85 protein-coding genes (1 of these 85 only partly in view) are annotated in these 114,364 nt (G+C 51.9%); 50 read left to right on the top strand and 35 right to left on the bottom strand.

The features are described 5' to 3' along the window. Both CRP01_RS16265 and CRP01_RS16270 read left to right on the top strand, forming a co-directional pair. Positions 1–1,513: the 3' portion of a carboxylesterase/lipase family protein gene (locus CRP01_RS16265; RefSeq protein WP_099151126.1), read on the top strand. The gene continues 122 nt to the left of window position 1, outside the view; only the last 1,513 of its 1,635 coding nucleotides appear in the window; its start codon lies beyond the left edge, outside the window; the stop codon is at positions 1,511–1,513. 177 nt (positions 1,514–1,690) lie between these two features. Next, positions 1,691–3,301, top strand: a complete 1,611-nt coding sequence (locus tag CRP01_RS16270) for a carboxylesterase/lipase family protein (RefSeq protein WP_099151127.1) — start codon at positions 1,691–1,693, stop codon at positions 3,299–3,301. 97 nt (positions 3,302–3,398) lie between these two features. On the opposite strand, the gene CRP01_RS43185 is transcribed toward CRP01_RS16270, so the two are convergent. From CRP01_RS43185 to CRP01_RS16285, 4 genes are all read right to left on the bottom strand, one after another. Then, positions 3,399–3,527: a hypothetical protein gene (locus CRP01_RS43185; RefSeq protein WP_262510328.1), complete on the bottom strand. Its 129-nt coding sequence runs from the start codon at positions 3,525–3,527 to the stop codon at positions 3,399–3,401. Then, positions 3,502–9,069: an Ig-like domain-containing protein gene (locus CRP01_RS43320; protein WP_099151128.1), complete on the bottom strand. Its 5,568-nt coding sequence runs from the start codon at positions 9,067–9,069 to the stop codon at positions 3,502–3,504. The genes CRP01_RS43185 and CRP01_RS43320 overlap by 26 nt, the downstream gene beginning before the upstream one ends. A gap of 33 nt (positions 9,070–9,102) precedes the next feature. Further along, entirely contained in the window at positions 9,103–11,874 is a 2,772-nt protein-coding gene (locus tag CRP01_RS16280; RefSeq protein WP_170110400.1) for a PD40 domain-containing protein, read from the bottom strand. 69 nt (positions 11,875–11,943) lie between these two features. Continuing rightward, entirely contained in the window at positions 11,944–13,014 is a 1,071-nt protein-coding gene (locus CRP01_RS16285) for a PorP/SprF family type IX secretion system membrane protein (protein ID WP_170110401.1), read from the bottom strand. Positions 13,015–13,992: 978 nt separating this feature from the next. Between CRP01_RS16285 and CRP01_RS42755 the strand changes: the two genes are divergently transcribed. Both CRP01_RS42755 and CRP01_RS16295 read left to right on the top strand, forming a co-directional pair. Further along, positions 13,993–14,952 carry a hypothetical protein gene (locus CRP01_RS42755; RefSeq protein ID WP_185154567.1) on the top strand — a complete coding sequence of 320 codons (960 nt, stop codon included), beginning with the start codon at positions 13,993–13,995 and terminating at the stop codon, positions 14,950–14,952. 163 nt (positions 14,953–15,115) lie between these two features. After that, a complete protein-coding gene (locus CRP01_RS16295) occupies positions 15,116–16,348 on the top strand; it encodes a C40 family peptidase (protein ID WP_099151131.1) in 1,233 nt (410 codons plus the stop codon). Here CRP01_RS16295 and CRP01_RS43325 read toward each other — a convergent pair. Continuing rightward, positions 16,338–16,775: a response regulator transcription factor gene (locus CRP01_RS43325; protein ID WP_099151132.1), complete on the bottom strand. Its 438-nt coding sequence runs from the start codon at positions 16,773–16,775 to the stop codon at positions 16,338–16,340. The genes CRP01_RS16295 and CRP01_RS43325 overlap by 11 nt on opposite strands. A 153-nt stretch (positions 16,776–16,928) precedes the next feature. Here CRP01_RS43325 and CRP01_RS16305 point away from each other — a divergent pair, with 153 nt between their 5' ends. Then, complete coding sequence (locus CRP01_RS16305) at positions 16,929–17,510, top strand: hypothetical protein (protein ID WP_143473408.1); 582 nt, start codon at positions 16,929–16,931, stop codon at positions 17,508–17,510. Positions 17,511–18,031: 521 nt separating this feature from the next. Next, positions 18,032–18,748 carry a head GIN domain-containing protein gene (locus CRP01_RS16310; RefSeq protein WP_099151134.1) on the top strand — a complete coding sequence of 239 codons (717 nt, stop codon included), beginning with the start codon at positions 18,032–18,034 and terminating at the stop codon, positions 18,746–18,748. 179 nt (positions 18,749–18,927) lie between these two features. Here CRP01_RS16310 and CRP01_RS16315 read toward each other — a convergent pair whose 3' ends face one another. The 5 genes from CRP01_RS16315 to CRP01_RS16335 all read right to left on the bottom strand — a co-directional run bounded on the left by CRP01_RS16315 (position 18,928) and on the right by CRP01_RS16335 (position 24,288). After that, positions 18,928–20,214, bottom strand: coding sequence for a TRAP transporter large permease (locus tag CRP01_RS16315; RefSeq protein WP_099151135.1), 1,287 nt, complete (start codon positions 20,212–20,214; stop codon positions 18,928–18,930). Between the two features lie 3 nt (positions 20,215–20,217). Beyond that, positions 20,218–20,676 carry a TRAP transporter small permease gene (locus CRP01_RS16320; RefSeq protein ID WP_099151136.1) on the bottom strand — a complete coding sequence of 153 codons (459 nt, stop codon included), beginning with the start codon at positions 20,674–20,676 and terminating at the stop codon, positions 20,218–20,220. Positions 20,677–20,738: 62 nt separating this feature from the next. Continuing rightward, positions 20,739–21,719, bottom strand: coding sequence for a TRAP transporter substrate-binding protein (locus CRP01_RS16325; RefSeq protein WP_099151137.1), 981 nt, complete (start codon positions 21,717–21,719; stop codon positions 20,739–20,741). A gap of 51 nt (positions 21,720–21,770) precedes the next feature. After that, the gene (gene uxuA, locus CRP01_RS16330; protein WP_099151138.1) at positions 21,771–22,949 is read right to left on the bottom strand and encodes a mannonate dehydratase; all 1,179 of its coding nucleotides are present in this window, start codon (positions 22,947–22,949) and stop codon (positions 21,771–21,773) included. Between the two features lie 100 nt (positions 22,950–23,049). Then, the gene (locus tag CRP01_RS16335; protein WP_099151139.1) at positions 23,050–24,288 is read right to left on the bottom strand and encodes a DUF6807 domain-containing protein; all 1,239 of its coding nucleotides are present in this window, start codon (positions 24,286–24,288) and stop codon (positions 23,050–23,052) included. 207 nt (positions 24,289–24,495) lie between these two features. Between CRP01_RS16335 and CRP01_RS16340 the strand changes: the two genes are divergently transcribed. Further along, positions 24,496–25,092, top strand: a complete 597-nt coding sequence (locus tag CRP01_RS16340; protein ID WP_099151140.1) for a hypothetical protein — start codon at positions 24,496–24,498, stop codon at positions 25,090–25,092. 659 nt (positions 25,093–25,751) lie between these two features. Here the strand turns inward: CRP01_RS16340 and CRP01_RS16345 are convergent. The 5 genes from CRP01_RS16345 to CRP01_RS16365 form a co-directional block, all read right to left on the bottom strand. Then, positions 25,752–26,837: a fatty acid desaturase family protein gene (locus CRP01_RS16345; protein WP_233752691.1), complete on the bottom strand. Its 1,086-nt coding sequence runs from the start codon at positions 26,835–26,837 to the stop codon at positions 25,752–25,754. A 179-nt stretch (positions 26,838–27,016) separates the two neighbouring features. Beyond that, positions 27,017–28,798, bottom strand: a complete 1,782-nt coding sequence (locus CRP01_RS16350) for a hypothetical protein (RefSeq protein WP_143473409.1) — start codon at positions 28,796–28,798, stop codon at positions 27,017–27,019. Positions 28,799–28,830: 32 nt separating this feature from the next. Then, the gene (locus CRP01_RS16355) at positions 28,831–29,691 is read right to left on the bottom strand and encodes an ABC transporter ATP-binding protein (RefSeq protein ID WP_099151142.1); all 861 of its coding nucleotides are present in this window, start codon (positions 29,689–29,691) and stop codon (positions 28,831–28,833) included. Beyond that, entirely contained in the window at positions 29,688–30,368 is a 681-nt protein-coding gene (gene modB / locus CRP01_RS16360) for a molybdate ABC transporter permease subunit (protein ID WP_099151143.1), read from the bottom strand. Before modB ends, CRP01_RS16355 begins: the two co-directional genes overlap by 4 nt. Positions 30,369–30,377: 9 nt before the next feature. Beyond that, positions 30,378–30,872, bottom strand: coding sequence for a dihydrofolate reductase (locus tag CRP01_RS16365; protein WP_099151144.1), 495 nt, complete (start codon positions 30,870–30,872; stop codon positions 30,378–30,380). A 222-nt stretch (positions 30,873–31,094) separates the two neighbouring features. On the opposite strand from CRP01_RS16365, the gene obgE reads away from it, so the two are divergent. The 9 genes from obgE to CRP01_RS16410 all read left to right on the top strand — a co-directional run bounded on the left by obgE (position 31,095) and on the right by CRP01_RS16410 (position 42,314). Beyond that, the gene (obgE, locus tag CRP01_RS16370) at positions 31,095–32,129 is read left to right on the top strand and encodes a GTPase ObgE (protein ID WP_099151145.1); all 1,035 of its coding nucleotides are present in this window, start codon (positions 31,095–31,097) and stop codon (positions 32,127–32,129) included. A gap of 45 nt (positions 32,130–32,174) precedes the next feature. Further along, a complete protein-coding gene (locus CRP01_RS16375; RefSeq protein WP_099151146.1) occupies positions 32,175–33,035 on the top strand; it encodes a fumarylacetoacetate hydrolase family protein in 861 nt (286 codons plus the stop codon). Positions 33,036–33,076: 41 nt separating this feature from the next. Then, the gene (locus tag CRP01_RS16380; RefSeq protein ID WP_099151147.1) at positions 33,077–33,865 is read left to right on the top strand and encodes an SDR family NAD(P)-dependent oxidoreductase; all 789 of its coding nucleotides are present in this window, start codon (positions 33,077–33,079) and stop codon (positions 33,863–33,865) included. A 15-nt stretch (positions 33,866–33,880) separates the two neighbouring features. Further along, positions 33,881–35,107, top strand: coding sequence for a Pycsar system effector family protein (locus CRP01_RS16385; protein ID WP_099151148.1), 1,227 nt, complete (start codon positions 33,881–33,883; stop codon positions 35,105–35,107). A gap of 125 nt (positions 35,108–35,232) precedes the next feature. Continuing rightward, complete coding sequence (locus tag CRP01_RS16390) at positions 35,233–36,927, top strand: M3 family oligoendopeptidase (RefSeq protein ID WP_099151149.1); 1,695 nt, start codon at positions 35,233–35,235, stop codon at positions 36,925–36,927. 80 nt (positions 36,928–37,007) lie between these two features. Next, positions 37,008–38,093, top strand: a complete 1,086-nt coding sequence (locus tag CRP01_RS16395) for a glycosyltransferase family 4 protein (RefSeq protein ID WP_233752692.1) — start codon at positions 37,008–37,010, stop codon at positions 38,091–38,093. Positions 38,094–38,129: 36 nt separating this feature from the next. Further along, complete coding sequence (gene crcB, locus CRP01_RS16400) at positions 38,130–38,495, top strand: fluoride efflux transporter CrcB (RefSeq protein ID WP_099151150.1); 366 nt, start codon at positions 38,130–38,132, stop codon at positions 38,493–38,495. A 245-nt stretch (positions 38,496–38,740) separates the two neighbouring features. Continuing rightward, complete coding sequence (locus tag CRP01_RS16405; protein ID WP_099151151.1) at positions 38,741–39,565, top strand: hypothetical protein; 825 nt, start codon at positions 38,741–38,743, stop codon at positions 39,563–39,565. Between the two features lie 472 nt (positions 39,566–40,037). Then, the gene (locus CRP01_RS16410) at positions 40,038–42,314 is read left to right on the top strand and encodes a hypothetical protein (RefSeq protein WP_099151152.1); all 2,277 of its coding nucleotides are present in this window, start codon (positions 40,038–40,040) and stop codon (positions 42,312–42,314) included. Positions 42,315–42,333: 19 nt separating this feature from the next. On the opposite strand, the gene CRP01_RS16415 is transcribed toward CRP01_RS16410, so the two are convergent. Both CRP01_RS16415 and rnpA read right to left on the bottom strand, forming a co-directional pair. Continuing rightward, the gene (locus CRP01_RS16415) at positions 42,334–42,843 is read right to left on the bottom strand and encodes a hypothetical protein (protein WP_143473410.1); all 510 of its coding nucleotides are present in this window, start codon (positions 42,841–42,843) and stop codon (positions 42,334–42,336) included. Positions 42,844–42,873: 30 nt separating this feature from the next. Continuing rightward, complete coding sequence (gene rnpA / locus CRP01_RS16420; RefSeq protein ID WP_143473411.1) at positions 42,874–43,272, bottom strand: ribonuclease P protein component; 399 nt, start codon at positions 43,270–43,272, stop codon at positions 42,874–42,876. A gap of 97 nt (positions 43,273–43,369) precedes the next feature. Here rnpA and radC point away from each other — a divergent pair, with 97 nt between their 5' ends. Then, complete coding sequence (gene radC, locus CRP01_RS16425) at positions 43,370–44,098, top strand: RadC family protein (RefSeq protein WP_222845750.1); 729 nt, start codon at positions 43,370–43,372, stop codon at positions 44,096–44,098. Between the two features lie 21 nt (positions 44,099–44,119). Here the strand turns inward: radC and CRP01_RS16430 are convergent, their stop codons facing one another. Continuing rightward, entirely contained in the window at positions 44,120–45,055 is a 936-nt protein-coding gene (locus tag CRP01_RS16430; RefSeq protein ID WP_099151155.1) for a DUF5694 domain-containing protein, read from the bottom strand. A gap of 233 nt (positions 45,056–45,288) precedes the next feature. On the opposite strand from CRP01_RS16430, the gene CRP01_RS16435 reads away from it, so the two are divergent. Both CRP01_RS16435 and CRP01_RS16440 read left to right on the top strand, forming a co-directional pair. Further along, the gene (locus tag CRP01_RS16435) at positions 45,289–46,329 is read left to right on the top strand and encodes a sensor histidine kinase (protein ID WP_099151156.1); all 1,041 of its coding nucleotides are present in this window, start codon (positions 45,289–45,291) and stop codon (positions 46,327–46,329) included. Beyond that, entirely contained in the window at positions 46,323–47,036 is a 714-nt protein-coding gene (locus CRP01_RS16440; protein ID WP_099151157.1) for a LytR/AlgR family response regulator transcription factor, read from the top strand. The genes CRP01_RS16435 and CRP01_RS16440 overlap by 7 nt, the downstream gene beginning before the upstream one ends. Positions 47,037–47,163: 127 nt before the next feature. Here the strand turns inward: CRP01_RS16440 and CRP01_RS16445 are convergent, their stop codons facing one another. After that, positions 47,164–47,637, bottom strand: a complete 474-nt coding sequence (locus CRP01_RS16445) for a YcjF family protein (RefSeq protein ID WP_099151158.1) — start codon at positions 47,635–47,637, stop codon at positions 47,164–47,166. Positions 47,638–47,714: 77 nt separating this feature from the next. Beyond that, positions 47,715–48,101, bottom strand: coding sequence for a hypothetical protein (locus CRP01_RS16450; protein ID WP_143473412.1), 387 nt, complete (start codon positions 48,099–48,101; stop codon positions 47,715–47,717). 339 nt (positions 48,102–48,440) lie between these two features. Between CRP01_RS16450 and CRP01_RS16455 the strand changes: the two genes are divergently transcribed. The 4 genes from CRP01_RS16455 to CRP01_RS16470 all read left to right on the top strand — a co-directional run bounded on the left by CRP01_RS16455 (position 48,441) and on the right by CRP01_RS16470 (position 55,368). After that, entirely contained in the window at positions 48,441–51,605 is a 3,165-nt protein-coding gene (locus CRP01_RS16455; RefSeq protein WP_222845751.1) for a WD40/YVTN/BNR-like repeat-containing protein, read from the top strand. 119 nt (positions 51,606–51,724) lie between these two features. After that, on the top strand, positions 51,725–52,282 hold the full coding sequence (lptC, locus tag CRP01_RS16460) for an LPS export ABC transporter periplasmic protein LptC (RefSeq protein ID WP_143473413.1): 558 nt from the start codon (positions 51,725–51,727) through the stop codon (positions 52,280–52,282). Next, positions 52,282–53,532, top strand: coding sequence for a hemolysin family protein (locus CRP01_RS16465; protein WP_099151162.1), 1,251 nt, complete (start codon positions 52,282–52,284; stop codon positions 53,530–53,532). The genes lptC and CRP01_RS16465 overlap by 1 nt, the downstream gene beginning before the upstream one ends. Positions 53,533–53,637: 105 nt before the next feature. Further along, entirely contained in the window at positions 53,638–55,368 is a 1,731-nt protein-coding gene (locus CRP01_RS16470) for a T9SS type A sorting domain-containing protein (RefSeq protein WP_099151163.1), read from the top strand. A gap of 82 nt (positions 55,369–55,450) precedes the next feature. On the opposite strand, the gene CRP01_RS16475 is transcribed toward CRP01_RS16470, so the two are convergent. Continuing rightward, positions 55,451–55,957, bottom strand: a complete 507-nt coding sequence (locus tag CRP01_RS16475) for an FKBP-type peptidyl-prolyl cis-trans isomerase (RefSeq protein ID WP_143473414.1) — start codon at positions 55,955–55,957, stop codon at positions 55,451–55,453. A gap of 134 nt (positions 55,958–56,091) precedes the next feature. Between CRP01_RS16475 and CRP01_RS16480 the strand changes: the two genes are divergently transcribed. Further along, the gene (locus CRP01_RS16480) at positions 56,092–59,022 is read left to right on the top strand and encodes an FAD-binding and (Fe-S)-binding domain-containing protein (RefSeq protein ID WP_099151165.1); all 2,931 of its coding nucleotides are present in this window, start codon (positions 56,092–56,094) and stop codon (positions 59,020–59,022) included. A gap of 459 nt (positions 59,023–59,481) precedes the next feature. Further along, positions 59,482–59,976 carry a DinB family protein gene (locus tag CRP01_RS16485; protein ID WP_170110402.1) on the top strand — a complete coding sequence of 165 codons (495 nt, stop codon included), beginning with the start codon at positions 59,482–59,484 and terminating at the stop codon, positions 59,974–59,976. Positions 59,977–60,065: 89 nt separating this feature from the next. On the opposite strand, the gene CRP01_RS16490 is transcribed toward CRP01_RS16485, so the two are convergent. Together CRP01_RS16490 and CRP01_RS16495 are read right to left on the bottom strand one after the other, a co-directional pair. Continuing rightward, positions 60,066–60,773, bottom strand: a complete 708-nt coding sequence (locus CRP01_RS16490) for a DUF6503 family protein (RefSeq protein ID WP_099151167.1) — start codon at positions 60,771–60,773, stop codon at positions 60,066–60,068. A gap of 142 nt (positions 60,774–60,915) precedes the next feature. Continuing rightward, a complete protein-coding gene (locus tag CRP01_RS16495; RefSeq protein ID WP_099151168.1) occupies positions 60,916–62,193 on the bottom strand; it encodes an MFS transporter in 1,278 nt (425 codons plus the stop codon). A gap of 217 nt (positions 62,194–62,410) precedes the next feature. Between CRP01_RS16495 and CRP01_RS16500 the strand changes: the two genes are divergently transcribed. Genes CRP01_RS16500 through CRP01_RS16515 form a run of 4 tightly spaced genes read left to right on the top strand, consistent with a single transcriptional unit; the run spans position 62,411 to position 67,188 of the window. Next, positions 62,411–62,989 (top strand): RNA polymerase sigma factor, encoded by a 579-nt coding sequence (locus CRP01_RS16500; RefSeq protein WP_099151169.1) that lies wholly within the window; start codon positions 62,411–62,413, stop codon positions 62,987–62,989. A 50-nt stretch (positions 62,990–63,039) separates the two neighbouring features. Beyond that, a complete protein-coding gene (locus CRP01_RS16505; RefSeq protein WP_143473415.1) occupies positions 63,040–63,513 on the top strand; it encodes a hypothetical protein in 474 nt (157 codons plus the stop codon). 21 nt (positions 63,514–63,534) lie between these two features. Then, on the top strand, positions 63,535–64,515 hold the full coding sequence (locus CRP01_RS16510) for a FecR family protein (protein ID WP_099151171.1): 981 nt from the start codon (positions 63,535–63,537) through the stop codon (positions 64,513–64,515). Positions 64,516–64,518: 3 nt separating this feature from the next. Continuing rightward, positions 64,519–67,188, top strand: a complete 2,670-nt coding sequence (locus CRP01_RS16515) for a TonB-dependent receptor (RefSeq protein ID WP_099151172.1) — start codon at positions 64,519–64,521, stop codon at positions 67,186–67,188. Positions 67,189–67,436: 248 nt separating this feature from the next. Here CRP01_RS16515 and CRP01_RS16520 read toward each other — a convergent pair whose 3' ends face one another. Continuing rightward, the gene (locus CRP01_RS16520; RefSeq protein ID WP_099151173.1) at positions 67,437–67,790 is read right to left on the bottom strand and encodes a nuclear transport factor 2 family protein; all 354 of its coding nucleotides are present in this window, start codon (positions 67,788–67,790) and stop codon (positions 67,437–67,439) included. A gap of 184 nt (positions 67,791–67,974) precedes the next feature. Between CRP01_RS16520 and CRP01_RS16525 the strand changes: the two genes are divergently transcribed. Then, entirely contained in the window at positions 67,975–68,325 is a 351-nt protein-coding gene (locus tag CRP01_RS16525) for a four helix bundle protein (protein ID WP_233752693.1), read from the top strand. 65 nt (positions 68,326–68,390) lie between these two features. Here CRP01_RS16525 and CRP01_RS16530 read toward each other — a convergent pair whose 3' ends face one another. After that, a complete protein-coding gene (locus CRP01_RS16530) occupies positions 68,391–71,639 on the bottom strand; it encodes a S41 family peptidase (protein ID WP_099151174.1) in 3,249 nt (1,082 codons plus the stop codon). A 420-nt stretch (positions 71,640–72,059) separates the two neighbouring features. Here CRP01_RS16530 and iolG point away from each other — a divergent pair, with 420 nt between their 5' ends. From iolG to CRP01_RS16550, 4 genes are all read left to right on the top strand, one after another. After that, positions 72,060–73,067: an inositol 2-dehydrogenase gene (gene iolG, locus CRP01_RS16535; RefSeq protein ID WP_099151175.1), complete on the top strand. Its 1,008-nt coding sequence runs from the start codon at positions 72,060–72,062 to the stop codon at positions 73,065–73,067. Positions 73,068–73,179: 112 nt separating this feature from the next. Continuing rightward, positions 73,180–74,145 carry a sugar phosphate isomerase/epimerase family protein gene (locus CRP01_RS16540; RefSeq protein WP_099151176.1) on the top strand — a complete coding sequence of 322 codons (966 nt, stop codon included), beginning with the start codon at positions 73,180–73,182 and terminating at the stop codon, positions 74,143–74,145. A gap of 385 nt (positions 74,146–74,530) precedes the next feature. Beyond that, positions 74,531–74,773: a hypothetical protein gene (locus tag CRP01_RS16545; RefSeq protein ID WP_099151177.1), complete on the top strand. Its 243-nt coding sequence runs from the start codon at positions 74,531–74,533 to the stop codon at positions 74,771–74,773. A gap of 146 nt (positions 74,774–74,919) precedes the next feature. After that, a complete protein-coding gene (locus CRP01_RS16550; protein ID WP_099151178.1) occupies positions 74,920–80,229 on the top strand; it encodes a gliding motility-associated C-terminal domain-containing protein in 5,310 nt (1,769 codons plus the stop codon). Positions 80,230–80,297: 68 nt separating this feature from the next. Here the strand turns inward: CRP01_RS16550 and CRP01_RS16555 are convergent, their stop codons facing one another. Next, positions 80,298–80,630, bottom strand: coding sequence for a hypothetical protein (locus CRP01_RS16555; protein ID WP_143473416.1), 333 nt, complete (start codon positions 80,628–80,630; stop codon positions 80,298–80,300). 282 nt (positions 80,631–80,912) lie between these two features. Between CRP01_RS16555 and CRP01_RS16560 the strand changes: the two genes are divergently transcribed. The 5 genes from CRP01_RS16560 (at position 80,913) to CRP01_RS16580 (ending at position 85,132) form a co-directional block, all read left to right on the top strand. Continuing rightward, positions 80,913–81,803, top strand: a complete 891-nt coding sequence (locus tag CRP01_RS16560; RefSeq protein ID WP_099151180.1) for a DUF4846 domain-containing protein — start codon at positions 80,913–80,915, stop codon at positions 81,801–81,803. Positions 81,804–81,947: 144 nt separating this feature from the next. Continuing rightward, positions 81,948–82,550, top strand: a complete 603-nt coding sequence (locus CRP01_RS16565) for a DNA-3-methyladenine glycosylase family protein (protein ID WP_099151217.1) — start codon at positions 81,948–81,950, stop codon at positions 82,548–82,550. Between the two features lie 400 nt (positions 82,551–82,950). Continuing rightward, on the top strand, positions 82,951–83,886 hold the full coding sequence (locus CRP01_RS16570; RefSeq protein ID WP_099151181.1) for a succinylglutamate desuccinylase/aspartoacylase family protein: 936 nt from the start codon (positions 82,951–82,953) through the stop codon (positions 83,884–83,886). An 84-nt stretch (positions 83,887–83,970) separates the two neighbouring features. After that, positions 83,971–84,513 carry a TetR/AcrR family transcriptional regulator gene (locus CRP01_RS16575; protein WP_170110403.1) on the top strand — a complete coding sequence of 181 codons (543 nt, stop codon included), beginning with the start codon at positions 83,971–83,973 and terminating at the stop codon, positions 84,511–84,513. A gap of 73 nt (positions 84,514–84,586) precedes the next feature. Next, positions 84,587–85,132, top strand: coding sequence for a DUF2867 domain-containing protein (locus CRP01_RS16580; protein WP_099151183.1), 546 nt, complete (start codon positions 84,587–84,589; stop codon positions 85,130–85,132). Between the two features lie 53 nt (positions 85,133–85,185). Here CRP01_RS16580 and CRP01_RS16585 read toward each other — a convergent pair whose 3' ends face one another. Further along, entirely contained in the window at positions 85,186–86,604 is a 1,419-nt protein-coding gene (locus CRP01_RS16585; RefSeq protein ID WP_099151184.1) for an MBL fold metallo-hydrolase RNA specificity domain-containing protein, read from the bottom strand. A gap of 197 nt (positions 86,605–86,801) precedes the next feature. Between CRP01_RS16585 and CRP01_RS16590 the strand changes: the two genes are divergently transcribed. From CRP01_RS16590 to CRP01_RS16615, 6 genes are all read left to right on the top strand, one after another. Continuing rightward, positions 86,802–87,386 (top strand): RNA polymerase sigma factor, encoded by a 585-nt coding sequence (locus tag CRP01_RS16590; RefSeq protein ID WP_099151185.1) that lies wholly within the window; start codon positions 86,802–86,804, stop codon positions 87,384–87,386. 33 nt (positions 87,387–87,419) lie between these two features. After that, a complete protein-coding gene (locus CRP01_RS16595; RefSeq protein WP_099151186.1) occupies positions 87,420–88,442 on the top strand; it encodes a hypothetical protein in 1,023 nt (340 codons plus the stop codon). A 313-nt stretch (positions 88,443–88,755) separates the two neighbouring features. Further along, the gene (locus CRP01_RS16600) at positions 88,756–89,214 is read left to right on the top strand and encodes a hypothetical protein (protein ID WP_099151187.1); all 459 of its coding nucleotides are present in this window, start codon (positions 88,756–88,758) and stop codon (positions 89,212–89,214) included. Positions 89,215–89,298: 84 nt separating this feature from the next. Beyond that, the gene (locus CRP01_RS16605) at positions 89,299–92,160 is read left to right on the top strand and encodes a TonB-dependent receptor (protein WP_099151188.1); all 2,862 of its coding nucleotides are present in this window, start codon (positions 89,299–89,301) and stop codon (positions 92,158–92,160) included. A gap of 31 nt (positions 92,161–92,191) precedes the next feature. After that, a complete protein-coding gene (locus CRP01_RS16610; protein WP_233752694.1) occupies positions 92,192–92,746 on the top strand; it encodes a GNAT family N-acetyltransferase in 555 nt (184 codons plus the stop codon). Positions 92,747–92,903: 157 nt separating this feature from the next. Continuing rightward, the gene (locus tag CRP01_RS16615) at positions 92,904–93,773 is read left to right on the top strand and encodes a porin family protein (RefSeq protein WP_099151190.1); all 870 of its coding nucleotides are present in this window, start codon (positions 92,904–92,906) and stop codon (positions 93,771–93,773) included. Between the two features lie 259 nt (positions 93,774–94,032). Here the strand turns inward: CRP01_RS16615 and CRP01_RS16620 are convergent, their stop codons facing one another. Next, positions 94,033–95,526 (bottom strand): M20 family peptidase, encoded by a 1,494-nt coding sequence (locus CRP01_RS16620; RefSeq protein WP_099151191.1) that lies wholly within the window; start codon positions 95,524–95,526, stop codon positions 94,033–94,035. A 364-nt stretch (positions 95,527–95,890) separates the two neighbouring features. Between CRP01_RS16620 and deoC the strand changes: the two genes are divergently transcribed. The 4 genes from deoC (at position 95,891) to tgt (ending at position 99,638) form a co-directional block, all read left to right on the top strand. Then, a complete protein-coding gene (gene deoC / locus CRP01_RS16630) occupies positions 95,891–96,544 on the top strand; it encodes a deoxyribose-phosphate aldolase (RefSeq protein WP_099151193.1) in 654 nt (217 codons plus the stop codon). 76 nt (positions 96,545–96,620) lie between these two features. Next, positions 96,621–97,034, top strand: coding sequence for an SPOR domain-containing protein (locus CRP01_RS16635; protein WP_099151194.1), 414 nt, complete (start codon positions 96,621–96,623; stop codon positions 97,032–97,034). A gap of 14 nt (positions 97,035–97,048) precedes the next feature. After that, complete coding sequence (rodA, locus tag CRP01_RS16640; RefSeq protein ID WP_099151195.1) at positions 97,049–98,500, top strand: rod shape-determining protein RodA; 1,452 nt, start codon at positions 97,049–97,051, stop codon at positions 98,498–98,500. A gap of 4 nt (positions 98,501–98,504) precedes the next feature. Further along, the gene (tgt, locus tag CRP01_RS16645) at positions 98,505–99,638 is read left to right on the top strand and encodes a tRNA guanosine(34) transglycosylase Tgt (protein ID WP_099151196.1); all 1,134 of its coding nucleotides are present in this window, start codon (positions 98,505–98,507) and stop codon (positions 99,636–99,638) included. 124 nt (positions 99,639–99,762) lie between these two features. On the opposite strand, the gene CRP01_RS16650 is transcribed toward tgt, so the two are convergent. From CRP01_RS16650 to CRP01_RS16675, 5 genes are all read right to left on the bottom strand, one after another. Beyond that, positions 99,763–100,155 carry an HIT family protein gene (locus CRP01_RS16650; protein ID WP_099151197.1) on the bottom strand — a complete coding sequence of 131 codons (393 nt, stop codon included), beginning with the start codon at positions 100,153–100,155 and terminating at the stop codon, positions 99,763–99,765. Between the two features lies 1 nt (position 100,156). After that, the gene (gene greA, locus CRP01_RS16655; protein WP_099151198.1) at positions 100,157–100,633 is read right to left on the bottom strand and encodes a transcription elongation factor GreA; all 477 of its coding nucleotides are present in this window, start codon (positions 100,631–100,633) and stop codon (positions 100,157–100,159) included. Positions 100,634–100,984: 351 nt separating this feature from the next. After that, positions 100,985–102,037: a PorV/PorQ family protein gene (locus CRP01_RS16665; RefSeq protein ID WP_099151200.1), complete on the bottom strand. Its 1,053-nt coding sequence runs from the start codon at positions 102,035–102,037 to the stop codon at positions 100,985–100,987. A 110-nt stretch (positions 102,038–102,147) separates the two neighbouring features. After that, positions 102,148–106,200, bottom strand: coding sequence for a hypothetical protein (locus CRP01_RS16670; protein WP_099151201.1), 4,053 nt, complete (start codon positions 106,198–106,200; stop codon positions 102,148–102,150). A gap of 103 nt (positions 106,201–106,303) precedes the next feature. Continuing rightward, positions 106,304–109,993, bottom strand: a complete 3,690-nt coding sequence (locus CRP01_RS16675) for a TonB-dependent receptor (protein WP_099151202.1) — start codon at positions 109,991–109,993, stop codon at positions 106,304–106,306. A 522-nt stretch (positions 109,994–110,515) separates the two neighbouring features. Here CRP01_RS16675 and CRP01_RS16680 point away from each other — a divergent pair. Next, positions 110,516–111,232, top strand: a complete 717-nt coding sequence (locus CRP01_RS16680) for a hypothetical protein (protein WP_099151203.1) — start codon at positions 110,516–110,518, stop codon at positions 111,230–111,232. A gap of 158 nt (positions 111,233–111,390) precedes the next feature. Here CRP01_RS16680 and CRP01_RS16685 read toward each other — a convergent pair whose 3' ends face one another. After that, positions 111,391–112,320, bottom strand: coding sequence for a glycosyltransferase family 2 protein (locus CRP01_RS16685; RefSeq protein WP_099151218.1), 930 nt, complete (start codon positions 112,318–112,320; stop codon positions 111,391–111,393). Positions 112,321–112,605: 285 nt separating this feature from the next. After that, positions 112,606–114,192: an ArnT family glycosyltransferase gene (locus tag CRP01_RS16690; protein WP_143473417.1), complete on the bottom strand. Its 1,587-nt coding sequence runs from the start codon at positions 114,190–114,192 to the stop codon at positions 112,606–112,608. Between the last annotated feature and the right edge of the window lie 172 nt (positions 114,193–114,364).

Raw genomic sequence — 114,364 nt, forward strand, 5'->3', positions numbered from 1 at the left:
CGATACGAAGACCGGAGTTCAGAAGTACTTTGGGATCCCATACGCTCAACCCCCGGTAGGCGAACTCCGCTGGAAGGCCCCGCAGGCGCTGGGAAATTGGGAAGGAGTGAAGGAAACCAAGCGTTTTGGACCCCGCGCCGTGCAGGCTCCTGTATTTGGTGATATGAATTTTCGCTCGGACGGGATCAGCGAGGATTGTTTGTATCTCAACGTCTGGACGCCCGCCGACCGGAATACGACCGGCCTGCCGGTACTGGTCTATTTTTACGGTGGGGGCTACGTCGCCGGTGACGGCTCTGAACCCCGCTACGACGGTGAAAGTATGGCCCAGAAGGGTATCGTGGCCGTGACGGTCAACTATCGCCTCGGGATGTTTGGGTTTTACGCTCACCCTGAGCTCAGTGCGGAAGCGCCTTACAAAGCTTCCGGTAACTACGGTTTGCTGGACCAGCAGGCTGCCCTACAGTGGGTACATGATAATATTGCCGCTTTCGGTGGCGATCCCGATAAAGTGACCATTGCGGGCGAATCCGCCGGTTCTATTTCGGTGAGTGTCCAGATGGCTTCGCCTTTGTCCCGGGATCTGATCGCCGGAGCGATCGGTGAAAGTGGTGCGGCCATCAAACCAACCCTGCCGCCGGTAAGCCTGGCCGAGGCCGAACAGATCGGCCTGGATTTTGCCAAAAATGCCGGATACCCCAGTCTGAAAGAACTACGGGCCCTGAGTACCAGGGAAGTTTACGAGATCTACCAGGAGTCTAGACGTTTTGGTTTCCCGATGGTAATCGACAATTATCTGCTGCCAAAAACGCTGCCGGAGATCTTCGCTGCCGGAGAGCAGGCGCAGGTCCCTTTACTGCTGGGCTGGAACTCCGCTGAGATCCCGGGTATGGCCTTCATGCAGGGGCAACCCTACGAAGAGGAAGCTTTTGTAGCCAAAGTGAAAGAGGCTTATCCCGAAGAGCACGCAAAAGTACTGAAACTATATCCACACGGCTCCAAGAAGGAGATCGAATATTCGGCTACAGCACTGGCCTCGGACCGTTTTATCGCCTACAGCACCTGGAAGTGGTTCGATCTGCACCGCAAGAACAGTGAAGCGCCCGTTTACCGTTATCTGTACAGCAAATTACGGCCACCGCTGGTGGATCAGACCCGGACCTCAGCTTTGGCGGGAGGCACCGTAGAAAGAGACCCCAATGCGCCGGAAATGCCCAAACCCATCGGCGCTCCCCACGCCTGTGAGATCGAATACTGCATGGGTAACCTGCATCTGGTAGATGATTACGCCTGGACGAAAGAAGACTATAAGGTATCCCAGATGATGCAGAATTACTTCGCCAATTTTATCAAAACGGGTAACCCCAACGGAGCCGGACTGGTAGAATGGGCGGATGCCAAAGCCCAGGACAGCACGCCTCCGGTGATGATCATCGATACCGAATGCAAAGTTGAAAAGGCCACGAACGACGGCCGCTACGAATTTTTGGATAAAGATTACGGCAATCAGTAACCGCCGTATCAGCAATAAATGTAAGCGGGGCTCTGAATCTTGCGGTAGTGCTACCATAAGATTCAGAGACCCTCAGTAATTGGATGGGGAACCGTCCAGCCCGGGCCGGCCGTTCGATCGGCTGAATAGCTCCATCCAGTTCCGGATCACTTTGTCAAATCAAAACGACTTCCAATCATGAAAAGAACTTCCATCGCTTTAGTGGCGCTGCTTTGCAGTAGCCTAATGGCCTTCGGCCAACTGAAAACCGGAAAAGATATCGCCGTCACGGATACCGAGACAGGCAAAGTTCGCGGTTATATCAGTAATGATATTTTCACCTACAAAGGTATTCCCTACGGTCAGGCAAAACGTTTTGAGACCGCTGCAAAACCGGCAAACTGGGAAGGTGTACGCAGCTCAATGACCTACGGTCCGGTAGCTCCGCTGATCACGCCGACTACAAGTGTTAATGACGAGATCGAATTTGTATTTGATCACGACTGGGGCTACACCAGCGAGGACTGTCTGGTGCTTAATGTCTGGACGCCGGGCATCAACGACGGGAAAAAACGCCCGGTCATGTTCTGGATCCACGGAGGGGGATTCGCTGCCGGCTCTTCGCAGGAGCTGCCGTCCTACCACGGAGAAAACCTGGCCAAGAAAGGGGATGTAGTGGTCGTCTCCATCAATCACCGCCTGAACGTTCTCGGTTTTCTGGATCTTTCGGCCTACGGAGATAAATACCGGAATTCCGCAAACAACAGCATCCTGGATATGAAACTGGCCCTGGAATGGGTGAAAAGCAATATCGCCAACTTTGGCGGCGATCCGGAAAATGTAACCATTTTCGGTCAATCCGGTGGCGGAGCCAAGGTCAATACCTTGATGGCGATGCCGTCGGCCAAAGGCCTGTTCCACAAGGCAGTCAATCAGAGTGGTGCTTTCCGTTCGGAAATGCTGGAAAAAGAAGCCACCCAGGCCATTGCGGCGGAAGTATTGACGCAACTGGATATCAACGCCCGCAATGTGGATGAGATCCAGACCGTACCCTTTGAAAAACTGGCCGCTGCGGGGCAGAAAGCGCTTCAGGTCGTTAGCGACCGGATGAAAGCAGAAGGAAAAGAAATGCCGGCCTTTGGGCTCAGTTGGGGGCCGAGCCGGGATGGAGAAGTATTACCGCATCAGTTGCTGTCCGAAGCGGCACTGGCTATTTCCCGGGATGTTCCCCTTCTGATCGGAACGGTTAAGAATGAATTTATGCCTTCGCTGGGCGGCGGGTTGACCCACGCCAGTGAAAAGGAGATCCTGCAGGTGATCGAAAAACAACAGGGAGACCAGGCTAAGGCTTTCGTAGCGGCTGCCAAAAAGGCCTATCCGGATTATCGCCTGCCGTCGGACCTGATCGATATCGATACGCGTTTCCGTCCCGGATGCGTTTACCAGGCAAATGTTAAATCTGCCCTTCCGGGCGGTGCACCGGTCTATATGTATATGTTTACCTGGCAGTCTCCGGTGATGGACGGCAAATACAAAGCGCTGCATTGTATGGAATTGCCCTTTGTGTTTGACAATGTTGAGCGCAGTCGCCAAATGACCGGAGCCACTGCGGAAGCTCAGGCGCTGGCGGATAAGATGAGTCGCTCCTGGATCAATTTCGCCCGCTTTGGGAATCCCAACATTCAGGGACTTCCGAAATGGGAAGCCTACACGGGGGAAAACGGAACGACCATGTTTTTCGATGATACCTGTAAGATCCGCCACCACCACGACCAGGAACTACTGACCTTGCTGGGACTACTGCCTTAGATCAAGAAATACCCAAAAAAAAAGCCGGTGCGCATGCGCACCGGCCGGGGTTTCCTAATTCTTTTAAATGTGTAATCCCAGATAGTTATAAAAATGCTTACTTCAGTAAGCTAATGTTTCCTTGGGTCTGGACGTCGTCGCCGGTGGGGCAATCCACCCGCATGAAGAATCCGTAAACGTCCGGCGGCAGGTCTCTGCCTTTATAAGTACCGTCCCATCCATCCATCCATCGGGTTTTCCGTTTTGAATACCAGATCTCCCCAACGGTTGTAGATCTGCAACTCAAATCCGGTGATCTTTTCCAGGAAGTTGCTGCGTACCCGCAGGATGTCGTTGATATTATCGCCGTTCGGCGTAAAGGCATTCGGCAGGAAGAAATACTCGGCGGTACAGATCAGTTCCGTTACCATTATCGGAATGGAAAGGGTTTCCATACAACCGTCCTTTTCTACCGTTACGGTATAGGTCACCAGGCCGTCCTCATCCGGAGTGACGGTAACAACGGGGCCGTCGTCCGGGGTGATTTCGCCGGGACCGGTCCAGGTGTAGGTACAATCTTCACAGCCGCTTACCGTGATGGTGGTGGATTCGCCCAGGCAGATATCCTGCGGTTCGGCGCTGATCTCCAGCTGGCTGAGGTCTTCTACCTGAACTGTGGTGCTGAGTACCAGTTCACAACCCTCGGCATTAGTTACCGTTACCGTATACTCTTCGGCCAGTTCCGGATTAACCGAAACGATGGGGCCTTCATCCGGGTCCGTAGCATCAGTCGGCGACCACTGGTAGGTTAACTCCACGGTCGGATCCAGATTGGTAACCATGATGGTAATGCCTTCGGTCGGTTCACAGAAGACCTGGGGCGGTGTGATCTCGGCCAGAATCGGACTAACGATCACCGTCACGGTGTCCTGTTCGGTACAACCCACGGCGTCGCTGGCAACCACCGTATACATGGTGGTATCGCTCGGCGGTGTAACTGTGATCTCGGCGCCTTCGCCTACCGGGTCTCCACTGAGTTCGGGATTGTCGTACCAGGTGAAGGTGACTTCCGCATTTGCAGTAGCCATCAGGGTAACGGGAGTTACTTCACAAAGCGTGGTGTCTCCGCTGGCCATCAGATTGATGGGCGGGCTTACCGCAATGACCACGTCCTTGGTAATAACACATTCGCCCGTGGGGTCGCTCACCGTCACAGTATACGTCATCGTATCGGTACCGGTAAAGATCGGGTTGTGCGGACCGTTAGTGGTCAGGTCCAGATTATCTTCCGAACTCCACTCGTAAGTCAGATCCGGATCTCCGCCGGGATTGATCGGAGTCGGCGTATTGGCACAGACATCGATATTATCATCCGGCAAACTGTCGCTGATATCGTTCACAACTACAGTTACCGTGCTCGTGTCGGAGCAGGCGGTCGTTTCGTCCGTCGCTACGGCCGTATAGGTATAAGTACCGTCCTCGGCCGGCGGATTGATATCCACTGAGGTACCGTTGCCGATCATATTGGTCAGGTCCGCATCATCGTACCAGGTAATGGTAGCCGGGATATCCGTACTGGCACCCAGGGTGAGGGCTGTGCTTACACAAAGGGTCGTATCGCCGGTCGTTTCCAGATTGATCGCCGGAGAAACGATGACCACTACCGAATCAATAGCTTCGCAGGCTACCGTCTGACTGGCATCGGTGATCGTTACGTTAAACACGGTGGTCTGATCACCGGAAAATACCGGGTTAGGAGCATTCGGATCGTCCAATCCTGCTTCCGGGGACCAGGTGTAAGTATAGCCGTCCGTAAAATCCGGATTGATGGCGGTGGGGTCGCCGGCACACACGAAGATCGTGTCCGGCACCGTCGGATCAAACGGTACGGCTGTTACGTCTATGGATATAGTATCTGAGCATTCAAATTGGTTGCTGACAATGGCCTGGAAAGTTACCGTACCTTCCTCAACGACCACGGTTACACTCGGGCCGTCCGTGGCGGATATGATGTTTCCGGCCGGAGACCATTCGTAGGTCAACTCATCCAACTGATCCTGATTAATGATCGTGATTACGGTCTCCTGACCGCTACAGGTGGTTATCGGGCTGAGCGGGTCCGTCATGATATCAACTCCCTGATCGATCACGATCACAGTATCCATTTCGGTACACCCGCCGGCACCTGTTGCGGTAGCGATAATGGTATCTCTCCGCAGCGGGTTGACGGTTACCGAAGTGCCGGTACCCAGGTCGCCCTCACTGGTGCTCATCCACTGAATGGTCACCTCAACATCGGCGGTGAAGGTAATCTCGGCATCTTCGCCACAGGTGATGATATCGTCTCCGAGGTCCAGGTTGATTGCATCCGGCACCATTACCGTGATCTGCTGGGTAACAGCACAGGTATCCGAACCGGCAATGTTCAGCACCGTAAGGGTATACTGCGTAGTTTCGGTCGGTGAGGCAGTCGGACTGGCTGCCGTCGGATCATCCAGGCCGGTGGCCGGTGACCATTGGTAAATGTATTCCGGATTGCCGTCGGGGTTAAGTACTACACTTTCCCCGGGGCAGATAGCCACTTCCGCCGGAAGATCAATGTCCACCAACTGGATATCTATGGTTTGCGTTTCACTTTCTTCGCAGCCATTATCGGACGTGATGGTCAGCGTGACCGTTAGTTCGCCGGCAGCATTGAAAGTAATGGTCGGATTTTGTTCATTGGAAGTCTGACCGTCGCTGAACGTCCAGGACCAGGCCACGGTATTGTTCATGGAATTGAAGGAAGTATCCGTGAACATGATGGTGGCACTCGCGGAGCTACAATCGATCAGGTCATAACTGAAACCTGCGATCAGTTCCGGTTCTCTCACCGTCACCTGCTCGATCTTGGTGCTGACGCAGGAAGCATCGTAGATGGAAGTCAGTTGCACCGTATAGGTGCCGGCTTCGCTGTATACGTGCGTCGGGCTCACCTCGGTACTGGTGGTGCCGTCTCCGAAATCCCAGATGAAGCCAAAGGCTCCGGTGCTGGTATTGTTGAAGATAACGGTTGCGCCGTCACACTGCAATTCGCTTTCAAAATCATAGGTAGCGTCGGCATCCAGGATGGCTACTTCCACCGTGTCGCGGTAAGTACAGCCGAACTGGTTGGTAATGTCGACAAAGACCGTATTGGTTCCCAGTACTTCAATGTAATCGGGCGTAGCCGTATCCGTTCCACCGGCGAAAGCATCGGCCGGGGTCCAGGAGAACGTCAGTACATCGTTGGGATCCTGATTGACGGCAATAAGCTGTAGTTCTTCTCCGGTACAGGCCGCCAGGGTATCCGGTAAGGATACGTTGACGGGGCCTCCACTCAAAGTGAAGGGCGCTTCCTGAATACATCCGGCCGCATCCTGCGCCTGCAGGGTATAATTGATCTCACCCATCAGCGGCAGGGTGATGGTCGTTCCGTTGCCGATGACGTCGCCATTGCTGTCCAGCCAGGTAAAAGTAGCCGGTACATCGCTGGAGGCCGTCAAAGTGGTTTGCGGTTCACAGCCCGACAGGTTACCGCTAACCTGCGGATTGATATCGGTACTTACCACCACGGTTACTTCGTCCTGAATGAAACATTCCGGCGCGTCCAGATCGCTGATGGTAACGGTATAGGTGGTGGTAACGTTCGGGGAGAATACCGGAGTCGGTGAAGTCGGATCATCGATGCCGGTAGCGGGCTCCCAGCTAAAGGCCAGGCCGGTAGCGTCGCCCATGAACGTGATGCCGCCGGTACTGCCGAAACAGACTTCCACTACTTCCGGATAGCTCAGGTCGATGGCGGATTCTACTCCGATGGTCACCGGGAGGACATCCGTACAGCCCTGCATGTCCTGAACGCTCACTTCGTAATCACCAGCCGCCAGACCGGCAAAGATGCCGGAATCCTGGAAGTCTCCTCCGTTCAGAGCGTACTGATAGCCACCCTGGCCACCTGTTGCCGTAGCCATAATAATGCCGTCTTCGGCAGCGTCACAGCTTGCGTTGGTCGTCACTGCTTCGAGGGTCGGTGCTTCGGAAAGCACGATGTTCTGACAGCATACTCTTTCGCAGCCTACCGGGTTGGTAACCGTTACGCAGTATTCACCCTCTACCGTCAGTGGACCGGTGCTGGCTTCCGTACTGCTGAAACCGCCGGGACCGGACCAGGTATAGGTGAAAGTATCGAACGAACCGGATACTTCTACCGAGAGTTCGGTGCTGGCTCCGTCGCAAAGCGTAGTATCTCCAAGGATCTGACAGCTCAGCAGCGGAATATCCGCCCGGGTAACCAGGCTGCTGCTGGCGAACCACCAGGTATTGATCGTATTTTTATCGCCGTAGCCCGTAGTCAGGGCATCCATACGGTCGGCGCAATTATCTACGTTGATATTAAAATTGGTCCAGGTACGGCAGTTGTCCACACCGCATTCGCACCCGCCCCGTCCGTCTTTCGGCTGACCGGTGCCCGAATCTTCAAGGATCGCCCGGTCATCCCAGTACAGGCGGTTTGCGCCGGCATCGCCGCATATCGGGCGAACGGTTTCCACACAAAATCCGTTTTTCAGAAATTCCGCATCATAAACGGCGTAGTGTTGTACCCCGCGGGTATAGGTGAACAGGAGGTCCACCGTATCGCCGAAGGCGACCATGGTACTGTCACCCCGTAAGCCGTTCCAGGGAACACAGGCATTGAGCTCATCCTGAGTAAAGTTATACACGATACTTACATCGGTGCTTTCCGGATCGAACATGCCGTTCTGGTTGAAGTCGATCACGATCTCTACCTGCCCCGGGTCCGATACGGTAACATCCAGGCAAAAGCCGTCGCCATCGGCACAGCTAAAGGTAGTAGCGGAGGTGATACCACCGCAGTCACCATCGGGAAAAACCAAGGGATCGGGTTCGTTCAGGAAAATGCGGTGTTCGGCCGAAAAGGCCGTGGCGTTGAAGCCGGGAATGGACTGGCGATCCTGTTCCAGACTGCCGGTAGTGCCGGGCCCGGTACTGTTGAAGGCTACGTTGAAGGAGAGCCCCTGAAAGCCGGATTCGCTGAAATCGATGCGGGATACGAAACCATCCGTGGTGTAAGAATACAGAACGCCACTGAAGGGGCGGTCCCATTCGCAGTCCGGGAGGATATCCATGTTGGTGGGTGGGGTACGGAAAGCCCAGTTCTTGGACCAGATCCGGCCCGGGATAGGCTGGCCGCCCTGCGTCACCGTAAAGTCCCAGAATGCGATATTTACTTTATTGTCACCGTCGCTGAGTACGTCGGTAAATTCTATATAGTAGTCTCCGGCCTGACCGGGAGCGAATTCGTAGATCGGCAGTCCGTTCTGGGTCCGGCTTACATCGTAATTGCCGAACTGACTTTGGGTCCAGTTATTAACGTTGGCGGTGGAGTTGTCGATCAGGAACGGGCCGTGAACGATATTGCCGTTGCTGTCTACGATCCGAAAACGGTAGCGGCTGCGTCCGAGGTCCAGTTGCCTTCCGGCGTCATTGTACTCACCGGAAAGGCCGATATACAAGATCTCGGTGGGATTGGCGAGTGTAACTACCAGACGGCTGTCGGCCGGTCCTCCGTAGGAAGCGAAATTGCCGAAGTCCGGCCGGTTGGTTTCCAGCATAACGATGGAATCCAGGGGAGTTGGCGCTACCTGTCTGGTCCCTTCTGCCCAGGCAAACTGACTAATCGCGAAGAGTAGGGACAATACGAGCCACTTACTCCGGCGAGGGAGTGATTTTTGGGAAAATTTGCAGTTCATGTTCTTATAATTTTTAAAACCCAGGGACGAATGCTAATTTTTTGAAGCAGTTTTCTCATCAATTTTAATGTTGGTAATCTCTACCCGCCGTTCCAGTGATGCGATAATACTGTAGATCGAATTCTTCAGATCATTCAGGTTCTCACTGACTTTCTGCAGGTCGGCAGTAGATTCACCCAGAGCCTCCTCCTCGAAGGAGAATTGCCCTGATCTCATGTATGTTAAAAAGGCGCCATCATTGTAGCTGTTGAAGTGGTTCTTCACACTGGATATCCGGCGCATACTCAAAATACGGTTGTAGGCACTGGTGGCACGGGGGCTGGCGTAACCCTTGATGCTGATCTTGATGGAATTGCCGTCTCGCAAATAAGTCAGCAGTTCCTCGGAAAAGGCCACCAGTTCCAGCCGGCCGCCTAGTACCTCCCGGTCGAAGAAGTCGATAAAACGTTGACTGGTTAGGAATTTTTCATTGTCGTCCATGCCTTGGGTAAACTCCTTGATGAAGGTGTCCCGTTTCTCATAGTAGGCAATATTTGTCTCAATGTATTTTTTGGTCGTGGTGCGACGCACCGTACGCGGATCGGGATGATCGTTGTCAAAGTACAGCGCCAGCGGGAGGAAATCCCAGGGTGGCTTGCGGTTGAGGCGGATCTCCCGCAGTACGCGGCCGTTGGAGCCTTCGATCTCCTCCGGAGTGAATACGAAATCCTCCTCGATCGGAAGGTAGCCGGGACGGGTAGCTTTTACCCGGTATTTTTTGTTGAGATTCAGCGGGAAGAGGAAATCGTTGCTGTTATTGTTGGTAACGGAGTCGATCCGCACTTCAAAGCCGTCATCGGTCAGTTCGTACAATTCGAGCGTAACATTGGGCAGTGGACTGCCTTCTTCGCCATCGTAAGCCAGGATCTCCAGTTCCTGCGGGAAGTAGAGATTGCGGGTGACGCGATTGACATTCTCAAATTCAGGATCGGTCAGGTCCAGGGTAGTCTGGGTCGGGAAGAAGCCCGGACGATTCCCCTTGATGACGTATTTCTTATTTCTTTTGACGATGAATTCGAAATCATTGCCGGTCTCATTGTCCAGGGTAGAAACCAGTACTTCTTCACCGTTGGGTCCTACTTCGTAGAGAGATACGCTGGCACCGTTCAATTCCGTGGAATCGATGGACATAAACGTGAAAACATCCAGAACCACACCGGGCTCCAGATAGAGATCCTGCTGGATCTGGGTTTTGTCCTTATACTTGGGATCGTTGGTGTCGATGTAGGCGATATCACCGGTAAAGTTCTCTTTAGCGGCCGTGATCCGGTATTTTTTACCACGATCCAGCGGGAAGAGAAAATCGTTACCATCGTAATTGGTTCTCATACCCACCACGCGCTCGGAGCCGTCTTCATTGATCTCGATCAATTCGACCGTTGCTCCCAGTAGTTCGGTTTTGTCCAGGCGGTTGTAGGTCAGAGCCAGCAGTTCCAGCATATCTACTTCCGACCGGTAAATGTCGTGGCAGCAGGCTTCCTGCTCTTCGGTCCAGTAAATCGCGTTGGCCACCTGGCGCTTGGAAGCGAAATAGGCATTTTTACCGTCCGGTGTACGCGTGTAGTAGATATCGGCAAAGCTACTGTTGATCGGCGCTCCGAGGTGCTCGGGGGCATCCCAGCTTTCACCGTTCTTCCGGCTCTGGTAAACGTCAAAATCCCCCAGGGTCTGGTACCCGGTGGAACTGAAATAAAGCGTACGGGTCGGAGAATACCAGGTCGGTGTTACTTCATCGGCAGAGGTATTGATGGCTTCTCCCAGGTTGACGGGATCAGTCATGCTACCGTCCTCTTCGATCATGCTCGACCAGATATCGAGACCACCCTGACCGCCATCGCGATCGGAAACAAAGAAGAGGTACTCATTGCCGTTCACCGCATCGAAGCCGACAAACGGCTGGGTATTGGTGAAATCATCCAGGTTAATATCCAGCTTTTCCGGCTCTGACCAGGCGTTGCTGCTACTCACATTACTGCGGTAGATATCGCAACGGATATTGGTCATGTCGGTATATTCACAGACGGTGTAATAAACCGTTGTATTGCTCTTATTGAAGGCCGAGTGGCCGATGTGTTTTCCTTTCTTGTTGAACTGTTCGGAAAAAGGCAGAGTCACCGAGGTCTGAGCCGTTTCGCCGACCATTTGCGAAGTGAGCAACTGAACGTAGGTGCGTACCGGGTTGGCCGTATCCTTTTCGTAGGTATACCGCAGGGAGGAAAAATAGAGCATATCCCCTTTGAGCACCGGCGCAAAATCAGAATAGGCCGTATTGACATTGGCCCCCACGTTAGCGATCTCCAGGTCTTTTTGATTATCCATGACGCCCTGCGCCCAAACGGCATCGTCCATGCCGCGCTGGGCCAGACGAACGTACTGGGGAGATGCGTCGGGATTATCTTCCAGGTACTGTTCGTAAAGATCCCGTGCCTCCTGGTATTTTCCGAGCCGCTGTTTGACCGCTGCGAGATGGAAAGCCGCCATGGGGTAGCTGGAATTGGTTTCCCCCATCAGCACGTGTTGGTATGCATCCTCCGCCGAGCGGTAAGCGTCGAATTCCCGGGCGGACTCGGCGTATTGGTACCAGAGGTCCGTGCGGGAACTATCGTATTCGATCGCTATGCCATAGTATCGGTACGCCGCGTAATAATCGCCAGTGGTAAATGCCTTATCTCCGGCTTTTATCCATTGGTCCTGGGATTGCGCCTGCAGTTGGGAGGTAAAGCAGCACAACACAAAAAACAGAGCGGCAGACAGGTATTTATTCATAATAATTTGATTGCCTTTCCAGTGAAAAAAAATGCTTTGTTTGTGTTCCATTCCTGTAAGGGAATTCGCTTAAATAAGCGGACAGTGCTTAAAGTAGGGCAGAGGGCGTACCTTACGTAAGATATAGCGAACAGAAAATTCCGGTCCACCGCGACGTTGCGTCGTTACGTTGAAATCGGAAATGTTAATATCGTAACTAAATCCGGCCCGCCACTGACGGTAGTGTACTTCGACATTAGGCATCCAGGCATCACGCGTAGCGGTAAACTGGTCAATCTCATTGAATCGATAGGAAACGCCCAGTTGTACAGCCAACTGGCGGCCCAAACGCCGGCTCAGGTGAACCCGGGCGCCGATCATGCCTAAAAATTCTTTGTAGGGAGCTTGAAATTGTCCAACCAGGTTACCCACGGCATCCAGGTTGCGACCTAACTGTACTACTCCTAGAACGTAAGGAGCGAACCGTAAAGTGAGTGGCGTCTTATAATTATCGTAAAAACTTTGATCCGGCTGGGTAATATGGAAAATACCGACGCCGAAATCCAGCTTGGATCTTTTCTCCAGCCGGTCGATCACCTCGGCGGCATCCAGTCCCTGCAGGCGGAAGTTGATCCCCGCGGCGAAGTCCAGGAAGAACTTGCTGGTGGAACCGAAACTCTCGCCCGAACCGAGGGTGGGGTCGTAGGTTCCGCTGCCGGTGTCGAAGCCGTTGTCAAAGGTTAGGTCATCCACCTGGAAGCGCCGTTGATTGGCCGAGACCATACCGCCCAGGGAAGTAAAGAAGTTGTTGGACAGCTGGTGGGTGTAAGAACCGCTCAGACCGAGATTGGTGAGGTTGAGTTTGGAATATCCGGCCTGATCGTAATTAAAGGATAATCCACCGGAGAAAAAGCCTTTCTTGGCGGTGCGGTTGATGAATTTCATATCCGCAACGGCGGTGAAAGTCCGGTAGTCTACCGGTGTGGAAGCCCACTGGCCGCGGTAATTACCCATAAAACGTACATCGCCGCCAAAAACACCGGTCAGCGCCGGGTTGATGGTTAAAGGTGCGTTGTAGAATTGTGTATAGTGAATGTCCTGTCCATTCACCTGCCCGATACCTAACCAGCCAAGGATCAGGAGGGCGAAAAATTTGTTCAAGCCAGTTCGGTTTAGCGATGTTGGGAAAATAGACCTTCCAGGTTTAATCGGTACAATTTGACTGTTCATGGTAGTTACTCATAGCCGGATAGGCCAAACCATCCGGAAAGTTAGTTAAAATATTGGTGCTTCCGGGGCAAACCGGAGAACAATTTGCTTTTGTAATGTGGTATAGCAGATAGGTCTGTCTCTTATCTTTTCGGATGAGGCTTATGAAGACCTGCTAAATATTGTATTTCCAGCTACGCAGGCCTTATTTTATCATCCTAGGGTCGCAGAGGGGACTGTCTGAAGATCGATGAAATTATCAAATTTATTACAATCTGTAAAGTACTTCTGTTACAATGAAATATGGGTACTCAAGCAATAAATTCGCTTAATATAAAGGTGTTGAACGTGAATCCTTTTAATTGGTTGCATAAAAATAAAAAAAATGTTAGAGGGAAGAAAAAAGATTTTACTTTTTTATTTGACCACTTTTTGACTAATTGTGCCGTTTCCTGCTAAAATGCTACCGTTCCCTAAAAAAGTGCCAATTGAAATGTATTAGCGATTTGAATATATCAAATTGTTTTCCTATTATTGTGACAACGTTTGACACACGTGGTGAAATAAACAAGATTTCACCTTCGTTTTTCACATACTATTAGTCCAATTGCACATCTTACAGACTCATCCCCGTGAGTCATCTTAGTTTTACTTTACCCCGAATACCACAATGCAAATCCCCGGCCCGATGGGCCAAGCCTTAATTTTTTTTCTACAATCCCACAACCATTGCATCAATAGCCTGAGACAGGTCTGTTGATCAAATGCGAAATTTCATTTTGTACCTTTCGTTTTGACGCCATACCAGAGGCGGCAAGGCCCGGATACTTATTGCCCTGCTTTAACGACCGGTCGAGCTACTCTGGATATACCAATAGAGCTTTAAGATGAGTCTGCGATTTTGTCCAACTTCAAAAAAAAGGAAAAGACGTGAGAAAGGGTTTGCTTCTATGGATCATGGTGACGATTTCCCTCTTGCAGCTAGATGCCGCTAGGACTATTTATGTAAAGAATGGAAGTAATGGCAACGGTCAATCTTGGGAAAGTGCATTCGGCGACTTACAGAAAGCGCTGAAGGCCGCGAAAAAAGGCGATCAGATATGGGTCGCAGCGGGTATTTACGTACCCACTTACGATGGTGACCGCAATGTTGCCTTCAATTTGGTGAACGAAGTTTCTTTGTACGGCGGGTTTGCCGGTTTTGAGTCCAGTATTCACGAAAGGGATCTGACCTTAAACCAAACGGTCCTCAGTGGAGAGATCGGCTCGGCGACTAAAGACGACAATTCCTTCACCGTAGTATTTGCAGAAAAAATTTCACCACTTACTATAATCGACGGTTTCATTATCAGCGACGGAAGTGCAAATGGGACCGAAGCAAATGTGCACCGCACTACCTGCGGAGCTGCCTGGTTCAACTCCAACTCTTCACCAACTATCTCAAACTGCATTTTTAAACAGAACGTTGCCCGCCTCGGTGGTGCCATTTATAACTACGCGGGCAAAGGTGGAAATAGCAGTCCGAAGATCAAAGCCTGTACTTTCGTAGAAAATCAGGCTGACCTCGACGGGGGATGCATTTACAATAACGGTGATGAAGGAACCTGCAGCCCACGGATCGAAGAGTGCCATTTCAAGGATAATATTGCAACTTACGGTGCCGGTATCATGAACCGCGCCAAATTTGGAAAGACCCTGGTTACTGTTTTGGGATGTAAATTCATTAATAACAAATCATTAGTAAAGGGTAGCGCCATTTACAATCACCGCGACAACAGCGGTATTTGCCAGGCCAACACCCAGGACTGTATTTTCGAAGACAATTTAGCTTCCATCGGAAGTGATATAAACAACACCCTGAACAACGGGTTAAGTACCGGAGGTAATTAATTCAACAGTCCAGACTATCGTTTACCTCCAATTGCACCTTTAATATTTAGGCACCATTGATCACTAATGGCCGACTGAATCTCAAAGATTCAGTCGGCCAATTTTTTTATGGGTGCTATTCGTATCTTTGTAGCGGCCCTGTAAGCTTTTAAATAAGATCGCTATGAGAATGAGCACTTTTAAATATTCGGGGATCAATCTCCTGGTCCTGACCCTGCCGCTGGTGTTCACCGCCTGTATGGAACGGACGATACCCCAGCCCATCAAGGCCGCCCTGACCGAGATCCAGAAGACCTATGCGCCGGATCGCCGGGTTGCCATATTTGACGTCAAGTCGCATTCCCGGAACGATACGGTTTTCCTGGAAGGGGAGACCAGCCTGCCCGAAGCCTACGCCGCTGTCGTCCAGATGCTGGATCAGAAAGGCGTGGTCTACGTTAATAAGGTGCAACTGTTGCCCGATCCGGCCCTGCCTTCCCGGGGAGTAGTTAATGTATCGGTTGCCAATATCCGCTCCAATCCCAAGCACAGTGGCGAATTGTCTACCCAGGCGCTGCTGGGGATGGGCCTGAAAGTATACAAACAGGAAGGATCCTTCTCTTACGTGCAAACTCCCGACGGATATCTCGGATGGATGGATAGCGGCAGCTTTGTGCTGATGGACGATCAGGCGTACCAGGAGTGGATCACCGCCGAAAAGGTCATCTTTACCCAGGATTACGGATTTGTGCAGGATGCCGCCGCAGACCAGTCCGGACGGGTCGGAGATCTGGTGGCGGGTAATATTCTTTTAAATGAAGGAGAAAATGGCGCATACCGCGCGGTGGCCTTCCCGGACGGACGCAGAGGTTTCGTTCCGGAAGAACAGATATCCGGGCAAACTCCCTGGCTGGAAACCAAACACGATCTCCGTATCCCGCAAATCGTGGGTACCGCGCTTAGTATGATGGGACGGCCCTACCTCTGGGGCGGTACCTCGGGCAAAGGCATGGACTGCAGCGGATTTACCAAAACGGTTTATTTCCTGAACGGTTTCGTGCTGCCGCGGGATGCCTCCCAGCAGGTGCACGCCGGAGTGGATGTCCCTACGGATACTACTTTTAACGCTCTGCGGACCGGAGACTTCCTCTTTTTCGGCGAACGTACGGATGATGACCAGGAAAAAGTACGCCATGTCGGCATTTATCTCGGTGAAGGACAGTTCATCCATTCCGGTGCGGACAATCCTGGCGTGAAGATCGAGAGCCTGTTGCCGGACAGTCCGAATTTCGCGGCCCACCGGCGGGAGACCTTCCTGCGGGCGCGACGTATGGAAGTCGGCAGCCCGGGAGTATTGTCCATTGAGGACCTACCGGATTTTTTCGGTCCGATGCCGGCTCATCAGCTTATCCAATAATACCGATCTCTTTAGCCTTCTGCACCGCCTGAGTGCGCCGCCGGACGTCCAGCTTTCCGAATAGGTTGGAAGAATGGGTCTTTACAGTGTTCAGCGAAATGAACAACAGATCGGCTATCTCCTGATTGGAATGGCCGGCGGCAATGAGTTGCAAAACTTCATACTCACGATCACTGATGTTCAATTTATCCAGTTGGGCGCGGGGAGGCGGCGGCGGTTGTGCCGAAGGAAGGGTTGCTCCGGCCGGTTTCCGGCTACGGGTAAGTTTCAGTCCCATCCAGATACCCAGGGTGGTGAAAAGCATCGCTACCAGGCCGATGTAGAATTCTACACTGAGATCCCGCAGATAATACCGGTATTCCAGACTTTTCAGCAGGGCCACCAGCAGGGCCAGCGCCAGCCCGTATATCCAAATGATGCGTTTCATCTTACAAATTTAAATACGAAGCCGTCCTAAAAAAGGAAAAAGGCCTGTTCAATTGCTTTTGCGCTTGAAATTGTGGTCATATCCCCTTATTTTAGAGGAATGGAACGGTATTTTCGCCAATTAGTTGATGACATTCGGCATGCAAAAGCAAATGTGCCAGAACCCTGGTGGACATTTGTGGATCATGACGAGCAGACACTGAATTGGACGGAAGATCCCAAAACCGCTCCGCGTAAGTCTCTGGAAGAATGGACCGGATTGCAAAAGATCCAACTCCCACCCGCCAGCTATCTTTCCGATAGGCAGGTCCATATTCTTCTGGAAGAGCTGAAAGATATGCTGGGAGAATACAATTGTCACGTCGTCTTTCAGGTTTCCGTGCCGGAGCCCCTACAGTACGAAGTGATCCGTACCCGATTCGACCAGCAAAGCCCCCTCCTGGTGGCTAATATGCACTTTTTTGAATTCTGCGATCCTTCCCAAAAACTAGGTAAATGTCAACTCGGCGATTATTGCCATTGCCGATTCTTTGAAAACCTGTTGGCCGATTACGAAGAAGATGGAATTGACTTCGAAACCGGTCATAACTTTTTATTCGAAGAAGAAAAAACTTACCTGGATGCTTTTGAGACCGATGCTCCCTTCTTCGATGATTTTTACGACAACGACTATGACGACCTTGATGGATTAGATTGGGACGATGAGGAAGAAGATGATGACTGGAACCTTTTCTGAAACTTTTACCAGACAGGCTTCTCCTTGTTAAACGCTCACGGGACTGGATCAGATAATATGTTAAACGATTGAGTAATGACTCATTCATTTATTATATTTGCTGCTAATATGAAGAATCGTTTACCTTTCTTCTTCTAACCCAACGCTTTTACAGAAGCTAACTTATCTTCCCAAACACATTAGATCCTAGATAATCAACTACATGATGCTGACAGTAGCATGCTGCCTGCTGTGCATGTTCCGGTACTGTGCGGTTTGAAGCGCAGGTTCGGGATGGGCTTATGGTGGGCTTCATCCGGACTTCGGGGTCAAAGCAGATCCCACTGCTGCCGGAGACGGTCCGGTAGCCGCAATGACGTCCTTTTAGACGGTCATCCGGCTGTGCTTTTATGCTCTGTCTGGTAACAGTCTCTAAGGATCAACTAGCCCCACCGGAACGGATAGTGGGTATTTTGCCGCTACCGGTCCGGATGTCGTGATTTTTTACCTGTTTCATTCTATACTCGCTCAATTACATCGCCATGAAAAACATTACCTTCGCAATCCGAAAAAAAGCCTTTTTTCTGATGTTCTTTTGTTCAATGGGAGGCTTGCCCGCTCAGGTTGGACAAGGGGGCATCACCGAACAGGAGCGCATGATCACCGGCTTTACGGTGATTGATGTTGATGACGGCATTGATGTATACATCGCTCCCGGCGTCCACGCCAGTGTGCTGGTGAAAGCGGATCATCACCTGGTGGAAAAGTTAAAAACCGAACTCTCCGGCCGCGAACTGAAGATCAGCATGGAGGGCTCCTATCTCAAGCCGCAGAAACTGGAAGTATACATCGAAATTCCGGTACTGGAGGGCATTTCCGCTCGCGGGGGTTCCGATATCTACGCTACGGGAAACTTTCAGCTGGGCGATTTTTACATCCGGCTGCAGGAAGGCAGCGATCTTTGTCTGGCTATGAATGCCCAAAAAGTAAGCTGTGATCTTTCCGGTGGTTCGGATGCCAATCTGGAAGGGAAGGTCAAAATGCTCACCACCGAAGCCCGCGGAGGAAGTGTGCTCAAGGCCAGTGGTCTGGAAGTCCAGAGCTGTAAGTTGAAAACTATCGGCGGTTCGGATGCCTATATCTGGGTCATTGGAGAACTGGAAATGGAAGCGCTGCAATCCAGCGGGATCTTTTACCACGGCAAGCCGCATATCCTCCACCAGAAAGCATCCGATGATTCGGAGATCCGGTCACTCTGAGAGAGCAGACCCGGAGAAACATCAGTCATCCTGAATTTTTTCAGGACTTAAAAATGACCTCGTAGAGGTTAAACATTCGTAGAAAATAGTCGAAAGCGCTTATCCAAGCTAAATTCTACGAATGTTTAACCTCTCTGAGACATACAACGCCTTTTATTAATTCATGTTGATGAAAGCAATTAATAGCCGAATACGCCCGGCAACCAAAGGCTGAGTTCGGGAATATAGGTAACCAGGATCAGGGCGATCAGCATGGCCACAAAAAGGGGTAGCAGGGGTTTGACCACTTTCTGTATAGTCGTTTGCGCCACACTCACCCCGACGAAGAGGATCGAACCTACCGGCGGCGTACACAGACCGATACACAAATTGAGTACCATTACGATACCGAAATGGACCGGATGCATACCGAGTTGGGTAACGATCGGTAGAAAGATCGGTGTGAAAATGAGTACCGCCGGGGTCATATCCATAAAGATCCCCACAAACAGCAGGATCAGGTTGATAATGATCAAAATAACCACCTTACTGTCGCTGATGGAAAGCAGGAAGTCCGTGATAGCCTGTGGAATATTTTCGTAGGCCATGATCCAGGACATACTCATTGAGGTACCGATCAGCAACATGATGATAGCGGTGGTGCCTACGGAATCCAGCAGGATTGTTGGCATATCGCTCAATCGTACTTCCTTGTAGAAATACGTCAATAATAAACAGTAGAGAACCGCAACGGCAGAAGCCTCCGTAGCGGTGAAAATACCGACTACGATACCCCCGATCACCACGATGAGCAGCAGCAGACTGGGCAAGGCGTCAATAAAAGTACGGATCACATCACCGATGCTGTTGCGCTCTCCGACCGGAAATCCCTTGCGTTTGGCCCAGATCGCGGCGACGACCATCAGGAACAATCCCGTAAGAATACCCGGAATATAACCCGCCAGGAAGAGTGCCGCGATGGACGCCCCGCCGCTGGCCAGGGAATAAACGATCAGGATATTACTGGGTGGAATGATCAGACCGGTAGTGGAGGAGGTGATGTTGACCGCCGCCGAATATTCCTTGGAGTAACCTTCCTTCTCCATAGTCGGCCCCATGAAGGTACCAATAGCGGAAGCTGCCGCTGCTGCGGAACCGGCGATGGCCCCGAAAAGCATAGCGGCGATGATATTTACGTGGGCCAGGCCACCGGGTAAACTCCCCACCAGGGTTTTGGCAAAATTGATCAGCCGTCGGGCTATGCCCCCCCGGTTCATAATCTGGCCGGCCAGTATGAAAAACGGGATCGCCAGCAGCGCAAAGCTGTCCAGACCGGTAGCCATTCGTTGGGCTACCGTCGTGAAGGCGGGAATTACGGGAATGCTGACCAGCATGGTTAAGATACTACTGATGCCGATACTCCAGGCGATGGGCACGCCAATGCCGATCAGAATAACAAAAGTCAGTACGAGTACTAATATCTCCATGAGTTATACTTCTTTAGCGAGAATGTCTTGGGTTTTGTAAAAGATGACGAGTAGGCCGCTGAGCGGGACCACACTGTAGACCATGGCCATCGGCACACGCAGCGCCGCCGAGAGTTGCCCCAGGGCCTGGGTGATGTACAACAGGCGCATACCCCCGATAACAAGTACCGTCAGGGCGAAGATCAAAATGAGCAGGTCGATAAAGCGCTGTAATCTTCTTTGTTTGGCCGGTTCCAGTTTAGGCCCCAGCAGGTCGATGGCCAGGTGCATGCGCTGACCGGAAGCATAGGCCGCCCCCAATATACCGATCCAGATGAGTAGAAAGCGGGCCAGTTCTTCGGACCAACTGGCCTGATTTCCCAAAGCGTAACGGGTGAAAACACCCCAAAGTACATCGAGGGTAATGACGCTTAACAGCACCATTAGAATACCTCCGACGATTTTGTCTATTGTTGCTCGCATATTATTCGAGTTGTAAATTTTAAAAGGGTTTTCTGCGCAAAGCGCCGTCCGGAAACTACAGTTTACTCCACGGCCTGAATTTCCCGGATCAGTCCGGAAACAGACGGATCATCTTTGTATTCTTCCAGCACGACCGCCGTTTTTTCCATAAATCCGGTTTTATCCGGGCGGATCACTTCTACGCCGGCTTCCTGAACGGCGGCCAGCGCTTCGGCTTCGGCTTCGGCCCAGAGCACTCTTTGCTTTACCTTGGCCTCGTCTGCGGCCTGCTGCAGCCATTGCTGCTCCTGTTCATCCAGGCTATTCCAGGCAACGGTACCGATCACCAGGATGTCGGGTACGGCGGTATGCTCGTTGAGGGAATAGTATTTGCAAACTTCATAATGCCGGGAAGTATAGAAACTTGGCGGGTTGTTTTCCGCACCGTCCACCACGCCCTGCTGCAGAGCCGTGTAAAGCTCCCCGTAAGAAATGGGAGTGGGCGCTCCTCCGAGGGAGCGTACCAAGTTGATCGCGGTTTTACTTTCCTGCACCCGGATCTTCAGTCCTTCTACATCTTCCGGCTTATTGATCGGGCGATCCTTGGTATAGAACGACCGCATGCCGGCATCGAAGTAGGTCAGGCCGCGCAGCCAGAATTCTTCGCCCTGGATCAGCAAACGCCGTCCGATCTCTCCATCTAGTACATTGTAGGCATGTTCCCGGCTGCGGAAGATGTACGGCAGGCTCATTACGCGGATATTGGGAGCAAAGTTCTCCATAACCGCCGCGGATACTTTGGTCATCGAAAGGCTTCCGATCTGAAGCAGTTCGAGGCACTGGCGTTCGGATCCCAGTTGCTCGCTGGGGTAAATATCGATGGCCATCCGGTTGCCGGATATTTCCTGCAGCCGATCGGCCATAAATACCATGCCCTGGTGTACGGGGTGATCCGTCGGTAGGCCGTGGGCCAGCTTCAGCCTTTTGACCCGGGATTCCGTTCCGCAACTACTGGATAGGGCAATTACAAGTAGCAGGAGTAAAGAGTAAACTGATGTTCTCATAAAAATTCGATCTTATGCTTTGGCTGTAACAGCCGAACGTTCATTAAAAAATTATGCACCATTCGCCCGGGTGATGGCTTCTTCCAGGCCACGCAGTTCCGCCAGTCCACGCAGGCGGCCGATGGCAGAATAGCCGGGATTGCTGTGCTTTTTCAGGTCATCGAGCATACGGTGGCCGTGATCGGGCCGCATGGGGATGCCTTTTTCCCGGTTTTGTTGCTCCCGGCTCAGTGCTTTCATTACGCCGTACATATCGACGTCCCCGTCCAGGTGATCAGCTTCGTGGAAATTGCCTTCGGCGTCTCTTTTCGTACTGCGCAGGTGGATGAAGTGAATGCGGGAACCCAGTCGATCGACCATACCCGACAGATCGTTATCGGCCCGTACTCCGAAAGAGCCGGTACAGAAACACAGGCCGTTGGCCGGATCGTTCACCGCCGAAAAAAGCGTATTGACATCGGCTTCCGTGCTTACCACCCGCGGCAGGCCAAACAGGGAAAATGGCGGATCATCGGGATGAATAGCCAGGCGGATACCCTCCGCAGCCGCTATGGGTACTATTTCCTGCAGGAAATGGATCAGATGCGCCTGTAGTTTGTCGCGAGTGATGTCGCGGTAAGTATCCAGGATCGCCTGGAAATCAGCGGTACTGAATCGACCTTCCGTGGTCGCCCCCGGCAAACCGGCGATGATATTTCGAACGAGTTTTTCCCGCTCGGCTTCACTTTTTCCGCTCAGGTAGCTTTTGGCGGCTTCCCGCACATCCGGCTCGTAGTCTTTTTCCGCTCCGGGGCGATTTAAAATATAGAGATCGAAAGCCGCAAATGCGATCTTTTCGAAACGCAGGGCCGTGGAGCCATCCGGCATCGGATAATCGAGGTCGGTACGGGTCCAGTCCACCACCGGCATAAAATTATAGGTGACGATCCGGATATCGCAGGCGGCCAGATTGCGCATACTTTGTTTATAGTGCTCGATATAGGTCTCATACCGGCCGCTCTGCCGCTTGATATCTTCGTGTACGGGAATGCTTTCCACTACGGACCAGCTCAATCCGGCCGCTTCGACCTCCGCTTTTCTTTTTTGAATTTCTTCAATGGGCCAGATCTCTCCATTGGGAATATGGTGGAGTGCAGTGACAATGCCGGTTGCTCCGGCTTGGCGTGCGTCGGCAAGACTGACAGGATCATTGGGGCCATACCAACGCCAGGTTTGTTCCAGTTTTAGCATTAAGTAGCAATTTGGGTAAAGACGTTCTTATTTTGGGCCTACCCTGAATGATGGCCCTACCAGGCCGGATCCACAAAGTAGGCAAAAACATTGATCCATTTTATTCCTTCCAGCTCACGGCAGCTTCCGATGCGTAGGCCTCCCACATCGCATCCAGTTGGGCTGCGTCCGGCTCACCGTCAAAACTGAGTATCCGGTAAGTGTAGGAATAGGTCTCGCCCGGTACCTGTTCGAAGGCGGCCTCCAGCATGGGCGTCTGCACGAAATAAGGCATACTGGGATGCACCCGCACGGGCTGGGGATGGCGGAAATTGGAGGGATGATCAAACATAGCTACTCCGCTGACCGAGCCGTCGATCTGGCCGTATACTGCCGTCCAGTTCGGCCGGCTGTGATTGGCGCTGTCCCGATTAGTGACTCCTTTACTGGTGAGTACCTGCATGGGGCCGGTATAGCGTGTGCTGTCCACTTCGTTCCACTCAGCGGCCAGGCGGATCCCCATGCCTCCGTAGTGGTATTTATTGATAAACAGCGTATCCTTTCCAATGATCTGCTGCGTAGTGGTGAGGTCGATGACATGGTAGTCGGGGATCGCGTAGGTTTTGACGTCCCAGGTTTCGTCGAGTACCGGTCCGTGCTGCAGACTAATGGCTTCGTGCCGGGACTGAAAGTAAGCAAAAACGGGTCCGCTTTCGCTCGTTGTCAGCTCGCGGAAGGCCACCGTTCCAGTTTCTTTCTGTTGGTTCCAGAAGTCCGTAAAATCCCCCCGGTAGGTCGTATTGACCCAGGCGAAAAAGATGCCGTGCTGGTGGGTATGTCCGGCGGGGAAACCATCCGTAAGCACTTTACCGGAAGGACTGTAAAAAGGATGAATGAAACCGCTACGCTGGTAATAGTCCGGGAGGCCCTCGGGAGGGGAAAGGGTAGCGGTATTGTAGGTCAGCACCGGATGCCCCGCGCTGCTAATATCCAGGCCGGTTTCGGTCTGCTCGGTGTGCAGCCCGGTGGTTTCCGATCCGGATACGGGAACCAGCTCGTATTCCCGGGAAGTGCCGGCAGCCAGCGGAGCGTCCAACAGGAAATAGATCTCTCCGGTAGACGCCTGTTGCAGTTCCAGTTCGTTACCGCTATCCACGGCCTTTAGTTTCATATCTGTACAACATTCGGTGTCCGTCGGAAGAGAAACGGACAATAAGGTCCCGGCGGGAAGATCGGTGTCGTTCTGAACCGTAAAGCTGCCTGCTGCCGGATCGCCGCAACTGAAAAACAGGAGGAACAGGCTGCCCAGCGTACACAGACCGAAAGATTTGTAGAATGGGTTGAAGAGGTGCACTTGCATTAAAGTTGGTATTGGTGATCTGAAGTGCTAAGATATTAAAAGTATGGGGTTGTTGGGGGAGTGAGGTGTCAGGGGGGGAGGTGTCAGGGGCGAGGGAGGGTGTGTAATTGCGGAGCGATGCCAAATACTTGCGGGAGGGACAACTTAGTGCTTGCGGACTTGTTTCAAGTGGGACGAAGTTTTGGATTTAAAAAGAAAACGAGGTATATGGCCGGTATCTGGGATTACATTAAGAACATTTTTAAGGAAGCGGAGGAGAGTTCGCCGTCTAATCCGGCTATTCACGCCATGATCGAACGATCGGAGGAGGAGCGTGCCGCTTTTCAGCAGTGGCAGGATTCGTTGGTGAAACGAAGGCTGGTCGACTGGCTGGATAATCAGTACGCTATTTACCGGGTCACGCCCCACGATATTGACGAGGCCATGGATTTTTTGGATACGCCTTCGTCTAAGGGATTCGTCATTCATTTTTACAAAACGAATTACAACCGTCAGGAGGTAACCCACTTTTTTGATTTCCTGAAGGAGCAGATCAAGGGGTTGAACTACAAAGTGCAAATTTCGGATACCCGGACTTATAACCGGAAAGATTGGGTGGAAACCGTAGAACGGCATTACCTGAAGCCGCGGCCCCAATTTGAAAAAGGAGTGAAAATAGATCAGCGCTTTGGAAACATCACGATCGAGCTGGTCTTACGCAACGATCGGGTTTACCAACTGAAACTACAGGCGACATCCTATCGGGATCATCTTTACGAAGAGGCGGAGGAATTCCGTGATCTGATGCAGGCGATCCTGCGGTAGCACGGCTGGTGTCCTTATTCCTCTTCTTTCCATCTGCCCCAGTCCTGGCGCAAGGTTTCTTTGTTCAAAATAAGCGTGCCGGTAAAAAGAATAAATAGTAAAATAAAATCACTCATGGGTTAATCGGAGTTTACGAAGTACTCTTTACAGAGCCTCCAGTTTTCATTGATGGCTAAGAAGTAGTGAAAATGTGATCTTAAACTTTGGGTCGATTTACTACTAAAGGGGCTGGATGTGCATTCCACTCCACTCAAAGCGAATGCAACACAACACAAGTAAACTTTCGATTGTAAAGGGCTCTTGAGCAGGAACGCTCGATCTTTACTCGCTTTCCATGTTCAACTGCAACAACAAAAGTTGTCAGATGTTCGGTGTCCTGGGCTTAGGACCTGTTCAGCTAGTAATTTTTTTTTAAAGCGTGTCTTGAAAACAAGCAAAATGTAAGGGAATACATTTCTTTGTGCGCCCAAATATATTAGTTTTTTTTTATAAATACTAGTAGGCGGGGCTGCCGATCACCTTTTTGCTGCCGGTTTTCGAGAGGAGGTACAAAATAAGGGGAGACAACGCTCTGGTTGTCTCCCCTTATTCAGCTTTGATCGCCAATATGATCTTCACACTGGGATCCGAAATTCAGATCCTCCCGGATCCGAACTGGATCAGGCGGCCTGCAATTGTCTTTCCCGGCGGTAGAATTCGCGGAAAGAGATCATGCGTTGTTGTTCTTCGTCCCAAAGTTTATGGAACATGCACTTCAGGCTTTCGACGAAACCGACTGTGGTGACATATTTCTGCAGGACAGGATTTTCCTTGGCACAGCGTTTCAGGTTATAGTTGGGAATACCGGAACTCAGGTGATGGATGTGGTGGTAGCCGATGTTACCGGTCAGCCAGTTAAAAACCCGGGGCAATTTGTAGAAGGTACTGCCGCGAATAGCCGACAACAGATAGTCCCAGTTTTTCTGCCATTGCTTGTAGGTGTGTTCGTGCTGGTGCTGTACGTAAAAGAACCAAACCGCGATGGTACCGAACAGTACCGTAACGGGCAATTGCAGCAGCAGGAATTTTTTCCAACCGAGGAACCAGGCGAGGCCTACGTAAAGCACCGCCATAACCAGGTTATTGGGAATCAGATCAATGATCGTCTGTTTCCAGCCCTTAAGCCGGGCGAAGGGCAGGCGGTTTACGATCAGGATATAGTAGATCGGTCCGAGCAGGAACATAACGATCGGCATGCGATAGAGCCGGTAGCCGAAACGCTGCATCGGTGTGTAACTGCGGAACTCTTCCACGGTAGCTACCTTAATGTCACCGATCTCGATATTTTCCAGTTGACCGTTGTGTACGTGGTGGAAATTATGGTTAGTAGCCCAGTAGTGGTAAGGGATAGAGCTGAAAAAGCTGCAAAAGAATCCCACTACATTATTCCATCTTTTGGATTTCAGGAAAGATTGGTGGCCACAGTCGTGTTGAATGATGAAAATGCGAACGAGGAAAAACGCATTCAGCAGGGCCAGCGACAGCGTGATCCAGTAAGACCAGTCCAGTGAAAAATACATCAGTACCCACAATCCGATATAGGGAATAAAAGATGTGAACATCTGATAGACTGCCTTGCGGGTGCTTGGTTTCTGATATTTTCTAATCAGTTGCGGCCATCCTTTGAGCGCTTTTTTGATTTCCTGGTCTTCGGCTAGGATCTTTTCCTGGATAGAAGCGTTGGACGCCTTGCTGTTATAAACCACTTGTCAAAGTTTTAAATCGTTTGAAATAGACGTTGTTGTAGATAGTAGTAGAAGGAACAAACGATAGGTGAAGTTCAACAGCGTCTATTCCTTTCTGGGTTTTACCGTCCACAAAACTACACGACTTTAGCAGAAATAAAAAATGGATATGAATTCATTAACATACTGAATTCCGACGCCTAACCGCCTAAAGGGCTAATTTCCAGCGTTTCGAAAGCCCGGGCCATATTCAAAAGGCGGGTTTGTAACTCCATCGGCGAATCACCCGCTTCGTCGGCAATTAGCCGTAATTGTTCGGCAATTGGGGCCAGTTGGAGCAGGGCTTCTTCCCTGGACATGCGCTGCAGGCGATACCAGCGATGGTGCACGGCAGCGCCCTGAACGAACTGATACATACCCCGGGCCATCAGCAAAAGGTCCCGATATCCACCCACGAACATTTCCCGCTGGTCGGGGCGGAAATCGAGGGTCAGGTATTGTACCTCTTTCTGAATGCGATCCAGCCAGTTGATGGCATTTTCAATAGTCAGCAGGTATTCATCCACCGGACGGGCGGAAATTTCCATCTGCCAGCGCCAGTGCACGGTGGCGCTGAGGGTGTCGGGCTGCTCGGTCTCTTCGGGATAAAGCGGCGTGCCCGGCGGTTCAAAAAGATCATCGATGCCCTTCATAAGTAGTGGCTCCTCCAGGTAATCCCGGTCGAGGAACTGCGGGGGCGGAAAGTGACCGTTGTCCAGCAGGTTGACGGAATTGACGCTGCTCATCGCCTGAATGGCGTCTTCGGCGATCAGCATAATGGAGGTGAGTCGGCTCGGAAAGTCATCTCCGAACATCGCTTCGTTGGCCGCATGTAGGGTGGGTTTCAGGCTTTGCCGCGGATCTTCCAGGAAGCGCATCAGCAACTGGAGGTTGAGACGGTTAAAATTATTGACACTACCCCCCTGATCCCTCTGGAACGCTCGCCCGATGGCGAGTTCTACATCCTGCAGATAGGTTTGTTGGGCCAGGTATTGCCACCAGCGGGGCAGGACAATGGGCAACTGGCCCTGACCCAGAAATTCCGTATCGGTCAGTATATCAACGGCCACCGGGTTGTTATCCAGCCTAGCGGTATCTCCCGGCGCCACGAATCCCCAGAAGGGCATCAGCGTCGTTTCTTCCGGCCAGGTGGCCGGTTCCAGCATCATGATATCCGGATAGCGATTGAAAATTTCGTAGGCTTCCCGGCGGGTTTTATTGGTATGCCAGATACTTTCCGCCGACAGCATACCTTGTAGTCCCAAAACTTTGCAACTTTCGCTAAAGGTCTGCAACAGGGGCGGTAGCCATTCGGAGATGCGGTCCAGATCGGCGGTCGCCAACTCAAAAATATTCCCGTTGCCCCGGCCCATTTTGAGGCTGACTCCCTTCAGCTCGGGCATGGCTGCCTGCAGTGCTTCCAGTATCTTCGGCAGGCTTGCTACGATGGCCGGATCAGCGAGATCCAGTCGGCCGTTTGCATCGAGCCAGTCGGGATGCGCGGCCCGTAGACTGGCGGTATCCTGAACCGGAAATACCGGAAAGGGCAGGGCGTAATAAAAGTTTAGCTCCTGGGCCCGGCAGGCATTATAGGCTTCCAGAACCAATTGCTCCTGGTACTTGCGCTCATCGGCATTCAGGTAAGTCGCAAAAGCCGGATCCAGCTCGGAAAGAAAAGCCACCTGTTTGAGATCGGCACCATCGTAATCCGTCGATACGCCGGCCTGCTGCCGGTAGGCATTTCCCAGGTGGTGAGGACTGTGGTAAATATAGGTCTCCGCTCCCCAGTGCTTAACATCTCTAAACCAGGCATCGGGATTAACGGTGGGAGGGAGCGTACCGTAAATAGCCCGTTCCGGCGGAGTGCCGGGAAATGGTGGTTCGCTGTCCCCACAGCTCAGCATGATTACGGAAAGGATGAAAAAAAAAGCAATTCTTATCATAAAATCGATTCGTTCAAAGGGCATAAAGATGGCTAAAAATTTTTCAGATGCCAGTGATCGGCTTCCAGAATGATCTCCTGTCCGACCTCCAGTATTCCTACACGGAGCGGCACAGATAGTTCAATAAGCTGATCGTGGAGGCTGACCCGAAGCAGATAATGCGTGTTTTCTTTTTTGAGATCGACAATGCGCCCGCTCAGTTGCAAAGATGCTTCGCTAAGGGCTTTTGGCGGATAATATCCGGCGGCATCCTCCAGCAGATGTCCCTCCTGAATGTGCAGGATCCGATCGGCCATGCGGGTGATCTCACTCTGGTCGTGACTGACCAGGATAGTCGTGAGGGCGAACGTCCGGTGAACCCGGAGAATATAGGCCTGCAGGCGATGGCGCATTTCCGGATCGAGGGCAGAAAGGGGTTCATCCAGCAGTAGTAGCTTCGGCTTTCGCACCAGCGCCCGCGCCAGGGCCACCCGCTGTTGCTGACCACCGGAAAGCGTAGCGGGTTTATGGTCGAGCAGGTGTTGCAATTCCATCACTTCGATGAGGTCCTGCAGGTGATCAGCCCGCTGGTCGCGCTCCAGGGCATACGCCAGGTTTTGCCTGACGTTGAAGTGAGGGAAGAGCGCATAATCCTGAAAGACCAGGCCGATATTTCGTTTTTGTGTAGGCCAGTTTATCTTTTTGGAGGTATCGAGCCAGCATTCCTCATCGACCAGGATCTGACCGCTTTCGGGTTGCATAAGGCCGGCCAGCATGCGCAGCAGACTGGTTTTTCCACTTCCGGAGGGGCCACTCAGGGCCAGCAGTTCTCCTTTGGGGATCTCCAGCTGAATGGTCAGATCCATGGGGCCGTGGCCGGAAAGCAGTGATTTGCGCAGATCGATCCGGATCATATCACCACGGATTTAGCCGCACGCCGGTTGATCCCGTACACGAGCAGCAGAATGCCAAAGGTGAAACCGATCAGTACCAGGGCGTATTTATTGGCCATGCCGTAGTTCATGGCCTCCACTTCATCGTAAATAGCGATCGATGCGACCCGGGTCTCGCCCGGTATATTACCGCCGATCATCAAGATGACGCCAAACTCTCCGATCGTATGGGCAAAAGCCAGCACCGTGCCGCTGATCAGAGAAGGTTTGATGTTGGGCAGGATGATCCGGAAAAAAGTCTCGCGTCGGGATTTTCCCAGTACATAGGACGCTTCGGCCAACTGGCGGGGGAAGGCCTCAAAACCGGCCTGGATAGGTTGCACCATAAAGGGCAGACTGTAGATCATGGAACCCAGTACCAGGCCCTCAAAGGTGAAGACCAGCCGAAGTCCCAGCGTCTGATCCAGCCACGCGCCGAAACCGCTGCCGGGGCTGAAGGCCAGCAGCAGATAAAAGCCCAGTACAGTTGGCGGGAGGACAATAGGCATACTGATCACGGCTTCCACCCAGGGTTTGAGCCGGGACTTCATCCGGGAAAGCCGGTAAGCCAGAGGGACTCCGATTACCAACAGGAGTACGGTGGTGATCGCCGCCAGTTTGAAAGTTAACAATAAGGTCGTGCCAAAGCTACTGTCCATGACTTTAAATTAGGGCGCGGGTTCGTATTCGTTGAGGGAAAAAGGATAGGCGTGTCGCTCATCGACCTGGTGGTAGACCGATCGGGTCAACTGCCATTGGTCCCAGTCTATCTCCGGGAAGAACGCATCGCCCTCAAAAGTATGATGAACAATGGTCAGGTAAAGATAGTTGATCCGGGGCATCATCTGCTCAAAGATCGTTTCTCCGCCCAAAATAAAAATTTCGGGTTCGTCTTTTAGTAATTCAATGGCGGCTTCCGGACTGTTGGCGATCTGGGTGTTTTCCGGGAGCGAAAGCGCCTCCTGGGTAGTGATGACCACGTTGCGGTAATCCGAAACGAGCGCATCTTCAGCCTGGAAACTCTTTCGCCCCATTACGAAGGCCTTACCGCGGGTAACGCGGTGAAAATTAGCCCAGTCGTCGGGCAGTTTCCAAAGAAGTTTATTGTCTTTACCGATGGCGCGGTTTTCACTCATGGCGGCAATGGCGGCTATACGTTGCATGCTTTAATGTTGGTATCAGGATTTGTTTGTGATAATGTTTACCATACATCCCGCTGACCCTTGAGCAGGAATAAAAATGGTCCGGATCTCTTAAAAAATAGTTTCAGCTATAAATTTAACAGATTGCCGGGAAATTCGGGACCGAGGCCGGAAAGGCAGCCGTCATTACGGGTTTTACCGGGCTAAATCTACCGATAATAACATTTATCGTATTTTTGCCGCATGGCAGAACAGAACTTTGTTGATTACGTGAAAATATGTTGTCGATCCGGTGCCGGTGGTGCTGGATCGAGTCACTTTTACCGGGCTAAGGGGATCCCAAAAGGCGGTCCTGACGGTGGTGACGGCGGCCGGGGCGGACACATCATTCTGCGGGGCAACCGAAACGTATGGACTTTACTTTCTTTGAAATACCGCAAACACATCATTGCCGGCCGCGGCGTGAACGGTGGGGAGAATAACCGGACCGGAGCTGACGGAGACGATATTATTCTGGATGTACCCCTGGGCACGGTAGCCCGGGATGCGGAAACCGGAGATTTTGAATTTGAGATCACCGAACACGATGAGACCCGCATTTTGTTAGCGGGCGGCCGGGGAGGTTTGGGGAATACCAACTTCAAATCGGCTACCAACCAGGCACCGCGCTACTCCCAGCCCGGCGAACCGGGGCAGGAAGAATGGAAGATCCTGGAGTTGAAAGTACTGGCGGACGTCGGCCTGGTCGGTTTTCCCAATGCGGGAAAATCTACCTTCCTGTCGGTCATTACGGCCGCCAAACCGGAGATCGCTGCTTATCCTTTCACTACGATCACTCCCAACCTAGGGATGGTCCAGTACCGGGACGGCCGCTCCTTTGTGATCGCGGATATTCCCGGGATCATCGAGGATGCGCACAAGGGAAAAGGACTGGGGCATCGCTTCCTGCGCCACATCGAGCGCAATGCCACCCTGCTCTTTATGGTACCCAGTGATGCCGACAGCATCAAGAATAACTATCAGACCCTGCTGCACGAACTGGAGATGTACAATCCGGAGCTACTGGACAAACCCCGGATACTCGCAATCACCAAAAGTGACCTGATCGACGAGGAACTCCAGGAACTGCTGCAGCCGGAGATACCTAAGGATGTACCCCATATTTTTATTTCTTCGGTTACTCAGTACAATATCCAAAAGCTAAAAGATCTGCTCTGGGAGACAATCAACAAATTCCGGGAAGACAAACCCGCCGAACGCGAAGGCTTTTTGGAGTGATTTCCTATCTTGTGCGCTATTGATTAAATGGAAAACTAACTTTATATGAAACTCTTGCGTTTCGGGCCTGTCGGTGAAGAAAAACCCGGCGTATTACTCGGTGACGGCCGAAAAGATTGCTCTGCCCATTTCTCAGACTGGGATCAGGAATTCTTTCAGAGCGGCGGCCTGGAGAAATTACAACAACTCATCGAAACCGAAGGTCATAAACTGCCCAATGTGTCGGCCTCTTCCCGCTGGGCGGCACCGGTAGCCCGTCCTCATACCATTATCTGTGTGGGGCTCAACTATTCGGATCACGCCAAGGAGTCCGGAATGGAGCCGCCGAAAGAACCGGTGGTCTTCATGAAAGCGACCAATACCCTGGTGGGCCCCAACGATACGGTGGAGATCCCGAAAGACAGTACCAAAACGGACTGGGAGGTGGAACTGGGCATCATTCTGAAGAAAGATGCACTGTACCTGGAGGACGAAGCGGCGGCGGCAGACTGTATCGCCGGTTATTGCCTGGTGCACGATGTTTCCGAAAGAGAATTTCAGCTCGAACGCAGCGGCCAGTGGGTGAAAGGTAAATCCTGCCCGGGCTTTAGTCCGGTTGGTCCCTGGCTGGCTACTACCGATGAGGTAGAGGATGTAAGCCAGATGCGCATGCGCCTGTGGGTAAACGGAGACTTGCGCCAGGATGGATCTACGGCCACTATGATCTTCTCTCCGGCTCACATCATTCATCACCTTTCCCAGTTTATGAAACTGGAGGCAGGCGATATCATCTCAACGGGTACGCCTCCGGGTGTAGGCCTGGGGATGAAACCACCCACTTATCTCAAAGCGGGAGATGTGGTAGAACTGGAGATCCCGGGTCTGGGCCGTCAGCGCCAGGAATTTGTAGCCTATCAAGCCTCCTGAAAAGCAGGTCCGGTAGCGCCGGATGCTGAAAAAAGATCAGAATGAAGCAAGTTTTTGATTTAAGTGGTAAAACAGCGATAGTGACCGGTTGCGGGAAAGGCATCGGTGCGGCCATCAGCAGTGCGCTGGCCAGACAGGGCGCTATCGTTTACGGCCTGGATATGGATAATGCCAGCGGAAAAGCTCTCATTGATTCGATCAATGCTGAGGGAGGAAAGGCTCACTATTTCTATTGTGATGTGGCGGACTACGAAACCACGGGAAAAGTATTTGACTATATCGCTGAAACTACGGAGTACGGCCTGGATATTCTGGTCAATAATGCAGGGATCGCCCATATCGGAACGGTGGTGAGCACAACACCCGATGATCTGGACCGACTGTACCAAGTGAACATCAAAGGGGTGTACAACTGTTTGCACTTCGGAGTGAAGCATATGCTGGAGAGCGGCGGCGGCAGTATCGTGAACATGGGTTCCGTGGCCGCATCGGTGGGACTTTCCGACCGATTTGCCTATTCCATGAGCAAAGGTGCCGTTACGACCATGACTTACAGCGTGGCCAAAGACTTTATAAAGGAAAATATTCGTTGTAATGCCATTGCACCGGCGAGAGTGCATACGCCTTTTGTTGATGGATATCTCAAACAGACCTATCCGGGGCGCGAATCGGAGATGTATGACCAACTGGCGGCTACCCAACCCATCGGTCGGATGGGACAACCCGGGGAAATTGCCAATCTGGTGGTGTATCTCTGTTCGGACGAAGCCAGTTTCATCACCGGGACCATTTATCCCATCGATGGCGGCTTTTTGACCTTGAATACCTGAATTGCCGAAAATTAAATGTCTACTATCACTAATAACATTCTGGAAGCGGCCGAAGCCTACGTTGAAAAACATTTTGAAGAACGGATTCCCGAGGAATACGTTTACCACGATCTGCTGCACACCAAATACGTGGTGGAAGCAACCCTGGAGATCGCCGAAGGTTACGAACTGACGGAAAAGGAACAGGAGATCATTCAACTGGCGGGCTGGTTTCACGATAGTGGATACGATAAAGGCGGCAAGAATCACGAACAAAGAGGGAGTGACTATGCGGTCGACTTCCTTCGCCAACACCAGTATCCGGAAGCGGATATTGAAAAAGTTTCACAGTGCATATTGGCCACCAAGTGGCCACAGTATCCAGAAAACCTCCTGGAAGAGATCGTTTGTGATGCGGATCTGAGCCATCTGGGCAATGCCTGGTACTGGGACCGCTGCGGGAAAGTTCGCCAGGAACTTTACCTGATCCACGGGAAAGTACTGTCGGAGCAGGAATGGGTGGATTCCGAACTGCAGTTCATCACGAATCATCACTACCATACGGAAGTGGCCCGGGATCTGTTCGACAAGCGGAAAGAGAAACACATCCGGCAGCTGCTGAAGCAGAAACTGCGACTCAACCCAACGGCAAGCACCGGCACGGAAGCTACAAGAGGAAAGAAGAAAAAGAAAAAAAAGGATACCGCACTCTCTACGGATAGTGCATTGGAATTGAAGCAGCTCAATCTGGGCAGAGGGGTGGAAACGATGTTCCGGACGACTTACCGGACGCACGTCAACCTGAGTTCCATCGCCGATAATAAGGCCAACATCATGTTGAGTATCAATGCCATCATCATCTCGATCGTGGTAGCCAACCTGGTACCTAAATTTGATGGACTGCCCAAATTGATCGTTCCTACGATACTACTGCTGGTGGTTTGTCTGATAGCGCTGGTTTATGCTATTCTGGCAACCCGCCCCAAAGTGACCGAAGGGAAGTTCTCCCGGGAAGATATCGAGCACAAGCGGGCCAATTTGTTATTTTTCGGAAATTTCTACGATATGGATATCGAGGATTTTCACTGGGGAATGACCGAAATGATCAAGGATAGTGATTTTCTGTACAGTTCGATGACCCGTGATCTTTATTATCTCGGAATTGTGCTCGCAAAAAAATATCGCTATCTTGCCATCTGCTATTCTGTTTTCATGTACGGCCTCATCTTATCTGTAATTGTCTTCGCCCTTGCGTTTTTATGATACTCTGACACCCTGATACTGTGAGATTTTGATCCGCATCACGCGAGACAATCACGGTATTCAGACGTTATGGTATTCCAGAAATCACCTTTTCAATTTATCCCAGTACACCATTATCTTTTAGTATGAAATTCGAAGAATTTACCTACGCGCGCCCGGAGATGGAGGTTTTTACCAGTCGCTTCGAGAGCTTATTGGAGCGATTTGAAAAAGCATCCTCATTTGCTGAGCAAAACGAAGTATTTCGAGAGATCAATGAGATGCGTACGCATTTCTTTTCGATGTACAATGTCTGCTACATTCGTCACACGATCAATACCAAGGACGAATTCTACGAAGAGGAAAACAACTTCTTCGATCAGCAAATGCCCAATTTCGAGGCGCTGAACACTCGTTTTTACCGGTCTCTGCTGGAGTCGAAATTCCGGCCCGAACTTGAGCAAAAATGGGGAGGACAGCTTTTTATCATTGCCGAGTTGAGCCTGAAAACTTTTGAACCGGTCATTCTGCAGGATCTGCAGGAGGAAAACCGGCTCAGCAGTGAATATACCAAACTGAAAGCCGGTGCGGCCATCGTGTTTCGCGGCGAGGAATACAACCTGTCTTCGATCCAGATCCCCGAAACGGATACCGATCGGCAAACCCGAAAAGAGGCGGCCGAAGCGAAATGGGCCTTTTTCAGTGAGCGTTCCGAACGTTTCGATGAGCTTTTTGACAAACTAGTGGATGTGCGCCACCGGATCGCCAAAAAGCTCGGTTTTCGAAACTTTGTGGAACTGGGGTACGCCCGGATGATCCGCTCTGATTACAATGCCGAAATGGTGGCGGAGTTCCGCCGCCAGGTACAGGAATACATCGTACCCTTGGCTACGGAGCTGTACAAACGTCAGGCGAAACGTCTCGGGCTGAAAAATCTGAAATATTACGATGAGGATTTTCGATTCCCGAGCGGTAACCCCAAGCCCAAGGGAAAGCCGGAATGGATCGTAGCCAATGCCGGCGAAATGTACCAGGAACTTTCGGCGGAAACGGACGAGTTCTTCTCCTTTATGCAGGACAAGGGGCTGATGGACCTCATCAACCGGCCGGGCAAAGCTACCGGTGGGTATTGCACCTATATCGGTGAGTATAAATCGCCTTTCATTTTTTCCAACTTCAACGGAACCAGCGGGGATATTGATGTGCTGACCCACGAAGCCGGACATGCCTTTCAGGTATATTCCAGCCGGGATATCGGTATCAATGAGTACAACTGGCCAACCTACGAGGCCTGTGAGATCCATTCCATGAGTATGGAGTTCTTCACCTGGCCGTGGATGCAGTTATTCTTCAAGGAGGATACGGATAAGTACCGTTTTGCGCACCTGGGCAATGCCATCTGCTTTTTGCCGTACGGCGTTGCGGTGGATGAATTTCAGCACGAAGTGTACGAGAACCCGGATATGAGCCCGGCGGAAAGACACGCTACCTGGAAGCGGATCGAGCAAAAATACCTGCCCCACCGGGATTATGACGGACTGGAATTTCTGGAGAAGGGTGGATTCTGGCAAAAACAATCGCATATTTTTGCTTCTCCGTTTTATTATATAGATTACGCTTTGGCCCAGATATGTGCATTCCAATTCTGGGCCCGGGACCAGAAAAACCACGAAGAAGCCTGGAATGACTATGTAAAACTTTGTCAGGTAGGCGGCAGTGGTTCTTTTCTGGAATTGGTGAAATTAGCGGGACTGGAATCTCCCTTTCAGCCCGGATGTCTGCAAAAGGTTATGCAACCCATTCGGTCCTGGCTGGAGAACATCGATGATTCCCGGTTTTAAAACTATTCGGGCCGGGCGCGGTATTTGCCGGTTTGGGAACTGCCGCGCCCGGAGCAACTACAACCTAAATTGCGAGTGCCATGGGGCCGATGTTTTCGGTAATATTTGCTTTTGTCACAGCCTTCATCGTGACTTACTTTGCCATACCCTCTATTATCAATATTGCCGAAAAGAAAAACCTGTTTGACGTACCCAATCAGCGCAGTTCCCATACGCGTAAAACTCCTTCTCTGGGTGGTATCGGGATCTTTGCCGGCGCTATATTCTCTATCGTTTTCTGGACGCCTTTTCAGGCATTTGGAAGTTTGCAGTTCATTTTGTGCGGGTTTATCATTCTGTTCCTGGTAGGCGCCAAGGATGATGTACTGCCGATGGACCCGTACAAAAAAATGATCGCCCAGTTTCTGGCGGCGGCAATTATCGTCTTTAAGACCGAAGTGAGGATCAGTAGCCTCTATGGCCTGTTCGGAGTTACGGCGCCCATGCCGGAATGGCTGGTGATCCCCATCTCCATATTCACCGTGCTGGTGATCATCAACGCTTTCAATCTCATCGACGGTATTGACGGCCTGGCGGGCAGCCTCGGGGTGATCATTTGCGGTACCCTGGGGTGTTGGTTTTTTGTGGCCGGCAACTGGGATCTGGCCACCGTCGCCTTCGCTACCGTTGGAGCGATCGTCGCTTTCCTGCGGTACAATTTTTCTCCGGCGAAAATATTCATGGGCGATACCGGTTCGCTAATGATCGGTCTGGCCAGTGCGGTGCTGGTCCTGTCCTTTATTGAGCTCAATTCCAAACTGCCGGTGGGCACGCCCTACAAACTGAACGACGTACCCGTAGTGGGCATCGGGATCATGATCATCCCGCTTTTTGATACGCTGCGGGTTTTTATAACCCGGATCATCCGGGGGAATTCTCCGTTTAAAGCGGATCGCAGGCACATTCACCACCTGCTGATCGATTATGGGTTCAGCCATATGAAGGCAACGGGTATTCTGGTATCCGTCAATGTTTTTTTCATTACCATAGTGCTGGGCTTACAGGATGTTCTGGATATCCACCTGCTGTTGTTGCTGGTGATTCTGATCGCTACCGGCCTGACCTACTTTTTACACAAGGCCAATCTGGAAAAAAAGCAACAGCGGGACAACGATAAGCCTGCCTAGTCGGGAAGGGGATGCAATCAGATTAAATCGGATCTCATGCTGAATTTTTTGTTCGTATTTATCGGTGGCGGCCTCGGAAGTATGTGTCGTTACGGCATTGCCCGGGGAATGGCGCACTACAAGCTCAATTTTCCCCTGGCTACCTTCACGGCCAATGTACTGGCCTGTATTATTCTGGGCTATTTGATCAGCCTCAAAAGCGGTGATCAGGTCAGTGGCAATACGCAATTGCTGATCATGACCGGATTCTGCGGAGGATTTTCCACCTTCTCCACCTTTACCGCCGAGACGCATCTGTTGTTCCAGGAGGGCGCCTACGGGCAGGGGCTGTTTTACGTCGGAGCGAGCCTTGTGGTGTGTCTATTGAGCCTGTATCTGGGTACCCGGCTCGGCCTTCGCTGATGCTCTGGATCACCTATAGCGTATTCCCATTTTATACACTTCTTCGATCTCTTTTTACCTGAATTTCTGCTTTTGTCAGTGCTTATTCTCCGGCCTGACCGAATGGTTCTGCTGCGGGCCAGGGTTTCTTTTTTTAAAAAAAATGGAAAAAAGTATCTGACATTTTTCGGATTTCCCCTCTACCTAATACAGGATGCAATTTTACTTCCTGTATTCCGAATTTAAAATGATCAAAAACTCGAACCATGAGAAACCTCATTCTGCTATTCATGACATTATTCATCAGCTCCATCAATTTACAGGCCCAGTCGAAAGAAGCATCGCTCACCGCAATTCAACCCTACGAAAGTTTTGTTTTTCTGGAAAAGGATACCGTTGGTATGGAAAACCGGCGGTTACTGACAACCATCAACCTCAAGAGTACCAATTATGATGTGCTGCTAAAAAAGGCCGAAAAGGAGGCGCGCCGCCTGGGCGGGAACTGCCTGCTCATCACCAGCCACAAAGCGCCAAATCCGTGGGCGACCCGGCACCGGATCAAGGCGAAGGTCTTTCGGATCGATAACCCGGAATCTTTTGAAAAGGAAATACCCTGGCACCCTTCGAGACCGCTAAAGGTCTGCAATTTCAGAGGGGATCGTGCCGACAATCCGCTGCCTTCCGCAAGTACAACGGCGATCGACATCAATATTTTCTCGGATCCGGAAAGCGGAAAGACCAAAGCGATCATTGAAGCCCGCTTCAAAAATGAAAAATCCTTCTTCACGCCATCGGCCGGTAGCGATGATAGACTGGCCATTGAACAACTGGTTTTCGATCTGACCGAAGTCTACGCCCGAAAGCTGCGAAAAATAATCGTGGAAGAAGTAAGCTCTTCGGACGAGCTGATCGAGATCTGGCAATCCAAAGCCGGGGCACTTTTGCCGGAATGGTACGGCAAGCGGAACGAATTTCTGGAAGAAGTGGCCGAAAATAGCGACGCTCAGGAGCAATGGCGGGAATGGGTAAATGGCGAACTTGATAGTTTGCAGGCTTATAACCAGACCGAGTTTCTGCTGGCCCTGAGATAATCGCCCCGTTCATAAGTAATCAACCTACTCCAAATTGGGGTGCTGCAGAGATGCGGTATCCCATTTTTGCTTGTAACTTCCCATCCACCAGCACCAATAATTGACCGACCAGATATTCCAACATTCCAACATTCCCACGTTAAAACATTTCCACATTTCCACATTTCCACGTTCCAACGTTCCAACGTTCCAACGTTCCAACATTTCCCACCGCACTTTTGCTTTTCCTCGGGAGTTATCAGATATTGTCGAAAAAAATCAAATTCTGGCCGGGGGCCGGACCAAAGTCGAAATTAAAAACACTTTCAGTAGGGAATATTTGAGTAAATTGGACACTGCTTCCATTGATCCATTACCGGGGAAAGTAGCATGCCGGCAATGATCCGTACCGGCCGGGATATCCGGTAAGAGCCCTTCACTGCGATGGAAAATCGCAAAGCCATATTAAAATTCACAAAATCGATCAACAACTATGCGATCTTTGATCTTGGGTTTGTTTATGCTGTTAGGAATTGTGGTAGTGCCCATCCGGATTACGGGAGACTGCGGCCCACTGGATAGTTTTCAGGGGTACACCTTTATCAATCCCTATATCGTTTCGCTCGATCCGAAGATCGCCGGGTTTTTTCTCGATTTTGATATCCTGAGTACCCTGGTGCCCCAGCCGGCAATGGCCCAGATTGAGGGGAATATCGACGAATGGTGGGAGCGCTTTTGCAAAATTCCAGCCAAAGTGGATATCGGCTCGTTGATCTACCAGGCGGATGTCAGCGATCTGCAGGATCTGCGGTCGGCGATCGCCAGCGAAGATGTACCCATTACTTACCTCCGTCCGGCAATTGCCGAAAATTCCTTCGCCCGTTACCTGCACAAACACCAGTGTACGGAAACCCTGGACTACCTCATCTTCGCGAAGCGCTGCGAACCCCACGTAACGGCCCGGAAAAACTGGGATGACCGGGCCCAGGATCGCAATACCATGCGGGACCTGATCGAACTGGGTAAGGTCGATTTCATGGAAACCGAATCCCACTATTTCAAAATTCGGTACGCTTACCAGATCATCCGGTTGGCCCACTATTTGAAGGATTATGAACTCACCCTGGAGTTGTACGACTACCTGATGCCAAAAGTGGATAACGATCCCAGTATCCTGGATTACTGGATCGATGGGCACCGGGCCGGAGCAATGATGTCTCTGGGGCAACGGGTGGAAGCCTCCTACATCTTCTCCCGTATTTTTGAAAAATGCCCGAGCAAACGTACGTCCGCCTACCAGAGTTTTGATATCCGGACGGACGAAGAATGGAAAGCGCTGAACCTGATGTGCGTCAATGACCACGAGCGGGCGGTACTGCATATCCTGCGGGCCAATAGTGAAAACAGCCAGTTGATCGACGAAATGTGGAAGGTGTACCAGTACGAGCCCCAAAACCGGCAACTGGAGTACCTGGCACTGCGGGAGTTGAGGCGTTTGGAGAAAGACCTGCTGGGGCTGGATTTCAATGATAACCGCCAGTTGAATAAACGACTTTTCAATATTCCACGCAGTATCGCCGGGGAGCGCGTCATCGAACTACAGGCCTTTGTACGACGTCTGGTGGAAGCGGATAATACGGCCCGGCCCGCCTACTGGAAATTACTGGAAGGCTATCTGGAACTGCTGGCCGGAGATGAATACTTTGCCCAGAAGACTTTCGCCGATCTGGAAGACGAAACCCGGAACGATACCCTGCTCCACCAGTTAAAAGTATGGCAGACCGTCCTACAGATCCTCAATCTGCAACAACCGGTAGAAGAAGCCGAACTGGAAGCATCTAAAATACAGGATTCGGATCTGTACCGGCAGTATCCAGATATGGCCGACTTTATGCGCGACCGATTTACGGAACTGTACCAGAACGGCGGTAGCGCGGGCAAAGCCTTCATCAGCCAGTACACCCTGGAAGATCTGCAACTCAATCCTCAGATGTCCATTATCGATGATCTCCTGCGGATCGTGCGCAAGGAACGGCGTAACCGTTTCGAAAAACAAATGGTTGAAAAGCCGAACGGAGTGACGATCGAGCCGGAATTACTCGACTTGAAATCCAGTGTGCTGCTCAGTCAGAATTTACCGGAAGCCGCCCTGGAAACCCTGAAAGAAATGGATAGCGCCGAATGGGATAACCTGGATCCCCAACTCTATGCGCCCTTTGTCGACCGGCTAAATGATTGCATCCGCTGCCCGGTCCCGGATTCTCTGACGCGCTACAACAAGGGCGAATTGATCCAGATGCTTCTGGATCTGGATTATCAGGCCCGGGCCGAGCAGAGCCGCAACCAGGCCGCCTACCGATACTACCGGATGGGGCTGGCCTATTACAATATGACCTATTTCGGACCGGCCTGGCAGGTACTGGATGAATACCGAAGCAGCAACAGTATTAAACGCCACGTGCAGGGGCGTGATAATGAAGTGGTACCGGCGGTTGGCTGGGAACTGGGCAACCGCGAATTCTTCGACTGCTCCCGGGCGCGTTATCTGTTCCAGCGGGCCCGTACACTGGCGGACAACGCTGAGTTGGCGGCCCGGGCTACCTTCATGGAAGCTAAGTGCGAACAAAACGAGTTTTTTGTTTTTGGAACGCCGGGAATGGCCCAGCCGCATACTGCTTTTGATGTGCTCATCGATAATTTTTCCGATACGGGCTTCTTTCAGCGCGCTATCCAGGAGTGTCAGTATTTACGGGCTTATATTACGAATTAGAGCAGGCGGGACGTTTTGACTAAAAAGTGATATCCACCAGACGCAGTCTTTTTCTTTTGCCGAATTTGATCTTCTTGTATTTCAGCAACTGGGTGATGCCGAAACCGGTTGCCAGCGCGGAAGCGGTGACGATACCGTCGGATAGGCGGTAGCTGGTCTCGGGATCACCGTCCACGGCCGTTCCGATCAGTGCGAAACCGGACCAGGCAACGCCGAACGTCATTACCTGGATGCCGAGCTTTTGGGAATAAGAGCGGTAGTAGCGAAACGCGTCGATCTTATCCGGTTCCAGGTAGCGATCGGCCAGGATGATCAGGTTTTGTTCGATATTAATTCCCTCCACCACTGCGTATCTCCACGTTTTACTGCCTTTCAGCCGATATTCGATTCCCTCACCGATAAAGATCTTATCCGTTTTGGCTCGCCCGTAATGCTCGATCTGGATGACTTTTTGTGCGCTGCTATCTGTAAGGAAAAGCGTAAAGAAGAGAGAAAAGAGTAGAAAATATCGCATTAGTTGATTTTTCATAAGGACGGTAATTAGGGGGCACGGGTTGGTTTACTTCCTACCTTGTTTTACCTTTTTTATAAATCTGCGGATCATCTGTTGCATCGCTTTTTCGATCGTTTCGTAATCGTGCATTTCCCGGCCGGTGTACAGTACCATGAAGCCGTACTGCTGTTCTTCATCCGGCAGGTCCCGGTAGATCCGGTACTTGTTGAGCCGGTAAGCTTCGCGGATCTTTCGACGTAAAACATTGCGCTGCACGGCTTTTTTGAAGTGGCGCTTGGGCACGCTGAGCCCGAATTGTACGGGGAATTCGCTGCGCCGTTCCTCCATGGGCATCCAGACCAGCCGCAACGGATACTGTCCGAAAGACTCGCCCTGCCGGCTGAACATCGCCTGGATCACCTTCCGGCTTTTTAATCGCTCTGCTTTGCTGAATGTTGCTGCCACAAAAAAAAATTAAAAAATACTGAAGTCAATTTTATGGAAAATAGCCCAATTCCGACTCTTAAGTATAAATAGATTATTTCAAATTCAAACGCAAGATATGATCTCTGATGACAAAAACGCGAAAAAGCCTGCTTACGAACTGCCGCCCATGACTATAAAAGCCTGGGCGGAAGCCGACCGGCCGCGCGAAAAATTATTGATGAAAGGCAAACACAGCTTGTCCGATGCCGAGCTCATCGCCATTCTGTTGGGTTCCGGTTCCCGGCAGCAGACGGCCGTCAGTCTGGCCAAAAGTATCCTGCAGTCGGTAGATAACAACCTCTTTGAGCTGGGAAAATGTTCCATCAAGGAACTCACCAAATTCAATGGGGTGGGGGAGGCCAAGGCCATCACGATTGCCGCGGCGCTGGAGTTGGGCCGGCGCCGGCAGCTCTCGGATATCAAAACGCGGCCCCAGGTGCGCTGCAGTGCAGATTCCTACAAGGCTATCGCTCCCCTGCTGATGGACCTTCCCCACGAAGAATTCTGGATCTTACTCCTGAGCCGGCGGGGTGAGGTCATCGGACGGGAACAGATCAGTCAGGGCGGTATATCCGGTACGGTCGTGGATGCGAAACTTATTTTCAGCCGGGCGCTGGAATTCAAGGCCAGTTCGATCATTCTGTGTCACAACCATCCTTCGGGCAATCCGAATCCCAGTCAGGCAGATAAAAGTCTAACCGCTAAGCTCGTCAAAGCCGGTGAAAACCTGGACATCTTCGTGCTGGATCACCTCATCATTGCGGCGGGCTCGTATTTTAGTTTCGCAGATGAAGGTCTGATCTGAAGGAACGGGCCGCTGTCCGGCTTACCGCAGCAGCTTTACCTCGATGTCCGGATATTCCTGCGCCAAAGCTTCCTGCAAACCGAATACATGGCCGGCGCCGACAATGACGATACTGCGAGTTTCTGTATTCTCCCGGATCTGGTTACCGATATTGCGGGCCATTTCCAGGTTGCGGGCATCCCAGAGCTTCTGACCTTCGGTGCAGGGCGCACAGGCGGTTTCCCGGTAGCGAAAGGAATTGGTGATGTGGTATTTGGTAGTGGCATTTTTGGAGTTGACGTGCATCCCGAGCCGTCCGGTCAGTCCGGCGATAGTTTGCGGTAATTTCAGACTGGAAAGTATCTTTTTCAGATGGACGATCTCCCCGTCTTCGCGATCCATTTTGTTGCAGGCGGCCCAGGCGCGGTGGTAGTCTTGGCGATACCATTGATTATCCATACTGCGCAGGGTTTTCAGGCCGAGGTGGATGGCCAGTTTGGCCGTCAGGTCGCCGTCTTCTTCCTGAGTGGGTTTGGGGGATCCTTTGCGGCCGAACTTGTAGAGATACTTATAGTATGCGGCATTGGCGCGGTCCAGTTGCAGTAGATAATGTTGGCGTAGTATTTCGAAATCTTCCCGCTGCATGGCTTCCAGTGGTTTGCACTGTGCCCGGGCCAGCTTTTCCGGGGTCAACTCCCAGACTTGTTTCAGGCTATCCACCTGATCCAGGAAGCCTGGATAGGTATTGTTCAGGCTTAGGGTATCACTGGCCTGTGGGCTCTCAACGTAGATGGCTTCCGGCTGGTACGCTTTGGCTTTTCTCAGTAAGGGCTTATAGCTGTGTTTTACAATATCCGGTACACTGTGCATCGTACCTATGATAAGTACTTCCTTGCGGGCGGGAGCCTGGGCGTAACTACTGAAGTTCTGCAGTAAAAAGGAGATGATAATAATAACGATCAATGCTATGTCTCTCATGATATACGGTTTTGAAGATTTGTAAAAATTCCCGATCTCAATCGGATGCTACAAATCTAGGGGTGGTTTCGCCCGGTGGGAAATGCGATCGGTAAAGGCGCAGGTTTCCTCGGTAAACCCGCCGGAGGTGCGAGCATTCAGTTGACCGATAAAATGTCGCAGTTGACCGATACTTTACCCGGATAGCCGGTTTGGATTAGGCGTTTTGGCAGTGCTTGCCGTAATTTGGGCGTATGAAAATGAATATCAGATCACTGTTCGTCACCTTCATCAGCTTCTATCTGGTGTACGAACCGCTGCGGATACTTTTGGAGACCGGTGAGATCACGGAAGCTCTGTATGGACTGAAAAGCGGCCTGGAATTTGCGTTTTTCATCACCACCCTGATCTACTTCTGGGTCTACGTTCTGGGGGCCTACGTGGTGTTCTATCGCTATTATCCGGCCGGTAGAAAGGTGTTGGCCTTTTCCCTGCTGGTCCCCGTGGCGTTGCTGGCGATCCTGCTTCGGTATTTGATGCAGGAAACGATGGGCGAACTATTATTCAATGTGCGCAACTACGCGGCCGGCACCACTCTGCAATACTACATTTTTGATAATCTGTACTATGCCATTATCTACATCAGCGTGGGGACGATCTATTTTTTCGTGCAGTATGCTCAGTACAAGGAAGTGCAGCAACGGGAATTATTACTCCAAAACCAGAAAACGGAAATGGCCTTTCTCCGGTCGCAACTGAATCCGCATTTTTTATTCAATATTCTCAACAACATTTATTCGCTGATCTATTATAAATCGGACAATGCCCTGCGGTCGGTAGAAAAGCTGTCGAGTCTCCTGCGCTACGCGCTGTACGAAAAATCGGAAAGGGTGATTTTGAAAAAAGAAGTGGCCCACCTGAATGATTTTATCGATCTCCACCGAATGCGTCTGGATGCGGAACTACCCGTGCAAATGCAGGTGGCCCCGGATGTATTGCAGTTGAAGATTGCGCCCTTTCTACTCATTCCTTTTGTGGAAAATGCGTTTAAACACGGTAATTTGAAAAATCCGCAACGGCCGCTGTTCATCAGTCTGCAGCGCAGGGACGAATATCTGGAATTTACCGTCCAGAACGAAAAACGAATACAGGAGAAGGATGAAGTCGGAGGCATTGGTATTCAAAACGTGCAAAAGCGACTCGCCCTGATCTACGGAGATCAATCCGAACTGGACATCAGCGAGAATGAAAACGAATTTAAGATCAACCTGAAAATAGCTCTTTCCGCATGCTGAACTGCTTAATCATTGATGATGAACCCCTGGCCATCCGATTGCTGTCGGATTATATTGACAAGACGGAGGGTCTGAGTTTGCTGCAATCCTTTACGGATCCGATCGAAGCGCTGCAGTTTGCCGAACGACAGACACCGGACCTCATTTTTCTGGATATTCAGATGCCGGAACTGACGGGTATCCAGTTTATGAAGATCGCTAATGGTAAATACCCCATCATTCTGACTACGGCATACGATCACTACGCCTTGGATAGTTACGAATTTGATGTGATCGACTATCTGCTGAAACCCATCTCCCTGGATCGCTTCATGATCGCTGCCGGCAAGGCCAAAAAGCGATTACTGTCCGGGGGAACGGAACACTCTGCTGCCGTTCCCGCGACCGCAGCACCGACTCAGGATTATATTTTTGTAAAAAGTGACTATAAGACTTTAAAGATCGACCTGGCGGACATCTATTATCTGGAAGGACTGGGAGATTACGTCGCTATCCACCTCAAGGAGAAAAAGATACTGACGCTGGAAAATATGAAACACTTTGAGGCTACGCTCCCCGGGCAGAACTTCATTCGCGTGCACAAGTCGTATCTGGTGGCACTCGACAAGATCTCCTTTATTGAGCGCAACCGGATCGTGATCAAAGAGCAGCGTCTGCCGATCGGCGCTACTTACAAGGATGCCTTTTGGGCAAAGATCGGGAACTGAGTTTGCCCATATCTGAACTGTAGAAACGAGAAGTGGTGCATTTTTACCAAAATGCACCACTTCCTTTACGGTAATGGGAATTCAATGTCGGGCGGCGGATCCGTTTCCGGGCTCCACGCCACCGGGTTTAGTCTTTTTTCAACCATTTAGAGACCAGCCCTTTGCCTTTTTCCAGTTGTTGCGTGTAGAACTGGCGGAAGGCTTCCGGGTTGAGGTTGTGCAGGGTACCGCCGGCATCAAGGTGTTCTTTAAATACCTGACCGATGGCGTAAGTAGAGCTGACCGCAAACAGAGACATCGCGGCACCGCCCAGTACCCAGCCCACCATTGGAATGGTCTTGAGTACGGCCCGGGCGGAGTAGCCCGTGATCCGGGACATCGCCGAGCCGGTAAGGGCCATTACGATCGCCTTGCCTCTTTGTTCATCGTAATCCTCATGGTAGAATTTGCAGAGTTGCTTCACAAGGTCCAGTTGTACGGCGCTGATGGCCACGATGTCCAGCAGCGGTACGGGCATGAAACCCGGAACGGCCGAGAACCAAAGGTGATTATAGATGATATCATCGGCAGTTTCTAAGGTCTTTTTTTCTTCAGCGGGCATAATTTTGGCTTTTGAGCAAAGTAATGAAATTTAATTAACAACCGGCCTGATCCTTCGGTGGCCGCATCTGTAAGCGATCAGTTACAAACTTCGAGTACCGGAAAGTTATATTCCGGCAGACCCATTTTCCGGCCTTCGGAAATGATCGACTTTTTTTCCCGGTGGTGAACGATCGGGCAGTTGGGATTTTTTCCGCGTCTCACCTTCAGGTCACTACAGGGGCAGTCTTCCGGGGCAATACCATCCAGAATAACGATGAAATACTGTCCGTCCAGTTGCTTGAAACCTTTTACGTAAAAAGGGTTGAAGGGGCCCCGTCGTTGTTCCTGATCATTAGACTGAACGCTGTAAGACTGGCCGGATAAGCGAACCTGCAGCGGATCGAATTTAAACAGGAATAAGGCGACGGCCAGCATTCCAATGGGGATCATTAAAATTCTTTGCCAGTGTTTTCGATGTTCCACGGTAGGAAGGGATTTTAGTTCACTACAAAAGTGTGGGTATTCCAGCCAAATTGCAACTAATCCAGACACTTGTTAACAAGAACTCGACAGAAGAATAAAATACTGACCAAGGTCTATGAGTAAGGCTTTTATGAAATTTTATTTTGAAATAAGTTTATCGCTTCGACTCGGGAAAAATTAATACCCAGAAAAATTATCTTTGGAGAGTCGGCAAATGGATCCGGGGGGCGCCGGTCTTATAGCTGGGGACTCAACCTTTCCATAACTCCTTGGAAAAGGATTCAACTACCGTCTACCAAAAAGAAACTACCATCAACTAGTATGAAAAAAACATTTAGGATGAATCGCCTTTTAAGCATGTTAGGGCTTATTGCACTATTGGCAGTAACGCCGCTTTTTGGACAGAAAAAGCAAAAGAAAGCGGAGGCCGAACCGATGAAACCGGCCATCCAGACAGATCACTACCAGGCGCTGCACTGGCGCAATATCGGGCCGTTCCGCGGTGGGCGCTCCAATGCTGTAAGCGGGGTGGTCGGAAACGAAAATCTGTACTACACCGGATATACCGGCGGTGGTGTCTGGAAAACCGAAGATGCCGGCCTGAGCTGGGTCAATATCTCCGACGGCTTTTTTAAAACCGGATCGGTAGGAGATATTGCCGTTTCCGAATCCGACCCCAACGTCATCTACGTGGGAATGGGGGAGCACGCCGTGCGCGGGGTAATGACCTCCGCCGGTGACGGTGTCTATCGTTCTACGGATGCCGGTAAAACCTGGACCCACCTGGGCCTGGATAAAACCCGTCATATCTCGGATGTAGTGATCCACCCGGATGATCCGAATACGGTATGGGTAGCGGCACAGGGAGCGCTGCACGGACCCAATCCGGAACGGGGGATCTACAAATCTACGGACGGCGGCCAGACCTGGAAAAAGACGCTCTACGTGGATGAGAACACCGGAGCGTCCAGCCTGAGTCTGGACATGACCAACCCCCGTATTCTCTACGCGGCCACCTGGCAACACCGCCGGTATCCCTGGACGGTAGAAAGTGGCGGACCGGGATCATCACTCTACAAATCTGTTGATGGCGGGGAGACCTGGGAAAAGATCGTCAGCGGATTACCGAAAGATCTGGGTAAAATCGGCGTTTCCGTATCCCGCGCTAATCCCAATCGGGTATACGCCATCGTGGAAACGGAAAAAGCCAAATCCGGACTGTACCGCTCGGACAACGGTGGGAAAAGCTGGCGTATGCTCTCCACCGATCAGTACCTGTCGGCCCGTTCCTGGTACTACATGGAAGTCTTTGCCGATCCGATCAATGAGGATATCGTTTACGTGCTGAATGCACCGATGATGCGCAGTATTGACGGAGGCAACACCTTCAGTCGCGTGAGTGTAGGGCACGGAGATACGCACGATCTGTGGATCAATCCGGACAACAACCGCAATATGATCCTGGGGGATGACGGTGGCGGCGAGATCACCTTCAATACCGGTGCGAGCTGGTCCACCCTGAACAATCAGCCGACCGCCCAGTTTTACCGGGTGAATGTGGATAACCAGTTCCCCTATAAAGTATACGGTGGCCAGCAGGATAATTCATCGGTGGTGATCAGTAGCCGCAACAACGGACGGGGACTGACCGAATCCGACTGGTTCTCCGGTCCTGGTTGCGAAAGTGCCTATATCGCTTTTGATCCGGACAATCCGGTATTACTCTACGGCGGCTGTTACCAGGGGATTATTGAAGTGCTGGATATCCGTACCCAGGAGTCGAAAGACATTCAGGAGTATCCTTCCATGAATTTCGCGGAAGAACCCAAAGACCTGAAATACCGCTTCAACTGGAACGCTCCGATCATCGCTTCTCCGCACGACCCCAGCGTGATCTACCATACGGCCAATGTCGTTTTCCGCACCACGGACGGTGGCATCAACTGGGAGGTGATCAGTCCGGATCTCACCCGGAACGATACTACCAAGCAGGTAGCCGGCGGCGGACCGTTCACCAACGAAGGTGCCGGTGGCGAAAACTACAATACGATCTATTACCTGATCGAATCTCCGCTGGAACGCGGCGTACTGTATGCGGGAAGTGACTGCGGTCTGGTACACGTGACGCGCGATAACGGAGAGAACTGGCAGAATATCACTCCTCCCGATCTGCCGGAATCCACCGTTCATTCCATAGAGGTATCTCCGCACACGGCGGGTACCGCTTACGTGAGCGCCAACCGTTTTAAGTTCAATGATTTCAAATCCTACACCTATAAAACCACGGATTACGGACAAAACTGGACCCTGATCAACAAGGGGCTGGACGAAGACGATTACCTCCGGGTGATCCGTGAGGACCTGGAAAAACCGGGTTTGTTATACGGCGGTGCGGAACATGGATTTTATGTTTCCTACGACGGTGGTGCCGAATGGAGTCGCCTGCAACTGAATCTGCCGGTAGTGCCCATTACCGACCTGAAGATCCACGATAATGATCTGGTGGCGGCCACCCAGGGCCGGGCATTTTGGATCCTGGATGATCTGGCGGCGATCCAGGGCAAACCGGAAGGCTCCGAAATGGTGCTGTACGAGCCCAAACCGACCGTGCGCATGAGCGGATTTTCTCCGCGCGCCGGCGGATCGATGCCTCCGGGTATCGGACAGAATCCGATGGCGGGCGTGATCCTGACCTATTACCTGCCGGAAAAACCGGATACTACCCTTCACCTGGAGATCGTTGATGCTGCCGGGAAAGTGGTACGGGCCTACAGCAGTGAAAAAGACAGTACGTTTAAGTCTTATCCGGGTGGCCCGCCGGCACCGGAGGTGATCCCGGCCAAAGCGGGACTGAACCGGTTTGCCTGGGATTTCCGTTCGGAAGTGATGCCCGATGTGACCGATGTTTTCATCTTCGGGGATTATCGCGGTCGCCGGTTGGCCCCGGGGCAATACACCGCCCGCCTCAAAATGGGGGATAAAACGGTGGAACAGCCCGTTAGCCTGCTGGCCGATCCGCGCCAGACTACCGTGGGGGATGCCGCTGCCTGGAAAGAACAGCAGGATCTGATGCAGTATACGGCGGATAAGATCGGAGAGATCCACCAGGGCGTGAACATCGTGCGTAAGGTCAGAGACCAGATTAAAGCTTACAACAAAAATCTGGCGGAGCAGGAATCGGCCAAAGCCGTTGTGGAAAAAGGCAAGGACCTGATCAAAATGATCGATGAGTGGGAATCACGGATCGTGGAGACCCGCCAGAAAAATACGCAGGATGTGATCAACTGGCCCAGTAAGCTGAATGCGTCCTACTTCTACCTGCGGGGCTCGATCGATGCCTACGAACCCCAGGTCACCCAGGGCGTAAAAGATCGGCTGCAAGATCTGGATGAACGCTGGGAAAAGGAGAAAAAAGCGCTGAATAATATTCTGGAAACGGAGATCCCGGCCTACAACCGTCTGTTCCGCGAGCAGAATATTCCGGCTTTGGTATACGAGAAATAACCGGATCCAAACCAAACGGCAGGGTTTAGCGCGGAAATATTCTTCGGTAAACCTTGCCGCTGTTTTCGGAAATCCGATACCCGAAACCAAAAAAACGTATTTTTGCAAAAAATCAATATATGAAGCGAGTTTGGCTGTGGCTTATTTTGCTGGGGAGTCTGATCGCCGCCTGCGAGAATGATCCTTCGGAAGTAGCCGAATTACTGGCCAACCTGGAACCTGAGATCGAACGGGCCCAGGAAGTGGAGATCCTGTACAGCGATTCGGCACTGGTTAAAGTGCGGATCCAGGGAGAAACGATGCTGACCTATCTGGATCGGAACGATCCGCGGCAGGAGTTCCCCGATGGCGTACGGGTGGAGTTCTTCGATCCGGACGGCTCTATCGCCAGTGTATTGACGGCAAAGTACGGGGTACGGATCGATAAGAAAAATCAGATCGTCGTGCGGGATAGCGTAGTCTGGCAGAGTGTGGAGCAGGAAAAACTGGAAACCGAAGAACTCATCTGGGATGAGCGTATGGAGAAGGTATACACCCAGAAATTCGTAGTAGTCACCCGTCCGGATGAGATCATCACCGGTCACGGTTTTGAATCGGATCAGAACTTTGAAAACGCCCGCATCAATGCGGTAGACGGTAGAATAAAGATTAGTGATCCCAGCAAATTGAAAGATTAATGTCGATCACTTTTATCATCATATTTCTGGTGCTGTCCGCTCTGTTCTCCGGTACGGAGATCGCCTTTATTTCCGCCAACAAGTTAAAAGTCGAGCTCAAGAAAAAGAAGGGCGCTCTGCGGGGAACCATCATCGCCAATTTTTACGAGAAGCCCTCCGATTTTATCGGAATGCTGCTGGTGGGGAACAATATTGCCCTGGTCGTTTTTTCCTACCTGATGACCCGGCAACTGAGCCCGGTTATCGTGGAACAGTGGGGAATTGAGAACGAATTGGTCATCCTTCTGCTCAATACGATTATCATCACCATTGTGGTACTGATCTTCGGGGAGTTTCTGCCCAAAACGCTCTTTCGCCTGTATGCGGACGAGATCCTTTATTTTTTAGCCTTTCCGTTAAAACTCATCCAGTGGCTGCTGGCTTTGCCTTCCTGGATCATGACCCGCTCTTCCACCGCTTTGCTCCGGTTGTTCATCAAAACGCCGATCGAGGTGAGTGAAAGTACGTTTACCCGGCTTGATCTCGAGAACTTCATCAACGACCCCAGAACGGATTCGGAAGAGGAGATCGATAAAGAATTGTTTGGCAATGCGCTCAACCTGAAAGATACCCGGGTCCGGGACTGTATGGTGCCGCGAACGGAGATCGAAAACATCGACGTCAATTCCTCGGTAGCCGAATTACTGCAATTGTTCAAATCGACCAAATTGTCCCGCATTATCGTCACCGAAGGGGATACGGACAATGTACTGGGCTATGTGCACCACCAGCAATTACTGGATCAGCCCCAGGATATCCGCAGTCAGATCATGGATATTCCCTTCGTTCCCGAAGTGATGAATGCGACCGATCTGATGAACCGCTTCATCAAGGAACGACTGAGTATTGCCTGCGTGGTGGATGAGTTCGGCAGCGTATCGGGCATCATCACCCTGGAGGATATTCTCGAAGAAATATTCGGAGAGATCGAAGATGAATACGATCAGGAAGATTATATCGAACGCCAGATCTCGGAGGATGAATTTCTCTTCTCCGGCCGACTGGAGATCGATCAGTTAAACAACAAATACGACCTCGGTTTCCCGGACGGGGAATACCAGACCCTCTCCGGTTATCTGGTAATGACCACCGAAACCATCCCGGATCAGGGAGCAGTGATCGAACTGGAGGGATATCGCTTTATTTTTGAACAGGTGAGTAATACCAAGATCGAGACCGTCCGGGTGATCCGCCTGCCCAAAGAGGAATAGTTCTTCCGGTTTGTAATGCTTCTGACAGGGAAATTCTTTCAAATTATTGACGATTACTGTACCTTAATGGTATCGCTCGTTATTTAACGCCTAATCTCAATAATTATGAAAAAAACGCTCTTTCTATTGCTGCTTTACGCAGCAAGCACTCATCTGTTGTTGGCACAGTCTACTTTCATTCCCAACGCCAATTTTATTCTCAAAGAAGAAATTCCCTGCCCGTTCAATCCGGATGTCAGCGTCTTGTGGCCTACGGATTGGATGATCTACCAGACGCTGGATGACACCTGGATGGGCACCATCGATTCGACCCGTTGCATTTCGGGAAAGGTCGGACAGAACGGTGTTTTTGTTCTCGACCTGAGCCAGATCGATCCGGATCGTTCATTGTTTGTCCGGCAGACGGTAGCCGAAGAAGACGAGATCATTCTGAAATCCGATTTCGTTTACGAATTGGGTGCCCAGGTCTCCATGGGCAGTAATGATTCCTTACTTGTTGGTAATTTTTGTGAAGACAATATCTGTTCGGGAGTTATTCTGTCGGTCGAGATCCCCAATGAAGCCGGCGATGGTGTCACCCATCGACTCAATACGGCTAATTTTTCGGTACCCGCCGCGAACGGTTTCTCTTTTGCGCAATCCTGTTTTGTAACCGAATACTTTCCGGACGGCAATATCCTGAAAGACATCGTTATGAAATTCAAATTTGATGATGAAGTCCTGGATAGCGATCTTTCAATCTTCATCATCGGCACCAGTACACCTCTGTACGGGATCAACCGGGTGGAGGAACTGGTCTTTCCCCAAAGTACCTTCACGGGAGAAAGCTACAGTGCCAATATCCGGGAAGTGGTGCAGCCGGACAATCCCTCGGATGATGCGCCCTACCTGTTCGTACACGATAGCGAGGTCTATCCCGCTATGGGCAATGTAACCTACATTGAGGGCCGTCCGGAAGTCCCCGTTGACGAACCCGTTCAACTCCGGGCCGTTTTCCACGCGGATCAGAGCATTCATTTTCAGCCCTACACGGAATTGCGCGGCGCACTGGTCGAAGCCGGCGATACGGCCCGGCACCAGCTTACCCTGGTGGGAGATGGCGTGGAATTCTGTTTCCCATCCTTTGTGGAACTGGTGGTAGGGGACGGAGCTGAGATTGAATTCCGCTCCGGCAATATCCATTTCGGTGGACCGAACTCCTGCATCATGTTGCGGGAGGGTGGCCGGATCGGTATCCCGGATAATACGCGCTTTGTGTACGGCAATGGTGTCGGCGCCCTGGGTCTGGATAAAGGCGGGACCATCCGGATCGGATCGGGAAGCGAATTAGTGATCAACAATACCGCTATCCTGCCCAACTACCTGGACGGACCGGATCGTCAGTTCTACATGGAGTTGAATCCCGGCAGCCGGCTCACTTTCGGAGAAGACTCCCGTCTGATCCGGAAAGGGCACGTTGAAGACGGCCACATGCTGTTCAATGTGTATATGAAGGGCGGTATTCTGGATGATAGCCGGCTCAGTGCACGGGATCGTCGCCTGATCAACCGGATCTATCCGGAGGAGACAAAAATGGAGGCCGATTGGCTCCGGATACAGGGCAATCCCTCCCGCACGAATCTGCGCCTCCTGGTGGAGGCCCGTGCATCCGATCCCACGATCGACTGGACCATCCGGGACCTGAACGGCCGGGCGCTGCGCAGCGGCCAGTTCGAACCCCTGCCTGGGATGAACCGGCAGGAGATCAGTCTGGGCTCCCTGAGTGGAGGCATGTATTTGCTGGAAGTGCAGCGTTCGTCGGAGCGCTTGATCCGCAAATTTGTGGTCAGCCGCTAGCGGGAGCTATAAAAAAAGGTCCCACTTCGGCAGGATCTGTTGTCGAAGTGGGACCTTTTTATTCCGGAAGATCCGTCGTTTTTTAGTGATGGTGTCCACCGGCTCCGTGGACATGACGGTGTTCAATCTCACTCGGAGTGGCTGCGCGGACATCTTCGATCTTACCGGAGAAATATAGGTCCGTACCGGCCATGGGGTGATTGAAATCCATGCCCACTTCTTTTTCGCCGATATTCAGAATGGTGCCGTAGATCATATTGCCTTCCTGATCCCGCATGGGAATGGTTTTTCCTTCTACCAGAATATCCGTGGCCATTTTCCCATCAACAATAAAAGTCTCGATTGGGATATTGATCTTGGCTTCTTCTTTGTATTCGCCGTAGGCATCGGCGCTTTTTATGCCGAAAGCAAAGGAATCGCCCGCGCTTTTGCCTTCCAGCTGACGTTCGAATTCCGGGATCATTTGCTCTACGCCATGGAGAAATACCAGCGGATCGGAGCCTGCGGTGTCTTCAATAAGATCTCCGGAAGCGCTACTTTCCTGCAATTTATAGTGTAAGGTAACTACCGTGTGTTTTTCAATTTTCATGATCGTATCATTTGGTAATCCGGCCAAAGTAAGATTTTTTTCGGTATTCGGCACGAGATGCCTTTCAATCCATCACCTTAAGTAAGGGATAGTAGCTAAATTCGCTTTCCTTTCCCGCAAGTAAAGCAAATACGATGTCTGATAGCATACCTTTCTCCGAACTGTCCGACCAACTGGAGGGCGAGCTTTTTACCTCCTCACTCTGGCGTACCCTCTACGCTACCGACGGCTCTGTTTACCGGCAGTTGCCGGATGCCGTGGTGTTGCCGCGATCAACGGAGGATATAAAAGCGGTGATCCGTTTTGCCGGAAAGCATCAACTCCCCATAATTCCCCGGGCGGCGGGTACCTCGCTGGCTGGTCAGGTGGTAGGTGAGGGGATCGTAGTAGATATTTCCCGCCACTTCAACCGTATACTGGAAGTCGATGCAGAAGCCGGATGGGTGCGGGTACAGCCCGGCGTCATCCGGGATGAGCTCAATCAATATCTGCGCCCTTACGGTTTGTTTTTCGGCCCCAATACCTCTACGGCCAACCGCTGCATGATCGGTGGTATGGTCGGTAATAATTCCTGTGGATCTACCAGTATTGTCTATGGCTCTACCCGGGATCATGTCCTGGAACTGAAAACGGTGCTGAGTGATGGTTCGGAAGTGAGCTTTCAGGCACTTTCCGGCGAGGAATTTGCCGAAAAGTGCGAATTGGAGGGGCTGGAAGGCGGGATCTATCGTCAGTTAAAGGACGCCTTGAGCGATCCCGCCCGGCAGGAGTCTATCCGCGAGCAATACCCCAAGGAAGGGATCCGGCGTCGCAATACCGGCTATGCCGTCGATCTGTTACTACACAGCAACATATTTGCGGAGGGTGGTCCGGATTTTAACGCCTGCACCCTGCTTTGCGGCTCGGAGGGAACGCTGGCCTTTACGACTGAGATCAAATTGCACCTCAATCCATTGCCGGCTCCCAAAGAAGTGGTCCTTTGTGCGCACTTCACGAGTATCGACGAGAGCCTGCGGGCGGTACAGATCGCGATGGCCCACCAACCTTCGGCCTGTGAACTCATGGATAAGATCATTCTCGACCTTACCAAAAAAAATATCGAACAGCAGAAGAACCGCTTTTTCGTGGAAGGGGATCCGGCCGCCATCCTGATGATCGAGTTTCGGGGAGCTACACCGGAAGAAGCGGAAACCCGGGCCGACACCCTGATCGATGCTTTCCGCGCAGCCGGTTTCGGCTACGCTTTTCCCAAAGTTTTTGCTCCGGCCACCAAAAGAGTGTGGGATCTGCGAAAAGCCGGTCTGGGTATCCTGGCCAATCTTCCCGGCGATCCCAAGGCGGTGGCCTGTATAGAAGATACGGCAGTAGAGATTGCCGATCTGCCGGAATACATTGCGGAATTCTCGGAAATGATGGCGGAGTTCGGCCAGGAGGCGGTGTATTACGCGCACGCCGGAGCGGGAGAGATCCATTTGCGCCCCATTCTCAATCTGAAGGACCGGAAAGACCGGCAACTCTTTTACGATATCACCTACGCGACGGCTCAGTTGGTAAAAAAATATCGAGGTTCTTTGAGTGGTGAGCACGGAGACGGCCGCGTGCGTGCGCCCTTCCTGTCGGATATGATCGGTGCGGACAATTATCAGCTACTGCGTGAGATCAAAAGCACCTGGGATCCGCAGGGGATCTTTAACCCGGGAAAAATTGTCGATGCTCCGCCGATGAATACGACCCTGCGCTATGAGGAAGGCCAGGAAACGCCCGGATACGATACGGCCTTTGATTTCTCCGGGGTAGGAGGTTTGTTGCGGCTGGCGGAAAAATGCAACGGGTCGGGAGATTGCCGAAAGTTATCCTTTGCGGGAGGAGTCATGTGCCCTTCTTACCGGGCTACCCGGGAAGAAAAGGATACTACCCGGGGACGCGCCAACGTGTTGCGGGAATTTCTGACGCGGAATACCAAAGAAAATCCCTTTGATCATCCGGAGATCGCGACGGCCATGGACCTCTGTATTTCCTGTAAGGGGTGTACGGCCGAATGCCCCAGCAATGTGGATATGTCCACGCTGAAATCCGAGTTTCAATACCAGTACCACAAAAGTCACGGCGCTTCGTTCCGCACCCGCTTCTTCAGCCGGATCAGTCGCTACAATCGCCTGGGCTCGCTTTTCCCGGCACTGAGTAATTTCTTTTTGACGAATACTTTGACCGCAGCCTGGATAAAGTCGATCCTGGGAGTTGCGCCCCAGCGCTCTCTGCCTGCTTTGAGCGATCGAAGCTTGTGGAAATGGTGGAACCGGGAAGGAAAGGATCTGCCGGTCAATGCGCCCCACGGCCGCCAGGTATACCTGTTCTGTGACGAGTTTATCAACTATAATGAAGCGGAGATCGGGGAAAAAACGGTACGCCTGCTTTTGCATCTGGGCTACGAAGTGCGGATGATCGCCCACGCAGAAAGCGGGCGGGCGGCTATTTCCAAAGGTATGCTGGATGATGCCCGGCAACTGGCCCGGGCCAATGTAGAGACCTTTTCCGGCAGGATCGACGAACACACGCCATTGCTGGGTATCGAACCCTCCGCCATCCTGACCTTTCGGGATGAATACCCCAACTTATTGCGCGGACAGGCGCAGGAGCGGGCCCGGCAACTGGCTCCCCATTGTTTGCTGGTAGACGAATTTCTGGCCAGAGAAGCCGCGGCGGGTTTTATCCGGAGCGAACAGTTTCATGATGTCTCGCGTAAGATCCTGCTGCACGGCCACTGTCACCAAAAAGCGCTGGGAGACGTGGCGCAGAGCGCTTTTTTACTGAGCCTCCCGGCTAATTATACCGTAGAGGTCATTCCTTCCGGCTGCTGCGGCATGGCGGGGTCCTTTGGTTACGAAGAAGAACACTACGATCTCAGCATGAAGATCGGGGAACTGGTACTTTTCCCCGCGGTAAGGGAAGCGCCGGCGGATGCGGTTATTGCGGCTCCGGGTACCAGTTGCCGCCACCAGATCCGGGACGGGGCCGAAAGGCAGGCGCTACACCCGGTAGAGGTGCTTTGGGATGCGGTAAAATAAAAAGCCATCCGCTGCTACGGATGGCTCAAATAATTGACTAGTATGAAATAAATAAATAATCCTTGAATGTCTTTTAACTGTGGTTTTTTCCAAAGGGCTGCAAAGATCGAAAAAAGATATCAATCAGGAAATACCCAGGCATAAAGCTTAGATTAATTTCCTGTTAACTTTTGTCTCCCTGATTAAGTTCCCCGATAGTTTTGGTAGTGCTCGACCGTAAAACCCTTATGGGCTGGATTCGCCCGTAAATGCAAGGTCGGTCGTAGTTTCGTGTTGCTGCGAGTGAGGATTTAAGGAATGGACGCAACAATTGTGCGGGAGCCTGACAAGAAAAGTGAAAATTCATGATCAAAATGCGGGAACTTTTTCCAGCCAAATACTATTGCTTCCTGTAAATCAAATTTCTGGATGCGGCCGGAGCCAATTATTGATCCTCCGGTTTGCCACAACAACTGGGTCATGTCTAAAACCGCACATCACTTAAAAACCATTATCGATACCATCCGGCCCCGCCTGCAGGCCCTCACCGATGAACAAGCCGCCCGCCGTCCGACTCCGGATAAGTGGAGTACCAAGGAGATCATCGGACATTTGGTGGATTCGGCTTCCAACAACCACCAGCGTTTTATAAGGGCCCAGTTTACGGATGAACTGATCTTTGATGGCTATCGCCAGGAAGAATGGGTGAAACTGCAGGATTATGCGCGTGCCGACTGGCAGAACCTGGTACAGCTCTGGTACTATTTTAACTGGCAAATGGCCCGGGTTATCGCGCGGGTACCCGATCCGGTGCGGCACCAATTGCGGCCCAGGCACAACCTGGACAAGATCGCAATGCGAAAGGTAATGCCGCTAAAATCCGTCTCCCTCGAATATTTTATGGAAGATTACGTCAAACATCTGGAACACCATTTGCAGCAGATCTTTCCGGATTACGAACCGCAACTCCGGTAGTGATACTGGCATTCACAGACCGATAATGATCGGGGCGATCCGTTTTGTTGCCGACCGCCCCGATCCTGATACCCGCTGGGCTCCGTGAGCTACTGCTGTAGGATATCGGCGCCCAGGTACTTATCCTCTTTGTGGGTATACCACTTCCGCTCTTTGGGAAGCCGGAAATTTTTGATCTTTTCCTCTCCTTTCAGGGTGATGTATTCTCCGTCATTAGTGGCTTCGTCGTGATAGAACCGGTAACCGGTCAGGGCGTAGCTGGACGGGTCGAAGTAGAAATACCAGATATCCGATCCCACTTCCGGGGAGTACGTCACTTTAAGCCGGTAGGCAGCTTTGCCCATGAATTCATCCATTTTTACTTCGTGGAGTATCGTTCCCGGGTCGGTCAGTTTCATGGGTAGTCCCCACAGGTAGGTATAGTAATTGCGCATGGTTTTGGCGCGATCGCAGTTGAGGCGATATTTTTCCAGATCTTCCGGGCTGATATCACTGTTGCCGTTGAGCTCGTAGGTGCAATCATCCATGGCAATATTATAGACCAGTTGATTGCCTTCCCGCATCTGATCCAGCCGGAAGGTTTGCTTTTTGAGATCGATCCCGATGGTGGTAGTCCGGTCGCTGCCGCCGGGGCGGGTTTCTTTAAGATTCAGGGTCATTGGCGTTTTTCCCCACTGACCTTTGGGATCGTGGTATTTTATGCTGCGTTCCAGCAGGGTTTCCGCACTTACAGTTTGAGCCCGCAGACCGGTTGCGGTCACCAGGAGTAATAAAAACAGTTGGATGTACATCTTCATGATCTTGATTATTGTAGTCAGGTGAAAATTTGCGCCGGCCGGATAATTGAAGTATTCCCCTCCGGCAACGCTTTCGTATTATTGAACAGTGAAGAAACGACAGTTTTTTATCAGCATTCTCCATTTCATTTCCAATGATCGTTTAATGTCCTACCCGCAACACTTTCTGATCCTTTTGCCGGATCCATACCAAAGGCAGTACCAACAGCAGAACGCAGGAGATTACCGCCAGGCCGATGGCGATGCCGAAAACCTCCACGGCGGCACCCAGGCCTAAAGCAATGACGGCGGACCAGATCGTTTTGATCTGCGACTGGGCCGACAGCGCACTGGCCAGGATATCTTCCTGTACCTGATCGGCGATAAAGGCAGTGCCCATCGGTTTGCGCAGGTTCTCGATCACAAAAACGCCGATATACAGCAGGACGGCCGGAACGATCAATTCCATCTGATAGGCCATGCCACTGCCCATACCGATCAGCAGGCAGGCGGCCATGGTCCAGTTGATCGGCGCGCGCAATTCTACAAAACGATCGGCAATCCGGCCGGCACTCTGGGAGGCACTGGCCGTCAACAGAAAAATAATAAAATAGGCTATACCGATCAGAATGGCCGACCGGCTTTTTTCGGATAGAGCGGTCAGAAAGGGCAAACTCAGGGCGAGCGTCTGTAAAATAGGTTGTAAATAATCTTTTACGGCTTTAAAAAAAGCACTGGACAGGGACACATTGTTGACGGCCCGCAGGATGGATCGATGGCGAAACGTCATGATGAAGGCGCGCCAGATGGTGCGAAATCTAGCCCGGATCGCCTGGCGGTTCTTCCAGGAGGTTTCCGCGCCGTCCAGGTTTTTGGGGTAGGACCAGATCAGGGCCATATCCAGCAGGTAGGGGATGATGGAGAGCAGAAAAACGGACGTATAGTTTCTACTCCAGACCACGACTACTGCGGCCAGCAGGGAGGACAAAGCCGAACCCCGCTGCGACCAGGCCCGGGTATGGCCGTAATAGTGGACTTTCTGGTCCGACCAGCCCTGTATCTGCAGATAGGTAAAGATCATGGCTTTGTGTACACCGCTTCGAAATGCGTCTCCCATGGCGTAGAAGACCATAGCGAGCAGGAGAAACCCGTAGGCTTCGGCTGCGTAAAAAATAAAGAAGGAAACGATATAGAATAAAAAGGCCAGGATCATGGTACGGCGGCGGCCGAAGGTGTCAGCGAGGAAACCGGAAGGTATTTCCATCAGGTTAATGGCCACTTCCCGGACTGCGTAGAGGGTGCCGATCTGCCAGTAACTCACCCCCTTTTCCAAAAAGAACAACAGCAGGAAGGGCTCAAAGAAACGGAGGTTCTTCAAGAAGCCGTAGGCACAGAATTTCCAGAATTGCCGGTTCTTTTTAAACGTTTGCGGTTTGGGCATGTCTTAGTTACCAGGTGAGTATTGCGCAGTTTTACAAAAAAAATGAAAGGTGGTATATAGCTGATGCATTGCTTCTACGTTTGTTAACACAGGCTGCCGGGAAAGCAGGATCTTGGCGGCGATTACCGTATACCAGGTCAATATACACTTTCTGGAAAATTCTGTAAATCCAAAAATCCTGTAAATTCTGTTCCGGGCTTATTATTTTCGCGAACTCATGATAACCGATCAGCAACTTTGGCAAAAATTAAAGGATGGTCACGAAGATGCCCTGGAGCAAATTTACCGGGAGCATGTGGACGCCCTTTTGCGGTACGGTGGACAATTCTGCCGGGATGCCAGTCTGATCGAAGATTGCCTGCACGATCTCTTCGTGGACCTTTGGCGCAACCGGGAAGGCCTCCGTGATAACGATAATATTCGCCCCTATCTACTGGTGGCCCTGCGCCGGAAACTGATCCGTCAGATCGGGAAATTACAGAAAACCCAGAACGAAAGAGATACCCGGGAGGTCGATTTTCTCGCCGAGCCGGCTATTGACGAGTCGATTATCGGACGGGAGATCTCCGAAGCCAACGCCCGGGCCCTGAAGCAGGCGATGGCGCAATTGAGCAAACGCCAGCGGGAAGTGCTGTACCTAAAGTACTTCGAAGATATGAGTTACGAGGATATTTGTGAAGCGCTGGGCATCAATTATCAGTCGGTCCGAAACCTGGTATCTACCGGGATCAAGGCCCTGAGAAAGTACCTGACGGTGCTCTGGCTAATTTTTTTGAATTTTTTCCTTGCAAATTGAGTACAAAACCGGCCGGCCGGTCTTATACAGATAAAAGCATCTGGATAAGCATGAAATATTTAAAGTTTTTGCTGCTTTGGGGAGGGTTACTGAGCCTGGGGTGTGAGAAGGAAACGACAACGATCGCCAACATCTATATCGACGAAGATCTGGCGCCTTACTTTGAGCGTTTTCAGGAAGAGGGGAGTAGCCGGGGAGTGACGGTAGATTTTGAAATAGCGAATATTTCGGCCTATTTAGAAGATATTCCGGAGGCTAATGTTTCCGGGCAGTGTTATTACAATACCGACGAACCCAACCGCCTGGTGATCGATATGTCCTTCTGGCGGCAGGCGTCGGATATCCGAAAGGAATTTGTCATATTCCACGAACTGGGGCATTGTTTCCTGAAAAGAAGTCATCTGGAAACGACCCTTTCGGATGGCACCTGTGCCAGTATGATGCACAGTGGCCTCAGCGGTTGCCGGAATGCGTACAACAGTGTAACCCGCTCCGGCTATCTGGACGAGTTGTTTTTAGAGTAAACGAAGTTTTAACTTCAGCATATGAAAGATATTTACCAAAACTACGATGCGGTACAGCTCGCGGCGGATGAGGACTTCATTCGCTGGGTGAAGAACGGTACGCCCGAAGCGAACGCTTCCTGGCAAAGCTGGCTCGATCGCCATCCGGAAAAACGGGAGGAGGTGGAAACCGCTCGGGTTTTGGTACAGCGCATCCGGTTTGAGCCCGCAAAACCCGCGGTAGATACCGATCGACTGTGGGCGCGGATCCAGGCGGACAAGGATAAGCCGGCTGTGGTGAAACCCGTCGGTGGACGCCGTCGCTTTTTATTCGGCATGGCGGGAGCAGTGGCGGCGGCCATCGCCCTGATCCTGTTCATCGTGTTCGGTATCGAACGGCCGAATCTGGTAAGTACGGAATACCAGGAACATCTGGCGGTGACGCTGCCGGATCAGTCCCAGGTCCAGCTCAATGCCGCCAGTACCCTGAGCTATGATGATAGCGGTCGCCGGATCGAGCTGGACGGAGAAGCTTTTTTTGCCGTTGAAAAGGGCAGTTCCTTTGTAGTGAAGACGGATCGGGGAACGGTTGAAGTGCTCGGTACGCAGTTTAATGTCTACAGCCGGAACGATCGTTTTCGGGTCAAATGCACCGAGGGGCGCGTGCAGGTAACTGCGCCCGGAGATGCGGACGGGGTGATCCTTACTCCCGGAATGGCCTGCGAACTTGGGGCCGACGGCCGACTGGTGGTGGAAAATCTAAGCGGCCTGGAGGCGGAAGTAGACTGGCTAAAGGATATCTATCGCTTCGACAATCAGCCCCTGCGTGCAGTATTTGAAGAAATAGAACGCCAGTTTGGCGTAAAAATAGAAGCCGATGCATCGATCTCCTCCATCAATCATGTCGGCTTTTTTGAGGGAAATAGCCTGGATTCAGCACTATTCCAGGTCACGCTGCCCCACAATCTGGAATCGTCTATTGAAGGAAAAAAAGTAAGCATTAAGCAAGCAGATACCGAGTAAGGTATGAATACAGGCCTATTACGGTGGATCTTTTTCGCCACGTTTTTGCTGCTCACCCTGGAGAGCAAAGCGCAGTCCACCCTCATGCCTTATCACCTGGAAGTAAAAGCGGGGCAAAGCTTGCTGGATGCTATCCAGCAACTGGCGGAGGATTATCAGATCGATTTTGCCTATGCCCCCGATGTGCTGGCCAAAAAGGTATTGGAACCAACTTCTATCTCAGCGCCGGATATGGAATCATTGCTTCGCCAGTTGCTGGCCACCGAAGCGGTTCAGTACCACAGGGTCTCCGCTGATCGCTTTTTACTGCGGAGCCTGCAACTGAGATCTAGTGATGCCACCGACCAAACCCTCTCCGTTAGCGGACAAATACTGGATGCCGCAACGGGTACTCCCATGGTAAACGTAGCCATCGCACTGGATACGATGAACCTGGGCACTATGACCGACGAACAGGGCCGGTTTGCGTTGAGCTTACCGGCCAATTTAAATGGGAATGCCGTCTGGATCTACCATATCGGGTATAAAACCAAACACATTCCGGTAGCGAAATTCGCCGGCGAACCGCTTATTCGCCTGCAGTCCGATCCTTTGCCGCTGAATGAGATCCTGATCGTTGACCGGCTTCCCGATCTGACGACCTCCCTCTCGGACGGCAGTATTAGCCTTCGGCACGAAGGGATCGACGGCCTGAATGCCTCCACGCTGGCCGGAAATGACATCCTGCGGCGGGTACAGTTGCTGGCCGGAGTAAGTGCGGATGACGATCTGAGCAGCGATATCCGCATCCGGGGCAGTAATGCGGATGAGACCCTGATCATCCTGGACGGTATGCCGCTCTATAAAGTCGACCATTTTTACGGGGTATTCAGTGCTTTGAACAGCAGTTATCTGGAAGAGGTAAAATTGTATAAGAATGTACTGCCGATCCAATACGGGGGGCGTACCGGGGGGATGTTGTTGATGCGGTCTGCCGACGAGATCACTACCTTGTCCGGGCAGGCGGATCTCAATCTCCTGTCTGCGGCGCTTACGATGGATGTACCGCTGAGCAAGCAGATCGGCGTCAGTTTCAGCGCCCGGAGTTCGCATACCAATCTGGCCAACTCCAAATTCTTCGATTGGGTCGACCGGGATGTGGATAATTATTTTGACAGCGAATCGCTCGATAATCGTCCGGATATTCTGACGACGAATCCGGATTTCGGCTTTTCGGACTGGAACGGGAAATTGTTGTTCCGACCCAGCCAGACCTCCCGCCTAGCCGTTAATTTTTTCCAAAGCAAGGACGATTACCTCAATACGTACTACAACCGTTTCGGCAATACCCGGTTCAATCAGGAGCGGGTTGTCTTTGAGGAAGATTTTCGGGATCAGCAAAGCTGGCAAAACACAGGGACCAGTTTGCAGTATTCCAGTCAGTTAGGACAGGACTGGCAATTTGATCTGGAGGGCTTTTACACCCGCTATCAGTTTGAGGAGAAATTAAATGCCGCCCTTAGCCGGACGTCAATGGCCCTGGGGACCCAGACCAATTCTCTGGAAAATAAGCAGTTCAACCTTGTCGAAAATACCGGTGCCAGAAGCCTGCTGACCAAAACCTATGACGATTCCCACAAGCTTGAACTGGGCGGCAGCTGGAACCAATATCGCACCGAGTTCGCCATTGCTTCCGAACTGGATACTCTTCTGAGTAGCGAGCGGCAATCATTCGATGTGCAGGCTTTCGCCAATTATCAATGGTCGCCGGCGCCGGGACTGGAACTTTCCGCCGGAGGACGATTGAATTACTACGATCAAACCGGCGGTTTTTATCTCGCTCCCCGCCTGACGGCCAATTACCGCCTGGAATCCGGATTTGCCCTGAAGGGAGCGTACAGCATCAATTACCAGTTCATTCGCGAACTGACCCATGAGAACCGACTGGGCCAGTCCGTCAATCTGGTCGTATTGAGTGATGACCGTCGTTTTCCGGTCGGCCGGTCTAACAACCTGATGCTCGGCGCTAACTACCAGATCAGGCACTGGTTGTTTGATGTGGAGTTTTATAATAAACAACTGGCAAATGTAATTGACCACTCTTCTCCGGTACCGGGATTCGGCAATGATCCATTGCGCCCGGGCACCCGGCAGAACTACACCATTTTTGTGGGAGAGGGAACCGTCAACGGAGTGGATCTCACGGTGGGCTGGGACTATCCAAAATACCAGGGGCATCTGGCGTACACCCTGAGCAAATCGGTCAATCGTTTTCCCCAGATCCAGCGGGGAGCGCCGATCCCGGCCCGGGATGACCGGCGGCATCAGTTCAAGTGGGTGAATAATTACCGTTGGGGGCGGTTCAATTTTTCGGCTAATTACATCTACAGTTCCGGTCGGCCGTATTACGATCAGCGGATCATTCAGGGAGACCGGAGGAGGGATAATATCCGCTGGCTACCGAGTTATCAGCGGCTCGACGTGGGAGTGGATTACAAGTTCAATATCGGGAGTATGAAAGCTAAAATGGGGCTTTCCGTATTCAATCTTACCGACAACGCCAATGTCAAATATCTGCAGTTTATCTATTCAACCAATTCCGAAGAAACCAATCGGATCACCAACCGCATCATCGGCAGCCAGACCGATCTGCTGGACCGGACGCTCAATTTGAGCTTTGGGCTGGAGTTCTAAAAAAATTACCGCTAAGGTGAAGGAACGGCAGCAACCCAACAGCACCCGCTTTTATCAATAGGGATAATGCGGGCTAGTGGTCTTTTACGCTTTTATTCAGTCACCCCAGCGGTAAAAACAAACCTTACTGAGATTGGACGTGGTCGGTAGATCCAGAGCATGCAGCAAACTCGGTCTTTGGCCTTACAAAAACAGAGCGCCTGCTTTGCTCAGAGATCCGCGAGCAGCCCGGGTCTTTAAAATATGTTCTAATAGTAAAATTGCTCTTGTACGATCTTTCCGTCATTCACTTCGTAAACACAAACTTCGTCCATTTTCATACGGTTACCGTCCTGCATAGTGATGTCCATTCCCATGGTGCAGGCAAAGAAATTTCCCGCTACGATGGGATCGGAAACGTAGCTGTCGTGAAATTCCTTGACCCCTTCCTGAAAAAGTTTGGACCTTTCTTTGATGGCATCCAGCCCCTCGGTATTGGGCTGTTTGGTGTGAGCGGGTTCAACGGTAATGGCGTTCTCTGCGAATAGTTCATCGTAGGCCAGGTCATTTTGGCCGGCACGGCAGATCTCTACCAGTCGGTTGGCGATTTCTTGAGTAGTCATAATTACAGGTGTTTTTGGTTGATTACAGGGAGGCTAAAGATACGGTTTTTTGCTAGTTTTTAAAGTATTTGTTTTTTATTTTTTGGATTGAACTTTTTTGTAGATTTGGGAGAGGTGTCAGGGGAGAGGTTTCAGGTGTCAGGGGAGTAAGGGGTTATTTCTTAATTTCTAAAAATTCGCGCTCATGATTAAAAATTTTAAAAACCTCGAGATCTGGAATCGGTCCAGAGCATTGACCAAAACCATTTATTTACTGACCAAAACTTATCCGCAGGAAGAAAGGTTCGGCCTTGTTTCCCAATTGAATCGGGCCTCCGTTTCTATTCCATCCAATATCGCCGAAGGCTGTGGCCGGAACAGCAGCAAACAGCTCAGACATTTCCTGAATATAGCAATCGGCTCCATCTGTGAAATAGAAACGCAGATCTATCTTAGCTTCGATCTCGGTCTCATCCCAAAAGAAAAAAAGGAATCTTTAGTAGACGAGATCACCCAAATTCGAAAAATGATCATCGGCTACCAAAGATCCCTTTAATTAGCTAAAACCTCGCTCCCCTCGCTCCTGCCCCCTCACTCCTGACACCTCGCTCCTCACCCCTCCTAAGGCTTAATCACCCGAGACCGATCTTCCTGCTTCGGTTCTTCCGGATGGATAGGTCCTTTTTCCTTCACCATTTTCATTACTTCGGCAATGGCCTGTTCCAGTTGCGGGTCGATACCTTTGGCCAGTTTGGTAGGATCCTCTTTTACTTTAATGTCCGGATCTACACCGTGTCCCTCCTTGAACCAGGTACCGTCCGGGTTGTACATCCGGAAAGTAGGCACGGTAACGGTACCGCCATCGATGAGCGTAGGTGCACCGGAAATACCGATCAGGCCACCCCAGGTACGGTCTCCGATGAGGGGACCGAGTCCGGCTTTTTTGAAGTAGTCCGGGAAGGCATCACCGCCCGATCCGGCCCATCCGTTGATCAGCATGGCCATGGAGCCGAAGTTGCCGACTGGCGGCCACTGCCAGTTCTTGCCGTCGCGGACCGACCAGTAGGCCAGCGGTTTGCGGTTTAGTAGTTCGATGAAGCGATCCGGGATCTGTCCGCCGTTGTTGAAGCGTTCGTCCACGATCAGGCCGGGTTTATCCCACTGGCCGTAAAATTGGCGGACCAGTTCGTTCTGGCCATCCACTCCGGTGCTGGGTACGTAGATATAGCCAAGCTGACCGTTGGATGCTTCTTCCACGCGTTTGCGGTTCTGTTCGATCCAGGCGAGGTTGCGCAGACGGGTCTCGTCCGGTATGGTTTTGACCACCACCTGGCGGGTATCATCCCAATTGGGACTCTTGCTGACGGTCAGTTCCACCGTTTCGTTGGAGAGCCCTTCAAATGCCGCCCAGGGATCGGGATAATCTGCAAGTGCCATCCCGTTAACGGCGAGGATATAGTCGCCGGCTTTGATGTTGACGCCCGGTTCGTCCAGTGGAGAGCGGACTTCATTGTCCCATTCGGCTCCCCGGATAATCTCCTTGACCTTGAACTGGCCGTTCTCTTTGGCCCAGTCGACGCCCAGGTATCCGACGGCCTTCCGGTCCGGTGATTCCTGATCCCCACCACCGCGGTAAGTATGGGAGGCATTCAGCTCACCGATCAGCTCTCCGAGGATGAAGTTGACGTCATTGCGGGTGATGGCGTACTGGATCATATCACCGTACTGCTTGCGCATGGCCGGCCAGTCTACACCGTGCATTTTTTTATCGTAGAAAAAGTCCCGCTGGAAACGCCAGGCATCGTTGAAGATCTGGGCCCATTCTTCCCGGGGATTGACCGTCATTTCCATTTTTTTCAGGGAAAGATTGTCTTCCAGCTTTTTGTCGGCGCCGAGGTCGATGATGCCGGAATTATTACCCTGGCGCACCAGTAGCTTTTTCCCATCGGCGCTGAGTTCGTAACCATTCACTTTTTTCATGATGGTCTTTTCTTCCTTTTCCTTCAGGTCGAAATACATAAGCGCATTGTCTTCGCCCGACGTCCCGGTATTGGGATAGCGTTGGAAAACGATCTTGCCCTTGGCCGCAGAGAGGTTGCCCATATTGCCGGCACTGGGCGGCAGAATAACGAGGCGGCGTTCGAAGTTGTCAAAATCGATACCGACGGAAATTTCCTCGTCGTCTTTTTTATCGTCCTTATCGTCCTTTTTTTCTTCCTCGGTTTCCAGTTGAATGGCTACCGTATCGTTCTTGGCCGCCAGGGGTGAAGTCACCTCATCACGGAGCGGAATGGCCGCCAGTTGGGTGGCATTCGGATAGGTCCAGGAATTATCGAAATCACTGTAAACCGGACGGAAGGAACGATTGGTCAGCAGAAAGAGATAATCGCCTTCCCGGTCAAAGGTCGGATTGACATCCGAATAGAAACCGGAAGTGGCCTGGGTCAGTTTATCCGCTTCCGTGTCGTAGATCATGATGGCCCCGTTATTGTTATCCTGGGATTTGCTGTAGGCCAGCCATTTGCTGTCCGCGGACCAGCTCGGGGTCCAGCCGCGTAAACCACCCTCAAAAAGGCTCAGGTCCTGATCGATCTGGCGGATTGAGTTGGTCGCCATATTGTACACATTGATGTGCATGGTCTGATCGACGAAAGCGAGTTTTTTGCTATCCGGAGACCAGTAAAGCTGGTAGCGGTACCCGGGGCCGAGATTGGTCAGTTGCTTCTCCTGGGCCCCTTTGCTCATATCGCGAACGGTGAGCTCGTATTCCCCACTCTTATCGCTCCAGTAGGCAATATAACGGCCATTGGGTGACCAGGCCGGGAAACGCTCGGCTACGCCCGAAGTGCGGGTCAGGTTCTGAATAATTCCTTCTTCTTTAGGCAGCGAGAAGATCTCACCACGGGCTTCCACTATGGCGCGATTACCGTCGGGGGCAATAGCCATGTTCTGTACATAATCCTCCACGCTTTCTTTGCGGGGTTTTACCGTGATCAGATCGGAAACCACCTGGATGTCCACTTCCCGGACGGCTTCGGTGGCGAGATCGAGTAATTGCAGTTTACCGCCGGCTTCAAAGACGATCTCCTTGGGGCCGTCGGCCGGGAAATGCACATCGAATTCCGAAAAATTGGTCAGCTGTTTGCTGCTTTTACTGCGGGTATCGTACATCCAGATATTGAATCGCTGGTTGGGGCCCTGGTCCGACAGGAAATATACTTTGTCGCCTACCCACATCGGCAGTTCGTCGTTAGCCGCATTGTCGGTGATGTTCTCCGATTCCATGGTCTTGAGGTCGAAGAGCCATACGTCTGCGGCCATACCACCGCGGTATCGCTTCCAGGTACGCAGGATGCGGGACCGATCGGTAAAGGCGATCTTTTGTCCGTCGGGGGAAACGCTTCCGAACTCTCCGTAAGCCATCGGCAATTTCTCGGGCAATCCACCGGTAGCGGGGATCTTGTAGAATTGCGAAAAGCGTTGTTTACCGCTCTCCATAGCGGATACATACAGCAGGTGCTTGCCGTCCGGGAACCAGCCCAATAGCCGGTCGGACATCCCGTGGTGGGTCACCCTTTGCGGGATACCGCCCATACTGGGCAGTACGTAAATGTCGGTATTTCCGTCGTAGTTGCCGGAAAAAGCGATCTGGCTGCCGTCCGGCGAAAAGCGGGGAAATGATTCGTTGCCTTTCGGCGAACTGAGCTTGGTAGCTGTTCCCCCGGATTTGGGTACCACCCAGACATCCCCGCCGTAGGCGAAGGTAATGTGGGTATCGGATACGTCGGGGTGTTGAAAGAGTCTGGCATTGATCTGAGCAGACAGGAATGTGGCAGAGAGAACTCCTGCCAGAAGTAAGCATAGCCTCATTGGTAAATCAGTTAGGTGATAAAAAAAACAGTTAGGTGGCAGACCGCTACCAGTCGGTGCAGGATCGGTCGTATTTGAGAGGCTGCTGAAAACTGATAGGCGATTACCAAGTAACTGAGACGTAATTATACTGACGTAAAATTGATTTGGGATTTTCCCAGACCACTTCGCGTCAAGTATAGATTGGCTATGAAATTACGAAGTTTTTCGGACCTGACTGATCCCGGTACTTTGAAATCTACGGACGTATAGCTTTCCTCTATCAATGGTGCAAGGATATTGAGGAAAATCTGGCGGCGCGGAGTTCTGCTCCTCAACAGGCGGGAACCGGATCTGACGGCGGGAAAAGGCCGCCCCGGATACTCTTTGTACCAGTGTGTGCCGAATTCTTTAAATTTACCTGTAAATCAAGATTGAAGTATGAAAGCATTTAAAGTGGCGGTACTCGGATTGGGGCGTATTGGACAGATCCACGCAAAAAATCTGCAGCAATTATTTCCGGATCTGAGCCTGCAGGTGATTACTTCCAGTGACACGGGGCGCAATTTTGCCGAAAAGAACCATTTCCCGGAGATCGGGGATGATTTCGAACGATCACTGCAGGATCCCGGTGTAAAAGCAGTGGTGATCTGTTCGCCCAGCGATACGCATGCGCACTACATCAAACGGAGCGCCGCCGCGGGGAAAGCGATCTTCTGCGAAAAACCACTGGACCTCTCGCTCGAAGTGATCCGGGAGATCGATGAAGCGGTGCGCACGGCCGGAGTACCCCTCATGCTGGGCTTCAATAAACGTTTTGATCCCCATCTGGGAGCTCTGAAAAGATCTCTACAGGCCGGAAAGATCGGGCGGCCGAATATTTTGAGGATCACCAGCCGGGACCCGGCGCCCCCGCCCATTTCCTATATCGAATCTTCCGGAGGTATTTACATGGATATGATCATTCACGATTTCGATACGTCCCGCTTTTTGCTGGAAAGTGAAGTGACCTCCATTTTCACCCGGGCCGCAGTGCGGGTAGATCCGGCTATCGGTGAAGCCGGCGATGTGGATACCTCGGTATCTATTCTCACGTTTGAAAACGGCGTAATGGCCACCATCGACAACAGCCGCCAGGCTGCCTACGGTTACGACCAGCGGGTGGAGATCCTGGGATCAGATGGCATGCTCCAGATGAATAATATTCCGGTAGATACGCACTTGGTATTCGGCCGGCAGGGGGCCAGTCAGCCGCCTTATCTGGATTTTTTCCTGGAGCGTTACGCAGCGGCCTACCGCGAAGAGATGCGGGTTTTTATCGAGGCACTGCGCCAGGGACATGCCATGCCGGTAGGCGTGGAGGATGGTCTGCGGTCTACGGCTATAGCGATTGCCGCCAAACGTTCGCTGGACGAAAACCGTCCGGTGGAAATGAAAGAGATCCTGTAACCCGGGAGCCATAATGCACTTCCGATCAGAAGCGGTAATTTAAAAAGCCTACTGATCCGGATTTTCCCTTTATTTTTAACACAAGTATTTTTCCATAGTAAAAACAGAAACGATGAACCAAAGATCAAACGGCCGGCGCAAGGCACTGGCCAGTCTGGCCGCCATCGGCGGAACTACGCTGCTTTCTTCCACTGCCTACGCCCGGGAAAGACGCCCGGAAGGCTCACCCAAAAAAGATAAGACCTTCACCTTTTGCCTGAATACCAGTACCATTATGGGGCAAAAACAGGGCATCGTCAAGGATATTCAGACGGCGGCCAAAGCCGGATACGACGGCGTGGAGATCTGGATCAACGCCCTGCAGCAATATCTGGAAGATGGCGGAAATCTGCGCGATCTTAAGATGATGAGCGATGACCTGGGCATCAAGATCGAAAATGCGATCGGATTTGCGCCCTGGGTCGTGGATGATGTTACCAAGCGCAAGGCCGGGCTGGAACAGGCCAAAAAGGAAATGGACATGCTCGCGGGTGTCGGCTGCTATCGCCTGGCTGCGCCTCCTGCCGGCGCTACGGATATCGGCGGACTTGATCTGGATGCCGTTGCCGAGCGTTTTTGCGATCTGATCGAAGTGGGGAAAGATTCGGGCGTTATCCCCCAACTGGAAGTGTGGGGTTTTTCCAAGAACCTGAGCCAACTGAAGGAAGTGCTGTACGTGGCGGCCGGTTGCGGCCATAAGGATGTGCGCATTCTACCGGATATTTACCACCTTTACCGCGGCGGCAGTGGTTTTGACAGTCTGCAGCTGATCAGTGGTAAGGCAATCGAAGTATTCCACATGAATGACTATCCGTCCAGTATCGCTGCGGCCAATATCCAGGATAAGGATCGTATCTATCCCGGCGAAGGCAATGCCCCCACCACCCAGGTGATCAAGACCCTGCAGGAGATGGGTGGCCCGAAAGTACTGTCACTGGAGCTTTTCAACCGCGGATACTGGGAACAGGATGCGCTGAAGGTAGCCAAAACCGGACTGAAGAGAATGAAGGATGTAGTGAAGACGGCAACGAAGGCCTGATCCCATCCGGCAGTTTCTATTAAAATAAGACCCAAATGGGTTTTGCGGACGGAGTTCCGTATATGGGCATGGATCATGCAGTCAGGGGTTAAAACTGGAAGGAATGTGCCTTTGGATAGAAAATGGGGTAGCAAAATGACCATTTCCCGGCTTAGCGTGCTGCAGGTACGCAATGTGGTTTCACACGGCGGACCTACGGCACGCTGAGCCTGGCGAATTATTGGAAGGGCTACCTATATTTCGTTCCTTCTGGACTTTTAACTCCTGATTCACGTTCCGTAGCTTACTTTGACAAATGCTGAAACAGCACCTTCAAACAAGCGTATCAATAAAGTAACCGGGGAATGCCGGAGCCGGCTGACCCTCCCGATAAAAATGAAACACTATGGCAGTCATCATTCAACACGTGAAAAGTGATAAGCAGTACATCCTGCTGGGCAGCGGCCTGGGAATGTACGAATCTACCAAACCCAATTGGCTGTTGGGCGATTTGGTCGGGGATACCAGCTCCGGTAGTCTAAAGGCAATCTGCGCTTGTGACCTGGAGGGCAACATCACCTGGCTGATCCCCGAAGAGTTCAGAGTAGTCAGCGTTGACGGAAAATCTCCGGAAGAACTTTTGGGGTGATCGGGCATTCGCGATGGAGGTCAGCCGGTTGCGTTAAATCACAATAATGACATCATTACGAAGTATTAACTACCGTTTCCTCGTAATTTACTACCTTCGCATCGCTAATATCCAAAAACTATCTACTACATCAATTTCCCCTCCATATGATGCTCAAGACGACCTTAAGTGCATCTCTGGCTTTTCTGTTGTGCACATCCCTCATTGCAGCTGATTATTACTGGGTGGGTGGTTCCGGCGACTGGTCGGATATCAGCCACTGGGCAACCACCTCGGGTGGGTCCACCTTTCACAATCAGGCTCCAACTTCCGACGATAATGTTTTTTTCGACGGCAATTCCTTTAATGGTAATGGTCAAACGGTAACGGTTAATACCGACATCGTTTTTTGTCGAAATATGAACTGGACCGGCGCCTCGGGTAATCCGGTCTTTGTCGGCTCACCCCAGCAGGTGCTAAGCGTATACGGTTCCATTATTTTGAATGCCAATATGGACTTCAATTTTCCGGGAGAAATACGCATGTCATCCCTGGAACCGGGGCAATCCATTACCACCAACGGCCATCAACTGGGAAAAACACTCACCTTCGAAGGTGTAGGAGGAGAGTGGGAGTTGCAGGATCCGCTGAATGTGGATAGCCTCATCAACCTGCGCAATGGCGTAGTGCGTACCAACGGCGTAGCCATTACTACCGCTTATCTTGACCTGCAGTCGCCCACAACGGCCACGCTGGAAATGGGCAGTTCCAAAGTCACGGTTACCGGTCTTAATTACAGTATACGCAACCAACCGGTCCCTGCTATCAGGATCCATACCAATAATCTGGTGCTCAATATGGCCAATACGGAGATCGAACTGACCAACGGTCGCGGTGGCGTGACCATATCGGGCAACCAGCCCGTTAACATCGGGAGTTTGGTGTTCAGTGCTTCCGAAGGAACTGCCAAAGTCGAGATCGGGAGCAATACCTCCCTGAATACAGACCGGCTTCGGTTCGGCAATTCGGCGGTGATTACCGGTCAGGTGAACACCGGGGCCCTGGCCCTGGCCGCCGGCAAAGCTTATACTTTTGATAGTGATATTACTTACAATATCGGGAGTCTGTCGGCACCCGGCCAGTGTGAAGCGCCTATCCAGATCTTCGGATCCATTTCGGGTACGCCCGCTTTCTTTTCTTCGGCCAGCGGACCAATCCAGGTGGCCTATGCTTCCATCAAAGATATTCACGGTATCGGTGGCGCCAATTTTACGGCGAATAACAGTGCCGATCTCGGTAATAATGATGGCTGGACGATCAACGCCAGCAGTCAGAACGAACTGTACTGGGTAGGCGGTACCGGCGATTGGGACGATTCTGCCCACTGGTCCTTCACCAGCGGAGGAGCGGGAGGAGCCTGTGTGCCTACCGGAGCGGATAATGTATTTTTTGATGCAAATTCCTTTGGCGCCGCGGGCGAAGTCGTGACCATTAATGTGGAGAATGCGCTTTGCCGCAACATGGACTGGTCCGGAGCCAGCGGCATGCCGGTATTTGCCGGGAATAAAGCCAATAGTCTCCGCATCTACGGATCGTTGCGTTTTATTCCGAATATGATGCTGGATTTTGAAGGAAGTGTTTATTTCGAATCCTCTACCGCCGGCAATACGATTACCACCGGTAATCTGCTGTTCAACCAAAACGTATTTTTCAACGGCAGAGGCGGGGCCTGGAGTTTGAACGATACCCTCCAGGTGGACCGCAATATCCAGCTGATCAGCGGGTTTTTGACGACCAATAATCAGACCGTAGTTTGCGAAAAATTTCTTTCTACGAGTACCTTCGATCGGCAGTTACTGTTGGGCGAATCGCACATCATTATGCGGCAGATCAACCTGTCCAGCGGAGGAGCCCGTACCTGTGAGTTCTGGCTGCAGTCGGACAATCTGGTTTTCGATGCAGGTACTTCCTGGATCGATTTTACCCAGTTCGGATATCTGCGGACGGACGGTAGCGGTACGGTGAACTACTACGAAGTAACCTTCAACTGGTACGGCACCACGCGCAATGATACGCAGGCGACCGTCTATGTGCACAATATGACCTTCTTCCAGGACGGCGCCTTTCTGGACCGTTTCACGGTGGGAACCCTGAACCTGACGCCGGGCTTTGAATATTTTCTGGCCAGTTGGGAAACTTTTACATTCAATAATATCAATGCGGTTGGATCCTGTGATTCCCTGATCTATATCCACTCAATGAACGACAACCAGGAGGCCTTCATCGATAGCCCGAAAGACCAGATCCTGGAATATGTTATCCTCCGGGATGTGCATAATATCAGTGGAGATAATTTCACGGCCAATAACTCCGTCGATCTGGATAACAACATGAACTGGCAGATCAATGATCTGGCGGCCCGTACCCTCTATTGGGTAGGTGGTGACGGCGACTGGTCGGATCAGGCCCACTGGTCACTCAGTTCTGGGGGCTCGGGTGGGGAGTGTATCCCCACTCCCATCGACGATGTATTTTTTGATGAAAACTCTTTCAGCGCGCCCGGCCAACTGGTGAATGACATTATGCCAAAGCACTATTGCCACAACCTAACCTGGCAAAACATCACCACCACACCCCGGCTGGAACTGCTGGATCTGTACATTTTCGGTTCTCTGGAATTCGCGGATGATATGGAAGTCTACGTTTTCAATACCCGTTTTGCGGGAGATGAGGCCGGCCATACGATCAATACGCGGGCGCACGAACTGGTGTATGCCTACATCGCCGGTGAGGGAGACTGGATGCTGCAGGACAGCTTTCTTGCCTATTCGGTAGGCCTGGAACACGGCGGCTGGAATACCAATGGCTATGCCGTCAATCTGGAATATTTCTATGCTTTTCAGGAAGAATTACCCAAACATCTGAAGCTGGGGGGCTCGCACATCACTGTGACCGCCGAGCAACCTTCGTTTCCCTGGTCGGTGTCCGGTAATATCACCCTGGAAGCAGACAGTTCACTGATCGAGCTGACCAGTAATTCCGCTACTTTTTACAACCGGGTACTCAACGGAGGGGAGCTGGTATATAATGAAGTGCTCTTTTCGGCGAAAGCCGGGCGATCCGTCGTCAATTCCGGTAACGGGACCAGCATCCGGGCCAACCACATGCAATTCAATAACAACGGGGTGATTTACGGCTCCAATACCTTCGATACTTTGATCTTTGCTCCGGGCAAAGCCTACCAGTTGCAGGCATTGCAAACCCAGACGATCGTAGATCACTGGCAGATCATCGGAAATAACTGCGTACCGATCCAGCTCTCGTCTACTGAGCCGGGGATTAAATCCACTGCTTTTATGGCCAGCGGCCGGGTAAACGGAGATTTTATCCAGATGAGCGATCAGGAGGCTACGGGCGGTGCCGAATTCTATGCCGGTACGCACAGTACCAACGTCGGGAACAGCAATACCGGCTGGATATTCGATAGTGCGGAAGATTTTGTTGAAACGGGTTTTCTCGGTAAGGACGTGATCCTCTGTAATGACAATACCATCGTGCTGGACGCAGACAATAAAGGTCCGGATGAAACTTACGCCTGGCAGGACGGCAGCACTGAATCCACCTTTACCGTGCCCGGTGCCGGTACTTACTGGGCGGAAGTGAGTTTTACCAATAACTGTACGATACGGGATTCGATCCAGATCATCCCCCAGGATGATTTTATGGCCAATGTCGGCAATGATACCACCTTGTGTACCGGTGCCGACCTGTTGCTGGATGCAACCTTCGATGCGCTGGGCGTCACTTATCTCTGGCACGACGGATCAACTATGCCTACCTTCCTGGTAGACAGCCCGGGAGAATATAAGGTGGAACTGGAACTGAGCGGCTGTACGGTGCGAGATTCCATGGAGGTGACCTATTTTGATCCTCCGGTGCTCGATGTGGCCGAAGACCAGACCCTGTGTTTCGGGACCACGCTGGCTCTGGACGCCAATATTACCGATGCCGTCACCTATACCTGGCAGGACGGCACGGACGGTGCGGTCTACAACGTGGCCACGCCGGGCACTTACTGGGTGGATGTCGACTTTGCCCACTGCGTGCGCCGGGATAGTGTGTTGATCGATTATTACCCCGAGGTGATTGTGGATATCGGATCCGATACCACACTTTGCGAAAATGAGACACTGTTGGTGGATGCCGCCCAGCCGGATGCGGTCTACGCCTGGCAGGACGGTAGTACGGCCGCTTCCTTTACCGTTAGCGAACCCGCCATCTATTGGGTAGATGTTTCGATAAACGGCTGTACGGAGCGCGATAGCCTGGAAGCTTTTTATACCCCTCTACCCGTATTTGACCTGGGGCCCGATCTGCGGCCCTGTGAGGATGATCTGCCGCAGCTAAGTACCAGTGTCGCCGGAGCTACCTACGCCTGGCAGGACGGCAGTACGCAAGCGGATTTCACGGTGAGTTCGGATGGTATCTACTGGCTGGACGTAACCAAAGACGGCTGCTCGGACCGTGATTCGGTGATCGTGGAATACATCATCTTACCGGACATGGTACTCGGGGAAGACCGGACCCTTTGTGAAGGAGAACAGGTGGATTATGATGTCTCATTCCCGGGAGCCAGATACAGCTGGCAGGACGGATCAACCAATCCCCTGTACACCATTACAACCAGCGGCGATTATACTGTAGCCATTTCGGTAGAGCAGTGCAATGTGGAGGACGAAGTCAGTATTCTGTTCAACCCGACACCAACTTTTACCCTGCCGGAGGATACGCTGCTTTGCCAGGGTGACAACCTGAACCTGCGCATCAATACGTTTGCTGACGAATACCGCTGGTCGGACGGTTCTTCGGCGAGTAGTCTGACGGTATCCTATCCCGGGGGCACGATCTGGGGCGAAACGGAACTCGACGGTTGTACTTTCCGGGATGAGATCGTGGTCGCCTACCAGGAACCACCCCAGGTGGATCTCGGTCGGGATACCCTCATTTGTGAAGACTTCAGTGTTATGCTATCGGCCGGAGTAGTGGCGGAAAGTTATCTGTGGCAGGATGGCTCCACGTCCAGAAGTATCGAATCCAGCGGGTCCGGCCTGTACTCCGTTGAGGTTGTCGATGGCCCCTGCATGGTTACGGATTCGGTTTTTGTTGGTACCCGTCCCTGCGTGTACTTTGAAGTTTTTGTACCTAATGCTTTCTCTCCGAACGGGGATGGGATCAATGATGTTTTGCGCCCGATGATCTCCTCTCAGGTGCAGATCTCGAAATACAATTTTAAAGTGTATGATCGTTGGGGAACGGAGGTATTTACCAGCGCCAATCTGGATGACGGCTGGGACGGCATGCTGAAATCGCTACCTCTGCCGATGGGCGTCTATATCTATTTCGTCGAATTCGATTACATGGACGACCGGGGAGGAGGTTCGGATCTGATCACCGGAGATGTGATGTTGATAAGGTGACGGTCTGAAACGGACAGAATAAAGAATTGGAAAGGTCAGGTTATTGGATAGCTGACCTTTCCAATTTTCTATTCAGGCGGAACGATCCGGTACCGGATCTCCCGTTCCAGGGCCATACCGTTGGTGAAATAACCGAAGGTATCCCGGTACACTTTCCCATTTTGCACATTGCGGTAAATAATTGAGTAGGCCCCGTCGGCGACTTGCCGGCTAAGGTCGGCAGTGTAAACTACCGAATCACCCGGCTGTAATTCTACCATTAAGCCCGCGGTATTGGGGTGGACGCTTAAGGAATCTATCGCAAAACCGCTCTGATTCTCTATCAAGATATTAACCCGGTCGGAATGGCCACAGGCGAATAAGCTGGTCAGGATAAGCAGCAAGCAGCAGAGTGATCTCATTGGATTTTTTTATAAGGTTAACCAATTTTATTCTTGGATTCCGTTCTCTGAAATTGATAAATCAAAATTCTTGTTGAGGGTACTTTTCCTCCAAAGGCTTAGCTCGGGCGATTTCATGCCCTATTTGAAAGTGTCGGTAGAATGCAAAAAGGCCCCAGCGGGCTGAATGATCCTGATATATTTGCCGGCCTCAAACCGCGCAGCTTACCGGATAGAGGTGCAATAAGTAGAAAGCAACGGCAGTTTAATAAAAAAAGTTAACCCCAATCAACCGAAACCCAAATGATAAGAGCCCTCAGTTTTTTGCTGCTGATAGCAGCCTGTAGTCCGTCTATTGACGAGCTGTCTTCTCTTGGAAGTTTCCCGTTCGAGATCAGTAAGCTGCTTACCCTTAGCGAATCGCCGGCCCGCGATACCGCCGTTCTGGACCCACTGGGCGAAACGTCTGCGGACCGTTTCCAGCCACCATCCGGATTTCAGCGGGTTACTTACCCGGCCGGCACCTTCGGACACTACCTCCAGCATTTTCCACTACAAGCACACGGAAGAGCGGTTTATCTTTTCGACGGCCGTCTCAAAAACCGGCAGGATGTACACGCCGCTGTGCTGGACATCGATGTAGGCAAGCGGGACCTCCAGCAGTGTGCGGATGCCGTAATGCGATTGCGAGCCGAATATCTGTGGCAGGGAAAGCGCTTTGATGCCATTCATTTCAATTTCACCAACGGTTTTGCCGCGCCCTACAGCCGGTGGCGATCGGGGGAACGCATCCGGGTGACGGGAAATGAAGTAAGCTGGGTAAGGAGTAGCCGCAATTCGGAAACTTACGCTTCCTTTCGCTCCTACCTGACTATGATCTTTGCGTTTTCCGGCACCTTGTCGCTGAGTCGAGACCTGAAGCCGAAACCCTTGCGGGAGATCGAAGCGGGAGATGTATTCATTGAGGGAGGTAGTCCCGGACACGCGGTACTGGTAATGGACAAGGCCGTACATCCGGAAACCGGTGAAATACTGGTACTGTTGGCCCAGAGTTATATGCCTGCTCAGGATATTCATATCCTCAGGAATTTCCGGGACGATGCGATGAGTCCCTGGTACTCGCTGGAAGACTTCTCCGATAAGGTCCGTACTCCCGAATGGCACTTCAGCCCGTCGGATCTGAAAGCGTTTTAGCCCGCCCGGATGGGCAAATGCTCCCTGTTATCCCATGCCTGTTTTCCCGAACTTCCGTTTTTCCAGCCGGGAAAGTTCTGGGTAAATTGCTACCTTAAGCGGCAGCTAGCCGAGAGGCAAATTTCACCCAACGACTATAGCAAAATGAAACAGGAGATCATCCAACACCTCAGCCTGGATCCAAAACTCGGGTCCATCATCGCCACGACCAAAGTCGACTGGCCCGATGTCGGAGATGACATCTATTACAACCTGATCCGGGCGATCGTTTTTCAGCAATTATCGGGAAAAGCGGCGTCCACTATTCACGGACGTTTTATCGGCCTTTTTCCCGAAGCCTACCCTTATCCGGAGCCACTGCTGGCGCTGGATCTGCCCGACCTTCGGGCCGTAGGATTGTCGCGACAGAAAGCTACCTATATTCAAAATGTAGCCGAATTCTTTCAGCAGGAAAACCTGATCGGAAAGGATCTGGCGGATATGGATGACGAAGCGGTGATCCAGTACCTGACCCAGATCAAGGGCGTGGGCCGCTGGACGGTCGAAATGTTGCTCATGTTTACGCTCAACCGGCCTGATGTACTTCCACTGGACGATCTGGGCATTCAGCAGGCGATCCAATTATTATACGGATTTGAGGAAAAGGGTAGGGGACTGAAGCAGCGGATGATGGAAATCGCCGAACCCTGGCGCCCTTATCGCACTTACGCCAGCATGTTCTTGTGGCGGTGGAAGGATGGGAATTGACGATCCTTAACCGGAGTAGAGATACTGACCAAATTCAGCCTCCCGGATAAATCCTAAACAGGGTCTGAATTGTTAACACTGATGCAGGGAAAATTATCTGCCCGGGTGTCGTCGATCCACGATCCGAACCGGGCGGCCCGGATAGGGCTGTTCCGTTCTCAAATTATTGAATATAAAAAATGGCAATTTCAATGGCAATAGCAATTTCAATAACTCAAAATCAGGCGAAAAGGTCAAAATCGGAGCAGAAAGCTGCCTTTTGCTTGCTATTGCTATTGTGTTTGACATTGTAATTGAAAAATTCGCATTGTGTTTTTATAGAACTGAACAGCCCTGGGGTGGCCCGGGGTACGGAAGCACGGACTGTTCGCTTGATCCCCGAAAAATAAGCATTTGGTATATGGAGCGGATTATAGGAAAATTCACCGGACCGGAACGCGGTCCATTATTGATATGTCTGGGAGGGATGCACGGCAACGAACCCGCCGGCATCCTGGCGATGGAAAACCTTTTTCAAATGTTGGCGGTGGAACCGGAAGTCAACCCGGATTTCCACTTTTGCGGTCGTATCATCGGTCTGCGTGGTAACCTGCAGGCGTTGGCGGCCCAACAGCGCTACCTGGAGAAGGACCTGAATCGTCAGTTTACGCTCGCCAATGTAAAAAGAGTTAGATCCACTCCCGAAAGCCAGCTGGCAGCGGAAGACCTGGAACTTCGACAGTTACTGGATATCGTACAACGGGAGATCGAAGAATACGCTCCGGAATGCCTTTATTTTCTGGATCTGCATACCACTACCGCCGAGGGGGGGATATTCGCCATTACTACCGATGATAAAACGAGCATCCGGATCGGAGTGGAACTCCACGCACCCGTGATCACGGGCATGTTGAAGGGATTGAAGGGTACCACGCTGCACTATTTCAATACCCAAAATCTGGGCGTGCCTACAGTCGCCATTACTTTTGAAGCGGGGCAGCACGATGATCCGTTATCCGTCAACCGGACGATAGCGGCTATCGTTAACTGCCTGCGCACAGTCGGCTGTGTCAAAGCGGAACACGTCGAGAACCGGCACGATCAGTTGCTGCAGGATTACGCGCGTTATCTGCCGAAGGTAGCGCACCTCATCAAAGCCCACCGGATCCAGCCCGATGACGGATTCACCATGTTGCCGGGTTATCAGAATTTTCAAAAAGTGAAAAAAGGGGAGACCCTGGCCTACGATCACAAGGGGCCGATCCACGCGGATGTCGATGCGCACGTGTTGATGCCCCATTATCAGCAGAAAGGGGAGGACGGTTTTTTCCTGGTGAAAGAGGTAAAGCGGGTATAAAACATACCATACAGTATTGTTTGGTAATGTAATAATCCATATCTTTGGATTATTCGTTACACCCTCCATATCCATTACCGAACTGTGGCGCGATTAAGTAAAGAAGACTGGTTAGATGAAGGCTTTAAACTGCTGTCCGAGTTTGCGCAGAACAAACTCCGCATTGCCTTCCTGTGTGAGCGCCTGGGAGTGACCCGCGGTTCATTTTATCACCATTTTGACAGTATAGACAATTACGTAGAGGAATTGATGCGAGCCTGGGAAAAGCAGAATACCCTGGATGCCATTGCTGCGGCAGAAGCCGGCATTTCTCCAATGGAACGTATGGAACTGCTCAACCGAAAGGTAGTCCAGTCCAACCAGAAGATTGAAGCGGCTATCCGGTCCTGGAGTTTCTATCAGGACGTTGTAAAACTGCACCTCACGCTTGTGGACGACATCCGCCTGGAATTTCTGGTCCGGATCTTTCGGGATATGGGCATGGAACAGAGCCTGGCCGAAAAACAGGCTAAGCTGGATTACGCCGTACTGATCGGAATGCAGCAACTGTATCCCGATATTTCCGCCCGGGAGATGGAAGAGTTATGGGAAGTCTACCGGCCGGACTGGAGTCGGGACAAGGCTTGACCAAAGGGTAGGAGAGGATAAAATTTTTTTGCCTTTAAAACATACCATACTATATGGTATAAAACTATAAAATATGAAAGCTTACACCCAGCCCATTCCGGAAGGCAGTCTCATCGAAACTGCTTTGGAACGTATCGATTACCAGGATTCCTTTGGCATCCAAACCAGTGCTCAGGTAGACGTAGTGCAATTGCCTCCTTTATTTTTCAAGCTGTTTCCGACCTGGTTCATGGGACTGATGTATTTGCGGGAAGCCATTGCCGGTCTGATCGGATTGAAGACCGGTCGGGGAATAGACGTTCGGGCACAGTTGCGGGATTTCACCGGAACTATTGGCGAGTCCATTGCGCTGTTCCAGGTAATGGGACGTAGTGAGGAAGAGATCCTGACCGGCGAAAATGATCGCCATCTCGATTTCAGGTTGTCCTTTTTTGCACGCCCGTGCGAGCATGGTACCGAATTGATCTTGTCTACTAGCGTGCAGTACAATGGCTGGCTGGGCCGTGCCTATTTTTTGCCGGTAAAACCGGTCCACCGACTGATCGTCCCTATAATTCTGAAGCGTATGGCGCGATATCTGGAGCGGAATGCGACCATGTTTCCTTCCGGAGCCCAGTGAGTCCAGAAAAAAGGATTTGTCGGTGATAGTAATTTTGATCGCTAGAGGGCAGTTCAATCCAATTTAATACTCTCTCCCAGCTGAGGGATTTGCACGTCACCGAAGCCGTTCTCATTCAGCATATCCCGGAATTTCTCCTGCCGTTCGATAGTACCGTGCACCAGGAAAAGCGTCTTGAGTTTGCCTTTCTGGTGTTCGACAAAATCGAGCAGCTCGTTGCGGTCCGCGTGGGCCGAGAAAGAATCCATGATCTCAATGCGGGCCCGGACGGGTTTCATTTCCCCAAAGAGGCGGATTTCTTCGGCGCCGGAACGCAATTTGCCACCCGGAGTTTCCGGAGAGCAATAGCCCACGATGAGTAGGGTGTTCTTATCTTGATCGATGCTGTTGAAGAGGTGATGCTTGACCCGACCGGCATTCATCATACCCGAAGAACTGATAATGATACAGGGTTCGGTGCGGTTGTTGAGTGATTTGGAAACCTCCACTTTTCGCACGTAGGTAAGGCTGTTAAAGCCAAAAGGGTTATCATCGATCAGCAGATATTCGTGCAGCTGCTTGTCGTAGCATTCCGGATGGGTACCGAAGATCATAGTGGCGTTGACGGCCAGCGGGCTATCTACGTAGACCGGGATCTTGGGTAATTTACCGGCCGTTTCGAGCTGGTCCAGCATGTACACGATCTCCTGCGTACGCCCCACACTAAAGGCGGGAATGATCAGTTTACCCTTGCGTTCGACACAGGTCTCCTTGATGATGCGCAGGAAGTGATCCATTTCGGCCGGTGGCGCTTCGTGGTCCTTACCGCCGTAGGTCGATTCACATATGAGGTAGTCTACTTCCGGCATGCGTTGCGGATCGCGCAGGATGGGTCGGTTGGGCCGGCCGACATCGCCGGTAAACCCAAACATTTTAGTCTCCCCGTTCTCCCGGATCCGCAGGGTGACACTGGCACTGCCCAGAATGTGTCCGGCATCCTTAAACAGCACTTCAACGTCTTCATTGATCCGGAACCACTGATTGTAGGGATAGCCCACAAAACGATCCATGGTGACTTCTACATCATCTTTGGTATACAATGGCTCCCGGTACGAGACATCCTTACCTTTCTTGCGCTTTTTGGGCAGGATCCGGGTATTGTAGAATTCCGCATCCTTTTCCTGAATGTGGGCGCTGTCCAGCAGCATGATCGCACAGAGACTGCGGGTAGCGTGGGTGGAGATGATATTGCCTTTGAAACCGTCCTTGACTATTTTGGGCAGGCGACCGCTGTGGTCGATGTGCGCGTGGGAAAGGACGAGGCAGTCGATCTCAGCGGGATCGAACAGCCAATTCTCATTAAAGGATTTATAATCCGAACTGTGGCCCTGGTAAAGACCGCAATCCAGTAGTATTTTATAACCGTTGTCTAGGGTGAGTAAGTGCGCGCTTCCGGTAACTTCTCTCGCTGCTCCACAAAATTTTATCTTCATGTCGTTTTTTTGGCATTTTTACATCAAGGCGGGGAAAAGATAATAACTTAGCGGTATAAACCAGCGTTTTCTCGGGATTTGTTTGATTTGGTAGCCGGCATTCCGCAGCCCGTTACCCGACCGCCGCAGCGATGGGAACCACACCCCGTCGATCGATGGCCTTGACGCATGTAACGTTTTATTTTAACCAGGGATTAATGAGCAAACGATACCAGGAAGATGAGCAGTTACTGCTCCGGATCCGGGAGGGGGACAGATCTTTTTTGAATAGCCTTTTCCAGGAGTACTGGCCCTCTTTTCTAGCTTTTCTGACCAAGTCGTTCGGCATGTCCGAAGACGAGGTGAGGGAGATCTATGTCCGAACGTTCACCACTTTCTTTTACAACATTAAGGACGGCAAATTGTGCCCGCCCTTACAAAGTCGCCTGAAAACCTATTTGTTCGGTATTGGGAAGAACTACGCACTGAAGCAATACGGAAGCGTATACCGGGAACGGATGACCCATACGGACGAAATGGAAACGGTGATCCAGGTCTTTCAGCAGCCGGACGTAGTTGATTACTACGAATACAGCTGGCAACGTCAGCTGGTCCAAAAGTTGCTGGATCGCATCGGTGAACCCTGCCGGGAATTGCTGCTTTTGAGTTTCGTGCGGGAATTTGCCGACGATGCGATCATGTCCGAACTGGATATTCCGAGTACGGTGGCCGTGCGGCAGCGCCGGTTCCGATGCCTGGAAAAGCTAAGAGAAATGGTGAAAAGTGACCCTGATAATCGTTAATAGCAACTATTTACCGAAAATGAAAACGAAGCCATGCAACAGGCAGAATTAATCATCGCATATTTAAAAGGGGAGCTGCAGGGGGAGCAGCGACAGGAGTTCGAGCAGCGTCTCAGCGCGGAGCCCGATCTCAGATCCGCCGTCCGGGATTACCGGATCATCCTGGAGGGATTCAAAGGCCTGCGCCACGAATCTACCCTGCAGGAAATTAGCGGCTGGCCGCTGGAAGCGACCCCGGATGACCAGGAACTGTTGCTGATGGCCTACGTGGAAGGAACCTTGGATACGGATGCCCGCGAAGCTTTCGAGCGCACAATGGACCGGGATCCCGATCTGCGCCAACGTGTGGAAACCCAAATGGCGATCAGCCAGGGATTCAAGGGGCTGCAACACGAAGCATTCGCCCGGGAAGTAAAAGGCTGGGCCGAAGCTCTGCCCGGAGCCGAGACCCCAAAAGAAACGAAGGTGGTCCCTCTGAAGCGAAAAAGCAACACCTGGCGGTACGCCGCTGCCGCCGCCGTGCTGCTGCTGATAGTTGCGGCTTTCTGGCTGATCAATGTACCGGGAGGAGAAGACTTTTCCTACTCGGCCTTCCGTCAGGAAAACTATATTCCACCCGTCGATCTGACGGATCGCGGTAATGGCGAAGAAGTGCTGGCTGCGGCCGCCCGGGATTTTAATCAGGGGAATTACGCCGCATCCGTGGAAAAACTCCGCACCATCACATCCGAAGATTCCCTGTACGTGACCGCCAGATACTGGATGGGGCACGGCTTTTACCAATTGGGACAATACGATCAGGCCGTAGCGGCTTTCGGGCAAAGTCTGGAACCAACCGCCGGTATCACCTATGATCTCCGCAATTTCAGCCGGGATAATGCAGCCTGGACGCGTATCCTCGCCCAGATCGCCCGGGTAGACGGGGAGGAGGATCCGGGATTGCGCCGGGAACTGGAAAATTTTCTGACGGACTTTTTGGAAAATGCCGATCGCTCGGACACCTACTACAATAAAGCACTGGAACTGCAGCGCAATCTCGCGAATGATGATCAATGAAATGGGTCGTTTCCGGACCTCCAAACAGTCTTAATTTGCTTAATCCGCCCTACCTTTAGTTGCGGTGAGCCGAAATCAAAATACCCGCCTGCCGCCATCCCGGCTTTGGGAGGGGTAGACTATTTCTTCGTACGCCGGGCTGCTATTGCCTGGCCTCTCCCCATTTATCTTCCTTTCGGAATTTGCTGTCCCGCACTGGTTTCCCGGCATTGAAAAAAATTAGCATGGCCGGGAAAAAAATCCGCTTACAGATTGTCTAAGGAAAGAATCGACAGAAACTATTTATCTATAGTCTCAAAAAACAATCTGTAAAATGAAAAAGACACTGCAATTATTCTTTTCTCTGGCCATCCTGAGCTTAGCTTCACTTACTACATACGCACAGGGAGGTCCCGGCGGAGGTCGCATGGGCGGCCGCGGCATGATGGATCCCGAGCAGCGCGTGGAGCGTCAGGCAACCATGATGCAGGACAGCCTGGAACTGACGGATGAACTGACCGCCGAGGTGAAAGAAGTACTTTCTGTTTACGCCAAAAAGATGCAGGAAGCACGCGCCGAAGCCAATGGCGACTGGGGCAGCATGCGTACCACCATGCAAACCCTTCGGGAAGAGCAGAACCAGGAACTGGAAGCTGTACTCGGAGAAGAAAAATGGACGCAATGGGAAGCCATTAGTGCCGAAATGATGCAACGTCGTCAGGAAATGCGCGGGGAACGCCGCGGCGAACAGGGTAAGAAAAAGGGAAAGAAAAAAGATACCCGTACGGAATAAAACGATCCCATCCATATTGCCCGTTACCGACACACTTACCGGTAGCGGGCAATTGTCACTCACTACATCGATTAACCAACGCTTATGAAAAACCTTTTCCTGTTACTAGCCTTACTCCTCTCTGTTCCGCTGGCCGCGCAACAATCCGTGATCTTTGGTAAGATCTTCGACGATACGGAAAGTCCCTTGCCCGGGGCCTACGTGAGCATCAGTCAGAACGACACGGAGATCAAAGCGGAAGTCTCCGATGCGGACGGCCGCTTCCGGATCGAGGAAGTGCCCGTCGGTACCTATCTGCTGCGGGTAAAATATCTGGGTTTTAAAGACCTGGAGCAAGAGGTTCAACTGACCGAAAAACCCCTTTACCTGCGTTCGCTGCAGCTGGAAACTAATGCACTGGCCCTGGACGAGGTAGAAGTGGTGGGCGACGTCGTGCGGGCCGTACAAAAGGGCGACACCACGGAGATCAATGCGGATGCCTACAAAGTAATGTCGGACGCCAATGCCGAGGATCTGATCAAGAAGATGCCGACGGTGGTTATCAACAACGGAAAGGTACAGGCACAGGGAGAAGATGTTAAGGAGATCCTGGTAGACGGTAAACCCTTCTTCGGGAATGACCCTACGGCAGCTCTGAAGAACCTGCCGGCGGAAGTGATCCAAAAGATCCAGGTGTACGATCAGCAGAGTGACCAGTCTCAATTTACGGGCTTTGACGACGGCAATACCAGCAAGACGATCAACATCATTACCCGGCCGGGGATGAATGCCGGCCAGTTTGGTAAGATCTACGCTGGCTACGGACCGGATAACTACTACAAGTCCGGCCTGAGCGGAAATATTTTCGACGGCGATCGCCGCATCTCCATCATCGGATTAAGCAACAACATCAATGAGCAAAACTTCTCCGCTGAAGACCTGGTCGGCGTACTGGGCGGCGGCGGTGGTCGCGGTGGTTTCCGTGGCGGTGGCGGCCGGGGTGGTCGCGGCGGCGGTAGCCGTGGCGGCGGCGGATCTGCCGGAGATTTCCTGGTAGACCAGCAGGGAGGGATTGCAAAGACCCATTCCCTGGGCATCAACTATTCGGACGAGTGGGGTAAGAAATTCGATATTTCCGGTAGCTATTTCATCAATCACAGCAATAACGATTCGGATGAATTCCTGAACCGGGAATACTTTGAGAACCGGGGGATCAATCAATTCTACAGCGAGGAAAACTACAGCAACACCAAAAATACCAACCACCGGATGAATTTCCGGATTGAGTACGAGATCGATTCTGTCAACTCCATTATCATGCGGCCCCGCCTGAGTATCCAGCAAAACGTGGGTACTTCGGAAACCTTCGGACAGACCCTGATGGGCAATGATCTGCTGAACCAGACGGACAATTTCTTCCGCTCGGACCTGACGGGACTCAGTTTCAACAATAACCTGCTGTTTCGCCACCGTTTTGCCAAGCCTCGCCGGACCTTCTCCGTGAATGTCTCCGGGGGCTATGCTCCCAAGGAAGGGGAGAGCCTGTTGCAATCGGAAAACCTGTATTTCGGCGATCAGCCGACCACCGAGATGCTGGACCAGAAATCACTTCTGGAAAATAACAACTGGAACCTCTCCACGAGCCTGAATTATACCGAGCCCATCGGAAAAGCCGCCATGTTGATGATGGACTACCAATACAGCTTCCGGCAGGACGAGTCGGACAAGCAGGTACTGGATTTCACCGAAGCTACGGGGGATTACGACCAACTAAATGAACCCCTGACGAATATTTTCTCCAATGACTATGTCACCCATCAGGTCGGTGGAGCGTACAATTACCGGAAAGGAAGGGATTTCATGGTCATGGCCCGGGCTACCCTGCAATTTGCCAGCCTGATCAACGAGGAGACTTTCCCGGATATGGCGACTTACCGGCAGAATTTCACAAACATCCTGCCGTTTGCCATGATCCGCTATGGTTTCTCCCGAAATTCCAATTTGCGACTGTTCTATCGTTCCAGCACGGATCTGCCGTCGATCGATCAATTGCAGGATGTGATCGACAATACGAATCCATTGCAGCTGACGACCGGTAACCCGAATCTGACCCAGGCTTTCCAGCACAGTGTATCTCTGCGTTATTCCAATACCATACCGGAAACTTCCAAGGTGTTCTTTGCTTACATCAGCGCCGGCTTTACGGACAATTATATCGCCAGAAGCACTTACCTGGCCGATAGCGATCATCCGATCTTTGCCGACCTGAACGTGCAGCCGGGAGCGCAGTTGACGATCCCGACCAACCTGGACGGTTACTGGAACGTGCGGTCTTTCCTGACTTACGGTATGCCGCTGCGCTTTATCAAATCGAACCTGAACCTGAACGTATCCGGCTCTTATTCTCAGATACCGGGCCGGATCAACGACGAGGTCAATTATTCCAAGACCCGGTCGTTGGGCTTGGGAGCAGTATTGAGCAGCAACATCAGTGAAAAACTGGACTTTACACTGGCGGTGCGTCCGTCCATGAATCAAACTACCAACACCTTGCAGTCGGGCGTAGACAATGAGTACTACAGCCAGAATTCCAGCTTCCAGCTGGGGTGGGTATTCGGAAAGGGTTTTGTAGTGAGAAGTAATATTGCCCACCAGTTCTACGACGGACTTTCCGAAGGTTTCGATCAGAACTACTGGCTCTGGAGCGGAAGCATCGGTAAAAAGATCCTGAAGAATGATCTAGGTGAGATCTCTATTTCGATGTTCGATATTCTGGGACAAAATCAGAGTATCCAGCGGAATGTCACCGAGATCTATCTGGAAGACGTGCAAACGCAAACCTTGCAGCGATACATCATGCTGAATTTCATCTACCAGTTCCGCAACTTCGGTGCGGCCGGTCAACTAAGTGCACCGGACCAGCGCCGCGGACGCTGGGGAGACGGTCCGCCGCCGAACAGATTTTAAAAATTGAACTCAGTCAGGGGCTACCGTTAGGGTGTTCCTGCAAAATAGCGGAAGGGAAGTTTGTCAAACATTTGGCGGGCTTCCCTTCCGCTATTTACGTATCTTTGGCGCTCGTATCGAAAGGATATTGAAAAAAATGCCTGATCGCTCAGCGAAAAATATCACCATCGTCGAATCGGATATTGATACCTGCGTCCGTCTGTCGCAGTTGATCCCCGAATTTGTCGGTCCGCCCGCTGCCGGGGAATACCACCGCCGCATGGACGGCGTGCCGCATCTGTTGCTGGTCGCCTTTGATGATACCCGGCCGGTAGGCTTCAAAGCCGGCTATCAGCGCGATGGTTATTTTTACTCCTGGATGGGAGGTATTATACCCGAATATCGACAATTGGGCCTGGCGGCTGCCCTGGCGAAGCGGCAGGAAGAATGGGCGCGGGCAGCGGGTTATGACAGCATCACGTTTAAAACTCGGAATCAGCATAAAGCCATGCTTATCTTTGCCCTGAAAAACGGTTTTGATATCATTGGCTTTCGCGAAAAAGAAACAATTGCGACCAACCGTATTTTATTGCGGAAGGCTCTTTAATAGAAAAGATCCCAAACAGGCTTTTTGCTGAGCGGGAGCTGACAGGGTAGTACGCCCGGTTTCCGAAAGGGGCGAAAACCGGCAGCACAAAGGCTGCCGATCTTATGTTTGATTCGTGTCAATAATGATCGGACTGTAAAAATTAAAACAACGAAAGATGATCAGATTAAGCTGTTTGGCGGTACTCCTGAGCTGGAGTATGCTGTTGCCGGCACAAACATTTTCCGGCGGATTTAAATCCGGCCTTAATTTCTCTACCTTCAACGGACCCTCTGAGATGGATGCTGACGGGAATGAACTGGAAGATTTTAAAACCAATACCGGCTTCCATATCGGAGCCACTTTTCGGGTGGCGTTTACGGATTATTTTGGTGTCCGAGCGGAATTACTGTATTCCCAAAAAGGGGTGGATTACATCTACGAGGGCCCCTCTTACTGGACTTTTACCAATACCACGAATCCGGTGTACACCGTTGGCAACCGGGTTTCCACGATCAGTATCAACAATAGTTATATCGATGTGCCTTTGATGGCTTATGTGCGTTTGGGGCGTATCGAGCTATCCGGAGGGGTTAATGCCAGTATCCTACTGGGCTCTTCCGGTACCGGCGATCTTACCTACAGTGGTACTACCAATGGTGGAGCCAGTGTCGGACCTTTTACGCTGGCTCTGGATTACAATTATTTCGGAGACCGCTACCAGGGTTTCAATACTTTTGAAAACCACCAGTTTTCCGTGGGCAACACCACTTTGGAAGTGCCTAAGAACATTGGCGCTTACTACGCCGGGGCCGACAGTGAAGAGCACCTGTTCAGACGTACCGATTTCGGGCTGAACGCGGGTATTTCCTTTTTCCTCAACAAAGGTTTGTATCTCGGATTTCGGGCCAATATGGGAATGACGGATGTGACCAAAATGGCTCAGGACTATTCTCGTTTCAAACTCGATACGGACAACAGCCTTATCCTGAGAGATGACGATGACAAGAATCTTTCTTTCCAGGCATCGATCGGCTTTAGTCTGTAAACCGGACTTTAAGCTATCGATTGTGTGCGAAAACCGTGCGCGCGCCCAGTTTTTCAGACAATTAGTCAGTTTTCAGTAAAAACTGGCCACAAATCCTGAAAAAAATTAGGTCACTTTATCAAAAAATTATTTATTTGCGTTCAATTCGCTTATAAACGATAGAAACGGTTTCGACCGACAAGATATTTAACTTTAGTTTTCATTTGGTTTTTTGGGGTTATACAAGAGGCAATCATTTTAATGATTGCCTCCTTTTATTTTACAGCGAGCTGTTCCGGATCAATTGCAGATAGAATCGAATAGCATCCGCGTATCCCGCCTCACTTACCCGCTCATCCAACCCGTGTATCCGACTGAGGTCCGGCTGATCCAGCACCAATGGCTGAAAACGGTAGATCTGCTCACTTACCTGCTGATAATGCCGGGCATCCGTAGCGCCGATCACCAGGGCCGGAGCCACCACCACTTCCGGAAAAACCTGTTGGATGGTTTTCTGAATGACGCCGAACCCGAAAGTACCCGTACCCGAGATGGCCGACGGATCTTTCTGCCAGCTACCCTTCTCAAAAGACACCCTTACCCGTTCATCATCAATGATCTTTTCCACGTAGTCTCTTACGGATTCGACGGTCTCTCCGGGCAGGATCCGGAAATTGATCTGGGCGGCCGCCTGGGTCGGCAGCACATTGGCCCGCACCCCTCCCTTAATGACAGTTGGTGCCGTAGTCGTACGGATGATGGCATTGGACGCATTGCCCTGACTAAGCTGATCGATCAGCAGCGGCTCGGTGAGCCAGAGGTTGGCGAAGAGGGATTTGTAGAGTGGAGACATCTCCGGTCCGATAAACTCGAATAATCCCCGGGTAGCCCCATCGATCCGGGCGGGTACGGGATGCTGTTGCAACTGGTCGATCGCACGGGCCAGCACCCCGATGGCCGTGGCCGGTGGCGGCATAGAGGAATGCCCGCCCTCTTCCAGCTCAACTTCCAGATCAAGCGTGAGATAGCCTTTTTCGGCAATACCGATCATGGCTAGTGGTGGCTCCAGTCCCGCCAGTGCATTTCTCAGGATCAGCTGGCCTTCGTCCAGCACATATTCAAAGCGAATATTTTGTTCGGCAAAATAATTGGAGATCGCCCGGGCTCCCGCTTCTCCACTCACTTCTTCATCGTGACCGAAGGCGAGATAGATCGTCCGGTTGGGAGCATACCGCTCGCGCAACAATTGTTCTACTGCCTCCAGGATGGCAAAGGCGCTGATCTTATCGTCCAGGGTACCCCGTCCCCAGATATAGCCATCGGCGATCTGCCCGGCAAAGGGCGGATGGCTCCAGTTCTTCTCCGCCTCTGGTTCTACCGGAACGACGTCCAGGTGGGCCAGCAGGAGAATGGGCGCCATGTCCGACTGCTGACCGGGCCAGCGAAATACCTGGCTGTAGGGATTTACCCTGATCCGTTCGAGCGAGCTGTCCACGCCGGGAAAACTCCGTCGAATGAGGGTATCCAGATCCAGAAAAGCGGAGGTGTCAATATGATCCGGGTAGGAAACCGTCGGCAGCTGGACCGCTGCGCTCAGTCGCCCGGAAACGCCCCCATCGATCGCTACCTTTTCGATCGGATCCACTGCGATCTGTCGGGAAGAGAAACGAATGACATTGATCCAGATGATCAGGGCCAGCAATCCCAGGATCAGCAGCAGGGCGAAGAACAGCCTGCGTAGAAAACGGCGGAAAGGGCTTCGAGATTTAGACATATTGAGGCTATTTTGAAATGGCAAGTTACGCAGTCGGTGGTTTCCGGGAAGCCCCGGAAGCGATTAAAATTTAGTTTTATGAATGATATCAGTCATTGTTTTTCGGCGAGAGGGGGCACCAGAACCGGAGCGTAGCAGCGTTACTTGGGAAGGTTGGCAACGACATCTGGCTGCAAAAGAGCCTCCTATTAACGCAAGTATTGGATTTTAACAGCTTCCTGGCAGCTACAAAAATGTTAAAATCAATTCGACAAGTATCAAATTTATCTATATTGCGGCAATTCCTGTAAGGTGTTTACGTGCCAAAGCCAAACAAATTTTCTAATCATCCCTGAAGAACTGCTTCCCAAAACACAGAAGCTGAATGACGAATCTTGCGCCATATTTTGATCACACGACTTTAAAGCCGGACACGACCCTGGCTCAGATAGAGCAATTGTGCAGCGAAGCGAAGAACTACGGTTTCGCTTCGGTTTGCGTACCGCCTTTCTTTGTGAAAAAATCCGTTCAGTTGCTGAAAGACAGCAAAGTGCACGTAGCTACCGTAATCGGTTTTCCCATGGGGTACTCCACTACCGCCGCCAAGGTGGAAGAGATCAAGCGGGCGATAGACGAAGGCGCCCGGGAAGTGGACGTAGTTGTCAACATCTGTGCGGTAAAATCCGGAGACTGGAATTTTGTCCGCCACGATATCGAGCGCATGATCGCCGCTACCCACCTCAAAGGCAAAGTGATCAAAGTGATCCTCGAAACCGGCCTGATGGCGGACGATGAGATCGATAAGCTGGCCGAGATATGCAACGAACTGGGTCCGGATTACGTTAAAACTTCCACGGGCTTCAACGGGTCCGGTGCGAACGAAGCGATCGTCGGCCGGTTGCGCAGCCTGATGAACAAAAAGATAAAGATCAAAGCATCCGGCGGCATCCGCGACCGGGCAGCGGCCGAGGCCATGATCACGGCCGGGGCCGATCGTCTGGGCAGTTCGTCGAGTGTTCTGATTGTAAAGGATTTATAGTATCTTTGTTTTTTGTGGCACATTACAGAGACTGTCTTAAACCTCTCAGGCGCTACACTATAGAAAACACGAAAATATGCGTTGCAAGCTGTTTCTTCCCATTTTGCTGCTGGCCTGTTCCTTTTTTGCTATTGATGCACAGGCCCAGGGTGTGGTCTTCAAAGAAGAACCGGTCATTACCGATATGATGGACCGCTTTGTTCAGATCAACAAAAGCAAAGAGACCGTAGAAGGCTGGCGGATCCAGATCATGGCGACGAACGATCGTCAGAAACTGGAAAGTGCCCGGCAGGCCTTTCAATACCGCTATCCGAACGTGCCTGTAGATTGGGTACATAATCGTCCCTGGTACCAGTTGCGCGCCGGGGCCTTTGCCACCAAACTGGAAGCGCTACGGCTTAAATATATCCTGAGTCAGGACTATACCGGCACCTATCCGGTGAAGGATGATAGTATCCGCCCGCAGGAATTGATCAACGCAGCCTACTAAAGAGACTACCTTCCGTGTCGTTTAAAGATAAGATCCATAATCCGTTTTGGCGTAACCTCGATATCATCACCTTCTGCATCTGCATGGGGCTGGCTCTCATTGGCTGGCTGCTGGTGTACCGGGTAGGTGGTGGCGGCGAGGAAGTGGATGCCGGAGGAAGTTTTCTGGCCACTGTCGCCGGAAAGCAAACGATGTGGATGATCGTAGCTATGGCACTTTTCTGGCTGACGATGCTCTTCGACGCGAAATTTTGGGAAACTTTCGCTTACGGGATCTACGTGGCGGCCATGATCGGCCTGTTCCTCGTTCTGTTCCTGGGGACGAATATCAGGGGGGCCACTTCCTGGTTTTCTATCGGAGGGTTCACCTTTCAGCCTTCGGAGGTGGCGAAGTTTGCCACCTGTCTGGCCGTTTCGGCCTTTCTGGGCCGTTTTAATACCAATATGGAGACCTGGAGGTCCCGTTTCATTGCCTTCGGCCTGATCGCCATTCCTATCGTGCTGATCGTTGCCCAGCCGGACCCCGGTTCGGCCCTGGTCTTTTTCTCCTTTTTGGTGGTCTTTTACCGCGAGGGACTGTCTTCCACTTTTTATCTGGTGGGCGCATTCCTTACGGCCAACCTGATCGCCGGGTTTGTGTTTCCAACCCTGAATATCGGTATGGTCTGGCTTGGCCTGGGAGTATTGATCCTGGGGTACAACCTGAAAGACAAAAAAAATAAGAACCTGATACTGGGCAGCCTTTTGCTCATTCTGGGAGCACTGAGCTACTGGAAATATCAGATGCCGGATCAGCCGTGGGCACTGTACTGTGCTGCGGGCCTGTTTGCGGGTCTGGGCTTTTACGCCTGGTTCAAGGAAAAGCAGGGACGTTTGTTCCGCCTGCTGGCGATGGCCGTTGTGGTGGGGATCGGAGTGGCCTTCACGGCCAATTACACCATCAACAACGTCCTGAAACCGCACCAGCAAACCCGGATCAAACTGTGGCTGACACCGGATGAATGCGACCCGCACGGGGCGCGGTATAATCTGGACCAGTCCAAACTGGCCATCAGCTCCGGCGGATGGGACGGGAAGGGCCTTTTTAAGGGCACCATGACCCGTTTGGACTATGTGCCGCAACAGACTACGGATTTTATTTTTTGTACCGTAGGGGAGGAGCAGGGCTTCGTGGGCAGCGTGAGCGTTATTCTGCTGTACCTGGTGCTTTTATTCCGCCTCACTACTATTGCCGAGCGACAACGAACAACCTTTGCCCGGAGCTATGCGTACTGCGTGGCGGGCATTTTCTTCATACACTTTTTTATCAACATCGGGATGACCATGGGGCTGATGCCCATCATCGGTATTCCCTTGCCTTTCATCAGTAAAGGAGGATCCTCTCTGCTGGGATTTACCATTATGATCGCGGTCTTGCTGCGATTGGACAGTACCCGCAAGCGGAGCCTCGGAAACTTAGCCGGATAGATCATTGTTTACTTTCGACTTACAACATACAGACCCTGCATCCAGTGCCCGGGCCGGATTGATCCAGACGGATCACGGACCCATCGAAACGCCCATCTTTATGCCGGTAGGTACCGCCGGTACGGTCAAAGGGGTACACCAGTATGAACTCAAAAACGATATTGGCGCTCAGATCATCCTGGGCAATACCTATCACCTCTACCTGCGTCCGGGTATGGAGGTGATGGCGAAAGCCGGCGGCCTGCACGGTTTCAACGGCTGGCAGGGACCGATATTGACGGACAGTGGCGGCTACCAGGTCTATTCCCTGAGCGATCGCCGGAAGATCACGGAGGAAGGGGTTACTTTCCGTTCGCATATTGACGGTTCCAAACATACCTTCAGCCCGGAACGCTCGATGGAGATCCAGCGGGTGATCGGTGCGGATATCATTATGGCTTTCGACGAATGCCCGCCTTTTCCCTGCGACTATAAGTACGCCAAGGACTCCATGGACCTTACGCACCGCTGGCTGGCCCGCTGCTGCGAATATGTGGATAATACCGAGGGGCACTATGGTCACGGGCAAACGCTCTTCCCGATCGTGCAGGGCAGTACTTACGACGACCTGCGCCGGGCCTCGGCGGAAGCCATTGCTTCTTTTGACCGGGCCGGAAATGCCATCGGGGGACTTTCGGTGGGCGAACCCGCGGAGGAAATGTACCGCGTCACGGATATGGTGTGTGCCATTCTGCCGAAAGATAAACCGCGTTACCTGATGGGCGTAGGCACACCGGTGAACCTGCTGGAGTGCATCGCGCTGGGCATCGACATGTTCGATTGTGTGCTGCCTACCCGCAATGCCCGTCACGGCATGCTGTATACCGCCGAGGGGATCATCAACATCAAGAATGCCAAGTGGAAAGATGATTTCAGCCCGGTAGATCCGGACAGTAGCTGTCCGAGCAGTCGCTTTTACACCAGGGGATACCTGCGGCACCTGATCCACAGCGGCGAACTGCTGGGCGCCCAGATCGCGAGCCTGCACAACCTGGCCTTTTTCCTCTGGCTGGTCGGCGAAGCACGTAAGCACATCATTGCCGGAGATTTTGCCAGTTGGAAAAATGATATGGTGCCCCGTCTGGAACGGCGGCTGTGATCATAGCCGACAATAAGTATGGCTACGCCCGGCCATCGGGCGTGACGCTTACCTTTACCAACTAATCCAGGCTTTATAAAGTAAGGAAAAGGAGTGGGAGTGTGGGGATCACCTCATCGCCGGATCAAAGCCTCGCGGCAATCCGACTGGCCAGTGCGGCCATCTCTTCATTGGACATTTTTACCGGCTCCCGACCGAAAGTCATATCGGAGATCTGATTGATGGGTACGAGGTGTACGTGGGTGTGCGGTACCTCCAGGCCGATGACGGACAGGCCGATGCGCTTGCAGGTGACTTCGGCTTCAATGGCCTTCGCTACTTTTTTAGCGAAGACCATTAAAGCGGACAATTGGGCATCTTCCAGATCGAATACATAATCAATCTCTTCCTTCGGGATCACGAGGGTATGACCCGCTGCTAAAGGACGGATATCAAGGAATGCCAGAAAATCTGCTGTTTCTGCAATTTTATGACAGGGGATCTCTCCCTGAACGATCTTGGTAAAGATGCTGGCCATGTTATACGGTGATGTTTACAACTTTAAAAGGAATACTGCCGCCGTTCGGCGTCTTAACTTCAGCTAGCTCTCCGACTTTCTTGCCGAGCAAGGCCTGACCCATTGGCGAGCCTACAGATATTTTTTTGGCCTTCAGGTCGGCTTCCGATTCGGAAACGAGCTGATAGGTCATATCTTTTTTGGTCTTTACGTTCTTGATGGTCACTTTGGTGAATACGGTCACTTTGGAAGTGTCGATGGTGCTTTGGTCCAGAATACGGGCACTGGCCATGATCTTCTCCAGATCGTTGATCTTGAGTTCGAGCAGGCCCTGCGCTTCCTTCGCGGCATCGTATTCTGCATTTTCGGAAAGGTCTCCTTTTTCTCTTGCTTCGGCAATGGCTTTGGCTACGTCAGAACGTCCCGTCGTTTTGAGTTCATCCAGTTCGGCTTTCAACTTGTCGTACCCTTCCTGACTCAAATAATTAATTCCAGCCATAATTCTTTGTTTTTTAGATAAAAGCTTCCTTCACTGTCCGGTTACATGCCCGAAACAGCGTTTTTCACACCAGCTTTTTAATGATTGAATGCTTCTGGGGTGTGGAAGGAAAGCGGATCGTAATTACTTAAAAAGCCGGATGATGCACCCGGCCGATTATCCAATAAAAGGCAGGAACGCCTCCATACAGAAAGCGTTCCTGCCTTATTCGAACGGTAAAAATACGGAGATTCCCCAAATTTATCAAGGGGAAGCCGCTATTTTCTTGCCTTTACATATAGGCTATAGCTTGCATGTCTGGTACTTCGGTTGGGGTTGTACACTCGAAATGACCCGCTCCGAAGATGACTGCTAGATACTGATGCGGATCCCGATATTATGGGTGCCGCTCCAGAGCCGGGTGTGCCGGTACGCATAGTCGATCCCGAATTTGGTGTCCCGGTTTTCCTTGCTCAGAGGCACCTGGATGGAAGCGCCCGCACTTAGGCCGGTATAGATGGCCTTCTCGTTGGGATCCGTGGTGGTTGCCAGATCGTGCTTATATCCGGCCCGTACCATAAAACGGTCGTTGAGCGAGTATTCCAGTCCTGCTCCCAGCTGATCACTGGAAAAGGAGTTGGAAGTGAAATTCCCGAGCAGCGTCAGGCGATTGATATCCAGGAAACGAAAATCGTAGGACATGCCGATGTTCAGCACGGAAGGCAGGTCAAAACCGGCCGCGCGCTGGCTCAGCGTGATATCGTGTCCGCTGGTACCCGGCGAATCCGTAAAGGTGGAAAGGCCTTCTCCGCTAAAGGTCATCCGGGAACCGATATTCCGCAGGGAGATCCCGAATTTGAAGTTGTCTTCCGGACCGGTCACATACTGTACACCGGCGTCCAGCGCAAAGCCGAAGGCCGATACATCGGTGATGGACTCGGATACCAGTCGAACGAGTACCCCTACGGAGATCTTATTTTCGAAGATGTGGGAATAACCGAAACCGAGGTTGAAAAAGTTCGGAGAATAGGTAACGCCGGTCCCCTCCGGCTGATCGGTAGTCGTAACTTTGATCTCCCCGAAGTCGATGGACATCAAACTGAAACCGAACGCTCCGTTCTTACCCACTTTTTGCGAAAGCCCCAGCGCGTTCATGCTGATACCGGTACCCTGCAGATACAGAGAATGGCCCAGCACTACTTCCGTTTTGTTGATCCGGCCCATACCGGCCACATTGAGGCGCATGGCTTCTACTCCGTAAATACTGGCGGTATTCATGGCGTGCAGACCGGCCGTGCGGGCGTAGGGCACCATGAGGAGTTCATAAGCTCCGGCTTCCCCCTGGCGATCGGGGTTTCCCGCAAAGAGGCTTTGGTGAAAGCAGGTAAAAGCCAGGGCAAGGATTAGAATGTATGATTTTGACATATTGTTCTTTTTGAATCCCGGGCTTTCTTAAGACTTTCTAGCTTTCCCAGACTTTCTAAGTTTTTAAAACTTAGAAAGTCTGGGAACTAAGAAAGCCCGGGGGGATGCTTTTACAATCCGGTCGGATCAAATTTACGGTTGATACCAAACCATTTCACGGTGCGTTCACCGATGCCGTCCGCTTTGATGTGGATCAGATAGACCCCACTCGCGATCGGAATACCCTTACTGTTTTTCAGGTCCCATTCGAGGTCGGGGGTGATCTGCGTCTGACGGATACCGTATCCTTTCGGATCGGAAGGCCCTTCATCGCGATTGTACTGCCGGATGAATTTACCATCCAGCGAGAAGATCGTGACCACGCACTTGGCGGGCAGGTTGGTGATCTTCACGATGTTCTCGAAAGAAGCCTGTTCGTAATCGGAAAATCCGTAATAAGGGTTCGGTACTACATTGATCTGATCCAGTGCCTGCTCGACTCCCACCTGATCCAGCTCGGATGCTTCGGCATTTTCAACGCTGAAGCGGTAGAGGGGATGGTAGTTGTTCGCTCCCGTACCGGTACGCTGATCTCCGGCCATTGTTGTCGGATCGAGCTCTACGGAAAACGGACTGTTGACCCGCAGCTTGAGCGTTACATCTTCCGGGATCAGCCCGTCGGCGTAAGATTTCATTTCCCGTCCCGGCCGGGGCAGGATCAGACCCGCCCAGGTGATCTCGCTGAGTACACCTACTTTCGACAGAGGGTTTGGCCCCGGACGCATACGCGGAGCGAAACTGGCACAGCCGTCGTACGGCGTCTTGGTCACGTAGATGAAGTGCTGCCCACCGGTGACATAATTGTAAATGCCCAGAAAATCGGCATCAGGGGGGATATCGAAAATCGTGCTTGACGGGTTGAACATCATGTCCCGTCCGTTATTGAACTCCGCGATCAGACTACCGTCATAAGTGGAATTCTCACCGAAGAAAATGTTCAGTCGCTGACCGGTCTCCACATCGATCGCGTATCCCGGGAACCATCCCATGCCTATTTCCGTCGGTGCGGATGGATCGGGTGTCGGCAGTCCGGTATCCGGATTGGCCTCTTTACTTACCGATGGCGCATCCCGTAAGGTCATATGGCCTCCGTTACCCTGCGGTATGAAACCTTGTCGTGGATAATAGCGGTTGGCCGTCTCCACGATAACGCAGCGACTCCAGAGGTCTTTATTAGCCGTCAGGACGATGTCTACGTTGTTGAGATCGGTAAGTTCCATCCGGTTGCGTACGATAGCCTGACCATTGCTGCCTTCCGTCCAGGCCGGCGTCAGATACGGCGGATCCTGCTCGTTTTTACGTTCCCAGTCGGTCAGGTAGTAAGGCATAAAGTAGCCGGGGCCCATCTGGGTCAGCCGGCGGAAGGGATCAAGCTCATTATACTTTTCACCCAATCCCGTAGGAATAAAGTCGTACATCGTATTGTCGAGGAAGGCGATTTCTGCCAGTCCGAGGCGCGTATTATCGGGGATACCGAAAAACCAGGGATCCACCTGATTGCGGTATTCTTCTTCGTAACCGATAGCTCCGTTGGTCCCGGTGGGAGTGGTACCTACATCGGGCACCTGGCCTACCGTAATGGAAAATCCGTAACGGGCAACGATCTGTTCGTTGAGTTGCGCAATTGTGCCTTCGGAGACGACATCCGGTTGCGAGGGATCCGTCAGGTTGCGCAGTACCCAGGTAGTCGGCATATCCAGGTTGTCATTATTCATGTTGGGATCGACAAAGGCCAGTTCGAATTCGCCGTTGGTCACTTCCAGCGGGTTATAGATCTTCACGTCAACCGGCCCTTCTCCCGCGCGGTAGGTAACGATTCCGTCGAAAGCGCTTTCGCCGCGGATATCGGCTTCAATGCGGTCTCTGGTCTCATTGGTGATATCCAGGAAATTCCCGCCGTTACCCTCGCCGTCGGCACGGCTGATGATCAGGCCCTCCCCATACTGGGCGTTGAGGTTCTTATTGACCACCGGACGCGGGAGCACCACATAGTATGGGTTTTCTCCGTCACCGATGTTGCCGTCCCCTTCCAGGTAGGGTTCGCGTTGTCCGATGCCCGTATTGGGATTGAACGGATCGTATTCGTTGTGGGCGTAAGCCACCGCAACAAAATAGTATTTCTTGTGATTGATCAGCGATCGGTCCCCTTCGGCAAACTGGTCTTCCGTAATGCGGAAAGTATGGCGGATGCCCTGGTTCTGGGCTTCTACCTGAAGTTCCGGTACGTAGACTTCCGTCGTTGTGGGCGTCTGGCCGTCTTCCGGACTCAGAGAGCTCCAGTTGAATACGTTGCCGATGCCGTTTTGCAGGTCGACCTGATACACTTCACGTACTTTGGCGGGATCATCCCGATCGGCCAGGGACACATCCGGACCGGCCAACTGGAACAGGCGATAGCCCTCGAAACGGTAAAGACTGTCCTCTTCACCTACCGGGATACGCAGTACCTTTCCGGTATAGCTTTCGTACGGGTTGTTGGAAATACCGGTGGTATCGTTGGAGAATACCGCGATAACTTCCTGGTCGAGTTCCACCCAGTCAATGGAAGGAGCATCGGGACCGCGGGTCAGTTCGAAACAGTTGTCGAATAAACTCTGCGCCACATCATCTGCGTCGAGTAGCTTCCGAATATTCGGGCAGGGATAAACGGCATTGGGTACCCAAACTACGCCGACGATCAGCTCGTTAACGGCTCCGGGTTGCAGAATGAACGGTCCGGAAGCCTGTACGGTCCGGCGGTCACCCACCGGCAGGCCGGCGCTACACATGGACCAGCCGTTCGCGTTGTTCGGGTAACTGGGGAAGGCATAGCGGATCGGTGCACCGTCCTGATAACCGTCGTCCCCGAAAGTGAACTGGCTGCCGTCCTTCCATTTACCGGACAGGTAATTGTAATATTCCTGTACCGTCTGCGGATCACTTGTACCCGGCAGTGGAGTCGGGTCACTACCCGAGTTGTTATAATAGGTAAAGGAAGACATGCCCAGCTCGTTATCATTCTCATCGCGCGGGCCGCGGAAATAGTCAACGCCCAGCAGCGGGATCTCCGTACCGTAGGTATTCACGCCGCCTTCACAAGTGGTACCGGTAGTACCGTCGGCGGCATCCGTATTGTAGACATAAGCCAGACTCCGGGTGGTGTCGCAACCGACATAATCATCGGAAAAACAACCCAGGTCGGGATCAACCCACATCGCAAAGTAAGTATCGTTAATACTCTCAATGGCGCGATTGATAAGTTTATAACGCTGAAAGGTCATGCTGTTGACCTCGTCGTTGGTTTTATACGCAAAAGCCTGCACCTGCACTTCCATGCGGATGGGCAGACCGTCCGATTCGGCGTGAATGTTACCGGCATCATTGTAGATCCAGAAGATCATCTCGTCCGGGAATTGCGGTTCGGCACAGCCCCGGATCTCGATCACCGGGAAATCCCCGTCGATCGGGTCGTAAATACCGTCCTGGTTCTCATCCCAATAGCCGGCAAGACCACGGGCCGCATCGTCCGGCAGGTCAAAACCGTGCATATCGAAGAAGTAGGGGTTGCCGGAAGCGGGCCATCCTTTTACATCATCCGGGATGTCGTCGGGATCGTAAGCCTCGCCGTTGATCTGGGCGGTCCGGAAGTTGGACAGGTGGATCTTGATATTTTCACCGCTGACTACAAAGAAGCGGTCCCAGCGGGCGCAGGTGTCCCGACCGGTAGTACCTCGCTGCGGTCCGTCAAAAATGAGCGGTCCGGGCCAGAAGTCGAAATCGCCCGAACTCCGGCCGAAAGTTTGTGCCGCTACTTTAAAACCGCCGGGCGTAACCCCTCCCAGCCAGACTGCTCCGGCAAAAATGGAAGATACTTCCGGTACACCGGGTGGTACTTTGGGCACAATGTAGCGACCGTCATTGCCATCCCACCAGCTGTCGCCACCGGTAAGCAGACGGGCCCGCACATTATTGATCTCCTGGTCGATCTGGGCCACTGCGTTGTCGCAGGCTTCCCGCAGCGAGAGCTCTTCGGTCGCCTGTGGCTTTTTCACGCGCTTGTTGTGTTCGGGGTTAATGGTAGCTTTTACTTCCGTAAAGGCCAGGACGCCAAGCAGGAGTAGTAAGCTAATTCTTAATTTCCGCATGATGTGATAAATATTTTGCGCATCGGGGCCGGCAGATGCTGGTATTCAGCTTTTCCCGCCTGGCTACCAGCTGCTGGACTCCCGATACCTGAAACCTTTTTAATTAAAAATTCATGATGGCCCCCAGATTGAATCGGCGGGGCAGGCTATAGAAATCGGGGTTAAGCAAAGCCCACTGGTAAGAGGCCAGATACGCATCCAGTTCCCGCAGAGAATTGGAAATATTCGCTTTCTGACTGGCACCACGGGTAGAATCCAGGAATCCGTCATTGGTCGGAGAACCGGTTGCCGAATAGACATTGATCACGTTCCGGCGATCCAGCAGGTTGCTGACCCGCAGGTAAACGTTGATGCCCATCCCGTTACCCAGGCTGAACTGTTTGTCGATCCGGGCGCTCACCAGGAACGTCCAGGGCTTGCGGGCACCGTTGATGGCGCCGGTCAGGCCCGTACCGGTCAGTTCCAGTGGCGTTTGCGTGGCGGTATACGGCCGGCCGGAAACGGCAGTAGCCTGGAAGTTGATCCCGGCATTAGCCAGAATATCCAGACCGCCGATCTTGGGGCCGGTGTAAAAAGCGCCGGTGCCGTAGCGGTAATCCATGACCAGGTTCAGTCGGTGCCTTTCGTCAAAAGTCAGTGGGAACAAAGTACGGATCACCCCGCGGTTGTTGAGGCTTCGCTGGGAGTTGGCGTTCGAACCAGTACCATCCGCCAGCTGCAGAGTATAGTTGGCCTGCAGAGAGATGTTGCCGGTGCGGCGCAGGTCGTAGGCAAAAGAGAAACCCTTTACGGTACCGAAGTCAATATTGCCGTAAGTAGTGTATTCGCCGATGACGGGAACGGGAAAGATGACCCGGGACTGGATCATATCCCGCATTTCTTTATAATAGGCACTGATCTTCAGTGCGGAGGAATTGCTCAGACGTTGCTGGAAACCCACCTCGTAATCGATGGTGCGCTCCGGTCTCAGACGGGGATTGTTCCGAACGGAACTACCGCCTTCGAAGAAATAGAAATAGTTGAGCGGTGTCGCCAGCGTATTGGACGGCGGCCGCTGCACCAGAATATCGTAGTGGGCGAAGAAGTTCGCATCGGCGGAGATCGGGAAAGAGAATGCCAGACGCGGCATGTAGTTAAACTGCACCTCGTAATCCTCAAAGGATACCGCCGGATCAAAATCCGGGCTCTTGATGAAGTTCTCATTGTCACGGACCCGCTCGTCCTGGTACATTGGGAACACCAATCCGCTCCGGATGCCCTCGATCTGGTTGGGACCGTTGCGCGGCGTACCGTCGGCTTCGTACCAGTTGTCGCCGTCCCGGTAAGCCTGTACCACCGGCCGGTCGTAGTTCTGCGCGGCCAGATACACTTTGTAATCGTCGCCGATATTACCGGGGCGTTCACCGCCGAAATCAGCGTGGAACTGGTCCGCACCCATGATCTCATAGAGCGAGTACAGGTCTTTAGGGACCTTGGTATTCGCATCGTAACGGTCTACCCGCAGGCCGACCCGGAAGATGATATCTTTAAACGTGAATTTATCCTGAATGTAGGCAGCCGAATAGATCGGACGGTTGGGAGCCACCGAAAAGTCGCGAATGCCGGTTACCGGATTGGTCCGGAAGAAATCTTCGAAAGTACCGTCGTAGGGATTGCCCAGGTAATCGTAACCGAAATAGCTGAGTACGCCCTGGTCGTTCAATTCCTTGGCGGAGAACATATCAAGACTCAGTTGATCCGGAGACAAGGCATCTACGTTGATGTATTGGTTCAGAGGAATACCACCCAGCGATTCCCGCAGCCGCTGGTAGAATACCTGCTCGGCGTCCGGATTAAGGGTGAGCTCCAGCAGCGGAGTAGGTCCCACACCCGGCAGGTCGAAAACACCGATGGAATCCGCATTTTCCACGTCGATACCCTGAATGTGAATATTGGCCTGCTGACGGGCGATGGTCCAGAGGTTAAATGGTGCTACCGTGTAGCTGCGGCTGATCCGCTGTTCGTACCAAACCCCCAATTGGATATTGTGACGGCCTTTTTCCGAACCGCCCGGCAGGAAGTCGAAGTTCGCGTTGCCGCTGAAAGTGTAAATATCGCTGCCACCTTCCTGGATCAGGTTATAGACCTGTCCGACATTGGTGTGGAAATTCCAGGAAGAACCGTATAGCGCATCGGCCCGGCCGTTGACGGCGTAAAAATCATCCAGGAAAACCGCGGCTACATTATCGGTGATCAGACCGTAATCTCCCAGCGCGCCATTGATGGCATCGCCGCTGGTGAACGGCAGGACGTTATTGTAGTTGGCCAGCACGTTGTTCGCTCCCATGGGTTCGTAACTCCGAAGGATCGGCCGGTATCCAACGTGATTGCCCACGAAGCCGTTGATACTGGTATCGGCGACCACGTCGAAAATAGGAACGTAATCGAAATCAAATTTTCCGATATAGCCGTAATTAAAATAATTTTTTCCGTGCCGGGGGTCGTATACCTCGCTGCTGGTCTTTTCGTAACTCGCCTGCAGGGTATAGGAAGCGTTCTGGATAGAAGAAGCCCGGCGCTCACCCGTGTTGTTGCCGCCGGAATTGCCGAGGCGGTGGCGGATACGGAAATTTCCGCGATAGGTCGTTCCGTAAGAAAACGGGTTATTATGGCTATTGTAAACGCGCCAGCCACCGGGGGTGAACTGGTTCTTGGAATCCAGATAGGTGCCGGTCAACGAGATATCAATGGCATTACTCAGGCGTGCGTCGATCTTGGCGTTCAGGTTGAGGCTGTTGCTGGCCTCGTAGGGATTCGCTTCTCTGGCCTCCACCTGATCGGCACTGGTGAAGTCCGCATTCGTAAAGATACCGGTCCGTCCCTGGTCGTCCGTGATCTGGATCACCGGATTGGCTTCCAGTTCGGCCAGCCTTTCGTCCGATACCCGGTACACATCGATGCCCGGAGGGTTGTCGTCTTCCCGGTACGTATACCGGCCGGAAAGCCGGAACCCGAGAATTGAAGCACCGTCGCCGTTCCGGAGAATGGGACCGCTGAAGTTGAAGCCTACCAGATTGTTATTGTAGGGATCCAGGAAGCGGGATGTTTCCGCTTCGATACCACCCGAAAACTGATTGGAAGGACCTTTGGAAGTGATGGATATGATCCCACCGGTCACGTCACCGTACTGGGCTTCCACACCGCCGGTGATCACCTGCATTTGCTCGATCTCCGATTCCGGGATCAAACTTCCCAGAACGCGGATACCGTCCACGTAATAGTTGGTCGCATTGGAGCGGGACCCCCGCACGGTAGGCGTACTGCCTTCGTCGGTGGTCGCTACCCCGGCCGAAGTGGCCGCAAGTGCGTTGATATTCCGGGTGGGCAGTTTACTGATCTGGTCACTGGTGATGACGGCACCCGAAGTGGTGTTGTCCTGCTCGATCAGCGGATTGCGGTAAGCTTTTACTTCCACGCCGATGTCGAGGGTGACCCCTTCGCCCAGCTGAAGGTCCAGTTTATTGGACCGGCCCGCCAGTACTTTTACATCTGTGGTGCGTATCGTCTGGTAGCCCACCAGACTGGCTTCTACATCGTAGGTGCCGGGATCGATATTGGAAAAACTGTAATTACCGTCAAAATCGGTTTCGGTACCGGCAATGAGCACACCGCTCTTATAGATGGCTACCGTTGTGAACAGCATGGCTTCGCCGGTCTCCTCGTCGGTGATCTTTCCGGCCAGAGACGTCTGCGCGCTACTGATCAGGCTAAAGGAAAAGAACACGACGCAGAACAAGAGTAAAGATCGGATCATAAACGATTGATTATCGGTTTTCAGGTACGTGGGGTGCTGGTTGAAGAAGCGGTTTAAATCTAAAATATCCCATTTAAACGGCTTCTAACACCTCTAACCAGTCTACAATGTTATAAAAAGATAAAGGCTTTTCAAAAGTCAAAATTTGGCCTTGTCTGATGATAGACACAAAGCTAATACATAATAATCTAAAGACAATTGAAACAAATCAGTTATGCTGGTAGTAATCTCAATTAATTCGCCTTAAGGGCAGTATTGCTAGTGAGAAAGGACGGTTGCTACGGCAGTTTTGCCGCAAATATCACTATCTGATAACGAAGAAGAGGTGTTTTATGCTTCCACAAATTTACATAAACCGAAATATTTTGCAAGTTTGTGGCGCAAAATAGTTGTCAATCGTCAGTCATTAGCCGCTTCTGTTCCTGATCTGCTACTCCTTCCGGCCCGGTAAATCTCAATCATATTTCCGGAAGGTAAGCAGGGCCGACAGGCAATTGATAATGTGGAATTTGAATCAATTCTATGCAAACCTATCAACAACATACTTATGGCTTCTGGCCGTATCTCGCCCTATGCCTGTTATTCATCCTTCCTGCCTGCCGGGAAACGGAAAGTACCGAGTCATTGCCCGGCCGTACGAAGATCTTTGCCGACTTCTTTATCCGCTATCTGGCCCCGGAGCAGCAGATGCGCGGGCAGGCCAGCTTTTGGGAAGGCGTAAGCTGGGATGTACAGGACCCGCTGGAACTAAGCGGGATCGTCAGTTTTGAGAATCGTAAAATGGAGGCCAGGCGCCTGCCGGGAGATCAGATCCGCTACGCAGAGACCTTTAAGGAAGCTTACGAAGAAGGTCTGGCGTTTCGCTTTCGCAATACGGACGGTCGCTACCTGCAGTACGAGATCAAGATGACGCCGGTGCGGGATTTTTTCGTCAAGGGAAAGATCAGCAAAAGCGAAGGCGCTACTTTTGTGATCAACGGCGGCATTATGAGTCAGGAAGAAAGCCTGGTCTTTATGTTTACGGACGAAGCTCAGCAGGCCAGAGCGGTAGTGGTGGAAGGCCCCAGCAGTGATATTGAGATTACCATTCCACCGGAAAAATTACAGGGACTCACCACCGGTCCCGGACAATTGTACCTCGTCAAGAAGCAACAACGCGCCGAATCCCACCCTAATCTGGAGCTAACCGCCGCTATCGAATACTATACCGGGCAGCGGGAAGTGACCGTGGAAGAGTGATTAGCAGATCGCTCCAATCAAGGGCAAACAGTATTCAATGTTCAGTTATCAACAATTGCCAGAAATGCTCAAGCTTACCGGCATAGACTTCGGCCTGGTCCGGCTGCTCCGACGCGCCTGACCAAAATACGAAGTGGAAAATCCGATCCGTAGTAGTTTTAGCTCAGGGTCCGGACTTTGTAGGGCCGTTTGTGCTGGGATTCAAAATAGGTACGCATCTGGATCTCGATCACGATGCCGATGGTAATAAACTGCACGCCGGCAATGATCGCCATGAGTCCGAGGATCATCAGGGGTTTTCCCCAGATATCATTACCCAGTATTTTCAGAATGAGCAGATAGAAATTGATCAGCAGACCGACGCCGAACAGGATCACGCCCAGGTTGCCGAACAGGTGCATGGGTTTCTGCATGTAGCGCTTGAAGAACAGCATCAGCAGCAGATCGCTCATTACCTTGAAGGTACGGCCCAGGCCGTATTTGGAAACGCCGAACTTGCGGGCGTGGTGTTTCACCGGTACCTGGGTGATCCGGGCCCCTTCCAGATGCGCCAGCACGGGGATGAAACGGTGCAATTCACCGTACAGCCCCAGATCTTTGGCAATATTCGCCTTGAATACCTTAAGGGCACAGCCGTAGTCCTTGAGATGAACGCCGGAGGAGGTCCGGATGATGTAGTTGGCGATCTTACTGGGGATCTTGCGCAGGACCATTCCGTCCTGGCGGTTGACCCGTTCACCGGCTACCATATCCCAGCCTCCTTCTTCCGCTATTTTGAGCATGGCCGGAATGTCTGAGGGATCGTTCTGAAGGTCACCGTCCATGGTGGCGATGTATTCCCCCTTGGCATGGTCGATACCGGCCATGAGCGCCGGGCTCTGTCCGTAGTTTTTCATTAATTCGACAACCCGTAAATGGGGGTGATCAATGCTTCGGAGTACTTTGACAGTTTGATCCGTAGAACCGTCATCCACATAGACGATCTCGTACGGAATATCTTCCAGGGCCTCGGTTATTGCGGTTACCAGCGGCTGGATGTTTTCCTCTTCGTTATAGACGGTAACTACGACCGATATTTTTGGTTGCATCACGGTGTTAAGTATAGTGTTGTTGCAAAGGTAAAATTTTCTACTGCTTAGCTGGGGGTGGCAGTGGGGGGATTGAACCCCCGGGAAGGCGGTTCAGACACAGGAACAAAGATACACCGGGAAAGGTGTGGTCCGGGACCCTTTTTTTGGAAATAAAAAATAAGATCCGATCAGCCTTCGGAAAGGTTGCGCAACTGCCACGGACCTGTGCAAACCCAATCAGTAATACGTAAGCTTTCCTACATTGATTCGTAAAGTCCCAATTTTATCGGGTGAAGGGGATACTTAGCGGGGGATCCCGACATCATAGTATTTCAGTTCTCCGTGCCGGACCTTGAGTTCATCGACCTTTTGGTATAAACTATCCCCGTAGGTCCGCGGATCGAAAATGTAAGTGCCGGTGGCCAGGGAATCCGGATACAATCGCTGAATGATACCCTGCCGGGCGTTGGTCAGGTAAAAAGACGTCGCCGGCTGGGTTTCGCTGTGTTCGTAGATGTAAAAAGGCTGATCGGCGTACCGGCGGCCCGTATCGATGGCCGACTGGCGCACTGCATCCCCGAAATCGTTGCGGTTGCGGTCCGGGAGGACAAACTGATCGAAATCGATCCGGAGGATAACGAGAAACAGGATCAGCCAGAGTAAGCGCTTCGGTTTATCCCGAAAAAAGTAATACGCGCAGAGTCCCAGACAGAATGCCGGCAACAGCGTCCGTACGTATAACCACGAGAGCCCGGCGGTAGACTCCAGGAACAGCGGGGCCAGCGCCGCGAGGGCAATGACCGGACAAATGAATAGAAAAAGCCCGTTCACCGCCCGGTACTGCCAGCTGTTTTCCGATCGGTGGATACCGTGCAGATAAATGAAAACCGAAAAGATCAGCGGAGCCAGCATCAGCAGATAGCGTGGGTACACTTCCGGAGAACTCCAGTACGGCAGAATATTTGCCAGGAACAGCAGCGCATTGAAGGTGATAAAACTATCCCGGCGGATGAGCTGAACCACGTCTTTCCGGATCAGATAAATGGCCAGCACCGTCCAGGGTAAGAAGTGATAGATCATTTCAAATGGAAAAGAGAGGAGATGGACCATGGTTTCCTTCCAACCGAAACGCACCACGGTCCGTTTGCTGGATTCGGACACCAAAGTCGTGAAAACCCGCTCCAGGGAATTATGCTGGTGGTAGATGAGGTAATAACCGCCAACCAGTACCCCAAAGATCAGCATGCCTACCAGGTGTTGCCAGGAAAATAACTTGCGGAAACGCCCGCGGTAGACAAAGTAAACCAGCAGGCTGATCCCCAGGAAAACAATGGCGGGAAGCCCCTTCAGTAGAAAACCCACTGCCGTCAGAAAATAGGCCAGGCCGAATAAGCGCAGAAAACGCTCCTTGGCAAATTCGTGGTAAATGACCATGAACAGACCGAACATCACCCAGGAAAAACCGGTGTCGATGAGTGCCAGCATGGAATCCCAGAACAAGACCCGGCCGCAGGTAATAAACACCAGGGCGTTGATGAAAGCTACCCGGTCCGAATAGTGTTTCCGGAAAAAGTAAAAGATCGTAGCACCGTAACCCAGCAGGCAGACTACGGTCGGGATCCGGGCGGACCATTCGTTAAAAGAACCGAAGAGCTCAAAAGAGATCAGTAGCAGCCAGTTGTATAGCGGCGGTTTGTTATAGTAGTAAATGCCGTGCAGGGTCGGCGTGATGTAGTTGCCCGACAGTTTCATCTCCAGGGCAACCAGAGATCGGATCCCCTCATCGTCGATAAAGGCCAGCAGGCCCAGGTTGATCAACAGGGCCGGGATCAACAATAGGACGGTAAGCAGACCGACCAAACGAGCCGATGGGACAGGTAATTTTTTCACGGGGCAAAGATAGAAATTGTCCGCTTTTGGTAGGTGTATTGGGTGGCCTCCGTTAGGGCAATCGCATTAAATAAGAATGAGTTGACTGGGTGAAATGATAAAAGAAATCTGCTATCCAGAACGCAAATACCAGGTATTTTACCTAAATCATGTCGATTGGCGGGTGGCCGGC

It is taken from the genome of Flavilitoribacter nigricans DSM 23189 = NBRC 102662 (assembly GCF_002646595.1).
Taxonomy (GTDB): Bacteria; Bacteroidota; Bacteroidia; order Chitinophagales; family Saprospiraceae; genus Flavilitoribacter; species Flavilitoribacter nigricans.

Coding starts and splice junctions, on each gene's coding strand:
- CRP01_RS16510 (WP_099151171.1), top strand. CDS start 63,535: ATGAAAGATATTTACCAAAACTACGATGCGGTACAGCTCGCGGCGGAT.
- CRP01_RS16390 (WP_099151149.1), top strand. CDS start 35,233: ATGAAATTCGAAGAATTTACCTACGCGCGCCCGGAGATGGAGGTTTTT.
- iolG (WP_099151175.1), top strand. CDS start 72,060: ATGAAAGCATTTAAAGTGGCGGTACTCGGATTGGGGCGTATTGGACAG.
- CRP01_RS16545 (WP_099151177.1), top strand. CDS start 74,531: ATGGCAGTCATCATTCAACACGTGAAAAGTGATAAGCAGTACATCCTG.
- CRP01_RS16605 (WP_099151188.1), top strand. CDS start 89,299: ATGAAAAACCTTTTCCTGTTACTAGCCTTACTCCTCTCTGTTCCGCTG.
- CRP01_RS16470 (WP_099151163.1), top strand. CDS start 53,638: ATGAAAAAAACGCTCTTTCTATTGCTGCTTTACGCAGCAAGCACTCAT.
- CRP01_RS16395 (WP_233752692.1), top strand. CDS start 37,008: ATGGGGCCGATGTTTTCGGTAATATTTGCTTTTGTCACAGCCTTCATC.
- CRP01_RS16680 (WP_099151203.1), top strand. CDS start 110,516: ATGCAAACCTATCAACAACATACTTATGGCTTCTGGCCGTATCTCGCC.
- CRP01_RS16320 (WP_099151136.1), bottom strand. CDS start 20,676: ATGCGAGCAACAATAGACAAAATCGTCGGAGGTATTCTAATGGTGCTG.
- CRP01_RS16375 (WP_099151146.1), top strand. CDS start 32,175: ATGAAACTCTTGCGTTTCGGGCCTGTCGGTGAAGAAAAACCCGGCGTA.
- CRP01_RS16530 (WP_099151174.1), bottom strand. CDS start 71,639: ATGAGGCTATGCTTACTTCTGGCAGGAGTTCTCTCTGCCACATTCCTG.
- CRP01_RS16385 (WP_099151148.1), top strand. CDS start 33,881: ATGTCTACTATCACTAATAACATTCTGGAAGCGGCCGAAGCCTACGTT.
- CRP01_RS16430 (WP_099151155.1), bottom strand. CDS start 45,055: ATGAGAGACATAGCATTGATCGTTATTATTATCATCTCCTTTTTACTG.
- CRP01_RS16435 (WP_099151156.1), top strand. CDS start 45,289: ATGAAAATGAATATCAGATCACTGTTCGTCACCTTCATCAGCTTCTAT.
- CRP01_RS43320 (WP_099151128.1), bottom strand. CDS start 9,069: ATGAACTGCAAATTTTCCCAAAAATCACTCCCTCGCCGGAGTAAGTGG.
- CRP01_RS16405 (WP_099151151.1), top strand. CDS start 38,741: ATGAGAAACCTCATTCTGCTATTCATGACATTATTCATCAGCTCCATC.
- lptC (WP_143473413.1), top strand. CDS start 51,725: ATGAAGCGAGTTTGGCTGTGGCTTATTTTGCTGGGGAGTCTGATCGCC.
- CRP01_RS16540 (WP_099151176.1), top strand. CDS start 73,180: ATGAACCAAAGATCAAACGGCCGGCGCAAGGCACTGGCCAGTCTGGCC.
- CRP01_RS16675 (WP_099151202.1), bottom strand. CDS start 109,993: ATGATCCGATCTTTACTCTTGTTCTGCGTCGTGTTCTTTTCCTTTAGC.
- CRP01_RS16670 (WP_099151201.1), bottom strand. CDS start 106,200: ATGCGGAAATTAAGAATTAGCTTACTACTCCTGCTTGGCGTCCTGGCC.
- CRP01_RS16365 (WP_099151144.1), bottom strand. CDS start 30,872: ATGCAACGTATAGCCGCCATTGCCGCCATGAGTGAAAACCGCGCCATC.
- CRP01_RS16485 (WP_170110402.1), top strand. CDS start 59,482: ATGTCTAAAACCGCACATCACTTAAAAACCATTATCGATACCATCCGG.
- CRP01_RS16310 (WP_099151134.1), top strand. CDS start 18,032: ATGAAAAACATTACCTTCGCAATCCGAAAAAAAGCCTTTTTTCTGATG.
- CRP01_RS16590 (WP_099151185.1), top strand. CDS start 86,802: ATGAGCAAACGATACCAGGAAGATGAGCAGTTACTGCTCCGGATCCGG.
- CRP01_RS16515 (WP_099151172.1), top strand. CDS start 64,519: ATGAATACAGGCCTATTACGGTGGATCTTTTTCGCCACGTTTTTGCTG.
- CRP01_RS16550 (WP_099151178.1), top strand. CDS start 74,920: ATGATGCTCAAGACGACCTTAAGTGCATCTCTGGCTTTTCTGTTGTGC.
- CRP01_RS16475 (WP_143473414.1), bottom strand. CDS start 55,957: ATGAAAATTGAAAAACACACGGTAGTTACCTTACACTATAAATTGCAG.
- CRP01_RS16440 (WP_099151157.1), top strand. CDS start 46,323: ATGCTGAACTGCTTAATCATTGATGATGAACCCCTGGCCATCCGATTG.
- CRP01_RS16380 (WP_099151147.1), top strand. CDS start 33,077: ATGAAGCAAGTTTTTGATTTAAGTGGTAAAACAGCGATAGTGACCGGT.
- CRP01_RS16445 (WP_099151158.1), bottom strand. CDS start 47,637: ATGCCCGCTGAAGAAAAAAAGACCTTAGAAACTGCCGATGATATCATC.
- CRP01_RS16505 (WP_143473415.1), top strand. CDS start 63,040: ATGAAATATTTAAAGTTTTTGCTGCTTTGGGGAGGGTTACTGAGCCTG.
- CRP01_RS16555 (WP_143473416.1), bottom strand. CDS start 80,630: ATGAGATCACTCTGCTGCTTGCTGCTTATCCTGACCAGCTTATTCGCC.
- CRP01_RS43185 (WP_262510328.1), bottom strand. CDS start 3,527: ATGGATGGATGGGACGGTACTTATAAAGGCAGAGACCTGCCGCCGGAC.
- CRP01_RS16280 (WP_170110400.1), bottom strand. CDS start 11,874: ATGAATAAATACCTGTCTGCCGCTCTGTTTTTTGTGTTGTGCTGCTTT.
- CRP01_RS16350 (WP_143473409.1), bottom strand. CDS start 28,798: ATGATAAGAATTGCTTTTTTTTTCATCCTTTCCGTAATCATGCTGAGC.
- CRP01_RS16495 (WP_099151168.1), bottom strand. CDS start 62,193: ATGCCCAAACCGCAAACGTTTAAAAAGAACCGGCAATTCTGGAAATTC.
- CRP01_RS16635 (WP_099151194.1), top strand. CDS start 96,621: ATGCGTTGCAAGCTGTTTCTTCCCATTTTGCTGCTGGCCTGTTCCTTT.
- CRP01_RS16650 (WP_099151197.1), bottom strand. CDS start 100,155: ATGGCCAGCATCTTTACCAAGATCGTTCAGGGAGAGATCCCCTGTCAT.
- CRP01_RS16585 (WP_099151184.1), bottom strand. CDS start 86,604: ATGAAGATAAAATTTTGTGGAGCAGCGAGAGAAGTTACCGGAAGCGCG.
- CRP01_RS16480 (WP_099151165.1), top strand. CDS start 56,092: ATGTCTGATAGCATACCTTTCTCCGAACTGTCCGACCAACTGGAGGGC.
- CRP01_RS16565 (WP_099151217.1), top strand. CDS start 81,948: ATGAAACAGGAGATCATCCAACACCTCAGCCTGGATCCAAAACTCGGG.
- CRP01_RS16665 (WP_099151200.1), bottom strand. CDS start 102,037: ATGTCAAAATCATACATTCTAATCCTTGCCCTGGCTTTTACCTGCTTT.
- CRP01_RS16580 (WP_099151183.1), top strand. CDS start 84,587: ATGAAAGCTTACACCCAGCCCATTCCGGAAGGCAGTCTCATCGAAACT.
- CRP01_RS16325 (WP_099151137.1), bottom strand. CDS start 21,719: ATGAGAACATCAGTTTACTCTTTACTCCTGCTACTTGTAATTGCCCTA.
- CRP01_RS16620 (WP_099151191.1), bottom strand. CDS start 95,526: ATGTCTAAATCTCGAAGCCCTTTCCGCCGTTTTCTACGCAGGCTGTTC.
- CRP01_RS16570 (WP_099151181.1), top strand. CDS start 82,951: ATGGAGCGGATTATAGGAAAATTCACCGGACCGGAACGCGGTCCATTA.
- CRP01_RS16415 (WP_143473410.1), bottom strand. CDS start 42,843: ATGAAAAATCAACTAATGCGATATTTTCTACTCTTTTCTCTCTTCTTT.
- CRP01_RS16340 (WP_099151140.1), top strand. CDS start 24,496: ATGGCCGGTATCTGGGATTACATTAAGAACATTTTTAAGGAAGCGGAG.
- CRP01_RS16525 (WP_233752693.1), top strand. CDS start 67,975: ATGATTAAAAATTTTAAAAACCTCGAGATCTGGAATCGGTCCAGAGCA.
- crcB (WP_099151150.1), top strand. CDS start 38,130: ATGCTGAATTTTTTGTTCGTATTTATCGGTGGCGGCCTCGGAAGTATG.
- greA (WP_099151198.1), bottom strand. CDS start 100,633: ATGGCTGGAATTAATTATTTGAGTCAGGAAGGGTACGACAAGTTGAAA.
- radC (WP_222845750.1), top strand. CDS start 43,370: ATGATCTCTGATGACAAAAACGCGAAAAAGCCTGCTTACGAACTGCCG.
- CRP01_RS16600 (WP_099151187.1), top strand. CDS start 88,756: ATGAAAAAGACACTGCAATTATTCTTTTCTCTGGCCATCCTGAGCTTA.
- CRP01_RS16315 (WP_099151135.1), bottom strand. CDS start 20,214: ATGGAGATATTAGTACTCGTACTGACTTTTGTTATTCTGATCGGCATT.
- CRP01_RS16520 (WP_099151173.1), bottom strand. CDS start 67,790: ATGACTACTCAAGAAATCGCCAACCGACTGGTAGAGATCTGCCGTGCC.
- CRP01_RS43325 (WP_099151132.1), bottom strand. CDS start 16,775: ATGAAACGCATCATTTGGATATACGGGCTGGCGCTGGCCCTGCTGGTG.
- CRP01_RS16455 (WP_222845751.1), top strand. CDS start 48,441: ATGAATCGCCTTTTAAGCATGTTAGGGCTTATTGCACTATTGGCAGTA.
- CRP01_RS16490 (WP_099151167.1), bottom strand. CDS start 60,773: ATGAAGATGTACATCCAACTGTTTTTATTACTCCTGGTGACCGCAACC.
- CRP01_RS16615 (WP_099151190.1), top strand. CDS start 92,904: ATGATCAGATTAAGCTGTTTGGCGGTACTCCTGAGCTGGAGTATGCTG.
- CRP01_RS16465 (WP_099151162.1), top strand. CDS start 52,282: ATGTCGATCACTTTTATCATCATATTTCTGGTGCTGTCCGCTCTGTTC.
- modB (WP_099151143.1), bottom strand. CDS start 30,368: ATGGACAGTAGCTTTGGCACGACCTTATTGTTAACTTTCAAACTGGCG.
- CRP01_RS16295 (WP_099151131.1), top strand. CDS start 15,116: ATGAGAATGAGCACTTTTAAATATTCGGGGATCAATCTCCTGGTCCTG.
- deoC (WP_099151193.1), top strand. CDS start 95,891: ATGACGAATCTTGCGCCATATTTTGATCACACGACTTTAAAGCCGGAC.
- CRP01_RS16500 (WP_099151169.1), top strand. CDS start 62,411: ATGATAACCGATCAGCAACTTTGGCAAAAATTAAAGGATGGTCACGAA.
- CRP01_RS16560 (WP_099151180.1), top strand. CDS start 80,913: ATGATAAGAGCCCTCAGTTTTTTGCTGCTGATAGCAGCCTGTAGTCCG.
- obgE (WP_099151145.1), top strand. CDS start 31,095: ATGGCAGAACAGAACTTTGTTGATTACGTGAAAATATGTTGTCGATCC.
- uxuA (WP_099151138.1), bottom strand. CDS start 22,949: ATGCTAAAACTGGAACAAACCTGGCGTTGGTATGGCCCCAATGATCCT.
- CRP01_RS16335 (WP_099151139.1), bottom strand. CDS start 24,288: ATGCAAGTGCACCTCTTCAACCCATTCTACAAATCTTTCGGTCTGTGT.
- CRP01_RS16270 (WP_099151127.1), top strand. CDS start 1,691: ATGAAAAGAACTTCCATCGCTTTAGTGGCGCTGCTTTGCAGTAGCCTA.
- CRP01_RS16685 (WP_099151218.1), bottom strand. CDS start 112,320: ATGCAACCAAAAATATCGGTCGTAGTTACCGTCTATAACGAAGAGGAA.
- CRP01_RS16595 (WP_099151186.1), top strand. CDS start 87,420: ATGCAACAGGCAGAATTAATCATCGCATATTTAAAAGGGGAGCTGCAG.
- CRP01_RS16410 (WP_099151152.1), top strand. CDS start 40,038: ATGCGATCTTTGATCTTGGGTTTGTTTATGCTGTTAGGAATTGTGGTA.
- CRP01_RS16355 (WP_099151142.1), bottom strand. CDS start 29,691: ATGATCCGGATCGATCTGCGCAAATCACTGCTTTCCGGCCACGGCCCC.